This is a genomic window from Chelatococcus reniformis, from assembly GCF_014640075.1.
Lineage (GTDB): Bacteria > Pseudomonadota > Alphaproteobacteria > Rhizobiales > Beijerinckiaceae > Camelimonas > Camelimonas reniformis.
In genome coordinates this window covers 147,551-262,893 of record NZ_BMGG01000005.1, presented here as the reverse complement: position 1 = coordinate 262,893, position 115,343 = coordinate 147,551, and the positions used below count along the sequence as shown (strand labels likewise).

The following is a 115,343-nucleotide window of genomic DNA, read 5'->3' as shown; positions in this document are numbered from 1 at the left end:
GAGTCGGAGAATCGATCTCAGCTTGGTCAGCGCGGCGCGATCGAGGATGAGGCCGCCGCCGATCATGGCGAGGAACAGCACGCCGATGAAGCTGCCAAGCAGGAGATTGTGGCCCGTGCTCCAAATGAACACCGGCTCGGCCACGAAGCCGTAGGATTTGTAGATCGCGACGACAAGCGTCCCGATGATGCCCGCGGTGAAGCCCATATTGTAGAGACTGAAACCCGCATGCGCGTTGAAGAGCTGGGCGGCGGCCGGTGCAAGGATGAAGCCCATCGTCGCCCCGGTTCCGAGCGCAAGCGGCAGCGACAGGTGCAGCGGCAAGGTGGTGCTGAACAAGATCTCCGAGACGACCGGAGACAGCGCGCAGCCGAAGAACGCCGTATTGATGTGCTTGGCGAACGGCTCTCGTTTGAAGCGCGCATAGACATAGACGCCCAGCACGATCGGCCAGATGTTGATCAGGTTCTTGCCGAACAGGGCAAATCCCAGGACGAGCATCAGGCATGCCACGGCCCCGCCACTGATCGTCGCTCCGCTCGCCCGGTAGATGAACGTCACGATCAGGGTGAGCAGGCCCGCGTTGACCAAGGCTGCTCCGATCCCGCCGAGGCCCATATAGTCGGTAATGAGCGTGTCCCGGGCCATCAGGATACGGCCCAACCCGGCGAACACCTCCGCAGGTCCGGATACCACGAAGCCAAACGCGACCAATGCAAAGGCAACCGCGGCCACGCACAGCAGCAAGGCGCCCTCCGAAAGCGGCTGCGTGACGAGGACCTGCTCTTGTGCCATGCCTTGTATTTCCCGTTCGACCTCCGTGCGCGCCGCGCAAGGATTTGCGGCCCGTAAGGGTCGCCAGCTGGCACGTCCCGCAGGTGATGCCGCTGCTGGCACTCCCCCAGGTTATGACGGCATTCTTAGCCCACCGGACGCGACGATGAAGTCGATGACGGCATCCAGGCCCTTGCCACGGGAGAGGTCGGTGAAGCCGAAGGGACGCTTTCCGCGCATGCGCGCCGCGTCCGCCTGCATGACGTCGAGATCGACGTTCACGTAAGGCGCAAGGTCGGTCTTGTTGATGATGAGGAGGTCGGAGCGGGTAATGCCCGGCCCGCCCTTTCTGGGAATGTCTTCTCCCTGGCAGACAGAGATGACATAGAGCGTCATGTCGGCAAGATCCGGTGAGAATGTCGCCGCCAGATTATCGCCGCCAGATTCGATGAAGACGATATCGAGGTCGGGAATCCTCCGATTGAGTTCGGTGATCGCTTGTAGGTTGATCGATGCGTCTTCGCGGATCGCCGTGTGCGGGCAGCCGCCGGTCTCGACGCCGACAATACGGTCCTCCGACAGCGCCTGCCGACGCGCCAGGACCAAAGCGTCCTCTTTCGTATAGATGTCGTTGGTGACGACGGCGATGGAGAACTCGTCCCGCATCGCCTTGCACAATTTCTCCGTCAGCATGGTCTTGCCGGAACCGACGGGGCCGCCAATGCCGACGCGGAGAGGTCCGTTCGTGGATGTCATGCGTGCAAAGACCCCGAGTTTCCGACCTAAGTGCATCGGCCGCCAGCTCGGCGCGCCGAGCTGGCGGCCGTGAGACTCGCGACTTATCCGTCAGTATCCAATATCGCGCACGCGTGTGCGATCATAGACTCGTACGCACCGGCAATCCGGGACGTCTCGCATGAATCCGGGACACCCGGCACATCATCCCGATTGCCGCCTGCGCTATGATTGTTCGCTTTGGTGCACCGACCGGCGTATGCGATACAGTTGTCCGATAGTTGCGCACATCCCAGGGTCGCGATTTGCAGTGCTCGAGTGAGACAGACACACGCGAATGCGAGGGCGCGACTCTGCCCTCCAAAGCCCCTTGCCTGCCCGACATATCGATTGCGCGGGTCCGCTACACGTCCGCGCCCGCCAATTGGCACGCCGAGCTCGAGCTCTGGTTCGCGCCCGCCGCCGGCAAGACGCGGCTGATGCGCCGTCGCCATCTCGGCCCCCTGGTCGTCCAGAAGCCGTTCCATCCCGAGAAGGATGGCACCTGCCACGTCTACCTGCTGCACCCGCCGGGGGGCGTCGCGGGAGGCGACCGGCTCGACATGCGCTTCCACGTCGCGCCCGGCGCGCGCGCGCTGATGACGACCCCGGCCGCCACCAAATTCTACCGCGCCGATCACGGGCCGAGCACGCAGCTCACAACCGTTGACGTTGCCGACGGCGCGGTCTGCGAATACCTGCCGCAGGAAACGATCCTGTTCGACGGCGCTCACGCGATGATCGACACGCAGGTCCGCCTCGCCGGCGAGGCGGCCTATGTCGGCTGGGACCTGTTCTGCCTGGGACGGCCTGCGGCCGGCGAGCGCTTCGCACACGGTCATCTGCGGCAGCGCATCGAGGTCACCCGCGACGGCCGGCCCATCTGGTTCGAGCGCGTGCAGCTTCCCGGCGGCTCGCCGGCCGCCGCGGCGGCGCATGGGTTGGCCGGGCATTCGACCTGGGGAACCATGATCTATGCCGGCCCCTTGCCGGAAGACGCGGCCGAGCGCGTCCGCGCCGCGGTGGCTCCGGACGGCGCGGGCGTCTTCTCCGTCAGCCAGCTCGAAGACGTGGTGGTCTGCCGCTATCTGGGACCCCGCGCCTCCACCGGAAAGGCGCTCTTTGTCCGCGCCTGGGACGCGCTTCGGGCGTCAAGCCAGGGCAAGGCGGCCAGCCCGCCGCGCATCTGGGCCACCTAGAGCGGGATGTTGTTTCCTTGAATCATCATCCCGCTCTAAGTCTTTATTTTGGGCACGATCTTGACCAAGAGGCGGTGTCCACTTTTGGGGTCATGCTCCAACACAGGTCGAAAGGGCTCCGCGATGGAACTGCTGCCACGTGAGAAGGACAAGCTTCTGATCTTCACCGCCGGCCTGGTGGCCGAACGACGGAAGGCGCGCGGTATCAAGCTGAACTACCCGGAAGTGATCGCATATATCTCCGCGGCTCTCCTGGAGGGCGCCCGTGATGGCAAAACCGTCGCCGAACTGATGTCCTACGGCGCGACGCTGCTGACGCGCGACGACGTCATGGAGGGCGTGCCGGAGATGATCCACGACATCCAGGTCGAAGCCACCTTCCCCGACGGGACCAAGCTGGTCACCGTCCACAATCCGATTCCGTGAGGAATACGCCATGACCCCGGGCGAATATTTCATCGAGGACGGCGACATCGAACTCAATGTCGGCCGCGAGAAGCGGTCGATCGACGTCGCCAATTCCGGCGACCGGCCGATCCAGGTCGGGTCGCATTACCACTTCTACGAAACGAATGCCGCGCTGCTGTTCGATCGGGACAAGGCGAGAGGGTTCCGCCTCAACATTCCGGCCGGAACGGCGGTCCGCTTCGAGCCGGGCCAGGCGCGCACGGTCGAGTTGGTGGCGCTCGCCGGCGAGCGCGCGGTCTACGGCTTCAACGCCAAGGTCATGGGAAAGCTGGAGGGCTGAGATGACGCGCATTGCCCGCGAGCACTATGCCTCGCTCTACGGCCCGACCAAGGGCGACCGTATCCGCCTCGCCGACACCGAGTTGGTGATCGAGATCGAGGAGGACCGCACCGTCTATGGCGACGAGGTCATCTTCGGCGGCGGCAAGGTCATCCGCGACGGCATGGGCCAGAGCCAGAGGAACGCCGCCGAGGTCGCGGATCTCGTCATCACCAGCGTGATCATCGTCGACCACTGGGGCATCGTGAAAGCCGATGTCGGCATCACGGACGGCCGCATCTCGGGCATCGGCAAAGCCGGCAATCCCGACATCCAGCCGGGCGTCACCATCGTCATCGGCCCCGGCACGGACGTGATCGCCGGCGAGGGCAAGATCCTCACTGCCGGCGGCATCGACACGCACATCCACTTCATCGCGCCGCAGCAGGCCGAGGAAGCACTGACGAGTGGCACGACGACCCTCGTCGGCGGCGGCACCGGCCCCTCCGTCGGCACGCTCGCCACCACGGTCACGCCAGGCCCCTGGTACATCCACCGCATGCTCGAGGCGGTCGAGGAGCTCCCGATCAATGTCGGCCTGCTCGGCAAGGGCAATGCCAGCCTGCCAGAGCCGCTGCGCGAGCAGGTCCGCGCCGGCGCCATCGGGTTGAAGCTGCACGAAGACTGGGGCACCACCCCCGCCGCCATCGACAATTGTCTCACCGTCGCCGACGAGATGGACGTGCAGGTCGCGCTGCACTCGGACACGCTGAACGAGAGTGGATTCGTCGCCGACACCTTCGCGGCGATGAAGGGCCGCGCCATCCATTCCTTCCACACGGAGGGCGCGGGCGGCGGCCACGCCCCGGACATCATCACCGCGGCGGGCCAGGAGAACATCCTCCCCTCCTCCACCAACCCGACCCGGCCCTACACGGTCAACACCATCGACGAGCATCTCGACATGCTGATGGTGTGCCATCACCTCAGCCCGGAGATCCCCGAGGACGTGGCCTTCGCGGAGTCCCGCATCCGCAAGGAGACGATCGCGGCCGAGGACATCCTGCATGACCTCGGCGCCTTCTCGATGATGTCGTCGGACTCGCAGGCGATGGGCCGCATCGGCGAGACGACGCTGCGGTGCTGGCAGACGGCGCACAAGATGAAGGTGCAGCGCGGACCGCTGCCCGAGGACAGCGCGCGCAACGACAATTTCCGCTGCAAACGCTATGTCGCCAAATACACGATCAACCCTGCCATCACCCATGGCTTCGCGCATGAGATCGGCTCGATCGAGGTCGGCAAACGCGCCGATCTCGTGCTCTGGAAGACGGCCTTCTTCGGCGTCAAGCCAAGTCTGGTGCTGATGGGCGGCATGATCGCCACGGCGCCGATGGGGGATCCGAACGCCTCGATCTCGACGCCGCAGCCGGTGCATTACCGGCCGATGTACGGCGTCCTCGGCCGGGCGCGCGGCAAGACCGGCGTCACCTTCGTCTCGCAGGCCGCCCTTGCCGACAAGATCGGCGACAAGCTCCAGCTCCAGAAGCAGCTGGTCGCGGTCAAGGGCACGCGCGGCGTGCGCAAGAAGGACATGATCCACAACACGCTGACGCCGAAGATCGAGGTCGACCCGCAGAACTACCAGGTGCGGATCGACGGCGAGCTGATCACCTGCGAACCGGCGGACAGCCTGCCGATGACGCAGCGCTACTTCCTGTTCTGACGGGATCGGCAGCAGCCGGCACGGACCCCACCGGACCGGAGATGTCCGGTGGGGTTTTTGTTTCGGGGGAGAGAGACGTGGCCCAGACAGATCTTCCGTTCCAGGACCGGTATCGTGACCATCCGGCGTTCGGCTTCGCAGATTGGTGCCTGCGCGGCATCGGCCAGGTCGTATTCCAGAACAACCCACTGTCGGGGCTGATCATCCTGCTGGCGCTGTTCTTCAACTCGGCCGTATACGGCACGATCTGCATCCTCGGCGTCGTGGTGGCAACGGGGATGGCGATGCTGCTTCAGGCCGACCGGGTGCTGATGCGCGATGGCCTGTTCGGCTTCAACGGCGTGCTGGTCGGCCTGGCGCTGGTCGCCTTCACCAGCGCCGACTTTCGCACCGGCGCCGTGCCGTCGCTGCCCATGGCGGTCTATATCGTCTTCGCCGCCGCCATGACGACCATCGTGTTCCAGGCGCTGGCGACGCTGCTCGGGCCGCACAAGGTGGCGGCCCTCACCGCGCCCTTCGTGCTGACCGGATGGCTGTTCCTGTTCGCGGTTCTGAAGTTCGCGGCGATCGAGGCGGGGCCGCTGGCGAAGCCCGTTTCGCCCGACCAGTTCGACGCGGCCGTCGCCTACACGCTGCCCACCTGGTACATGGGCATCGGCAATGCCATCGGGCAGATCTTCTTCCAGGACAATTGGATCACCGGCTACCTGATCATCGTCGGCATTGCCGTCAATTCCCGCATCTCGGCCGGCATGGCGCTCGTCGGCGCCGCCGGTGCGGCACTGGTCGCGGTCGCGTTCGGCGGCCCGGAAGGGGCGATCCGCGACGGGTTGTTCGGCTACAACTCCGCCTTGACGGCGATCGCGCTCGGCGGCTTCTTTCTGGTGCTGACGTGGCGCAGCTTCCTCTACACGCTGTTCGGCATCGTCGTGACCACCTGGCTCTGGGCGTCGGTCGCGATCTTCCTGGAGCCGATCGGCATGCCGGTGCTGACCTCGACCTTCGTGCTCGTCACCTGGCTGATGCTGCTCGGCCAATACGGCTTCAGGGCGCTGGTGCCCGTGCCGCCGGCCGAAGCCACGACGCCGGAGGACAACCGCAGGCGACATATCGGCTCTGTCACACGTTAGAGTGTTCCGCCCATGGATGAGATCATCCAAGGGCGCAGACATGCTCTAGAGTATTTCCGCGCTTCTTCGAATCGCCGAGATGCTCTATCTGTTTGATTTGTCGCGTTTTCTTCACGCGAACCGGCGTCCACTTCGCTCAAAAACGCTCTAGAGCATTTCTCGATCAGATGGAATCATCTGATCGGTTAGAAATGCTCCAAGTCTTTGAATCTGGAGCGCTTCTCCCTGATCGGGTGGTTCCACCCGATCAAGAAGCGCTCTAGGCCGATGCCGACGTCGCTTCGGCTCGCGAGCCGAGCAGGATCGCGCAGGCAATGCCTACCATGGCGATGACCAGGGCGGACGTGGCGAGGGTCGCAAACACGCCGATCGTCGTGAAGCCCGGGCCGTAGATGACCGGTCCGAGCGCCTGACCGGTCATGAACGAGCTGCCGTGCATGGCGACCGCCGAACCGCGGTGAATCGCCGACAATTCCGTGGCCTGCACCTGCATCGAGTTGTGCAGCGTGTAGAAGCCGATGCCCAGCACAATGAAGGCGATGGCATCACCTTGCCATGGCAGGCCGAACGCGACGGCGAGGAGCGACAGGCCGGCCACGATGCCGCCGCCAGCCATCATGCCGGCGGTGCCGAGCGATGCGACCAGGCGCGGTGCAACGGCGGCGTAGAGGATCCCGCCCAGCGGAAAGCCGGCGATCACGAGGCCGGCGATGGCAGGACCTCCCTCGCCGCGCGCCTCGAGCAGCAGGGCGACGAACGGCAGCAGGCCGAACACGGCGAGCCCTTCGAGGAAGACCGCGATGAAGCAGACCTTGGCGCGTGGGTTTCGGAGCACGCTCCGGAATCCCTCTATCACCCCCGCCGCAGGCTTGTCGGTGTGGGGCTGCTTCGCCGGCAGCACGGCGAAAAGCGCCGCCGCGGCGACGGCCGACGTCGCCGTATAGATAAGGAAGACGCCGCGCCAATCGACGAGGTCGACCAGGAGGCCGGCGCCGATGGCGCCAAACAGCGTGCCGCTGATCGTGGCCGCGAGCATCTTGCTGAGCACGGCCTGCCGCTGGTCGAGGGCGACGCGGTCTCCGATCAGCGCGATGGTCGCGGGGAAGATGCCGGCGGACGCCGCGCCGCAGACGACCCGCAGGGTAAACAGCGTCCCGAAGCCCCACGCAAAGGCGCTGGCAAGGCCGCCGATGGTCATCGCCACCATGCAGATGCGGATCACCACCTCGCGCCCCACGCGGTCGCCAATCGGCCCGAAAGCCAGTTGCAAGAGGCCGAAGGGAAGGGCGAAGGCGGTCGACAGCAGCGCGACCCGCTCGGGCGCCGTCTCCAGATCGCGGGCGATCAGTGGCACCAAGGGGTCGATGGCACGGCTGAACAGCGACGAGGCGAAGCAGGCGAAGGCAAGAATGTACTGGAGGCGCCCCATCGACCGGGCTCAGCCCGCCCCGCCCGCCATGCCCGGCGCCGGGGCCATCGATTTCGCCAGCCGGTCGAAGGCGAGGAGTTCGCCGAGTAGCGCTTCCATCTGGCTCAGGGGCACCATGTTCGGCCCGTCGGATGGTGCCTTGTCGGGGTCGGGATGGGTCTCGATGAATACGCCGGCGACGCCGACCGCCACCGCCGCCCGCGCCAGCACCGGCACGAAGCGGCGCTCGCCACCGGACGACGCGCCCTGCCCGCCTGGCTGCTGAACCGAATGTGTGGCGTCGAAAATGACGGGGGCCCCCGTCTCTTCGGCCATGATCGGCAGCGAGCGCATGTCCGAGACCAGGGTGTTGTAGCCGAACGAGGCGCCGCGCTCCGTGACGAGCACATCGGCATTGCCGGCCGCCGTCAGCTTGGCGACCACGTTCTTCATGTCCCACGGCGCCAGGAACTGCCCCTTCTTGACGTTGACGACACGGCCGGTGCGAGCTGCGGCGACGAGCAGGTCGGTCTGACGGCAGAGGAAAGCCGGGATCTGGAGAACGTCGACGACCTCCGCCACGGGCTGGCACTGGGCCGCATCGTGCACGTCGGTGAGAATGGGCAGCCCCAGCGCCTCCCCGATCTCGGCGAACACCGGCAGCGCGTCCGCAAGGCCGATGCCACGGGCGGCGGCGGCCGACGTGCGGTTGGCCTTGTCGAAGGAGGTCTTGAAGACGAGCCCGAGGCCGAGGCGCTGGGTGATCTCGCGCAGGGCTGCCGCCACCTCCAGGGCATGGGCCCGGCTCTCCATCTGGCAGGGGCCGGCGATCAGCGACAGCTGGAGGCCGTTGCCGAAGCGCACGGGATGGGCCCGATCGGCGCCCACGGTCACGATGGAGTTTGCGGAGGTGGTCATGGGCGAGGCTATAGCCGGATCGCCCGGCCCGCGCATCCGGCAAGTTTGCATGGCGACAGCGCGTTTCGATCGGTGGAATCACCGGCCGAGCGGCACCTCGGATGCAGGCAACGGGAGCCCGTCCCCGCGATCGGGACAGGCGCGCGTCAGACCAGCCGGCTCTGTTCGATCGCTGCCTTGACGAAGCTCTCGAACAGCGGATGCGGCTCGAACGGCCGCGACTTGAGCTCCGGGTGGAACTGCACGCCGATGAACCAGGGATGGTCCTCGTATTCGACCGTCTCCGGCAGCAGGCCGTCCGGCGACACTCCGGCGAAGCGCAAACCCTTCGCTTCCAGGCGCGCGCGATACTCCATGTTCACTTCGTAGCGGTGGCGATGGCGCTCGGAAATGTCGGTCGTGCCGTAGATGGAGGCGATCCGGCTGCCCGGTGCCAGCAAGGCCTGATAGGCGCCGAGCCGCATGGTGCCGCCGAGATCGTTGCCCGCCTGCCGGCGCTCGAGTTCGTTGCCGCGCAGCCACTCGGTGAGCAGCCCCACCACCGGCTCGGGCGTCGGGCCGAACTCGGTGGAGTTGGCGTCAGCGACGCCGGCGAGCGAGCGGGACGCCTCGATGACCGCCATCTGCATGCCGAAGCAGATGCCGAAATAGGGCACCCGGCGCTCGCGGGCGAAGCGGGCCGCCTTGATCTTGCCCTCCGCGCCGCGCTGGCCGAAGCCGCCGGGCACCAGGATGCCGTGGACATGCTCGAGAAATGGCGAAGGATCCTCGCTCTCGAACACCTCGCTCTCGATCCAGTCGATGTTGACCTTGACCCGGTTGGCGATGCCGCCGTGGGTAAGGGCCTCGATCAGCGACTTGTAGGCATCCTTCATGCCCGTGTACTTGCCGACGACGGCGATGGTGACGTTGCCCTCGGGGCTGTGCACACGTTCGGAAATGCCCTGCCAGCGGGAGATCTCCGGCTCGGGCGCACCCTTGATGCCGAAGGCCGCGAGCACCTCGCCGTCCAGACCTTCCGCGTGATACGAGACCGGCACGTCGTAGATCGAGGCGACATCGCGCGCCTCGATGACCGCGCTCTCCCGCACGTTGCAGAACAGCGACAGCTTGCGTCGCTCCTCGCGCGGAATCGGACGGTCGGTCCGGCAGAGCAGGATGTCGGGCTGGACGCCGATGGATCGCAGCTCGGCGACCGAATGCTGGGTCGGCTTGGTCTTGAGCTCGCCGGCCGATGGGATGTAGGGCAGCAGGGTGAGGTGGACGTAGATCGCCTGGCCGCGCTCCAGCTCCTGCCCCAATTGGCGGATGGCCTCGAGGAACGGCAAGCTCTCGATGTCGCCCACGGTGCCGCCGATCTCGACCAGCACGAAATCGTAGCCGTCGTTGCCCGACAGCACGAATTCCTTGATAGCGTTGGTGACGTGGGGGATCACCTGGACGGTGGCACCTAGATAATCGCCACGGCGTTCGCGCGCGATGATCTCCGAATAGATGCGGCCGGTCGTGATGTTGTCGTTGCGGCTGCCGGGCCGGCCGGTGAACCGCTCGTAATGACCCAGGTCGAGGTCCGTCTCCGCCCCGTCGTCGGTCACGAACACCTCGCCGTGCTGATACGGGCTCATCGTGCCCGGATCGACATTGAGGTAGGGGTCGAGCTTGCGCAGCCGCACCGTGTAGCCACGGGCCTGCAGCAAAGCGCCGAGGGCCGCCGACGCCAGCCCCTTGCCGAGAGAGGACACCACGCCGCCGGTGATGAATACGTACCGCGTCATGGGACTCGCTGCGTACATGGAGTCGTGCGCGTTGGCGAGGGGGGCCGATGCATTACCCCTAGACCACGAGCACAGACCGGGCTTCACAATCGCGAGCGAAGGGCCCGAGGGGCCCTCGCCGCGCCACGCCGTCTGTCGCGGATGCCGCGCCTATTGCTGCGTCGGCACCTGCGGACTGGCCGGGGCGGCCGGCGCCGAGGGCGCCGGCGGGGCCGATGAATTGCCCCGGCCCTCCTGCAGACGCTTGAGCTCATCGAGCACGCCGCCGGCCGGGGCCGACGGATTGGCCGGGCTCGCGGGCGCTCCGGGAGCGGGCGGCGCGTTGGTATCGAAGATCGAGCGCGGCGCCCGACTCATCCCGGCCAGGATCGAGAGCGCCAGGCTGGTCACGAAAAACAAAGTGGCCAAAATCGCCGTCGTCCGCGTCAGTACGTTGGTCTGACCCCGCCCCGTCATGAAGCCGGACACGCCGCCTCCGCCGCCGAGGCCGAGGCCCCCGCCTTCCGAACGCTGGATCAGCACGACGCCGACAAGCGCCAGAACGATGAGCAGATGAACGACGATCAGAACGCTTTGCATGAGTAAGGGTCCGCGGACGGCCGGATGACGCCCGACATATAGGGAGGGATCAGCGGCGCATCTAGCACGGCGCCCCGCCGCTTTCAAAGCGGCGCTGGCGCGGGGCATCGCTCGGCCGATCGCGGCCGCCGGCGAAAAAAATGCCCCCGACCATCCAACGGAAAGATAAATTTTCCCGCGGAGCGTCAGATATTGAATACTTCATTCTTATGAAGTTCATTCTTTGATTAAAACACAAGGATGTCTTGCAATAGACGTTGAAAATGAAAAAATACAAAAACTCGAAATCATCAAACAACCGAACAAACAGAGACGGAAGGGTTTGCAATGGGGCTCCAGATCGGTGACATCGCACCTGATTTCCAGGCCGAAAGCACGGAAGGCAACATCCGCTTCCACGAGTGGCTCGGCGATTCCTGGGGCGTTCTGTTCTCGCACCCCAAGAACTTCACACCGGTCTGCACCACCGAACTCGGCTACACGGCAAAGCTCAAGCCCGAGTTCGAACGCCGCGGCGTCAAGGTCGTCGGGCTCAGCGTCGATGCCATCGACGCGCACGCGAAATGGGCCGACGACATCGAGGAGACGCAGGGCCACAGGCCCAACTTTCCATTGATTGCCGATGCTGACCGCCGGGTGGCGACGCTCTACGGCATGCTGCATCCCAACGCCAGCGACACCCTGACGGTCCGCTCCGTGTTCGTCATCGGTCCCGACAAGAAGGTCAAGCTCACGCTCAACTACCCGGCGAGCACCGGCCGCAACTTCGATGAGGTGCTGCGCGTCATCGATTCCCTCCAGCTCACGGCACGGCACAGCGTCGCGACCCCGGTGAACTGGAAACAGGGCGACGATGTCATCATCGTGCCGGCTGTCTCCGACGAGGCGGCCAAGGAGCGGTTCCCGGGCGGCTGGACAACGCTCAAGCCCTATCTGCGGGTGCTGCCGCAGCCGCGCTAAGGCTCAGGACGCCGGAGCGGGCCAGCGGCCAAACAGCGCATGAGCGCTCCTCGCGCAGCGCAGCGCTCCAGTTTCAAAAAGCAGCGCTCCAGTCTCAACAGCTGGAGCGCTGCCTGCGAGCGGTGGTTTCCACCCGCGCGCGGAACGCGCTAGCTGACGGCCGCGCCGGCAATCGCCAGGAAATCGGCGGCGACGAGGCTCGCTCCCCCCACCAGCGCGCCGTCCACATCGGCGATGGCCAGCAACTCGCCCGCATTGGCGGGCTTCACAGAGCCGCCATAGAGCAGGCGGACGCCGTCGGCGGCCGCACCGAACCGCTTACAGAGGCCGTCGCGCATGAAGGCGTGCATGTCGGCGACGTCCTGGGCCGTCGGCGTCAAGCCGGTGCCGATGGCCCACACCGGCTCATAGGCGACGACGAAGTCACAGGGACCATCCGGCACCGAGGCGAAGAGTTGGGTCCCGACGACCTCCAGCGCCTGCCCGGCGTCCCGTTCCTGCCGCGTCTCGCCGACACAGATGATCGGCGTCAACCTGGCGCGGCGAGCGGCCAGCGCCTTGCCGCGCACCACGCCGTCGCTCTCGCCGCAATAGGCGCGACGTTCGGAGTGGCCGACGATGACCATAGTCGCCCCCGCGTCGGCGATCATCTCGGCCGAAACCTCGCCGGTGAAGGCGCCCAACGGCTCGGCATGGCAGTCCTGCGCACCGATGGCCACGCGGGAGCCGACGGCAACGACCGAGAACATGTGCAGCAGCGGCGCGGGCGGGCAGACCAGAAGATCGACCCCGGCACGCAGGGCCGGGTCGTAGCCCTCGATGATCTCACCCAGCGTGCGCGCGGCCGGGACCTTCAGCCCGTGCATCTTCCAGTTGCCCGCGATCAGCGGACGGCGCGTGCCGTCGGCCATATGTCGGCCCCTTTCTACTGTCTCCGGCCGCAGCGGCGGCATCGCCAATCCCGCAGCCGGATATCCCGTGGTCATGGTTGCGGCGTGCTCAGAGCCGTTGCCGGCCCCGGCGAAAGCCACCGTCGCCTCTAACAGAGGCCCCCGTGGGCTGCAACGGAACCCTGCCAAATCAGTGATTTGAGGCGGGGACTTGCAAAACCGATTCACGGCACTCCTCAGACTTTGATTCAACGCGGCCGCCGCGCGAATGCCGGCTTCGGCAGGCAGCGGCTCACGCCGTTCTTTGACGGCTGTGTTTCGCGGCAGCTTTGGGCTATGACCGCAACGCCGCGCAACAGCCGCCGGCACTTGCGCTTCCGGCCGGAGGCGCACACTCGTCGCAGGACCGGCAGCGCTTCGCCGGCCAAGGCTATGGAAGGTCGCTGGCTCTCATGCTTCAGGGTATGCGTAACGCAACGGCAGGCTGGGTCGGACGCATCGTCGTCGGCCTGCTGTTCGGCTTGCTGATCATCTCGTTCGCGGTCTGGGGCATCGGCGACATATTCCGCGGCTACGGGCGCAACACGGTCGCCATGGTCGGCTCGACCGAGATCACCATGGATCAGTTGCGCACCGCCTATCAGAACGAGATCCAGCGTCTGACGCGCCAGTACCGCCGCCCCATTACGACCGACCAGGCGCGCGCCATGGGCCTCGACGCCCAGGTGCTCGGGCGCCTGGTGACGGACGCCGTGCTCGACCAACAGGCCAAGACCATGGGCCTCGGCATCACCGACGCGTGGGTCATCCGCAGCATCGAGAACGATCCGAACTTCCGTGGCCCCTCCGGCCGCTTTGACCGAGCGCAGTTCGCCGACATCCTGCGCAACAACGGCCTCAGCGAGGCCGCCTACCTGCAGGATCAACGCGCGGCGCTGACACGGCGCCAGATTCCGAGCGGGATTAGCGGTGGTCTGGCGGTGCCGGAGACGTTGCGGGAGGTGGCCTTCCGCTTCGGCGCCGAGCGGCGCTCGGTCGATTATTTCGTCCTCCCGGCGACGGCGATCACCGAACCCGGCACACCCGAGCCGGCGGAGCTGGAGCGCTTCTTCAACGAGCGCAAGACGAGCTTCCGCGCGCCCGAGTACCGCAGTCTCACCGTCCTCGCGTTGACACCCGAAACCCTGGCCAAGCCGGACGCCGTCAGCGACGCCGACGCCCGCGCCCGCTACGAGCAGGTCAAGGGGACCCAGTTCGGCGCGCCGGAGCGGCGCCAGCTGCAACAGCTGACGTTCCCCGACGACGCCGCGGCCGCAGCCGCGGCCGCGGCGATCAAGGCGGGCAAGAGCTTCGATGACATCGCCAAGGAGCGGGGGGTCGCCGAGAAGGATCTCGATCTCGGCACGGTATCGCGCGCCGAGATATTTGATCCGGCAGTCCGCGACGCCGCCTTCTCGCTCGTCGCCGGCGGCGTCAGCGAGCCGTTGAAAGGGCGGTTTGGACCGGTGATCGTGCGCGTCGCGTCGATCACGCCGGAGGCAGTGAAGCCATATGAGGAGGTCGCGACGACCATCAAGCGGGAGCTTGCGCTGGCCAAGGCCCGTAGCGAAATCGCCGACCTGCACGACCGGATCGAAGATCAGCGGGCCAGCGCCAAGCCGCTTGACGAGATCGCCCAAAGCCTCGGCGTGACGCTGACGACGATCGACGGCATCGACCGCCAGGGCAACGACAAGGCCGGCAAGCCGGTCGCAGCCGTTCCCGACCGGGAGGCCCTGCTCGCCGCCGCCTTCGCGAGCGACATGGGCGCCGACAACGAGGCCCTGCGTACCGCCGACGGCGGCTATGTGTGGTTCGACATCACCGCCATCGACGCCAGCCGGGATCGGCCGCTCGACGAGGTGAAGCCGGCCGTGATCGCGCTGTGGCGCTCGGACGAGATCGCCAACCGCTTGGCGGCCAAGGCGCGCGAGCTGGTGACCAAGATCGATGGCGGCGAGGCGGTCGCCGCTGCGGCGGCCGGCCTTCCTGTCAAGTCCGTCGACCAGATCCAGCGCGGCGTCGCCCGCGACGAGCTGTCGGAGCCGGCGGTCACGCAGATCTTCGCGACCTACGCCGGCAAGGCGGGCTCGGTCGCGGTGGCCGACGGCAATGCCCGTGTCGTCTTCAAGGTGACGTCGGCGACCGTTCCGCCGTTCGGCCCCAATGCGCTCGATCCGCGCCTGGATGAGCAGATCAGCCTCGCCGTCACCGACGACCTCCTCACCCAATACGTGCGGCGGCTGCAGAACGAGATGGGCATCACCGTCAACCAGCAGGCGCTGCGCAACGCCATCGGCGCCGCCGCGGAGTAGGCATCCGATGCAGATCACTCCCCCGCCCGGCCAGGCCGCGGAACTCTATGCGGCGGGCCAGCCGTTCGTGCTCAGCACGCGCCTCGTCGCGGACCTGGAGACGCCGGTCGCCGCCTTCATGAAGCTTGCCCGCCAGCCCGGCCCGTCGTTCCTGCTGGAATCGGTGGAAGGCGGCGCCGTTCGCGGACGCTATTCGATGATCGGCTTGGCGCCCGACCTGGTCTGGCGCTGTATGGACGGACAGGCGGCGATCAACCGGGCGCCCGACGAGGATCCGGAGGGCTTCGTCCCGGAGACGCTGCCGCCGCTCGAGAGCCTGCGCCGGCTGATCGCGGAGAGCGAGATCGCCCTGGCGGCCGATCTGCCGCCGATGGCCGCAGGCATCTTCGGCTATCTCGGCTACGACATGGTCCGGCAGATGGAGCGCCTGCCCGACGCCAATCCAGACCGCCTCGGTGTTCCCGATGCGATCCTGCTGCGGCCGACGGTGATGGCCGTGTTCGATTCGGTCCGAGACGAACTCACCCTGGTGGCGCCCGTGCGGCCGCGGCCCGGCCTCGGCGCCAAGGCGGCCTTCGAGGCGGCTGCCGAACGCCTGGAGGCGGCCGTCGCGGCGCTCGATGCGCCGCTGCACGCCGACGCCCGTCCGGACGTCGACGGCCTGGCGCTGCCCTCGCCCGTATCCAACACGACGCCGGCTGAATTCGAGCGGATGGTCGCCCGCGCCCAGGAATACGTGCGAGCCGGCGACGTCTTCCAGGTCGTGCTCGGCCAGCGCTTCGAATGCCCCTTCCCGCTGCCGGCCCTGTCGCTCTACCGGGCGCTGCGCCGGGTCAACCCTTCGCCTTACCTGTGCTATCTCGACTTCGCCGGCTTTCAGATCGTCTGCTCCAGTCCGGAGATCCTGGTGCGGTCGCGGAGCGGCAAGGTCACCATCCGGCCGCTCGCCGGCACCCGCGCGCGCGGCGCCACCGAGGCGGAAGATCGGGCCTTGGGCGAGGACCTGCTGACGGATCCCAAGGAGCGGGCCGAGCACCTGATGCTGCTTGATCTCGGCCGCAACGACGTGGGCCGCGTGTCGAAGACCGGCACGGTCAAGGTCACCGAAAGCTTCGTGCTGGAGCGCTACAGCCACGTCCAGCACATCGTCTCCAACGTGGAGGGCGACCTCGATCCCCGGCACGACGCGCTCGATGCGCTGATCGCCGGCTTCCCGGCCGGAACCCTCTCCGGGGCCCCCAAGGTCCGTGCCATGGAGATCATCGACGAACTGGAGAAGGACAAGCGCGGGCCGTTCGGCGGCTGTATCGGCTACTTCGGTGCCAACGGCGAGATGGACACCTGCATCGTGCTGCGCACGGCAATCGTCAAGGACGGCCGCATGGCGGTGCAGGCCGGGGCCGGCGTGGTCTACGATTCCGTTCCGGCCGCCGAGCAGCAGGAATGCGTGAACAAGGCCAAGGCGCTGTTCCGGGCGGCCGAGGAGGCGGTCCGCTTCGCGGCCGCAGCCCGCCGGGGCCAGTGAGGCGCTCTGCCTTGACCGCGTGGCGGCTTCGGGGGCAAAGGTGCCCTTTGGCACCGCCGCAGCAGCCCTGACCCGCTCATGCCCCGCATCGTCCTGATCGACAACTACGACTCCTTCACCTGGAACCTGGTGCATCTCATCGGCGCACTCGGGGTCGATGTCGATGTGCATCGCAACGACACGGTGACCGTCGGCGGAGTCGAGGCCATGAAGCCCGACGCCATCGTGCTGTCGCCGGGTCCGTGCACGCCAAACGAGGCGGGCATCTGTCTCGATCTGGTGGCGACGCTCGGCCCCTCGGTGCCGACCTTCGGCGTCTGCCTCGGCCTCCAGGCGATCGGCCAGGCCTACGGCGGCGACGTGGTGCGGGCCGAACTGCCCATGCACGGCAAACTGTCGAAGATCCATCACGACGGCCGCACCATCTTCCGCGGCATCAACGGCCCCTTCGCCGCGACGCGCTATCACTCCCTCGTCGTCGACCGCAGGACCTGCCCGGCACCGCTGTCGGTGGTGGCCGAGACAGACGACGGCACAATCATGGGATTGTCGCACACGGACCACCCCGTGCACGGTGTGCAGTTTCATCCCGAGAGCATCCTGTCGGAGCACGGCTCCGCCATGATGCGCAATTTCCTCGATCTCGCCGCCGCGTGGAACAGCGCCCGGCGCCGGCCTGCCTGACGAGAGCCATGGACGCCTTCAAACCCTTCATCGCCAAGGTTGCCACCGGCGCGCCGCTCACCCGGGACGAGGCGCGCGCGGCCTTTGAAACGCTGCTGTCAGGCGAGGTGACGCCGGCTCAGGCCGGCGCCTTCCTGATGGCGCTGCGCGTGCGCGGCGAAACCGTGGACGAGATCGCCGGCGCGGTGTCGGCGCTGCGCGCCCGCATGGTGACGGTCAATGCCCCGGCGGATGCGATCGATATCGTCGGCACCGGCGGCGATAACGTCGGCACCTACAACGTCTCGACTCTCACCTCCCTCGTGGTCGCGGCCTGCGGCGTCACGGTGGCGAAGCACGGCAACCGCGCCGCCTCATCGAAATCGGGAGCAGCCGATGTGCTGACGGCGCTGGGCGTCAGGATCGGGCTCGACGCCGATGCGATCGGCCGCTGCATCGCAGGGGCGGGCATCGGCTTCATGTTCGCGCCCGGCCATCACGCCTCGATGCGCCACGTCGCGCCGGTTCGCACCGAACTGGGCACCCGCACCCTGTTCAACCTGATCGGCCCGCTGGCCAATCCGGCCGCGGTGAAGCGACAGTTGCTCGGCTGTTTCTCCGAGATGTGGCTGGAGCCGATGGTCGAGGTGTTGCGCACGCTCGGCTCCGAGCGCATCTGGGCAGTGCACGGCTCCGATGGCCTGGACGAGATCACCACCACGGGACCGACCCAGGTGGTGGCGCTCGACAACGGCAGCATCAGCCGCTTCACGATCACCCCCGAGGATATCGGCCTTGCCCGGGCCAGGCTTGACGACCTCAAGGGTGGCGACCCGGAGCACAACGCGCTGGCGCTCAAGCGCGTGCTCGACGGCGAGAAGGGCCCCTATCGCGACATCGTCGTGATCAACGCCGCGGCGGCGCTGGTCGTCGCCGGCCGGGCCTCCAGCCTTCCGGAAGGCGCGGGCCTCGCGGCGGCCGCTCTCGACAACGGGGCTGCGTTCACCACACTTTACAAGCTGATCTCGCTCTCCAACGACGGAAGCGGCGCGTGAGCAACGTACTCGATCGCATCGGGGCCTATAAACGTCAGGAAATCGCCGCGGCCAAGGCGGCCGTGCCGCCGGCGGAGATGGAACGGCGCGCCGCCGCCGCGCCGCCGCCACGCGGCTTCGCCGCCGCGATCCGTCAACGCATCGCCACGGGTCAGCCCGCTCTCATCGCCGAAATCAAGAAGGCGAGCCCCTCCAAGGGCTTGATCCGCGCGGACTTCGATCCACCGGCGCTGGCACGTGCCTATGCGGAGGGCGGCGCCACCTGCCTGTCGGTGCTGACCGACGCGCCGTCGTTCCAGGGCAAGCCTGAATATCTCGGCGCCGCGCGGGCCGCCTGCCAGCTGCCGGTGCTGCGCAAGGATTTCATGTACGAGCCCTACCAGGTGTTCGAGGCGCGGGCCTGGGGCGCCGACTGCATCCTGATCATCATGGCCGCCGTCGACGACGCCGAAGCTCAGGCCCTGGCCGATGCCGCGGCCGCCGTCGGCATCGACGTGCTGCTCGAGGTGCACGATGCAGCCGAGCTCGACCGGGCCCTGGCCCTGCCGTCGCCGCTGATCGGTATCAACAACCGTGACCTCAGGACGTTCGAGACGCGCCTGGAAGCCAGCGAACAGTTGGCACCGCGCGTCCCGGCCGACCGCATCGTCGTCGGGGAGAGCGGCATCTTCACACCGGCCGATATCGCACGCCTTGCGGCCGCCGGGATCGATACCTTCCTCGTCGGCGAAAGCCTCATGCGCCAGCAGGACGTCGCCGCGGCAACGCGTGCGCTCCTGCGGCGCGACCCCGCTCCCGCCTCATGAGCAAGCTCAGTCACCTCGACGACAGCGGCGCCGCCCGCATGGTCGACGTGGGCGACAAGCCGGCGACATCCCGCGTGGCGCTGGCGCAAGGACGAATCGTCACGCGGCCCGAAACGCTCGCCCTCATCCGCAGCGGCGATGCCAAGAAGGGCGACGTGCTCGGCACGGCGCGGCTCGCCGGCATCATGGCCGCCAAGCGCACGCACGAATTGATCCCCCTCTGCCACCCGCTGCTGATCAGCAAGGTTGCGGTCGATCTCGCGCTGGACGAGGCACTCCCCGGCGTCACGGTGCAGGCCGAGGTGAGGGTCAACGGCCCCACCGGGGTCGAGATGGAGGCGCTCACGGCCGTGTCGGTCGCCTGCCTCACGGTCTATGACATGGTGAAGGCCGTCGATCGCGACATGCGCATCGAGGGCATCCGCCTGCTGCGCAAGGAGGGCGGACGCTCCGGTCTGTGGCAGGCCGAGGACGTCGCGCCATGAAGCCCATGCTCTCCGTCGACGAGGCGCTGCGGCGCGTGCTGGCCTCAGCCGCGACGCCGACGGACGTGGAGGATGTGGCGATCACGGCCGCGCACGGCCGCACCCTGGCGCGTGATCTCGCGGCTCGCCGCACCCAGCCGCCCTTCGACAGCTCGGCGATGGACGGCTACGCGGTACGCGCCGCCGATTGCGCCACACCGCACGCGATGCTGCGCCTGATCGGCACCAGCGCCGCCGGCCATCGCTTCACCGGCACCGTCGGGCCGGGCGAAGCCGTCCGCATCTTCACAGGCGCGCCTGTTCCCGCCGGAGCAGACGCCGTCATCATCCAGGAGAATGCCGAGCCACCCTCGCCCGAGGGAACGGTCCGCTTCATCGCCGCGGCGGAGCCGGGCCGCCACATCCGGCGCGCCGGGCTCGATTTCGCCGCCGGCGACGTTCTGCTCAGCGCCGGCAGCCGGCTCGACTTTCGGCGGATCGGGCTGGCGGCGGCGATGGGCCATCCGGCGCTGCCCGTGCGCCGCAGGCCCCGCGTCGCCCTGCTGGCGACGGGCGACGAACTGGTTCGCCCCGGCGAGGCCGCCGGCGAGGACCAGATCGTCAGCTCCAACAGCTATGCCGTGGCGGCACTTGCGGAGGCTGCCGGCGCGGAGCCGCTCGACCTCGGCATCGCGCGCGATGACAGAGCGGACCTCGCGGCAGCCGTGGAACAGGCGCGCGCCGCGGCGGCGGATGTGCTGGTCACCCTGGGCGGCGCCTCCGTCGGCGACCACGATCTGGTCAAGGACGCGCTGGCCGACGCCCGCATGGAACTGGACTTCTGGCGAATCGCCATGCGCCCCGGCAAGCCGTTGATGCACGGGCGCCTCGGCGCGATGGTCGTGCTGGCGCTGCCCGGCAATCCGGTCTCGGCCATCGTCTGCGCCGCGCTATTCCTCGTGCCGCTGCTGCGCGCCCTGGTCGGCGACCCCGAGGCCGGGGACGACCGGAGCATTGCCGTGCGCCTCGGCGCGGACGTGGGCCCCAACGATGTCCGGCAGGACTACCTGCGGGCCCGGCTGACCGCGAGCGCCGACCTGCCGATCGCCACGCCCGCCGCGGTGCAGGACAGCTCGCTGCTCGGCGTGCTGGCGAGCGCCGAGGCGCTGATCGTGCGCCCGCCCGGAGCACCGGCCGCCAGGGCTGGCGAGGTGGCGCGGGCCATTCCCCTGATGGGCTGCCCGGCCGCCGGCTGGCGCTAAGGCGCGGCCTAGCCAGTTGTTGCGGAACACAGCAAGAACGGCTAAATATTGTTCATGCTTTGTTTCGGCAGTGAGTCGAGCCGGCATGGGCATGACGCAGAAACGATCGGTCGACCGGCGCCGCAGTGCGCTCCTGGCCCTGAATAATGTCGTGCTCTAACCTTTTGGAATGGATCAGGAGCGCATGATGGGCTCCGTGATCCCCAGCCGGCCGATCAGCGGGCCGCGAGCGCGACGGGACGGACCGACCATGTTGACCAGCAAGCAGCATGAGCTTCTGCGCTTCATCAATGAGCGTCTCCGCGAAACCGGCGTGCCGCCGTCCTTCGACGAGATGAAGGAGGCGCTGGACCTCAAGTCCAAGTCGGGGATCCACCGCCTGATCATGGCGCTGGAGGAGCGCGGCTTCATCCGCCGGCTGCCCAACCGGGCGCGTGCGGTGGAGATCATCAAGCTGCCGGAGACCGCCAGCCCGCAGCCGAGCCGACGCTTCAGCCCCAGCGTCGTCGAAGGAGGGCTTGGACGCGTCAGGCCGGCGTCGGCCGATGGTGAGGACGACCGCAAGGTCATCGCCGTACCGGTGATGGGCCGCATCGCGGCCGGCGTGCCGATCACCGCCATCCAGAATCGCAGTCACACGCTCCAGCTTCCGGTGGAGCTGCTATCGTCCGGGGAGCATTACGCGCTGGAGGTGCGCGGCGATTCGATGGTGGATGCCGGCATCCTCGAGGGCGACACCGTCGTCATCCGCCGCCAGGACACGGCCAACACCGGCGACATCGTGGTGGCGCTGATCGACGAGGAGGAAGCGACCTTGAAGCGCTTGCGGCGGCGCGGCTCGTCGATCGCGCTCGAGGCTGCCAATCCGGCCTACGAGACGCGGGTGCTCGGCCCGGACCGGGTCAAGATCCAAGGCAAGCTGATCAGCCTGGTGCGACGGTATTGAGCCGTCCGCTCACGGCTCGTCGTCGGGCTTCTCGTCCAGCTTTTCTCCGGCCTCCGGCAGCGGCTTGGGCTTGGGCGGCGCCGGCCCGTTGATCCAAGGGCGCGAGCGGACATCGCCGCGCGCCGTCGTCGTTCGCAGCACGCCCTCCCCCGCGTTGACCGCGACCGCCCCGGCGCGCGTCAGTTGCGGGCCATCGAGCACCAGCGCCGCTGCACATGTGGGCGGCGCTGTGCGACGGGAGATGACCACGTCGGCACGGGCGCAATCCTCCTCGAAGGCGCTGCGCTCGACGACAAAGGCGACGGCGCCGCCGTCCGCCAGGCGGCCGACGCAGCCGAGGCTGTCACAGCGGGTTCCCGCCCGCAGGCTGGGGTCGGTGGGGAGCCTGCGATCGCCATCGGCGCGCAGCCATTGCTCCACCACGAAGCTTGAAGGCTTGCCGAGAATCACCAGCCGCCCATCCGCGCCGCGCACGGCCGCCCCGTCGGCCCGACGGTCCACCAGAATGTCGGGACGCGGCGTATGGGCGGCGAGCACCAGCCCGACGGCGGCCGGCACCACCGCGGCCCATCGCAGGGCCGTGCTCCAGAGCGTGAACCAGAGGATGGCAATGACGAAGCCTGCGAGGGCGAGAGCCGACATGGCCGGCATGCCGACTCGCGACTGCTCGATCGTCGCGATCAGGCGCGACGCCCACAGGATCGGCTCGGTGGCCAGCCCCATCACCCACCAGATCGGCCAATCGATGCCGAACGGATAGGCCACCATGCCGACGACGGCCGAGGGCATGACCACCAGCGAGATGAACGGCAGCGTCAGCACGTTGCCGAGGATGCCGAGTGGGCTGAGCGCCTGGAAATGATAGGCGCTGAACGAGCCGGTGGCGAGCTCGGCGACGGCCGTCGTCGTGACCGCGGCGAGCAAGGCCCGGCCCGCGCGGCCGACCGGACCGAGCGGGGGAGCGTCTCGCGGCCGGGGCAGTCCACTCAGGCTGCCGCTGCGCTCCGCGACGGCGATGAGCCCGGCGACCGCGGCGAACGACATCTGAAAGCTCGGCCCCAGCAGGCTTTCCGGCTCCATGGCCAGCACGATCAGAGCGGCGATGGCGAGGTTGCGCATGGCGAGCGCCGGACGCTCCACCAGGATGGCCCCCAGCATGACCAGCGTCATCACCAGCGCTCGCTCGGTGGCGACATCGGAACCGGTGAAGATGCAGTAGGCGGCAGCTCCCACCATCGCGAGCGCCGCCGCGATCTTCTTGATCGGCCAGGCCAGGGCCAGCCCCGGCAGAAGTGCCAGCAACGCGCGGCTCGACCAGAAGAACACGCTCGCGGCGAGCACCATGTGCAGGCCGGAGATGGAGACGATGTGGTAGATGCCGGCGGCGCGCAGCACCTCGTTGGTGTCCTCGGTGATCTGCCCGCGCTTGCCCGTGACCAAGGCGGCCGCCACGGCACCGGCCTGGCCGCCGAACGCCGTCGCGATACGCGTCGTGACCGTCGCGCGCGCCGCATCCACAGCGGCCGCCCACCGCACCGATCGCGGCGGCGCGGCGGTGGCCGGAGTGAGCTCGATGGCCCCGCTCACCGAGCCGACGGCGCCGAGCCGCTTGAAATAGGCATCGCGCGCGAAATCGTAGCCGCCGGGGCGCGCCTGCTCCGGCGGAGGCAGCAGCCGCGCCGACGCCCGGACATGGTCGCCGGGCTTGATCGCCGTGCGCGACTTGACCGTCACCCGCACGAGCGCAGGCAACGCCTGCGGCGCCAGCTCGGCAAAGGACGTCGGCACGATCACCAGGCGCGAACCCGTGCCATGGTCATCGACGGCGACGACGAAGCCGGTGAGCTTGCCCGCCGTCACACGCGTCAGCACCGGCGCCGCGACCAGCGCGGTTCGCATACAGGCCGCGCTGAAGCCGGCGAAGACGAAGGCGACGCCGATCATGAGCAATCGGCCGAGCGGCCGCCGCCGGACCGCCGCGACGCCGGCCACCGCGAGGCCCGTGGCGAGCAGCGGCGCCCAGAGCGCCGGCTCGCGGTCGGCGGCGAAATAGAGCAGGATGCCGATGCCAAAGGCGACCGGCAGCCACACGAACGGCCGGCGGCGCTCTTGCTCGAGCGCGAAGAGGCGCCAGATAGAGTGCGTCGCATGCAGGAACAGGGCGCGGCTGCGCGCACCGAAGCCAAGCGCGCCGGTCGTCGCCGGCGCGATTGCCTCGGACAGGGCTGCGCTGTGGTCACGGGGCATACGGGATTTCGGCTCGGCGTTGGCGCATGCTACACGACGCCGTCGCCAGCCGGCGAGTCTCGCCTCAGCTCCCGCTCCGTTTCGAGTGTGCCCGCCGCACGTTGTTGGAAATGGCCGATCAGATCATCACCCGCTTCGCTCCGTCTCCCACGGGCTACCTGCATATCGGCGGCGCCCGAACGGCCCTGTTCAACTGGCTGTTCGCACGCAGGCACGGCGGCAGGATGCTGCTGCGCATCGAGGACACCGACCGCGAGCGTTCAACAGACGCCGCCATCGCCGCCATCCTCGACGGGCTGGGCTGGCTCGGCCTTGATTGGGACGGCGACGTCGTCTACCAATACAGCCGCGCCGACCGCCACCGGGCCGTCGTCCAGGAGCTGCTGGAGCGCGGCCGCGCCTATTACTGCTACGCCAGCGCCCAGGAGCTGGAGGAGATGCGCGAGAGCGCCCGCCGCGAGGGGCGCCCCTCCCGCTACGACGGACGCTGGCGCGACCGGGACCCCGCCGCGGCCCCGGCGGGCGTCAAGCCGGTGGTGCGCCTGAAGGCGCCGACCGAGGGCGAGACAGTCGTCGAGGACCAGGTGCAGGGCCGTGTCGTCTGGCAGAACAAGGAGCTGGACGACCTCGTCCTGCTGCGCTCCGATGGCTCGCCGACCTACATGCTCGCTGTCGTCGTCGATGATCACGACATGGCCGTCACGCATGTCATTCGCGGCGACGACCACCTGACCAATGCGGCCCGCCAGCGCCAGATCTACGACGCGCTGGGCTGGGCGCCTCCGGTCATGGCCCATATCCCACTCATCCACGGTCCTGACGGCGCCAAGTTATCCAAGCGGCACGGCGCGCTCGGCGTCGAGGCTTACCGCACGCTGGGCTATCTGCCGGAGGCGCTGCGCAACTACCTCGTTCGCCTCGGCTGGAGCCATGGCGACCAGGAGATCTTTTCGACCGAGGAGATGACGGCCGCCTTCGCCCTCGAGCAGATCGGCCGTTCGCCGGCCCGCTTCGACTTCGCCAAGCTGGAGAGCATCAACGGCCACTACATGCGGCAGGCAGACGACGCGCGCCTTGTGGCCGCGATCAAGACGATTCTACCCCAGGTCGGCCCCGACCGCGGACTGGGCGCGACGCTTGATCCCGAGCTCGAGGCCAAGCTGCTGTCGGCGATGCCGGGACTCAAGGAGCGCGCCAAGACGGTGATCGAGCTGCTCGACAGCGCGTCCTACCTCTACGCCAGGCGCCCGCTCGGTCTCGACGCCAAAGCCACGACGATCCTCGATGACGACGCCCGTCGGCGGTTGGCCCTGGTGCTGAGCGAGCTCGAGACGATTTCGGAGTGGTCGGCGGCGAATACGGAGGGCGCCGTACGGCGGGTCGCCGATGCGGCCGCTCTCAAGCTCGGTCAGCTGGCGCAACCGCTCAGGGCGGCGCTGACCGGACGGGCGACATCACCCGGCCTGTTCGACGTGATGGCCGTGCTCGGGCGCGACGAGAGCCTTGCACGGGTCCGGGATCAGCTTCCCGCCTGACGCAGCGCAACCCGACTCGACTTCCTGTAACGCCAATTACTTATGAATAGTAGCTAACGCAAAACTCGAGATAACAATGGCGAGAGTTGGAGGCCTCCGATGCACGGTCGTCAGGCCCCCGGCACGGCGGCTTGATGGGGCCCGGCAAATGGGCTACCGAATTGTCGCTCAAGTTCGCACTTGCGATATTTAGGCCAGCGTAATCAGCAGCCACGTGCCCGGCGAACCAGCCCGGCTTCCTCGCTGCCCTACGTCGGTCTCCTCAGACAAGGGTGACGATAATGAACGCGAGGACGACTGCACTTAGCGTCGATGGCAAAGTGGTCGACTTGCCGACCCTGGATGGCACCATCGGACCCAGCGTCGTGGACATCGCCTCTCTTTATAAAGAGACGGACATGTTCACGTACGACCCGGGGTTCACCTCCACGGCCAGCTGCCAGTCCAAGATCACGTACATCGATGGCGACGATGGCGTCCTGCTCTACCGCGGCTATCCGATTCAGGAGCTGGCCGAGCACGGCGACTTCCTGGAGACGTGTTACCTGCTGCTCGAAGGCGAGCTGCCGACGACGACCCAGAAGGCCGATTTCGACTACCGCGTCACGCGCCACACCATGGTGCACGAGCAGATGATGCGGTTCTTCCAGGGCTTTCGCCGCGATGCCCACCCCATGGCCATCATGGTCGCGTCGGTCGGGGCGCTCTCGGCCTTCTATCACGACTCGACCGACATCTCGGACGAGAAGCAGCGCATGATCGCGTCCATGCGCATGATCGCGAAGATGCCGACGCTGGCCTCGCTAGCGTACAAGTACCACGTCGGGCAGCCGTTCATCTATCCGCGCAACGACCTCGACTACACCACCAACTTCCTGCACATGTGCTTCGCGGTGCCGTGCGAGGAATACAAGCCCAACCCGATCCTCTCGCGCGCGCTCGACCGCATCTTCATCCTGCACGCGGATCACGAGCAGAACGCCTCGACGTCGACGGTGCGGCTGGCTGGATCCTCGGGTGCCAATCCCTTCGCCTGTATCGCCGCCGGCATCGCCTGCCTGTGGGGTCCGGCCCACGGGGGCGCCAACGAGGCCGCGCTCAAGATGCTGCAGGAGATCGGTACCGTCGACAGGATCCCGCAGTTCATCGCTCGCGCCAAGGATAAGAACGATCCGTTCCGTCTGATGGGCTTCGGCCACCGCGTCTATAAGAACTACGACCCGCGCGCCAAGATCATGCAGCGGACGACGCACGAGGTGCTGAACGAACTCGGCCACAAGGACGATCCGCTGCTCGAGGTGGCCCTGGAGCTTGAGCGGATCGCACTGAGCGACGAGTATTTCGTCGAGAAGAAGCTCTATCCGAACATCGATTTCTACTCGGGCATCACGCTCAAGGCGATGGGCTTCCCGACCGAGATGTTCACCGTACTGTTTGCGGTGGCTCGCACGGTCGGCTGGATCGCCCAGTGGAAGGAAATGATCGAGGATCCCAGCCAGCGCATCGGCCGCCCCCGCCAGCTCTATACGGGCGCGCCCGCGCGCGACTACATCAGCATCGCCCAGCGGTAAGCCTGACGCACTCCGCGAGAACGTGTCCGCGAGGTGATGGTTTCCACCGGAACGAGATGCGCATGACGCGAAAGCCCGGCACGGCGCCGGGCTTTTTGCTGTCTGCAACGCGGCAAGCGCCACTCGGCCGGATCAGTCCCCTCTGATCGAGTGATGCTCCGGCAGCCGGGCGCCGTTGGATGATCTCCAACCGGTGGCAAAATGCGATTCTAGCGCTGTCGCGAGCTACGGGGCGCCCCGGCGGTTTCGAGAACGATCCGCGCGCCCCGCTCGCTTGGATGCTCAGAGCCGGTCGACATCAGAGCGTCGAGCCGGGCCAAAGCCTCCACCTGCGTGCGGCGCGGCGGCGTGTCGCCGAGCAGCGGCAGCAGGGCCTCAGCGAGCGCGTCCGCGGTACAATCCTCCTGGATGAACTCCGGGATGGCGTTGGCGCCCAAGATGAGGTTGGGCAGGACGATCGACGGCACCTTGACCAGGAAACGCAGCCGTTCTTCCAGGAACGACACCTTGTAGGCGACCACCATGGGCACCCCTGCGAGCGCCAACTCCAGCGTCACGGTGCCGGACGCGGCGACGGCCGCGTGTGCCTGCCGAAAGGCGGCCCATTTGCTGGCTTCGCCGGTGACGATGTCCGGCCGGACCGGCCAGGATGCGGCGCGGGCCGCGATGTCCTCCTTGAGGTGGGGCACCGCGGGCAGGATGATCCTGACATCCGGCCGCGCTTGCGCAATCAGCCCCAGCGCAGCGCCGAACGGCTCCATGAGCCGCGAGATCTCAGTGCGCCGGCTGCCCGGAAGCACCAGTAGTGTCGGGGCCTGGCCAAGATTCGCGCGCTCGCCCGGTCGCGGGCGCAGCTCTGCGAGCCGCTCGACGAGCGGATGGCCGACGTAGCTGCACGCCGGGCCACCCAGCCGGCGGTGCGCCTCCGGCTCGAAGGGCAGGAGCGCCAGCAGGTGATCGACATAGGCGCGCATGGCGCGGGCACGGCCGGGCCGCCACGCCCAGACGGTCGGACTGACATAGTCGACGATGGGCAGCCCCGGCATCCGCGCCCGGACCCGCTTGGCTACGTTGTGGGTAAAATCCGGGCTGTCGATGATCACCAGCACGTCCGGCTTGGCCGCCACCACGGCATCAACCGTCGCGTAGACCCTGCGGACGATCGTCGGGAGCCTCGCGACGACGGCCGACACCCCCATGACCGCGATATCGCTCAGCGGAAAGAGGCTGGTGAGCCCCACCGCCGCCATGCGTTCGCCGCCCACCCCTGCGAAGGCGACACCGGCATCGCCCAGCCGCTCGTGGATGGCTCGCATCAACCCGGCACCGAGTTGGTCACCCGACTCTTCCCCGGCGACGAGAAAGACCGAAAGCGGCGGTTCCGGCGTCATTCGCTCATCTCACCCGGTACGTCCTGCGCGGTGTCCACGCCGACCACGAACAAGCCTCGGCGGTCAGCCTCTTCGATCGTGGTGGCGCGATCAATCACGAGCGTCGCGCCGGCCCCGACCGCGATGCCGGAAAAGCCTGCTCGAGCCGCCCTCCGTACCGTATCGGGCCCGATCGCCGGCAGATCCACCCGCAGGTCCTGCCCGGCCTTCGCCATCTTCACCAGCACCGGCCCGCCCTCGCCCCCATGCAGCCGTGATGTCCGTCCCAGCCGCTGGGCGCGCGCGATCATCGCATCGGTACCTTCCGGCCCCTCGACGGCGGCGATGCGCGAACCAGCGACGACCGCCGCCTGCCCGACATCGAAAGGCGACAATGCGGTCAAGCAGCGAACGCCAAGGCCGATGGCAGCGCGCGATGCCGCGGTGGGTTCGACCCTACCGAAGACGCCGACACCGGCCAGCAGCTCGGGGGCCAGGGTTGCGATGCCTTCGACAGTGAAGCCCTCACGCTCGAACAAGCCGACGACAGTGCGCAGCAGCCGGTCGTCACCTGCCCTCATGATCGGCAGGAGGAAGTCGCGGTTGCGGTAAGCGGCCGCGACCGCACCTAGCAGAGCCCGCGGCGTCGGGCGATGCACCACCCCGACGAGGACGACCGCAGCGGGACGCCAAGCATGCAGCCGCCTGATGATCCCGAGCGCGTCGACGATGTCGAAGGCGCACTCCGCCCGTCGCAGTGTCCCGCGGTCGGCGAAACCGCGAAGGGCCAGGATACGCACGGCGCGACCGCGGACAGCCAGGCGGTCAGCGAGTTCGCGCGGCAGCGCACCACCGCCGGCCAGAATCGCCACGCCGCCGTCGGCCGCGGACATCTCACGCCTCGGCGTCGCGCGGCGTGCAGATCGCCCGGTCCCCGCCGGCGCGGATGAAGTTCAACACCTCCTGAACCAGCGGATGGTTACCGAGCTCGCCCTCCGCACCGGCCACCCGCTCGAGCAGCGTGCCCTCGCGGGCGAACAGCAGGCGGTAGGCGCGGCGCAGCGCATGGATGTCGTCGCGTGAAAAGCCGCGCCGGCGCAGGCCGACCAGGTTGAGGCCAGCCAGGTGAGCCCGATTGCCGATAACCATCCCGTAGGGGATGAGGTCGTTTTCAAGGCCCGACATGCCGCCGACGAACGCGTGCGCACCGACGCGCGTGAACTGGATGATGGCCGAGCCGCCGCCACATATGACGTGGCTGCCGACCGTCACGTGTCCGGCCAGCATCACGTTGTTGGACAGAATGACGTCGTCGCCGACCTTGCAGTCGTGGCCGATGTGCGAATTGGCGAGCAATGCGCATCGGTCGCCGACGACGGTCGCCATCCCACCGCCCGCCGTGCCCGGATTGATCGTTACGCCCTCGCGGATGATGCAATCGGCTCCGACCGTCAGTGTCGACGGCTCGCCCTTGTACTTCAGGTCCTGGGGCGCATGGCCGACCGAGGCGAACGGATAGATCTTGGTGCGCGCCCCGATCGTCGTGCGGCCGGCAACGGCCACGTGGCTCGCCAGGGCCACCTCGTCGCCGAGCGTTACATCGGGCCCGACGACGCAGAAAGGGCCGACCGACACGCCGCGGCCGAGCATGGCGTTGTCGTCGACCACCGCCGTCGGATGAACTGAAGGTGCATTCACTCGATCACCAGCATGGCGCTGACTTCAGCCTCGGCCACGAGCGTGCCGTTCACCTTCGCCTCGCCCCGGTACCACCACATGGTGCGGCGGTTGTTGAGCTTGCGCATATGATACTCGACGACATCGCCGGGCTGCACCGGCCGGCGGAACTTGCACTTGTCGATTGTCATGAAGAAGACCTCCTTGGGCCGCTTCTTCTCGGCCAGTTTCGACGCGACGCAAATGGCGCCGGCGGTCTGCGCCATGCCCTCGATGATCAGCACGCCGGGGAACAGCGGCCGGGTCGGAAAATGCCCGAGGAACTGTGGCTCGTTGTAGGTCACGTTCTTGATGCCGATGCAGGAGTTGTCGCTGTCGATGTCGATGATGCGATCAACCAACAAAAACGGATAGCGATGGGGCAGATAACTCATGATCTGAACGATATCGGCCGTATCGAGCTTAGCCGGCGCCTGCTCCATCAATGTTACTCCCACCCTTTCAGTCGTCGGCGCCGCTGCGCGCCGGGCCTCCGCGCTTGGCCGCCAGGTTCTTCAGCGCTGTCACCTCGCGGAACCAGTCCCGCATGGGCCTCGCCGGCGTCCCACCCCAGATCGCTCCGGGCGGCACGTCGGAGTTGACGTTGCTGGTGGCGGCGATCTGCGTGCCCCGTCCGATGCGGATGTGTCCGATGATGCCGGCCTGGCCGCCAATCGTGACGAAATCCTCCAGCGTCGTGCTGCCGGCAATGCCCACCTGGGCGACGATGACGCAGTGGCGCCCGATCACCACGTTATGTGCAATCTGCACCAGATTGTCGATCTTGGTCCCTTCCCCGATGATCGTATCGCGCGTCGCCCCGCGGTCGATCGTCGTGTTGGCGCCAATTTCCACATCGTCCTGAATGATCACGCGCCCGACCTGCGGCACCTTGAGATGACCGCGGCCGCTCATGGCGAAACCAAATCCATCCTGGCCGATCCGTACGCCCTGGTGGAGGATCACCCGGTTGCCGACGAGCGCATACTGAATGGCGGCTCCCGGCCCGATGGAGCAATCGCGGCCGATGCGCACCTCGGCTCCGACCACGGCCGTGGCGCCGATCGTCGTGCCCCGCCCGATCTCGGCGCGGGGCCCGATCACGGCGCCAGGGTCGATGACCACTCCGGGTTCGATGCGAGCCGAAGGATGCACGAAGGCCCCCGGCGTGACGCCCGATGCCTCGAAAACGGAGCCTGGCCGGACGGCTGAAGGGAACAGCGCACTCAGCACGGCGGCAAAGCCCCGATGCGGATCGCGCGTGAGCAGGGCGACCGGACCGGGGGGCACCTTGGCGATAAACCGCTCCGACACCAGACAGACGCCGGCCCGCGTCGTCGCGAGCACAGCGGCGTAACGCGCGTTATCCATGTAGGCCAGATCGGATGGCGTCGCGGTTTCGAGCGGTGCGACGCCGCGAATGGCCTGCTGCGGGTCGGCTCCCTCGGGCAGGGCCGCACCCACCAGCTCGGCGACCGCCGACAGCGTCAGGGCCGAGGAGGCGGGAAAGAAGACTGGCTCGGCCATGGTGGGCTTTACAACTGAAGATCGGCGGACCGCAACGAAGGCGGACCGCCGACCTGCCGTGGGAGGGCGCCCGAAGGCGCCCTTGAACGCTCGACTAGAAGCTGCCGCCGCCGGAGAAGCGGAACGCCTGGGTGCGGTCGCCGTCCGCCTTTGTCAGGGCAAAGGCGTAGTCGAAGCGGATCGGACCCAGCGGCGACTGCCAGAGGATACTGGCGCCGACCGAGGTGCGGATCGCGCTCGAGTCCTTGACGATCATGCACTCTGGCTGAACCGGCTGGGAGTTCGGCTGGCAGACCCCGCCCGCGAAGCCGTCGATCACGCCGTTGTAGTTCAGGTCAAAGGTCTTGGCGCCCTTGTAGCCGAACAGGGTACCGGCATCGGCGAACACCGCGCCCTTCAGGCCGAGCTCGCGCGGCAGACCCCAGATCGGGAACTGCGCCTCGACGCTCGCGCCGAAGTAGTTGACGCCGCCGATCGCATTGGTGCTCGGATCGCCCGTCAGGTCGCGCGGACCGATGCCGGAGGGGGCAAAGCCGCGGACGAGGGACGGCCCGAGAAAGAAGTTGTCGGTTAGGCGCAGATCATTGCCACCCAGGGGTTGGATGGTGCCGCCCTGCAGCTTGACGATGCCGACAACGTCATCCCACAGCTCGCGATAGTAGCGGGCCTCACCGGTGGCGCGGAAGAACTTGGAGTCGCCGCCCAGGCCGGCGATCTCGGGGCGCACCTCGGCGTAGATGCCGCTGTGCGGGTTCTTCATGTTGTCGAGGGTGTTGTAGGTGAGCGTTACGCCCACCAGCGAGGTCAAGGTCCGACCGATGGCCTGCTTGACCGCGACCGACGCCTCACCGTCATAGGCGCAGTTCGGATAGTAGGACAGCGCGCCCGGGGTGCCGTTGTACGGATAGGTGACGCCGTCGAAGGGCGGATTGAACACCGAGGTGTAGCCCGGCAGCGGGAAGCTACAGTCGTTATACGGCTGCTTGTAGCTATCGGGCACCGACAGCTTCGTCTGGTACAGCGAGTAGCGCGCCGTCACCGTGAACTCGTCGGTGATGGGGAAGCCGAAGCGGATCGTTCCGCCCGTCGCGCGCGTCTCATAGCGGGCGTACATCGTGTTGTCGGTGTACTTCGTATAGACGTCGAAGCCCGCGGCCAGCCGCTGGCCCAGGAAGTAGGGCTCGGTGAACGACAGCTGGACGCCGTTGGTCCGCTGGCCGAGCTGGCCGGCGACGCGGATATACTGACCACGTCCCAGGAAGTTGGACTCGGCGACGGCGACCTCGCCGATGACACCGTCCTGGGTGGAATAACCGCCGGAGACGGAGAACTGACCGGTCGACTGGTCCTCGACATCGATGTTGATGACCACCCGGTCCGGCTGCGAACCCGGCTCGTTGGTGATGCGCACCTTCTTGAAGTAGCCGAGCCCGTTGAGACGGCGCTCGGCGCGGTCGATGAGCACCTTGTTGTAGGCGTCGCCCTCCTCCAGGTCGAGCTCCCGCCGGATCACGTAGTCTCGCGTGCGCACGTTGCCGCGCACATTGATCCGCTCGATGTAGACGCGTGGACCTTCCTCGACCACGTAGGTCAGGCCGATGGTGTGATTGACGCTGTCACGCACGCCCGCGGGACGAACCTGGACGAACGGATTGCCCTTGCGCATGACGCTCGTGGTCATCGAGGTCAGCGCCTTCTCGACATTCTCGGCGTCATAGATCTCGCCGGGCGACGATGTCACCTCGCGGCGCACCATGTCATGCGTCACGCCCTCGACCCGCGACTCCACGTCGACCGAGGAGATCCGGTAGGGCTGCCCCTCCTCGACCGTGATGGTCACGATCCAGCCGCCCTTCGCCTGATCGAACACGGAGTCGGTCGAGACGATGCGGAAGTCGGCGTAGCCGTTCTTGAGATAGTAGCGGCGGATCAGTTCCTCGTCGGAGGAGATCTTGTCGGGATCGTAGACGTCGGAGGTCTTGAGCCACGACAGCAGGTTCATCTCCGTCGTCGTCATCAGGTCACGCAGGCGGCGGGACGAGTAGGCGTGGTTGCCGACGAAATTGATCTCCTTGACGCCGGTCTTGTCGCCTTCCTTGATCGTGAAGACGACGTCCACACGCCCGTTGGTCAGCGGAACGATCCGGCTGGAGATGGTGGCCAGCCCACGGCCGCCGCGCTTGTAGATCTCCTGCAGCTTTTCGACGTCCGCCTGCACCGCGGCGGGGCTGTAGGGCCCGCGCGCCTTGGTCGAGAGCTCACCCGCCAGCACGTCCTTGTTGAGCTTTTTGTTGCCCTCGAAGACGACCCGGTTGACGGTCTGATTTTCGTTGACGGTGACGACCGTGGCGCCGCGCCCCCCGGCGACCTTGACGTCGGAGAACATGCCCGTCGCCAGCAGCGCCTGACGCGCCTCGTCCGGAGACTTCCCCTGCACGTAGCTACGGATCGTCTCGGCATCCATCCGCTGGTTGCCGTGGACGACAACGCTCTGCGCCTGTGCAGCCGACATCCCGGCCATCAGAACGAGGCCGACCGTCAGTGCAAAGCGGCGGACACTCACTAGCGCCATCCCGCGGAACATTGCAGGTCTCATCATAAAACTGGCCGCCCTGTTTCGATTTTTTACGCCCCGGCGGGGCGAGGAGTCGGTCGTGGGATCCTAGGATCGAAATCGCTTCTATCGAGTTTACAGGCTGTTGCAAACGCAGAGAGGGTTAACAAATCCTTTTTTTGGGAGGCGTGGCCCGCCGGTCACGTCACCCCGAGAATGCGCCGCACAATGTCGTTCCAAGTCACGAAAACCGTGAGCATGATGACCAGCGCGAGGCCGATGCGGAACCCGAACTCCTGCGTCCGCTCGCTCACCGGGCGGCCGCGCAGGGCTTCGATGGCGTAAAACAGCAGGTGGCCGCCGTCGAGCAGGGGCACCGGAAGCAGGTTGAGCAGACCGATCGACACCGACAGAAACGCCACGAAGCTGAGCAGCGGGACGAAGCCGAGCCGCGCCACCTGCCCCGACACCTGGGCGATCCCGATCGGGCCCGCCAACTGATCTGCCGACGCCCGGCCGCCGATGATCTTGCCGATGCCGTCAACCGATTGCTCGATGACGCTCCATGTCTCGCCGACGCCGATGCCAATGGAGGGGAACAATCCGTAGCGCTCGAGCTTGATGTCACCCGGAGCGGTCGGAGCGGTCAGGCCGAGCATGCCCATGCGCTGCTTGCCCAAGGGCGTGTCGCGCTCCTTGAGTTCGGGGGTGGCCTCCAGCGTGACCTGACGGCCCGCCCGATCCACGACGAAGGTGAGTGCCTCGCCGCCGCGGAGACTGACGATTCGTTGGACGTCGCCGAAGCTTCGGACGGCGGCGCCGTCGATCGTCAGGATCAGATCGCCGACTTCAAATCCGGCCTTGGCTGCAGCGCTTTCCTGCATGACGGCGGCGGCCCGCGGCGGGATCACGGTCCGGCCGTATAGATAGACCGTGCCGGCGAAGATGACGATCGCCAGGAGAAAGTTGGCGATCGGACCCGCCGCGACGATGGCGGCGCGCTGCCAGACGCTCTTGAAATGGAAGCTCCCGGCGCGCTCGCGCGGCGTCATTCGCTCCAGCGCGTCATGATCCGGGGTGCTCGCCCCGGTGGCGTCACCCGCGAACTTGACATAGCCGCCGAGCGGAATCGCGGCGAGGCGCCAGCGCGTCCCGTGCCGGTCGGTCCAGCCGACCAGTTCCTTGCCGAAGCCGATCGAGAAGGTGTCGATGTCGACGCCGCACCAACGGCCGACCAGGAAATGGCCCATCTCGTGGATGAACACCACCACGCCCAGCACGAAGACAAACGACGCGATGATGAGGGGCAGGCTCTCCCCCGTCCTCACCATGGCAGCAATGAAATCCATCTAGGTCCTCACTCGGCGCAACAACCGCCGATCAGCGTCGCCGTCCCGGCGACCGTGGAACGACTTTGCGTCCGAAATTCGCCCGTCGATAGCTAGCGGCCCGGGTTGGCCGTTGCCAGGCGGTGCGGCCGCGTCACCCGGCCGCCCTGCCCCGCGCGCGCGACCTCTTCGGCCACCCGGCGCGCCGTCTGGTCGACCTCCAGCGCCTCGTCGACCGAGCCGGGTCGGCTGTCGCCCAATACCGCGAGGCGCGCGCACACCTCCTCGACCAGCGCAGGGATACCGTGAAAGGCGAGCCGCCGGTCGAGGAAGGCGGCCACCGCAATTTCGTTGGCCGCGTTGAGGATGGCCGGCATGGCCCCGCCCGCCATCATGGCGGCACGCGCCAGCGCCAGGGCCGGGAACCGCGTCACGTCCGGCACCTCGAAGGTCAGTGAGCCGAGCGCCGCCAGATCGAGGCGCGGCGTGGGCGCGTCGAGGCGTTCGGGAAGCCCCAGACAATAGGCGATCGGCACCCGCATGTCGGGCATCGCGAGCCCGGCGGTGACCGCGCCGTCGCGAAAGGCCACCAGGCCGTGCACGACCGATTGCGGATGGATGACCGCGTCGAGCCGTTCGGGTGCAATGGCGAACAGGTGCATGGCTTCGATGAGCTCCAGCCCCTTGTTCATCAGGGTGGCCGAATCGATGGAGATCTTGGCGCCCATCGACCAGGTCGGGTGGGCGAGCGCCTGCTCCGGCGTCACCGTAAGCAGGCGCTCGGCCGACCAGGTTCGGAAGGGGCCGCCGGAGGCGGTGATCGTCATCCGCTCGACCGCTTCGACCGGCTGCCCGCCCAACGCCTGAAGCAACGCATTGTGCTCGGAATCGACCGGCAGGATGGGGACGCCCCGCTCGCGCGCATCGCGCATGAAGGGCTCGCCGGCGCACACCAGCGTCTCCTTGTTGGCCAGGGCGAGCGTTCGCCCCGGCTTGAGCGCCGCGTGGGTCGCCCGCAGCCCGGCCGTCCCGGCGATGGCGCCGACGACGATGTCGCACTCCCGCTCGACCGCCTCCAGCACCGCGGTCGAACCGGCCCCCGCGGCGATGCCGGCGGGGCCAAGCGCCTCGCGCAAGGCCCCGGCCTGGCTCTCGTCCGCCAGCACGGCGCAGCCGGCATTCAGCTGCCGCGCCAGGGCGGCCAGACCCGCGGCGTCGCGGTGGCCGACCAGGGCCGTCACCTCGAAGCGGTCGCGGTGACGCAGAAGCAGATCGACGGTGGAACGCCCGACCGACCCGGTTGCTCCGAGCACGATGATGCGCCGTCTCATGTCCGCGCCCCCCTCATCGCAGCACCCCACGCAAGGCGACACCGGCGCCCACCAACACCGACACCGCCCAGAAGCCGTCCAGCCGATCCATGAAGCCGCCGTGGCCCGGAATGACGCGGCTGGAATCCTTGACGCCGAAGTGCCGCTTCAACGCAGACTCGGCAAGATCCCCGCCCTGGCCGACCACCGAAGCCGCGGCGCTGGCCAGCACGAGCAGAGCGCTCGGCGCCCAGCCGCCGAACCAGACGAGCGTGGCGGTTCCGGCGAGCGTGCCGGCGAACGTGCCGCCGACGAAGCCGGACCACGTCTTCTTCGGGCTGACCCGGGGCCAGAGCTTGGGCCCCCCCAGGCGGCGGCCGGTGAAGAAGGCCGCCACGTCTGTCGTCCATACGACCGCGAACATCCAGAGCAATCCCGGCAGCCCGAGCGCCGGGTCGGCCCGCACCAGGACGGGAACGATCGCCAGCACCGCTCCGCACCATAGCCCAGCCACGGCCCAGAGCCGATCCCGCAGGCCCAATCCCAGCGCGCAGACGACGATCGTGCCGGCGGAGAGCACGGCGGCCGAAGCCAGGGTGCTGATCAGAAGCGCAAGGCCGGTGGCCGCGGCAAAAGCGGGCAGGATTGTGCGGAGGCCGCGGCGCGGCGCAATCGCGGTCACCGTCGTCCACTCCGCCGCCACCGCTGCGCCCGCAGCAGCCCAAAGGAGGGACAGCGGCCATTGGCCCAGCGCCGCCGTGGCAAGGGCGAGGGCCGCCAGGAGAACGGCCGACACCGTGCGCAAGGCGAGTTCCGACATGCCGCGAGCACCCCCAGACGGGATCCGGCCAGGCGCGGCCCGGTTGCTCTCCACCTCAGCCGGCCCCGCCCAGGCCGCCGAAGCGCCGGTCCCGCCCGCGGAAGTCGGCGATCGCCGCTTCCAGGGTGGCCCGGTCGAAATCGGGCCAGAGCACCGGGGTGAAGACGAACTCGGCGTAGGCCGCCTGCCACAACAGGAAGTTCGACACGCGCAGCTCGCCGGAGGTGCGGATAACCAGGTCCGGATCGGGAATGCCCGCGGTGTCGAGCCGCGCGTCGAGCGCCGCCTGATCGATGGCGTCGGCCGGCAGACGACCTGCCGCGACGTCGAGCGCCAGGGCGCGCGCCGCGCGCACCAATTCCTGACGGCCGCCGTAGTTGAAGGCGATCACCAGGTTGAGGCCCGTGCCGCCCGCCGTGCGGCGCTCGGCCTCTTCCAGGATCGAGCGGATGTCGGAGGCGAGATCTTCGCGCGCGCCGATGAACCTCACGCGGACGTTGTTGCGCTGCAGGTCCGCGAGGTCGCTGCGAAAGAAAAGGCGCAGCAGGTTCATCAGCTGGAAGACTTCGGCGGCCGGTCGCCGCCAGTTCTCCGACGAGAAGCTGTAGACGGTGAGATAGCGCAGATTGAGCTCGATCGCAGCCCGCACCGTGCGCCGCAGTGCCTCGACCCCTCGCCGGTGCCCTTCGGCCCGCGGCAGCCCGCGCCGTTCGGCCCAGCGCCCGTTGCCATCCATGATGATGGCGACGTGCGCCGGCGCGTCCACGCCGCCCGTCTCCTGGGCCGGTGCGGGCGGAGACAGGACGGCGGCGTCGCTGGCGGCTTCGATCGGCATGTCCAACCTGACTCAGACCTGCAGAATCTCTTTTTCCTTCGCTGCGAGGGTCTGGTCCACCTCCGCAACCGACTGATCCGTCGCCTTCTGGACGAGGTCGCCGAACCTGGCCTGTTCGTCCTGGCTGATGGCGCTGTCCTTCTCCAGCTTCTTGAGTAGGTCGAGGCCGTCGCGCCGCACGTGCCGGACGGCGACTCGCGCCTCCTCGGCATACTTGTGGGCAACGCGCACCATCTCCTTGCGACGCTGCTCGTTCATCTCCGGAATGCGCAGCCGGATAACCTGCCCTTCGGTATTGGGATTGAGCCCGAGATCGGACTCGCGGATCGCCTTCTCGACCGCGGCGACCATGGCCTTGTCCCAGACCTGGACGCTGACGAGACGCGGCTCGGGCACCGAGACAGTAGCCACCTGATTGAGCGGCATCAGCGAGCCATAGGCGTCCACCTGGATTGGATCGAGCAGGTTGGCCGAGGCGCGACCGGTCCTGAGGCTGGCCAAGTCGTGGCGCAGGGCCTGGATCGCGCCGGACATGCGGCGCTTCAGGTCGTCGAGATCGAAGGCTGCGGTCATAGCTTCATTACGCTCCAGACATCGAATCTGATCTTAGGGGCGAACTTTTGGCCCGCCACACGTGAAGATCAAGGAAAGGGCTCGGACCCTGCTCTTAGCGGCTTCATCCGCCGCTGGCGAGCCGCCGATACCTGCCGAACATCTACGTGCCAACGTCGCGGCCGGATGCCGCCCTCCAGCCGGCGATATCGAGCGCCGCCGCGGCCGGCCCCGCCACGGGCGCCAGGCGATCGAGAGGCAAGACGTTGGAACAAATCCGCCCATCGGGCCGCCACATCCGGTCGGGCGCCGACCGAACATCGTGAACGCGAAGCTCCGCGCGGCATCGGCCTCCAGACCATCGGATCAATCGCCCACGATGGAATCATAGACCCGCCCGGGCGCGCAAGAAACCACGACATTTGCGGCGGGATTGTCCTCGCACGACGTGGTCGGATCAGGGCGTCACGAGCGTCGCCAATCCCTCTCCCTTGAGCACCGCCGAGATGCAGCCGGGATTGCGCAGGGAGAATACGATGATCGTGAGGCCGCTGTCTCGGGCCAGCGCGAAAGCCGCCGTGTCCATCACCTTCAGATCCCTGCGGATCGCATCGGCGTGGGTCAGGCTCTCGTAGCGGACGGCGCTGGCATCGAGCTTGGGGTCGGCGGAATAGACGCCGTCGACGTTCGTCGCCTTGAGCAGTGCGTCGCAACCGAGCTCGGCGGCTCGCAGAGCGGCGCCCGTATCGGTGGTGAAAAAGGGGTTGCCGGTCCCGCCGCCAAGGATGACCACCTTGCCGTTGGCCATGTGGTCGAGCGCGCGGCGACGCGCATAGTTTTCGCACAGCGCCGGCATGGCGATGGCGGACATGGCGCGCGCCGGCACGCCGACTGCTTCGATCGCATGCTCGAGCGCCAGCGCGTTCATGACCGTGCCGAGCATGCCGATCGAATCGGCGGAGGGACGGTCGAGGCCTTTGGCGAGCCCCTGGACGCCGCGGAAGAAGTTGCCGCCGCCGACGACGACGGCGATCTCGTGACCCGCCCGTGCTGCCGCTGCGATATCCGCGGCGATGGTGCCGAGCGTCTCCCCGTGCAGGCCGGCCCCGATCGGGCCCGAGAGGGCCTCGCCTGACAGTTTGATCAGCGCACGCTTCACATACATCGGCTGGCCCCGCCCCCCGCTTCACGACCCGATCGATACGCCTCGCAAGACGGGGCCCGCCGGGCAGGCCCCGACCGATCAGACGCCGGCGGCGGCCGCGACCTCAGCCGCGAAGTCCGGCCCTTCCTCCTTCTCGATGCCCTCGCCGAGGGCGAAGCGGACGAAGGCGGAGATCTTCACCGGCGCGCCGGCCTTGGCCTCGGCCTCCTTGAGGATCTGCGTCACCGTCTTGGAGGGCTCGTGCACAAACGGCTGCTCCAGCAGCGTCGCTTCCTTGAAGAAGCTCTTGAGGCCGCTCTCGACGATCTTGTCGAGGACGTGCTCGGGCTTGCCGGCGTTCTTGTCGCGCAGGATCGCCTTCTCGCGCTCCAGAACCTCCGCGCCGATGCCAGTGCTGTCGAGCGCCAGCGGATTGGTCGCGGCAATGTGCATGGCGATCTGCCGGCCGAGCGCCCCGAGCTGGGTGGCGTCGCCGGTGGATTCGAGCGCGACAAGCACGCCGATCTTGCCCAGGCCCTCGCTCACGACGTTGTGCACATAGGTCGCGATGAGGCCTGACGAAACCTCGAGCTTGGCCACACGGCGGAGCGTCATGTTCTCGCCGATCGTGGCGATGAGCTCCTGCAGGCGGTCCTTGATGGTGACCTGCGAACCGGGGAAGTGCGCAGCCTCGAGGCCCGCGAGCGTGCCGTCGCCGTTGAGCGCAATCTTGGCCGCCTCACGCGCGAACGCCTGGAACTGGTCGTTGCGGGCGACGAAGTCGGTCTCGGAGTTGATCTCGAGAATGGTGGCGTAGTGGCCGGAGGACTCGACCGCGACGAGGCCCTCGGCGGCGACGCGGCCGGCCTTCTTGGCCGCCTTGGCCAGTCCCTTCTTGCGCAGCCAGTCGACGGCAGCCTCGATGTCGCCGCCCGTCTCGTTGAGCGCGGCCTTGCAGTCCATCATGCCCGCGCCGGTCTTCTCGCGAAGCTCCTTCACCATCGCAGCGGAAATGTTCGCCATGGTCGTCCTCATACTCGTTTGACGCGGGCAGCTTTTCACCCGGTAGATAGGCAGAACCCGGCGTCGTCCAGACGCCGGGCCATCTTTCGTCTCGCAGTCACCGCCGAAGCGGCAATCGGTCAGGCGGCTTCGGTCAGCGCACGGGCCTGGGCCACCCAGCCGTCGCGGGCGATACGCCCGTTGAGCTTCAGCTCCGTGTCGATGCGCGCGACATCGTCCGGCTTCATGGCGCCGACCTGCCAATAGTGGAAGATGCCGGCTTCGTTCAGCTTGGTCTCGAGTTCCGGGCCGACGCCGTGAAGCTTGGTGAGATCGTCGGGCGCGCCACGGGGCGCCGCCAGCGTTTCGAACGCTTCCTCGACCACGGGGAACTCGGCCTCGGGCACGACCTCCTCGAGCACCGGGCTCTCGGTCTCGCCCTGGTCGAAGCCGACGTCACCCGCGGCGCGCGAGATACCGTCGATAGCCGCCTTGGCGGCGAGCTCGCAGTAGAGCGAGATGGCGCGGCCGGCGTCGTCGTTGCCCGGCACCGGATAGGTGATGCCATCCGGATCGGAATTGGTGTCGACGATGGCGACCACCGGAATGCCGAGGCGGGTGGCCTCCTTGATGGCCAGCTGTTCCTTGTTGGTGTCGATGACGAACAGCAGGTCGGGCGTGCCACCCATGTCCTTGATGCCGCCGAGCGCCTTCTCCAGCTTGTCGCGCTCGCGCGACAGCATCAGGCGCTCCTTCTTGGTCAGGCCCTGGGCCGCGCCGCCGAGCATCTCGTCGAGCTTGCGCAGCCGCTGGATCGAGCCGGCGATGGTCTTCCAGTTGGTCAGCATGCCGCCGAGCCAGCGGGAGTTGACGAAATACTGGGCCGAGCGGCGGGCCGCCTCAGCCACCGAGTCCGACGCCTGCCGCTTGGTGCCGACGAAGAGCACGCGACCGCCGGCCGCGACCGTATCGGAAATCGCCTGCAGGGCACGGTGCATCATCGGCACCGACTGCGCCAGGTCGATGATGTGAATGTTGTTGCGCGTGCCGAAGATGTATTCGCTCATCTTCGGGTTCCAGCGGTGGGACTGGTGGCCGAAGTGCGCGCCAGACTCCAGCAGCTGACGCATGGAAAAATCGGGTAGTGCCATCGTATTCTCCGGTTGAAGCCGCCGCGGAGCGATGTGGGCCGGCAACGCCGACCACCGGACGCCTCATTCAGGCATGAGGCATGCTCCGCGTGTGGGATGGCGGGCTTATAGGTGTCCGGGGCTCATGATGCAAGTGTTCGGGCCGATTTCTCCACCAGAGCGGCGCCTGGGTCGCACCTGCCCGGCGCCTGGAGCGCATCCCGATCGAAGGACTTGGGGCCTTTCCACCCGATCGGAAGATTCCATCCGGTCGGGAACGGATCGAGGGCGCTGGACCTGAGGCGGCCGCGCGATTAGACGCCACGTGCGCCCTGCCCTCCAACGAAGCGATCGCCGATGACCCTACGCCCCACTCCGGCGCCCCCGACCACGTCTGCGAGCGAGGAATTGCTGCCGCTTCTGGTGCGCATCGCCGACGCGCTCGACCGCGCCTTTCCGGTCCCTCCGGCGCCGCCCGCCATCGACGCCGCCGACGCCTTCGTCTGGCAGCCGCGGCCGCCACGGCTGCTGCCGGTCGCGCATGTGAACCGGGTCGAGATGGTGCTGCTGAAGGGCGTCGACCGGGCCCGTGACACGCTGAGCGACAACACCGAGCGCTTCGCCCGTGGGCTGCCCGCCAACAACGTGCTGCTGTGGGGGGCCCGCGGCATGGGCAAGTCGTCGCTGGTCAAGGCGGTGCACGCGGATGTCAACCGCCGGCTCGCCGCCACCGGCGCCAAGGCCCCGCTGAAGCTCGTCGAGATCCACCGCGAGGACATCGAGGCCTTGCCGGAGCTGATGGCGCTCCTGCGGTCCGAGAGGCATCAGTTCGTCGTTTTCTGCGACGACCTCTCCTTCGATGGCAACGATGCCTCGTACAAGTCGCTGAAGGCCGTACTGGACGGCGGCATCGAGGGCAGGCCCGCCAACGTGCTGTTCTACGCCACCTCCAATCGCCGCCACCTGCTCCCGCGCGACATGATGGAGAACGAACGCTCGACGGCGATCAATCCCGGCGAGGCCGTCGAGGAGAAGGTGTCGCTGTCGGACCGCTTCGGCCTCTGGCTCGGCTTTCACAAGTGCAGCCAGGATGATTATCTCGCCATGATCAAGGGCTATGCGGAGCACTTCGGCCTCGTCCACGATCCGGACCTGCTGCGGTCGGAGGCCCTGGAGTGGGCGACGACGCGCGGCTCCCGCTCCGGCCGGACCGCGTGGCAATACATCCAGGATCTGGCCGGACGGCTCGGAAAGCCGCTGGCGATGTGAAGGCGGCCGCCGCCGGTGAGGCCCGCGCGGTCGCGTGGCCGCGGGCTTGCCTGGCGCGCGCCGATGGATCAAGCAAGCGCTTGGATGGTGCAGATGCACCGTATCGAGCCTGGGAGGGCGCCATGAAGACCCAGATGAAGGCTTACCAGTTGCAGGACGCATCCGGTGTCGACGGGATGAAGCTCGTCGACCTGCCGATGCCGGAGGCGGGACCCGGCCAGGTGCTGGTGCGCATCAAGGCTGTGAGCCTCAACTATCGGGATCTGCTGACGGTACGCGGCGGCTACGGCTCGCGTCAGAAATTCCCGCTGATTCCGCTTTCCGACGGCGCCGGCGTCGTCGAGACGATCGGCCCGGGCGTCACCGGACTGAAGGTCGGCGACCGTGTCGTCAGCAGCTTCTTCGAGAGCTGGCACGGCGGCGAGGCGGAGGAGAGCAAGCTCCGCAGTGCGCTGGGGGGCGCGCTCGACGGCGTCCTGTGCGAATATCGGGTGTTTCCCGAGCACGCCGTGGTCAAGGCGCCGGCCCATCTTTCCGACGCCGCCGCGGCCACCCTGCCCTGCGCCGCCCTCACCGCCTGGAGCGCCGTGGTCAAGTGCGGTCAGGTAAAGCCGGGCGACGTGGTGCTCACACAGGGCACCGGCGGTGTCTCGTTGTTTGCGCTGCAGTTCGCCAAGCTCGCCGGCGCCCGGGTGATCGCCACGTCCTCCTCCGACGCCAAAATTGAGAAGCTCAAGCTGCTCGGCGCCGACGAGACCATCAATTACAAGACGACGCCGGAATGGGGAAAGCTCGCCCGCAGCCTCAGCGGCCGCGGCGTCGACATCGTCGTCGAGGTGGGGGGTGTCGGCACGTTGAACGAGTCGATCCGGGCGACGCGCATCGGCGGCATGATCGGCTTCATCGGCGTGCTCGCCGGGCAAGCCCAGAGCGAGCCGCGCATCTCGCTAATGGTGATGCAGCAGCAGCGGCTTCAGGGTGTCACCGTCGGCTCGATCGACGATCTGAAGGCCATGATCGCGGCGATCGCTCTGCACAAGCTCGAGCCGGTGGTCGATCGCGTGTTCCCCTTCGCCGAAACGAAGGATGCGTTTGCGTACATGGCGACCGGCGCGCACGTGGGCAAGATCGCGATCACCATCCCCTGAACGGTCCGCGCTTGGGCGCCGGAGCCGGTCCCTCAGGCCGTCGCCGCCGGCGCTTCACCCAGGCGAGAACATCCGCCCGGATCGAGACGCCCAACGTCGGGGTCGAGGTGCAGGGAGCGTGATGTCCAGAGCGCCCGGGCTCAGCTTCCCGCCAGGTGCGGCACCGGATCGACCGGGGTCGCCCCCTTGCGCAGCTCGAAGTGGAGCTGGGGCGAGGAGACGTTGCCGGTCTGGCCCGACTTGGCGACGGTCTGACCGCGCTTGACCTTCTCGCCCCGCTTGACCAGCAGTTCGCCGTTGTTGGCATAGGCCGACACCCAGCCGTTGTCGTGGCGGATCAGCACGAGGTTGCCGTAGCCCTTGAGCTCGCTGCCGGCATAGGCGACGACGCCACCCTCGGCTGCCTTGACCGGCGTGCCCTCGGGCACGGCGATGTTGATGCCCTCGTTGCCGCCCTTGGCACTGAAGCCAGCGATGATGCGGCCGCGGGCCGGCCAGCGGAAGGCGCCGCCCGCATCGACTTCACCGGCCGGGGCCTCGGCCGCCGGGGCAGCCGCAGCCGCCGGCTTCTCGATCGCGGCCGGCGCGGGCACTTTGGCCGCTTCGGCCGGCGGTGCCAGCTTGGCGGTCTGTACGGATTTTGGCGCGGCCTCCTTGGCGGCGGGCGCCGGTGCAGGCAGCGGTGCAGCCTTTGCGACCGGCGCGGGCGCGGGCGCCGGCCCCGGGCGGCCGGGGGCCGCGCCCGGCAGTTTGGCCGGTTCCGCCCCCTTCACCAGATGATACCGGGGCTGACTACCCGGAGCGGGAGCCGGCCTGGGCGAGGCCGCCACCGGGGCGGCCGCGATCGGCGCCGCGACGGCCGCGGGGCGCGCCGAGGCGACCGTCGTCGCGCGGCCGCCGCCCGCTGCGTAGACCGGAATGACGACCCGGCTGCCGGGTACGAGCGGGCCGTTCAGATTGTTCGTCGCCGTGATGGCGCTCGCCGGCACCCCGTAGCGGTTGGCCAGGGTCTGCACCGACTCGCCCTGCCCCACGACCACCGATGCCCCGCCGACGCCGGTCCAGTGCGCGGCATTGCCCACGACCGGGTCGGGCCGCACGGACTGGGGCGGCACGCTCGTGGCATGGTAGGAGGGCGCCGGGGCGAGGGGCTGGCTGCTCACCGGCGCGCGCGCCACCGGAGCCGCCGCCGGGCCCGGCCCGGCGTAGGACGGCTGGCTGGCGCCCACGTCGGCCGGCGGCAGGCTGCCCGTGGCCATGGAATCGAACGGGTTCGAAAAAGGGTTCCCCGAGAAGCGTTGCGAGTCGGCAGCGCAACCGGCGGCCAGTGACGCCAGCAGGCCCGCACCAACGATCCGCGCCATCGAGCCGGGTCGTGATGTCAGATTGCAAAAGGGCATGAGGGAAGGTCCACCTGCTACGCAACTCAGCGGATTAAGGCGGATTCAGGTTAAGCAACCGTTTCGTTGCAGCGCCGCGCAAGCCAATTGCGGCAACTTTGCTGCATAAGCGGCTGAACAGGCCGCTACAGCGCCTCCGCAAGTCCCGGCACCAGCGGCGGCAGCCGCAATGGTTCGCCCAGTTGCTCCTCATTCGCGGCGCCATGGCACATCACGCACAGCATCCGCACGCCGACCACGCCGCGCTGGGCGACCACCAGCCGACCGCCCTCGGCCAGCGCAGCGATAAGCTGCGGTGGCACTTGCTCGACGGAGCCATTCAGCAGGATGCGGTCGAAACGGCCGAAGGCGGTTCCGGCGGCGAGCCCGTCGGCCTGCTCGAGCATCAGATTGCCCATGCCCAGCGTGGCGATGCGCTCCACGGCTGCGATGGCAAGCGTGCGCATGCGCTCGAGGCTGATCACCTCCCCGCCCAGATGACCGAGGACCGCCGCCACATAGCCCGAGCCGGTGCCGACTTCGAGGACGCGGTGGTGCGGCTCGACACCGAGGCTGCGCAGCATCACGGCGATCTGCGCCGGCGCGGTCATCGTCTGTCCGCAGGGAAGCGGCAGCGCGATGTCGGCCCGGGCGAGGTCGGCGAAGCGCCGCGGCGCGAACAGGTCACGCGGCACCTTCTCCATCGCCCGCAGTACGGCGATGTCGCGTATGCCCTTGCTGCGCAAGCTGAGCAGAAACGCCGCCGTCTCTTCCCGCTGCGAGGAAGGGAGATCAAGAGCGCCGGGAGGGATCATGGACATCGCGAATCGGAACCGCAGCTACCGCAGGCTCCTTATACCTTGCCGGTCGAATCCAGGCCGTCCGCGAACATGTCGCGATCTGGCGATGCGGAGGCGGGCGCCGAAGTTTGGGCTCGGCGCCCGGATTAGCTAGCCTGCAAAGGCACTGGCGAAGCGGGTCATGGTCGGTTCGTCCGTGAGATCGAGCTTGAGCGGCGTCACCGAGATGCGCTGGTCCGCGATCGCCCACAGGTCGGTGCCGTTGCGCGGCACCGACGGCTTGCGCTCGAACGCAAGCCAGAAATACGGGATGCCGCGGCCGTCGACACGGGCGTCGACGCCGAGCAGGTTCTGGTCGCGGCGCCCCTGCACGGTAACGGCGATGCCCTTCACTTCCCCGGGCGCACAACTCGGGAAATTGACGTTGACGAGCGTGTCGGCCTCCATGGACAGGTCCAGGAGCTTGCGGATCACCGGCACGGCGTGGGTCTCGGCGCAGGCCCAGGGGATCTCGTTGCGGCCGCCCGGCGGGAACGACTGCGACAGGGCGATCGACCGGATGCCCAGCATGGTTCCTTCCATGGCGCCGGCGATGGTGCCCGAATAGGTCACATCCTCGGCCACGTTGTGGCCTCGGTTGACGCCGGAGAGCACCAGATCGGGCCTGTCGTCCTTGAGGACGTGGCGCACGCCCATGATGACGCAGTCGGTGGGCGTGCCGCGCACCGCGAACCGGCGCTCGTTGATCTGCCGCAGCCTGAGCGGATCGTTGAGCGAGAGCGAATGTGCAACCCCGCTCTGATCCGTCTCCGGCGCGACCACCCAGACGTCGTCCGACAGCGTTCGGGCGATCCTCTCCAGGACCTCGAGCCCGTCCGCATGGATGCCGTCATCGTTGGTGATCAGGATGCGCACGTGTTCACTCCTCGGCGGTGGCGGAGCGACCTGCGATCATGCGATTGCGCGGGCGCCCCAAGTCATTGAATTCGGTGCGCCTTCCGCGCCCGGGCGTTTGCGCCCGCACGCGGAGCGCACCAGCGGCCGGGCTCAGCGCAACGGCCGCTCGATCCGCGTGATGCCCCCCATGTAAGGGGCGAGCGCCGACGGTACGGTGACGCTGCCATCGGCGTTCTGGTAGGTTTCCATGACGGCGATCAGCGCCCGCCCGACGGCGGTGCCCGAACCGTTGAGGGTGTGCACGAAGCGCGTCTGCCTGGCATCCCTGGCGCGGGTGCGGGCGTTCATCCGGCGCGCCTGGAAGTCGTTGCAGGTCGAGCACGAGGAAACCTCCCGGTACGCCTGCTGGCCGGGCAGCCAGACCTCGATGTCATAGGTCTTGGCGGAGGCGAACCCCATGTCGCCGGTGCACAGCGTCATGACGCGGTAGTGCAGGTCGAGCCTCTGCAATACGGCCTCGGCGCAGGCGAGCATGCGCTCGTGCTCCTCGCGGGAGGCCTCCGGTACCGTAATCGACACCAGCTCGACTTTCTGGAACTGGTGCTGGCGCAGCATGCCGCGGGTGTCGCGGCCCGCGGCCCCTGCTTCGGCGCGGAAGCAGGGCGTCAGCGCCGTGAAGCGCTTGGGCAATTCCTCCTCCGCAAGGATGGATTCACGCACCAGGTTGGTCAGCGGCACCTCGGCCGTCGGAATGAGCCAGAAGTCCTCCTTCAGCGGCGCGCGCTCGAGCACGCGATCGACGAGCGTTTCGATATCGATCTCGCCGGCCTTGAAGGCCAGGCCGTCCTCAGGCGTGGCGTGCGACAGCGCCGCCCGCAGCAGCTCATGGCGCGACAGCGTGCGGGCCGCCGTGAACTGGTCGTCAGCAAACTTCGGCAGTTGCGCCGTGCCGAACATCACCTCGTCGCGGACCAGGAGCGGCGGGTTGACCTCCTCATAGCCGTGCTCGGTGGTGTGCAGATCGATCATGAACTGCCCGATCGCCCGCTCCAGACGCGCCAGATGCCCCTTCACGACGACGAAGCGGGAACCGGACAGCTTGGCCGCCGCCTCGAAATCCATGAGGCCGAGCGCTTCACCCAGCTCGAAGTGCTGCTTGGGTGCATTGACGCCGACGAGCTGGTCGGTACGCTCGTCGGCCCGCATTCCAAAGCGGCTCTTCTCGATGTTGTCGTGCTCGTCGCCGCCATCCGGGACCTCCGGGGCGGGCAGGTTGGGGATGGCGGCGAGTTCGCCATCGAGGGCGGCGGCAGCGTTCCGTTCGTCCCGCTCCAGCGCCGGCACGCCATCCTTCAGCGCCGCCACCTCCGCCTTCAGCGCTTCGGCGCGCGCCGCATCCTTGGCCCGCATCGCCTCGCCGATCTCGCGCGAGAGCGCGTTGCGCCGCTCCTGCGCCGCCTGCGCGGCAGCGATCGCCGCACGTCGCCTCTCGTCCAGCGCGATCAGGACGGACGACAGGGGCGCAAGGCCTCGACGCTTCAAGCCGGCGTCGAAGGTCGCGGGGTCGTCGCGAATGAGGCGGATGTCATGCATGGCGGACCAAACGGAAGGCTACGAGCGGGCCGCGCGCGGCCCGGCTGAAAATGGCAGAGCATCGAGCCGGCGCGGCCGTCGTTCTGCAAGGCTTGGCCGGGTGTTTGCGGGCGCCGCCGGCTCCGGTCAAGGGCGACCGGCTATTCGCCCGCCGCCTCACGGGCCGCCTCTTCGGCCGCCCGCCGCTTTTCGACCGCCCGCACTGCGAAGATCGACGCTTCGTAGAGCAGCAGCGTCGGGAGGGCCAGCGCACATTGGCTGATCACGTCCGGCGGCGTGAGCACGGCCGCGACCACGAAGACGAGCACGATAGCGTAGCGGCGCTTGGCCTTGAGGAAAGCCGAATCGATCAGCCCGGCCCGCGCCAGCAGGGTCAGCACCACCGGCAACTGGAAGCAGATGCCGAACGCGAAGATCAGCGTCATGATCAGGGACAGGTATTCGCTGACCTTGGGCAGGAGCTGAATCGTCGCTTCGCCGACGCCGCCCATCTGCTGCTGGCCCAGCGAGTAGCGCATGACGATGGGCATTGCGATGAAGTAGACGACCGAGGCACCCAACAGAAAAAAGATCGGCGTCGCGGCCAGATACGGCCCGAACGCCTGCCGTTCGTTCTTGTACAGGCCAGGCGCGACGAACTTGTAGATCTGCGTGGCTACCACCGGAAACGACAGGAATCCGGCTCCGAACACGGCGATCTTGATCTGGGTGAACAGATACTCGAGCGGGGCGGTATAGATCAGCCGCACGTCGGCGCCCGGCCCAGCGGCGAAGACATAGGGCCAGACCAGGATGTTGTAGATCTGCTTGGCAAAGAAGAAGCAGATGAAGAACATCGCGACGAAGGCGATGAGTGAACGGATCAGCCGCGACCGCAGCTCGATCAGATGGTCGATGAGGGGCGCCCGCGACGCCTCGATGTCGGCGTCGGTCATGGCGTCTCACCTTCGTCTGGCGGCGTTGGCTTCGCGGCGGCCCGGCGGGTGCGCGGCTTGGCGGAGGCGGAAGGCGGGCTCGCGCCGTTGGCCGCAGCCGACTTGCGGCGCCGTGCCGGTTTCGCCTCGCCTTCGTCCGCAGCCGTATCGGATCGATCCGCCGCCGGCCCGTCGGCCTCGCCTTCGGCGCTGTTGGGGAGGGGGGCCGCCGGGTCGGCCGGCGCCGCCGCTGCCGGCGCAGCGGCGATTGTCGCTGCGGCCTCCGGCACGGGGGGCACGACGGCGGAAGGGACGGTGGCGGATGCTGCCGGGAGCGCCTGGTCGGGCACCGATGGCGGCGCCGGCGCGCTGCCCTCGGCCGAGGTCACCGCTGCCGCCTGGGCTGGATCCGAAGCCGATGCCTCGGGCCCCGTCGTCGCCTTGACGCCGTCGATCGCACCCTTGATCTCGTCCCGTATGGTCTGGATCGGATTGAAGCTTTGCGCCGTGTCCTTCACGTCCGTGACGCTGCGACGGATCTCGTCCATCTCCGCTTCACGGATCGCCTCGTTGAACTGGCTCTGAAACTCCGCCGCCATGCGGCGCATCTTGCCCGTCATCTGGCCGAGCGTGCGCAGGGCGCGCGGCAGATCCTTCGGACCGATCACGACCAGCGCAACCGCGCCGATCAGCAACAGCTCGCCCCATCCGATGTCGAACATTGCCTACTCTTAGCCGCGGACCCGCGTCCGCTCATCGCGGCAGGGTGGCTTCCATGCTCGATCGACTGGCGGCCCCGCGTGTCCCGTGCCGCCCGCTACATCAGCTCCAAGTCCGGGCCGGATACTCCGCCCCGAATGGGCCCGGCTCAGACTTTCTGCTCGGCGCCGGTCTTGAGCTGAGACGGCGTCGTCACCGGCTGGTGATCGAGCGGGCGGGCGGCACCGCCGGCCGGCGGTGCCGCCGCAACCTCGTCGTCGTCCTGCATGCCCTTCTTGAAAGACTTGATGCCCTTTGCGACATCGCCCATCAAATCGGAAATCTTGCCGCGGCCGAACAACAGCATCACGATGATGCCGACGATGACCCAGTGCCAGATACTTGCGCCACCCATGACCTTACTCCTGCGCGCAGTCCGCGCATCATCTCAGGCAGAAACGGACGTCCCAACGTGGCCGCGCCCTTAGGCTGCGGCCCTGAACACGCCCTCCCCGCCGACGCCATCCGGCGGCCCGCATGGGGCGGGCGACCAGCATGATTTCCCCAGAACCTAGGCGTCCGAAGCGGCGAAAACAAGGAATTCCGGCTTGAGGAACGTGCACACGAAGTCGCGTTGCCCGGCCACTGTTCAGGATGCCTCGTCGCCGGGCGCATCCGGCTCCGAATTGGTCAAAAACGCGTCATCCTCGAGCGGATCCTCGTCGTCGCGCAGGGTCGGCGCATCGTCAGGCTCCGGCACCGCGAAACGGGCCGGCAATCGGCCTTCGAGAAAGCCCGCGCCCTTCAGCTCTTCGAGCCCCGGAAGGTCGTCGACCGCATTGAGGCCGAAGTGCGACAGGAAGCCGGGCGTCGTGCCATACGTGACGGGTCGGCCGGGCGAGCGTCGCCGGCCGCGCAGCTTGACCCAGCCGGTCTCAAGCAGATTGTCCAGGGTGCCCTTCGATGTCGCGACGCCGCGAATATCTTCGATCTCGGCCCGCGTCACCGGCTGATGATACGCGACGATGGCGAGGGTCTCCAGGGCCGCCCGGGACAGCTTGCGCGGCTCGACCACCTCGCGCGCGAGAATGAAGGACAGGTCGCTTGCGGTGCGGAAGCTCCAGCCACCGGCTGCGGCCACCAGGTTGACGCCGCGCGGGGCGTAGAAGGCCTGGAGCCGGGCGAGGACGCCCTTCACATCGATACCGGCGGGCAGCCGGCCTGCGAGCTGCGCCTCGGTCACCGGCTCGGCCGCGGCGAAGAGGATGGCCTCGGCCACGCGCAGAGCTTCGGCGAAGTCTGCGCTTTGCCGGTCGCCCCAGGTGATGCGCTCGACGCTCGCCGTCATCGGTCTACCTCGCGCGCGCCGTCGCTTCGATGCGACGGGGGTCCGATTCCGCCCGGCGACGCACCCAGAGGGGGGCGAACGTTCGGTCCTGCCGCAACTCGGCGTGCCCCTCTTTTACCAGTTCCAGCAAGGCCGAGAACGACGAGGCCCGGACCGTCACACGCAGCTCCGGCTCGACCGCGTAGCGCAGAAGATACGGATCCAGCGCCGTCCAGTCGTGGGCGACGCCGATCAGCCGCCCCAGAGCTTCGCGCGCCTCGATCAGCGACCACACCAGCCGCTTGGGCAGGGTCACCCTCGCGTTCGCCTGCTTCTGCCGTTGCCGGCCATAGGCGGCAAGCAGATCGTAGAGCGTCGCCTCAAACTGCGGTCGCTTGATGTCCGCCAACGGCTCGGGCGCGCCGCGGGCAAACACGTCGCGCCCCAGCCGTTCGCGGTCAGCGAGCAGCTTGGACGCCGCCCTGATCGCCTCCAGCCGTCTCAGCCGAAAGGCCAGCGCGCTCGCCAGTTCGCTGGCCGACGGCTCCTCGGCCTTGGGCGGTTCGGGCAGCAGCAGGCGCGACTTGAGATAGGCAAGCCAGGCCGCCATCACCAGGTAGTCGGCGGCGAGCTCGAGCCGGGCGCGACGCGCCTCCTCCACGAAGGCGAGATACTGCTCGACCAGAGCCAGGATCGAGATGCGCGTCAGGTCGACCTTTTGCCGGCGGGCGAGCTCCAGGAGCAAATCGAGCGGCCCCTCGAAGCCGTCGACATCCACGATCAGCGCCGGCTCATTACTGGCCCGCTCGACCGGCGCGGTGGTCTCGAACGTCAGCTCCTGCCTCATCGATCCGCGACGGTAACGTCCCTCGGGCTAGAGCATGAACCCAAAAGTGAACACCGGTCTTTGGGACAAGATCATGCTCAAATCAAAGACTTGCGGGATGATGATTCAAAGACAAATTATCCGGCCCTTGAGCGCCTCGCGATGAGTTGGAACCACCAATCCCAAGAGAAGCGCTCCAGGATCAAAAAGTTATGAGAGAATTCTGTGTCATTGGACGACCTCATCCAATGGTGAATGCTCTCTTGCCGCGCGCCGACCGGACATCCCATCCAATCGAAGGCCGCTCCTGGCCGTCCCAGACCGCCAGACTCCGATTCGACCCATGCCGAGAGTGTGGGCGCCTCACGCTACCGCTGCAAGGGCCGCATCGAGGCGCGCGCGGGCTTCCACAGGATCGAAGGGCTCGACGACCTTGAGTATACGCGACAGGGCCGCCGCCGCCCGCTCGGCCGGACGGCCACCGAGCACCGGGGCCGCCGCGGCGACCTCGACCAGTTCGTGCATGAGGCCGTTGCAGTGGAGCACCACGTCGCATCCCGCCGCGAGCGACGCAGCGGTGCGGTCGGCCATCGAGCCACTGAGCGCCCTCATCGACAGATCGTCGCTCATCAGGAGGCCCTCGAAGCCGATCCAGTCGCGGACGATCTCGCCGATGACCCGGGACGACGTGGTCGCCGGGGACTCGGTATCGAGCGCGCTGTAGACGACGTGCGCCGTCATGGCGAGCGGCATATCGGCTAGCACGGTGAACGGAAAGAAGTCGCGCGCCCGAAGCTCCTCCAGGCCGGCGTCGACGACGGGCAGCGCCTCGTGGCTGTCGGCGCGTGCTCGGCCGTGCCCGGGGATGTGCTTGATGACCGGCAGCACGCCCCCGGCCAGCAGACCCTCGGCTGCGGCGCGGCCCAGCACGGCAATCGTCGCAGGATCATCCGCATAGGCCCGGTCGCCGATGATGCCGTGGGCACCGGGCACCGGCACGTCGAGTACCGGCAGGCAGTCCACGTCGATGCCCAGCTTTTTGAGATCGTGGGCGATCAAGCGGGCGCCGGCGCGCGCCAACTCGCGCTGCGCCTGCGGGTCATTGCTGCGCCAGGTGCCGAAAGCGCGTCCGGGCGGATACTTGGGCCAGTGTGGCGGACCGAGCCGCTGCACCCGCCCGCCCTCCTGGTCGATGAGGATCGGCGCGTCCCGCCCCACCGCCTCGCGCAACGCGCCGGTGAGCGCCCGCACCTGGTCCGGCGTCTCGACGTTGCGGCGGAACAGGATGAAGCCCCAAGGCTCCGCGTCGCGGAAGAAGGCCTGTTCGTCGGCGGTGAGGACCGGCCCCGAAAGGCCGGCGATGAAAGCGCGCGTCGGCATCCGCTTGCCTTAGAGGGCTTTCGTCGCTCAGGGAATTCGTCGCCGGAGAAAATTCTCCGGCGCGGGCCGGTTTTCAACCGGCGCGTCCGTCAGCGAGCGACGAAGCAGCTGCCACCGGCCGACTTCAGCCGCTGGCACAACTTGGTGGCTTCGTCCCGCGACATCTCGCCCACGCGAACGCGATAGACGGTCCGGCCCCCCGACTGCGCCTTGACGATGGTCGGCTGCAACGGTCCGAGCTGCGCCGGGTAACGCCGCTTGAGGTTGGCGAACACCTCACGCGCTTCGTGCTCACTGCCCGGCGCGCCGAGCTGCACGGCGAAGTCCCCGGTGGCGCGTCGCGCCGGTGCGGCGGCCGCATCCTCCTCGGCCGGGGCGCTGGCGACCTCCGTCGGGGCGGCGGCCTGACGCGGCGGGGCAGCCTGGCGCTGGCCGAGCGGCGCAATGCTGAGCGGCATGCTGCCGGCGGACGGTTGCGTCGCCGCGCCGTCGTCGCTGCGCGTCTCGGCCACCCGTGCGGTCTGCTTGCCCGTGGTGGCGGGCGCGACGGCCGCGGCGGCGGCCGGGCTCGGCGTCGCCGCTACTGCCGCGCTGGGCGCGGCAACGGCCGGCTTCGCGGCGCGCTGAACACTTTCCGGAATCACCGTTCCATCGGGCCGAACGGCGATGGTCTTGACCCGGCGCGGCTCGCCGAGCCCCGCCGTGGGATCGCGGCTCGTCGTCGGGTTGGACGGAAGCGCCGCCACGCCCGGCGCTCCGAAGGTGCTCACGTCACTGCGCTCGGAGGGTACCGTGACGGCCGCCTGCTGCCGGACCGTCTGCTGAACGTCGACCGGCTCTTCCCGGCCATCGACCACTTTCGTGTTGGCCGATGCCGGCTGCCCGACCCGCTCGTAAATGGCTTTGTTCGGCGTCGTGTCCGAACTGGTGCCGTCCTGCGGCGGCTGGACCTTCACCGGCGAGCTGTCCGCCTTGATGACCGGCGCTTCGCCGGTCGCCGCCACGCCGTCCCCCCCACGCATGGCAACCGCGCCGACGGCGCCGACCGCGATCACCGCGATGGCCGCGCCAACCAGGTAAAGGCGCCGGCGCGAGGCATGGGATGGCGGAACGGGCTCGTCGTCGAACTCATCCGTCGGGTCGAGGGCTTGCGAATCGTCGGGCTCGGCCATCGCGTCCCGGTCGGAGCCGTGCGGCAGCCGGGCAGCGGTGGCAGAACCGCCCTCCCAGTCCTGGTAGGTTGGCTCGTCCGGCGCCGACGCGTAGGGGCGCCCATCGTGCGCGTAAGCGTCGCCGCCCTCCCCGTGGCCGAAGGCCGGCGTGTCGTCGTTGCCGAAGGCGCGGCGCGCGGTCGGAGCCTCGCCGGGCCAGGCCGGGGCCGCGGCCGCCTGCGGCAGCAGCGTGCGAAAGCGGTCGTCCTGGCCGACGATGCGCGCCAGTTCAGCCAGCCGTGCATCGTCGAACTGAGGCCGGCGGCCCTGCCGCGCCGCCTCGGTCGGATCCAGCTGAGCTTCCAGGGCGTCCAGGTCGATCGCGAGGTGCGAGCGGTTGTTCATCAGCGCTATCCGTGTTCGAGTGCGGGCAGTCAGCCCCCCGGCCTCCGATGCGCCGCCGCTCCGGCCGGGCGCGCTCGCGCCTGCCGCCGTTCGTCAGCGCATCTCTTCGGGCGCCCCGACCCCCAAGATCGCAAGACCCGAAGCAACGACGGACCGGACCGCAAGGACCAGCGCCAGCCGCGCCGCCGTCAACTCTGGATTTTCCTGGTTAATAAACCGTAAGTCCGGCAGATCTTTGCCTCTGTTCCAGAGGCTATGGAATGCGCTGGAGAGTTCGTACAGGAAAAAGGCGATTCTGTGAGGCTCGTGAGCCACTGCGGCCGCGCCGAGAATGCGGGGATATTGGGCGACCCATTTGATCAGATCGACCTCGGCGGGATCGTCGAGCAAGGTGAGCGGCGCCCCGGCCAGCCTCGCGGGCGAGAAGTCCGCACCGGGAAAAGCCTCCGCCGCCTGGCGGAAAACCGAAGCGCAGCGGGCGTGCGCGTACTGCACGTAGAAGACCGGATTGTCCTTGGACTGCTCGACCACCTTGGCCAAATCGAAATCCAACGTCGCGTCGTTCTTGCGGTAGAGCATCATGAAGCGCACCGGATCGGCGCCCACTTCGTCGATGACATCGCGCAATGTGACGAAATCGCCGGACCGCTTCGACATGCGCACCGGCTCGCCCTGGCGGAGGAGCCGCACGAGCTGGCACAGCTTGACGTCGAGCTCACCCTTCCCCTGGGTGACGGCGGAGACGGCCGCCTGCATGCGCTTGACGTAGCCGCCGTGATCGGCGCCCCAGACGTCGATCATATGGGAGAAGCCCCGCTCGAACTTCGAGCGATGGTAGGCGATGTCGGCGGCGAAGTACGTATAGGCGCCGTCGGACTTCAACAGCGGCCGGTCGACATCGTCGCCGAACGCAGTCGCGCGGAACAGCGTCTGCTCCCGGTCCTCCCAATCCTCGATCGGCTGCCCCTTGGGCGGCGCCAGGCGGCCCTCGTAGACGAGGTCCCGCGCCCTGAGCTCGGCGATCGTCGCCGCGATCTGGTCGACCTCCCCGTGCGCCAGCGAGCGCTCGGAGAAGAAGACGTCGTGATGGATGCGCAGCGCTGCAAGGTCTTCGCGGATCATCCCCATCATGGCATCGATGGCGGCCTCGCGCACGGTCGGCAGCCAGTCCTCGTTCTGCTCCAGCAGCGTCGGCCCGTAGGCCTTGGCCAGGGCCGCTCCGACACCTTTGAGATAGTCGCCCGGATAAAGCCCCTCGGGGATCGTCCCGATGTCCTCGCCGAGGGCTTCGCGGTAGCGCAGGAAGGCCGACCGGGCGAGCACGTCGACCTGGCCGCCCGCGTCGTTGATGTAGTATTCGCGGCTGACGTCGTAGCCGGCCGCCGCGAGCAGGTTCGCCAGCGCGTCGCCGAATACGGCGCCCCGGCCGTGGCCCACGTGCATCGGGCCGGTCGGGTTGGCCGAGACGTACTCCACGTTGACGCGAATGCCCTCCCCTTGGCGCGAGCGGCCGACGTCGCGGCCGTCACGGACGGCGGCGCGCAACACCTCGGCATAGACGCCGGGCTCAAGCGTGATGTTGATGAAGCCGGGACCGGCAACCTCGGCCCGGGCGACGCCGTCCACCTCGCGCATGGCCGCCGCGATCACGTCGGCCAGGGCGCGCGGGTTGCTCTTGGCCGGCTTGGCCAGGACCATCGCCGCGTTGGTCGCCAGGTCGCCGTGGCCAAAATCGCGCGGCGGCTCGACCACGACGCGGGAGACGTCGAGCCCCGCCGGCAGCGTGCCGCGCTCTGCCAAGCCCGACAGCACGGTCTTCAGGCGTTGCTCGTAAAGATCGAAGATGTTCATCGGGGCGCTTTGCCGCTGGCGTTGATGCAGGGTGCCCCCCGGCGCGCGCGTGGGCGCCGGGGCACTGCCTCGGCTAGCAACTGCGCCCTGTCGCGTCAAACAATCGCCCGTGCTCGGCCTCGGCGTAGCGGTCGGTCATGCCCGCGATGAAGTCGGCGACGCGGCGCGCCCGGCGCGCCTCGTTCCCCCCATCGAGGCCGGCGCGCCATTCCGGCGGCAGCAGCTCGCTGTCCGCGAGGATGATGCCAAACAGGTCACGCACCACCCGATCCGCCTTCTTGCGCATGCGCATCAGGTAGGGATGCCGGTACATGTTGGAGAACAGGAACGTCTTGATCGCCTTGTCGGCCTCGACGAACGCGGGTGAGAAGGCGACGACGGGCGCCGAGGCGAAGCGCACCGCATCGGCGTCCCGCGGTGCCAGCGCCCCGAGCCGGCGGGCGCTCTCGGCGGTGGCGTCCTCGACGAAGCGCGTGATCACCCGCCGCATCATCTCATGGACGACCCGCGACGGCTCAAGCCCAGGATGCAGGGACCCGATCTCGTCCACGATGCCGGCGAGAAAGGACACGGCCCGGGCATCCGCCAGCGAGAACAGGCCGGCGCGCAGGCCGTCGTCGAGATCATGGGCATTGTAGGCAATGTCGTCGGCCAGGGCCGCGCACTGCGCCTCGGCGCTGGCGTGCGTTCCCAGCCAGAGGTCGTGCGCGGCATCGTATTCGAGGATGGCGGCGGGAATGCCGCGGCTGCGATAGCGCTCGGTCGGCTGCCCGTCGGCCCCGAGCAGCGGGCCGTTGTGCTTCACGAGGCCCTCGAGCGCCTCCCAAGTGAGATTGAGGCCGTCGAAGGCGGCATAGCGCCGCTCCAGCCGCGTCACCACCCGCAGCGCCTGGGCGTTGTGGTCGAAGCCGCCGAACGCTCCCATGCACGCATCGAGCGCCTCCTCTCCCACGTGGCCGAACGGCGTGTGGCCGAGGTCGTGCGACAGGGCCAGGGCTTCGGCCAGATCCTCGTCGAGGCCGAGCGATCGCGCCAGGGCGCGCGCGATCTGGCTGACCTCGAGCGAATGGGTCAGCCGGGTGCGGAAGTGATCGCCCTCATGATACACGAAAACCTGGGTCTTGTGCTTCAGCCGGCGGAAGGCCGTGGAATGGATCACCCGGTCACGGTCGCGCTGAAAGGGACTGCGGGTGGGCGACGGAGCCTCCGGCCACAGACGGCCCCGGCTGTCACGCGGATTTACGGCGTAGGCAGCCAACCAACGTTCGCCGAAAGGGCGCATCGCATTCCTCGCAGTTGAAGCGACCGTCGGCGCGACTTACCTTTCAGCCAAGTCGGAAGGCAAGGGCCGAGCTCAATGTCGCAAATGATCGACCAGGCATACATCGACGGGCGGGTGAGCATGACGGAACGTGCCGCGCGCCGCATCCACCAGGTGCTGAAGGCGGAGCCCGTCGGCTCGGCGCTGCGCATCAGCGTCAACGGCGGCGGCTGCTCCGGGTTTCAATACGCCTTCGACATCGCCCATGGCCGGGAGGCGGACGACCTGGTGATCGAACGCGACGGCGTCGAAGTGCTGGTCGACCCGACATCGCTGGAGTTCATGCAAGGCTCGGTCATCGACTTCGTCGACGATCTGATCGGCCAGTCGTTCAAGATCGAGAACCCTAACGCGACGGCCTCCTGCGGCTGCGGCACGTCCTTCTCCGTCTAAGGACGGGCGAGGACAGCGAGCGCTTGCGCCACCGTAGCTCCGTGCCGCATGAAGGCGCGTGCGGCCGCTGATGCGGTGCGTCCGGTTCCCCGCCGGGCTCGCAGACCATGGGATTGGAGCAGTGATGACGGCGTCTCCCCCCGCCCCCTCCGGCACCATCAGCTCCGGGTGGCGGCCCCGGCGACGGGCCGTCGTCCTGCTGGCCACCACGGCTCTGGCGGGCCTCGTTGCGGCGGGCGGCGCATGGTGGAGCGCGTACCAGGTCCACACCGCGTTGGGCGGCCTGGGAGCTCGGGCCGGAAGCGTCATCGCCGATCCACTGAGCGGCCGGGTCCGCCTCACCGACGTCGTCTCCGCGGCCGGCGGATTTCGCATGCGTGCTGGCGCGATCTCCCTGCAAGGCGGTTTTGCGCTGGTCCCAGCCGCCGCGGCCGCCGATCCCTTGATCGTCAACGACGTGACCGTCGATGCGGGCGATCTGGCCTTCCGCATTCCGCGCATCGAGGTGAGCGGCGGCAGCGTCTCGGAGCAGGATCTGCGCGGGCTCTTCGCGAAGGACGACGGAGACAAGCTCGGGAGCAGGCTGGCCCGCCTGTCGGCAAGCCGCATCGCCATGCCCTCGGTGACCGTCGAGAGCCGCCACGCCGGCGAAACCGGCACCGTCGTCTACCGGGACATCGTCCTCACCGGCGTGACGAACGGGGTGGTGGCGAGCGCGACGGCGAGTGGCGGCACGGTGGAGGGGGGCACGAGCGCCAGCCGGGTCAAGGGTACGTTCGGGCCAGTCAGCGTCCAGGGCGCCGACATGCCGGTGGTGGCCCGCTTCTATACGGAGACGAGCGACAGCGGCGCTACGCCGTTGACGACCGCATACGCATCCTTCGCGCTCGACAGCCTCCAGCTTACGACCGGCGACGACGTCGAGGTCGGTATCCAGAAGATCGCCGGTTCGGACATCAAGCTGCGACCGCCGACCCGCCCCTTCTCCGCCCTTATGGCGCAGATGGGCGCCGCAGCTGAGACGGCCAAGGCCTCCGACACCGCCGCCCAGAGGAGCGCGCTGGCAGAGCTTCTCCAATCCTTGGCCGTCGGCTCGATCGAGCTGCTCGACACCACCGTGGACGATCCGGACAAGCATGCCGAGACGCCCAAGCCCACCAGGGGACGGATCGCCCGTGCGACGTTCGCCGGCAGCGCCGCCGCCCACAGCATGGCGTTCGCCGACATTCAGCTGATGCCGCCGGATGGGCGCCTCACCGTGGGGAGCCTGTCCTACGAAGGCTCTTTCCTCGACGGCCGCAGCGGCGCTCCGGCGAGCGGCCAGAGCGCCGCGACGGCGATCGCGCTGCGCGGAACCACGATCAAGATGGCCGACCTCGTGGCCGATCTGCCCAACGACAGCGCTCCGACCGAGCGGCTGCGGTTTGGCCTGAAGAGCTCGTCCGTCGTGGGTAGCCAGCCGGTCGACGGCGTGCCGGCGGCCTGGACGGCGGCCGTCGATCACGTGACCTTCGCCCTGCCCTCGACCTCTGCCGATGACAGCATCAAGACGCTCATCGCCATGGGCTATAAGACGGTGGACCTATCCGGCACGACGGACTTCGACTGGCGGCCGGCGACGCAGGAGCTCAAGCTCGACAATCTGACCTTGAGCGGCGCCGATATGGCAACGGTCAAGCTCGGCGGCGTCTTGGGCAACGTCGGCAAGGACATCTTCTCTGGCGACGAGGCGCTGGTGCAGGTGGCGCTGGCTGGCGCGACGGTCAAATCGCTGTCGCTATCGCTGGCCGACCGGGGTCTGGCCAATCGCCTGCTGGCGCGGCAGGCCGACCAGGAAGGAAAGACGCCGGAGGACCTGCGCAAGGCCTACGGCTCGGCTGCCGCCATCATTATCCCCGGCTTCCTCGGGGGCTCGCCCCAGGCGCGCACGCTGGGCAACGCCGTGGCGCGCTTCATCGCCAAGCCAGGCCTGCTCGAGATCACCGCCACCGCCAGGGATCCGCAGGGCTTGGGCGCCGCCGACTTCATGGCCGCCGCCGGCAATCCGAGCAATCTGCTCGAGCAACTCGACATCAAGGCCACGGCCAATTAAAGCGCGCTTCGACCGATGGGAGAGAAGCGCTCCAGACTCAATAACTTGGAGTATTTGCCCCCGATCGGCGATTCCATCTGATCGGGAAATGCTCTAGAGCTTTCCCGCCGAACGCAGAGGGTTTTTTGGGCGAAGCCATGCGCCAGGACGATGACGTAGGTCGGCGTGACGAGCCGCTAGGGCCTCGTCCCGAGGCGGCGCGCGGGGAGCGCGATGCACCGACATGACCTGGCTCGACCGCCTGCGCAATCCACACAACGAGACACGCATCCACCTCGCTCGTCTGACCAAGCGCTACGGGTTCCAGATCGGCGCCTACAGCTACGGCCGGCCGAAGGTGCGTTTTCCTGAATCCGGAGCGAATCTGTCGATCGGCCGTTACTGCTCGATCGCCGACAAAGTCGAGATCCTGCTTGGTGGCAACCACCGCACGGACTGGATCAGTACCTTCCCGTTTCCGGCCTTCCCCGCGGTCTGGCCCGGCTCGGCCGGGGAGCACCACGCGTCGGGCGGCGACGTTGCCATTGGCAGCGACGTCTGGCTCGGCTCGGGCGCGATGATCATGTCGGGCGTCACGGTCGGCCACGGCGCCGTCGTCGCCGCGCGCGCCGTCGTGACCAAGGACGTCCCGCCCTATGCCATCGTCGGCGGCAATCCGGCCAAGCTCATCCGCCTGCGCTTCGACGAGGCGGCCGTCGCCGCGCTGCTGGCGAGCACTTGGTGGGACATGCCGGAGGCGCACGTGCAGCAGCTCATCCCGCTGCTTTTGTCGAACCGCGTGGCAGACTTCGTGAACGCAGTGCGCGCGCTACCCCGCAGCCCGTAGGACATCGCACGAGCGTTTTGCCCCGCTCAGAACGCAGAGACGGCGTCTAAAGTCCAGCTGGCGCCGCAGCGGGTGCAGGCGCCAGCTTGAGCAATTGCCGCTTGAGCCCGAGCGCCGGCTTCTCGACGACATACCATGACAGGGCCGCAACCAGCAGCGTCGCAGCCGTAGCCGGGGCCAGCAGCGCGAGGCCGCTCCACGCCGGCAGCAGGGCATGCAGCGATTGCTGCAAAGGCCAGCCGAAGAGATAGGTGCCGTAGGACAGGTCGGCCGCGGGCTCCGGCAGCCGGGCCGAGACCGGCACCAGCGCCAGCCAGACGATGCCGTAGGCTTCCGTCAGGAACAGCAGGGCGTGGTAGAGGAAGGTATCGCGCAAGGCGATCGTCGCCAGCACCAGCGCAGCCGCGACGGCGATGGAGAGCGGCAACCGCTCGCCGAGGCGGTAGATGGCGCCGCCCGCCGCGAACAACAGCGGCAGGCGCAGGGACGTCTGCAGCCCCTTGGGCGCGTCCGGATAGAAGAGATCGATACCAGCGACCGCCAGCGTCAGCCCGGCGACGAGCGCGACGGCAAAGGCGCGGCTGCGCAGCAGGCCGGTGAGGCCGAGCGCCAGAACGCCGGCGTAGCAGAGCACCTCGTATTTCAGCGTCCACACCGTCCCCATGGGAAAGCGGAACGGATTGTCGGCGAAGACGCCGGGAAGGGCCGCGTTGCTCTTGAAGGAGCTCAGTGTGCGCCAGATAAAGCGCCAGGTTTCGCTCGCGCCGAGATAGGCGCCTACGGAGAGACTTGTCATCACGGCTCCCAGGATGAGCGCGACCAGCAGGGTTCCCGCGATCAGGGCGGGAGCGATGCGCAGCAGCCGCGCCGCGACGTAATCGCGCCAACCGCGCCGGTCGTAGCTCATGGTCACCAGCAGGCCCGAGACGACGAAGAAGCCGTTGACGGCGTGCTCACCCAGGGTGAAGCCGGTGCTCGTGACGAGCGGCTCGTCCTCGACCACTCCGGTCACCACGCTGAAGCTGTGCGAAACCACCACGGCGAGGGCGAGCGCCAGCCGGATCACCGTGAAGTTGTTGTGGGGCTGCGCCATGGCGGCGGTGACGGTCGGGCCGACGATCAGCCGGCGCAGCATGCCCTGCCGGGTATCCCCGGCGTCGGTAGCGGTCACGTCATCTCCTCGCCCGGCTGCTCGAGCCCCTCGCGGGCCAGCGCCGTCTCCCCGCGCATGAACGCCAGCGCGCCGGCCATGGTGCCGCCATAGCGCTCGATCAAGGCGGGCTGCAAGGTCAGGCACGACAATGCCGCCTTGACCGCGTTGGCGGCCGCCATGGCCGGAGCCGGGCCGGGCAGCGCCCATTTGCGGCTGACATAGGCGCGCGACCAGGCCTGATGCCAGCGTGTGCGAAAGACGCGGCCCGGCTGCGGCGCGGCCGAGCGGCCGCGCCCATGGCGCGCGACCGCCCCATCCACGTGCACCAGCGCGTGTCCCGAGTCGGCCACCCGGCGGCACAGGTCGTCGTCCTCGTAGAACAGGAAGATCTGTTCGTCGAAGCCGCCGAGCCCGAGAAACAGCTGCCGCCGCAACAGGAGGCAGGCGCCGGACAGAAACGGCGCGCAACAATCGCCCTCGGGCAGGTGCAGCGCGCCGGTCGGGTTGGTCAGATAGGGCGACAGCAGCGAGCGGCGCTGGAAGAAAACCCGCCCGTCCGGCTCGACGATGCGCGGGGCGAGCAGGCCCGCATCCGGGTACCGGCCGGCGGCCTCGATCAGCGCGGCTGCGGCGCCCCTGTCGAGCAGGCAATCGGGGTTCACGATGAGGACGAGCTCGGTCTCGGCGGCTCGCACACCGATGTTGTTGGCCCGGCCGTAGCCCTCATTGCGCCGGTTGCGGAGAAAGCGGGCGCCGTGCGCCTCGGCCACGCCGGCGGTATCGTCGTCGCTGGCATTGTCGACGACGATGGCTGCAATGCCGTTCGCCGCCAGGGCCTCAAGGCAGGCGGGCAGCGCCTCGGCGCTGTTCCAGGCGACGACGACGGCGGTCGCTGACGGGGCCGGCGCCACGGCGAAGCGCGCTACTTCTCCGGCAGATTGAGCCGGATGTGGAGCTCGCGCAGCTGCTTGGGCGTCACCTCGGCCGGCGCCCCCATGAGCAGGTCTTCGGCGCGCTGGTTCATCGGGAAGAGGACGACCTCCCGCAGGTTCTGCTCGCCGCAGAGCAGCATGACGATGCGGTCGACGCCGGGGGCGATGCCGCCGTGCGGCGGCGCCCCGTAGGTCAGGGCGCGCAGCATGCCGCCGAACTTCGCCTCCAGCACGTCCTCGCCGTAGCCCGCGATGGCAAAGGCCTTGCGCATCACATCGGGACGATGGTTGCGGATGGCGCCCGACGACAGCTCGATGCCGTTGCAGACGATGTCGTACTGAAAGGCATTGATGGCGAGGATGGTGTCCTTGTCGGCCGCATCCAGCGCCAGGAAGTCGTCCAGCGGAAAGTTCGGCATGGAGAAGGGATTGTGGGAGAAGTCGATCTTCTTCTCGTCCTCGCTCCACTCGTACATCGGAAAATCGGTGATCCAGCAGAGTTCGAAGCGCTCGGTGTCGACCAAGCCCAACTCCTCCCCGACGCGCTGCCGCGCCTTGCCCGCCAGGCTCGCCGCCTTGCCGGCCTCGCCGGCCGCGAAGAACACCGCATCGCCTGCCTTGACGCCGGCGGCCGCAGCGATCTCGGCCAGCACCTCCGCAGGAATGAACTTGGCGATCGGCCCCTTGCCGGCAAGCCCGCTTCCATCCGCCTCGAACACGATGTAGCCGAGCCCGGGCGCCCCCTCGCCCCGCGCCCAGTCGTTGAGCTTGTCGAAGAACGAGCGCGGCTGCGCCGCCGCTCCGGGCGCCGGGATCGCACGCACCACGCCGCCCCCCGCCACCAGCGACTTGAACGCCTTGAACGACACCTCGTCGCGGCTGAACAGGGCCGAGACATCGGCGATGATCAGCGGATTGCGCAGGTCCGGCTTGTCCGAGCCATACTTCAGCATGGCTTCCTTGTAGGGAATGCGGGGAAAGGTCGGCGTGACGGGCTTACCCTCGCCGAACTCCTCGAACACGCCGCGCAGCACCGGCTCGACCGCCTGGAAGACGTCCTCCTGCGTGACGAAGCTCATCTCGATGTCGAGCTGGTAGAACTCGCCGGGCGAGCGGTCGGCCCGCGCGTCCTCGTCGCGGAAGCAGGGCGCGATCTGGAAGTAGCGATCGAATCCGGCGATCATGATGAGCTGCTTGAACTGCTGCGGCGCCTGGGGCAGCGCGTAGAACTTGCCCGGGTGCAACCGGCTCGGCACCAGGAAGTCGCGTGCGCCTTCCGGCGACGAGGCGGTCAGGACCGGCGTCTGGAACTCGAAGAAGTGCTGTTCCTTCATGCGCCGGCGCAGGCTGTCGATCACCTCGCCGCGCCGCATGATGTTGGCGTGCAGCTTGTCGCGCCGCAGATCGAGGAAGCGGTACCGGAGGCGGATGTCCTCGGGATACTCCTGGTCGCCGAACACCGGCATGGGCAGCTCCGCCGCCGGCCCCAGCACCTCGGCCTCTGTGACGTAGATCTCGATTTCCCCGGTCGGCAGCTCGGCATTCTCGGTGCCCCCCGGCCGGCGGCGCACCTTGCCGTCGACGCGGATCACCCATTCGGAGCGCACCTGCTCGAGTTGCTTGAAGGCCGGCGAATCCGGGTCGGCCACGCACTGCGTCATGCCGTAGTGATCCCGCAGGTCGATGAACAGCACGCCGCCATGATCGCGGATGCGGTGGCACCATCCCGACAGGCGCACCTGTTGGTCGATGTCGGACGCGCGCAGGGCGCCACACGTGTGGGAGCGATAACGGTGCATCGGAAAACCAGATCTCAACAGCGAAGTCGGGCTCCGGGGGTTCCCCCCTGACCCGCGCGAGTGGGGCCGGAGAAACCCATAGGGCCGGCGCCTTGTCAAGGAACGCGCGCCGGCCGCGCTCGGGCCCGCGACGCGCATCGGACAGGACAGAATGCCACGCTTGGCTAAAATGCGGCGGGAGCAGGCCAAAACTGCGGACAGCACGCGCACGCTGGGTTATAGCGCGGGCATGGACTTGATCACCACGACGCCCGACCTCGCCGCCGTCTGCGCGCGCCTGGCCCGCCACTCCTACGTTACCGTCGACACCGAGTTCCTGCGCGAGAGCACCTATTATTCCAAGCTCTGCCTGCTGCAGATGGCCGGGCCCGAGGACGCGGTGCTCGTCGATCCGCTGGCCCCGGGCATCGATCTGGCGCCCTTCTTTGCGCTGATGGCCGACCCGGTGGTGGAGAAGGTGTTCCACTCGGCGCGCCAGGACGTCGAGATCATCTGGTTCATGGGACACCTGATCCCGACGCCGCTGTTCGACACGCAGATCGCGGCCATGGTCTGCGGCTACGGCGATTCTGTCTCTTACGAGCAGCTCGCCAACGACCTGGCGAAGGCCCGCATCGACAAGAGTTCGCGTTTCACGGACTGGTCGCGCCGGCCGCTCTCCGAGCAGCAGCTCACCTATGCCCTCGCCGACGTGACGCACCTGCGCACGATCTATGGAGCGCTCCGCTCGCAGTTGGCCGAGACGGGCCGCGAAGCGTGGCTGGACGAGGAAATGGCCATCCTCACCTCGCCGGCGACCTACGCGACCAAGCCCGAGGATGCCTGGCTCAGGCTCGCCAGCCGTATCCGCAAGCCACGCGACGCGGCGGTATTGATCGAGCTCGCTGCGTGGCGCGAGCGCGAGGCGCGCTCACGCGACGTGCCGCGCTCGCGCGTCATGAAGGACGACACGCTCGTCGACGTCGCGACGCACGCTCCCCGCAGCGCCGAGGCGCTCGGCCTGTTGCGGTCGGTGCCGAATGGCTTCGAGCGGTCACGCGCCGCCAGCGATGTCCTCGAGGCGGTGGCGCGCGGGCTGGCGCGCGACCCTGCCGACATCGAGCTGCCGTCGCGCGAGCGAGGCCGCGCGGGCGGCGGCGCCCTGCTCGACCTCCTCAAGGTGCTGCTCAAGGCGGTCTCGGAGGGCGAACGGGTCGCGCCGAAGATCATCGCCTCGGTCGACGACCTCGATGCCATTGCCGCCGACGACCAGGCCGACGTGCCGGCCCTCAAGGGCTGGCGCCGCGACATTTTCGGCGAGCGGGCTCTGGCGCTGAAAAACGGCAGGTTGTCGCTTGCCGTCGAACGCTCGCGCGTAAAGATCGTCGCTATCTGAGGCAGAGCAGGCGAGAGCGAGAACTCTCGATCGAGACCGCTCGCGTCGTCAAGCATGCCCGGCCCGGGTGGTTCGGCCGAGCCCTTCGGTCAGCCGCCGGTGACGACGGATGGCTCGCGACCGACGAGCTTCGCCAATTGCCGCAGGCGGTTGGCAATCCGATCGCTGGAGACGTCCGCCATGTCGAGCGGCACCCGCAGGGTCAGCCGCTGCTGCACCGCCCGCAACGGCACCCGCGGCAGCACGCCTGGCATCGCCGCCGACAGGATGTAGGCAACCCGCATCGCCGCCCCCAGGATGCGGGCGCGGTCGAGCATCCGCACCGTCAACAGCTCGCGGGCCCGCAAGTTGCCATCATCCGACAGCCCGACGTGGCGGAAATAGTTGGCCAGCGCGATGAAGGCTCGCTCGGCGTGATCAAGACTCACGAACGAGGCCTGCGCGAGGAGGCCGAGCGCCTGCTCGCCGCGATAGTCCGGGTGCGCGCGCCAGGAAATGTCCGAGACGAGGCAAACCGCATGGCGCACGCGCCGCTCGTCGGCCGTCTCGTCCAAGTGCAGTGAATGGAACAGATCGTCCATCCAGGCCACCAGCTCCTCGGCGTGGGCCGGTGATCGCGCGCGCAGTTCGTTGAACTCCGCCGCCGCGGTCAGCAGCGGGTCGAGGGCGCGGCTCTCGTCGTCGAGCAATTCGTAGAGCAGCCCCTCGCGCACGCCGAGCGCCGAGATGACGATCGCCTTGGGCTTGCCGCGCCGAATGATTTCTTCGAGCACCAGAGCGCCGTAGGCGAGCAATGGTCGACGCGCCTCGGAGACGTTGTCGATCGCGTCGAGCGTGCCGGCCTCGACCCGTTCGACCATGCTGGCGAAATCCATCGCGTCGCGCGGCGTGATCGTGTAGCTGTGCATCACGTGGAGCGGGTAGCCCATCTGGCTCATATGCAGCGTCGCCAACGCGCGCCACGTGCCGCCGACCGCATAGAAGTTGCGGCCCCGCATCGCCTCGGCCTGATCGATCCCGGCCAAGGCCTCGCGGGCGATCTTCTGCGCCTTCTTGAGCGAGCCGCCGGCGGCGTCCTGCAAGGCAAGACCGCCCAGGCGCAGGCTGACACCGGCGCCCATGGCGCTACCCTTCACATCCACCAGTTCCAGGCTGCCGCCACCGAGGTCGCCGACGACGCCGTCCGGGCGATGAAAGCCCGAGATGACGCCGAGGGCCGACAGCTCGGCTTCCCGGGTGCCCGCCAGCAGCTTGATCTGGCAGCCGCTGACCGCCTCGGCCTTGGCGAGAAAATCCTGGCCGTTGGCGGCATCGCGCACGGCGGCGGTCGCCAGCACGTGGATCTCGGCGACCTTCATGATCCCGCAGAGAACCCGGAACCGCGCGAGCGCCCGCAGCGCCTTGGCGACCGCCTCCTCGGCCAACTGGCCGGTGCTCGCGACGCTGCGGCCCAGGCCGCACAACACCTTCTCGTTGAAGAGCGGCGTCGGCGAACGCGTCAGCCCCTCGTAGACGACGAGGCGAACCGAGTTGGAACCGATGTCGACGATGGCGACCGGCGGCCCGATCACCAGACGTCCCGGCGCCTTGTCGCCGCCGTCGCCCACCCGGGCGCCCTCGCCGGACCGAACGTTGTCGCTATCGCTTGGTCGAGCGCTTCGGAAGGGTACGAGGGCTCGAATCCTTGAGTGACTTTCCACGTCCAGACAAACTCGGATTGGTCATGAAGTAGCGATGAGCGTTGAATGGCTCCTCGCCCTGCATGCGTTGGATACGGGTGGCGGAGCCATCTGGCAAAACCCGCCAGCTCTGTTCGTTGTCCAGCAGATTGGCCAACATGATCTGGTCGAGGACCTGCTGGTGGACCGTCGGCGTCGCGATGGGACACAGCGCCTCGACCCGCCGATCCAGGTTCCGCTGCATCAGATCGGCCGACGAGATATAGACGTGTGCCTTTTGGTTAGGAAGGCCCAGGCCGTTTCCGAAGGCGTAGATGCGACTATGCTCCAGAAAACGCCCGACGATCGATTTGACGCGGATGTTCTCCGAGAGTCCCGGGATCCCGGGTCGCAGACAGCAGATGCCGCGAATCACGCAGTCGACCTGCACGCCCTCCTGGCTCGCCACATAAAGCGCATCGATCACGACGGGGTCGACGAGCGAATTGCATTTCAGCCAGATCGCGGCGGGGCGCCCGGCCTTGGCGTGCGCGATCTCCTCGTCGATATGCTGGAGGATGCGCGCCTTCAGCGTGACCGGGGACACCGCCATGCGCTCCAGCTCCGCGGGCTCCGCGTAACCGGTGATGAAGTTGAAGATGCGCGCGACGTCATGGGCGATGATCGGATCGGCCGTGAAATAGGACAGATCGGTGTAGATGCGGGCGGTAATCGGGTGGTAGTTGCCCGTGCCCACGTGACAGTACGTCACCAACTGGCCGCCCTCACGCCGCACCACCGAGGACAGCTTGGCGTGGGTCTTCAGCTCGATGAAGCCGAACACCACCTGCGCGCCGGCCCGCTCCAGATCGCGGGCCCAGCGAATGTTGGCCTCCTCGTCGAAGCGCGCCTTGAGCTCGACCAGCGCCGTCACCGACTTGCCGGCCTCGGCCGCCTCCGCGAGCGCCTTCACGATCGGCGAGTCCGACGAGGTGCGGTAAAGGGTCTGCTTGATGGCGACGACGTTGGGGTCGCGCGCCGCCTGCTGGAGGAACTGCACCACCACGTCGAAGGACTCATAGGGGTGGTGGATGATCAGGTCCTTCTGCCGGATGGCGGCAAAGCAGTCACCCGCGTGCTCGCGGACCCGCTCGGGATAGCGCGGGTGGTAGGGCTTGAACTTGAGGTCCGGCCGGTCGATGGATACCAGCTGCGACAATTCGTTCAGCGCCGGCATGCCCTCCACCAGGAAGACCTCGTCGGCCGATACGTCGAGCTCGCCGATGACGAAGTTGCGCAGCTCCTCCGACATGTGGCTGTCGACCTCGACCCGGATCACCGTGCCGCGCCGACGGCGCTTCAGCGCCGTCTCGAACAGGCGCACCAGGTCTTCCGCCTCCTCCTCGATCTCCAGGTCGCTGTCGCGGATGATGCGAAAGCCGCCCTGGCCGGTCACGGTGTAGCCCGGGAAGAGCCGGCCGGTGAACAGGACGATGGCCAGCTCCAGCGGCAGCAGCCGCTGCGCCCCCGTCTCGGCGAAATCCGGCAGCCGGATGAAGCGCTCCACCTTGTTGGGCACACGGATCAGCGCGTTGAGCGCCCGGTGGTCGCTCTGGCGGAACAGCGACAGCGCGATCGAGAACCCCAGATTGGGAATGAAGGGGAACGGATGCGCCGGATCGACCGCCAGCGGCGTCAGGATCTGGAAGATGTGGCTGAGGAAATGGTCCTCCAGCCACATGCTCTCGGCTTGGGTCAGGTCAGTGCTGTCGACGATGACGATGCCGTTGTCGAGCAGCCTGTCCTTGAGCTCGCGCCAGCGGCGCTGCTGGTCGAGGGCCAGCGTCGACACCGCCTTGCCGATGGCCGCGAGCTGCTCGGCCGGCGTCAGGCCATCCTCCGAGCGGGTCTCGACGCCGGTGCGCACCTGCCCGCGCAGGCCGGCGGCGCGCACCATGAAGAACTCGTCGAGATTGTTGGCCGAAATGGAGAGGAAGCGGAGCTGTTCGAGCAGCGGATGCGCCTCGTTAGACGCTTCCTCGAAGACGCGGCGATTGAAGTGGAGCCAGGACAGCTCGCGGTTGATGAAGCGCTCGGGCTTGTCGCGCAGGCTGACGCCGTCGGGAACCGCGACCTCGACGGCCGCGGCGGACGCATCGCCGCTTTCCCGCGCCATCTTGAGGTTCTGGGGATCGGGCGTTGCCTCCGGCTCGACGTCATGAGCGACGACGGCGGAGGCCAGCGCATCGTCTTCGGTCGGCATGGCACGTTCTCCTTCGGGCATCGCAGTGTCCTTCGGTCGCTCGGCTGCAGCGTTTTCGTGCGCTTGTGTGACAACAGAGCGACGCGGCCGCGGCGGCGACCGGCGCACGGCGACGCGCCGCGTTGCCCGGCCCGCAGGAGTACGTGTCGGCGCCTTTGTCATTCCCCATCCCCCCCTTCGGATTCTATCGCGCCGATCGACCCGGCCAGCCGCAGAACCTCGGCCGCCATCGGCCGGGTGATGCGCCGCCCCAGGCTCAGGGCCTGACCGTCGAGCAAACCGACGATCTCGCGCGCCCGGGCCACGGAGCGCTCCAGGCGCAGAGCGAGATAGTCGACGACAGCCGCATCGACGACAAGCTGCCGGTCGTGGAACAGCTTGACCAGTATCGCCTTGAACATCGCGTCGTCCGGCGCCGCGATCTCGACGACCGGCGACAGCCGCAGGCGCGACACCAGATCGGCCGTCTCCAGTCCCCAGTGCTGGGGCGCGAGGGCGCCCACCAGCAACGCGCTGCCGCGGTTGGCCCGGATGCGGTTGAGCAGATGGAAGAGCGCATGCTCGTCGGCGAGCCCCCGGTCACAGGGGTCCACCACCAATGGGCGGGCGGCGTCGAGGCCGAGAACGGCATCCGCGTCGAGCTCCACTCCGGCCAGGCGCGTGGCGCCGGCATGCTTGGCAAAGATCGCGGCGAGATGGCTTTTACCCACACCTGGCGGCCCCGCCAGACGCAGCACCGGCTCCGGCCAATCCGGCCACCGCATCACCAGCTCCAATGCCTGCGCGTTCGCCTCGCCCACCAGGAAATCGTCCAGCTCGAGGCGGGCGTCGACCGGCCACGGCAATGTCAATTGACGAGCGTCCTTAGCCATAGCGCCGCTCCGGCGCGCCGCCCCCGTCAGGCGGCATGGGCATCGGACGAGGCGGAGGGCTTGGACGCCGGCGTCTTGGGCGCCGGCGTCTCGGGCGCCGCGGCATCATCGTAGTATGGACTGTTCAGATACTGCCGCAGGCCGAAGCGGATCAGTACGCCGACGGCCGCCGCCAGAGGCACCGCGAGCAGCACCCCGACGAAGCCGAACAGAGAGCCGAAGGCGAACAACGCGAACATCAGCCAGACCGGATGCAGACCGACCGCGTCGCCGACGAGCAGCGGCGACAGCACGTTGCCCTCGACGAACTGGCCGACGATGTAGATGGCGGCGACCGCCGCGATCATGGTCCAGTCGGGCCAGAATTGGACGATGGCGACGCCGAGCGACACGACGAAGCCGGTCAACGATCCGACATAGGGAATGAAGGTCAGCAAGCCGCTGCCGAGCCCGATCAGGATGCCGAAATTCAGCCCGACGGCGGTGAGACCGAGCGCGTAGAACGTGCCCAGACACAGGCAGACCAGCGCCTGGCCGCGCAGGAAGCCCGCGATCGCCATGTCGATCTCGTGGGCCAGCATGCGCACCGTGGGGCGGTGGCGCGGCGGAACCCAGCCGTCGACGGTCGCGACCATGCGGTCCCAGTCGATGAGGAGGTAGAAGGCGACCACAGGCGTCACCACGATCAGCGAAACAATGCCGATCACCGCCTGCCCGCTGGACCACAGCGAGGTGAGGAACTGACCGATCCAGCTCGCCGCCTGCGACATCACCTGGCCGAGCGAGCTCTGCATATCCGACAAGGCCTTGTCGCCGCCGATGCGGCGCAGCAGCGGGCCGCCCTGCTCCACCGCGAGTTGCTGGAGGCGCGCGACGGTCGCCGGCAGCTTGTCGAGAAAGGCGGCGAGCTGATTGCCGAGCACCGGCACGATGACCATCAGCGCCAGGATGAACACGAGGACGCAGGCGCCGAGGATGAGCACGGTCGCTGCCAAGCGGTTGATGTGCAGCCGCTCGAGCCGGTCGGCCAGCGGATCGAGCAGATAGGCGAGTACGAGCCCGGCCACGAACGGCAGCAGCACATCGCGCAAGGCGAAGAGCGTGAGCACGACGGCGAGTAGTGCCAGGCTCCAGAAGACGACCTGCCGCTGAATGGTCATGACGTGCCTGCGCCGTCTCCGGTTCGATGTGGGGGGCGCCGAGCCGGACGCCTGCGGAGCGGAGCCCGGCTTCGGACGCCGCGCCAATCGGCCGCGGGTCGTGGCCCGCCCGCGCCTGCTCGCCGCCGCCCTAAACAGCCATGTGCCGAAGCCACAGCGCGAGATAGGCACCGGCCGACAGCAGCGTCAAGACGACGATGACCAGAACGCCCACGTCGAAGCCCGGCCCCAACGGCAGGTCGAACGCATTGGCGGCCAGCACGATCGCCGCGAAGGCGATCTGCGCCGCCGTATTGATCTTGCTGACCGCGAGGGGGCGCATGGCCATGGGCCGCTCCAGCAGCCACGACATGACGATGGCCGACACGATCATGACGTCGCGGGAAACCACGACGATGGCGACCCAACCCGGCAGGGCACCGGCGACCGACAGCGCCACGTAAATGGAGACCAGTAGCGCCTTGTCGGCGAATGGGTCGATGTAGGCGCCGAGCTCGGAACGCATGTTCCAGCGCCGGGCGATGAAGCCGTCGACCGCATCCGAGAGGCCCGCCAGGACGAACACCACGAATGCCGCCTGCCACCGGCCGGCGCCGATCGCAGCGACGACGAGCGGCACCATGAACAGGCGCGCAATGGTGATAAGGTTTGGTAGTGTCATCGGCGTGGATCCACGGCCAACTTATGCGCCAAAGGACAGATTCGCGATGGACCTTGCACGCGCGCGCCGACCGTCGTACCTGCGCCCATCTCCAGGTATGATGGCAACGGTGGAGCCGGCAAGCGCAATGACGGACAAGCAACCGGGCGGACATCGCCTCACCTATGCGGCGTCAGGCGTCGATATCGACGCCGGCAATGCCATGGTGGAGGCCATCAAGCCGCTCGTGCGTGCCACGCGGCGGCCGGGAGCCGATGCGGAGATCGGCGGGTTCGGTGGGCTGTTCGACCTCAAGGCAGCCGGCTTTCGGGATCCGATCCTCGTCGCCGCCAACGACGGCGTCGGCACCAAGGTCAAGATCGCCATCGAGACCGGCATCCACGATACGATCGGCATCGATCTCGTCGCCATGTGCGTCAATGATCTCATCGTCCAAGGCGCCGAACCACTGTTCTTCCTGGACTATTTCGCAACTGGCAAGCTCGACCGCCAGGCCGGCGCGGCGGTCGTCGCCGGAATCGTCGCGGGCTGCCGCGAGGCCGGCTGCGCGCTCATCGGCGGCGAAACGGCCGAAATGCCGGGGCTGTACGCGGCTGGCGACTATGATCTGGCCGGCTTTGCCGTCGGCGCGGCCGAGCGCGGACAGTTGCTGCCGCGCGCCGACGTCGCCGCCGGAGACGTGCTCATCGGCCTCACCTCGTCAGGCGTGCATTCCAACGGCTTCTCGCTGGTGCGGCGGGTCGTTGCAGACGCCGGCCTCGGATGGGACGCGCCGGCCCCCTTCAGCCCCAGCCACACCCTGGGACAGGCGCTGCTGGCCCCGACCCGCATCTACGTCAAGCCGATCCTGCATGCCCTGCGGCGATCGGACGGCATCAAGGCGCTGGCGCACATCACCGGCGGCGGCTTTCCCGACAACATTCCTCGCGTGCTTCCGGACGGGCTGGGGGCGAGCCTCGATCTCGACGCCATCGAGCCGCCGCCCGTGTTCGGCTGGCTGGCCCGGACCGGCGGCATCGCCGAAGGCGAAATGCTGCGCACCTTCAACTGCGGCATCGGCATGATCGCCGTCGTTCCGCGGGAGCGAGCGGTCGAGCTTCAGGCGGCGCTGATGGCGGAAGGCGAGACGGCGTTGCGCATCGGCGAGGTCGTCGTCGCCGGCAGCGGGCCCCGGGTCACCACGCGCGGGCAACTCAGGACGTGACGGGTCCCACCCCGCTCACCGCCCGGCGGCGTGTCGGCGTCCTCATTTCCGGTCGCGGCTCCAACATGGAGGCCCTCATCGAGGCCGCGAAGGGGGCCGACTATCCAGCCGACATCGTGCTCGTCCTGGCCAATCAGCCCGACGCCGGGGGCCTCGCGACGGCGGCCGCGCAGGGGATCACGACGGTGGTGGTCGACCACCGGCCGTTTAAAGGCGATCGTGCCGCCTTCGAGGAGGCGATCGACGCACGGCTGCGCCAGGAAGGTGTCGAATTCGTCTGCCTGGCCGGTTTCATGCGGGTGCTGACGCCGTCCTTCGTTACGGCCTGGCGCGGGCGGTTGATCAACATCCACCCCTCGCTGCTGCCCGCGCTACCGGGATTGCATACCCACGAGCGGGCGTTGGCCGCCGGCATGCGGCTGCACGGCTGCACCGTGCATTTCGTCAGCCACGAACTGGACGCCGGGCCGATTATTGCCCAGGCCGCCGTGCCGGTGCGCTTCGGCGACACGGCGGACACCCTGGCGGCCCGCGTCCTGGCCGCGGAGCACCGCCTCTACCCCAGGGCCCTCGCCCTGGTCGCCGCCGGACGCGCCACGCTCGCGCAGGATCGGGTGATCTATGCCGACGCACAAGCCGTGGCCGAGGCGTCGCTGACGGTCGACTGAGCCGCTGTGGACGGAACGAGGCGCCTCAGGCCTGGCGTGGAGCATTTCCATTCAGATGATCCCATCTGAACGCGACATGCTTCAGCCGGCATGAGGCCGCGACGAGCGAAGCAGCTGACCGTCCGAGGCGAGCCAGCCGCCGACGGGTGCGCCTGTGGTTTAGAGCGTTTTCGAGCGAAGTGGACGCCGGTTCGCGTGAGGAAAACGCGCCAAATCAAACAGATAGAGCATTTCGGCGATTCGAAGAAACGCGGAAATGCTCTAGAACGGGCTCTTCAGCTTGCAGTAATTGAGAGCCTCGACCGCCTTGGCGCGTGCGCTGTCGCTGAAGTAGCCGGTGCGACGGAAGGCGGCGATCTCCTCCTTGTCCATCCTGGCGACGGTGCGCTTGGCGTAGCAGCTGCACGGCGTGTGCACCTGCTCGCGCGTGGTGTTCAGCAGGCGGGACTGGGTGACCTGGCAGGCGTCGAAAGCGCGCAAACTGATCTCGTAAGGGGAGAGATTGGCAGCCGTCGGATCATTGGCGGGAATGCGGACCGCCGTGCTGGAGGCACCGGCGAGCGCCTGCGTGGCGGCGAGCAGACCGAAAAGCGTAAGGGCAGTCAGGCGCACGTGTGATCTCCTTTGGGCTCGGCTGCTCGGTCCGCGCCGCGAGGCCCTGCGTGTGGAACGGGACGACGGAACGGCCGTATGGGCCGCTGTCGACGCGGCGTCAACAGCGGCCCAAGCAACCGACCTATTCAGCCGACGATCTCGTTCCCGGCGAAGAACTGGGCGATCTCGACCTGTGCGGTCTCCGGCGCATCGGAGCCGTGCACGGAGTTCTCCTGAACCGACCTGGCGAACAGCTTGCGGATGGTGCCCTCCGCTGCGTTGGCCGGGTTCGTGGCGCCCATCACCTCGCGATAGCGCGCGATGGCGCCCTCGCCCTCCAGCACCTGGACGACCACCGGCGCGGCGGTCATGAACGCGACCAGCTCAGCGAAGAACGGCCGCTCGCGATGCACGCCGTAGAAGGTCTCGGCCTGCTCCCGGGTCATGCGGACGCGCTTTTGCGCGACGATCCGCAGACCGGCTTTTTCAATCACATCGTTGATCGCACCGGTCAGGTTACGTTCCGTTGCGTCGGGCTTGAGAATGGAGAATGTGCGCTCGAGGGCCATGCGGTTCACTCGCGGAAAACGGGTCACGGGTCAGGGAAAGTGGCGGCCTTATAGCGGCGCCCCACGGGGGCGACAAGCGGCCCCTGCCTCATGGCCAGGCACTCGTCGCAGCTGCGCCAAACTGGCCGGTCCGGTGCGCCCTCGGCGCTGAAACGCCCCAGAGCGTTTTCGAGCGAAGTGGACGCCGGTTCGCGTGAAGAAAACGCGCCAAAACAAGCAGATAGAGCGTTTCGGCGATTCGAAGAAACGCGGAAAGACTCTAGGCGTCTTCGCGCAGGGCTTCGGCCACGCGGGCTTCGAGAATGTGCGGGCTCTTCAGCACCAGGGCGCCGCGGGTCCGCTCCACGAGCCCCTCTTGCGACATGGTGGTGAATTCGCGCGTTACCTGCTCGCGGCGGCAGCCGATACGCGCGGCCAGCACGTGATGGTAGGGAGGCGGCGTCACCACACGCTCGTTGCCGTGGCCGGCGCGCGGCAGCGAGAGCCGCAGCAGCTCGGAGTAGAGCCGATGCCGCAGGTCGAGCACCGAATGCTCCATCAGCCGCGCATTGAGCTCGCGGACCCGCCCGGCCAGCAGCCGCATGATCCGCTCGGCGAGCGGCGGCGCCGCATAGATCATCTCGCGGAAGACGTGGGCGGGCACGATGCATGCCTCGCCCCGCGTCAGCGCGGTCACATTGGCGGAGCGGCCGACGCCGTCGATGGCAGCCAGTTCGCCAAAGAACTGCCCGCCCCGCATCTCGCCCAGGATGATCTCTTTGCCCGCCTGCGTGCGAATCAGAATGCGGACATCGCCGCCGACGATGAAGAAGACGTCCGTCGACGTGTCCTCGAAGTCGACGAGGATCTCGTCAACATCGAACTTGCGCCAATGGCAACGTTGCTCGAACGGCGTCAGGTCGATACCTGCGTCCTTGAAAAACGGCACGCGCACCAGCGAAACCACGGTATTGCCCCCCCAAGAGCATCGGGCCCGAACCAAGCCACCCGATCTTGAACGCATCCGATGCTCGGACGCAGCGATGCCGCGCCGCCCTGAGACCGCCAAAGCCTACGCCGCCCTCGACCGGCATGCTCGGGCCGGGGGTGGGCAACGTCAAGCGGCCGGGCGGTTCCGGGCCTTGAGCCCTCGCGAATCGCACTGGCCGCGCCAGCGCAACGACGCGCCCGGACCTCTCGAAAAGCAACCGCCCAGAGGCGAGCCGTCCGAATCAGGCGTCGCGACCACGAAACAGCCTTCGATGAAGCGATCTAGAGCATTTCCGCGTTTCCTCGAATCGCCGAAATGCTCTATCTGTTTGTTTTGTCGCGTTTTCTTCACGCGAACCGGCGTCCACTTCGCTCGAAAGCTCTAGCGGCGTAGCAGCGGGACGAACAGAGCCCGGGCCTCGCTGCGCTGGCGGGCTGAGGCATCGAGCACTGCGAGCGTGCCGCAGGCCAAGGCAACGATGACCAGCAAGAGAGCGGGACGGGAGAGGTGGCGGCGCATGTACTCCACAGCGAATCAAGGGGTTATCCACAGGCATGACGCCGCTCGGACGAGGCGGCGCCGCGGCGCGAAGCCGGCGACATTGCGGCGGCCGTGCACAAAGATCGCGAAGCACCCCTGTTGCCGCCCCTCCCGGGCGCCTGACCGGGCTGCGTGCTTGCACCGCGGGGACCGTAGCGGCAAAAGCCGTCGATGCTTCATATCAACGACCTCACCTACCGGCTTGGGCCACGGGTCCTGTTCGACAAGGCGAGCGCCGCCGTTCCGGATGGCGCGCGCGTCGGCCTCGTCGGCCGTAACGGCGCGGGCAAGTCGACCCTGTTTCGCCTGCTGCTCGGCGACATCGCGTCGGAGAGCGGCAGCGTGTCGCTGCCCCGCCACCGGCGCATCGGTGCCGTCGCCCAGGAAGCGCCAGGTGGCCCGGAGACCTTGCTAGAGGTCGTGCTTGCTGCCGACACCGAGCGCGCCGCCCTGATGGCCGAGGCGGAGACCACCGGTGACCCCATGCGCCGGGCCGACATCGAGACGCGCCTGATCGACATCGACGCCCATTCCGCGCCGGCGCGCGCCGCCTCCATCCTGCACGGGCTCGGCTTCGACGCGGCGGCTCAGACGAGGCCGTGCGCGTCGTTCTCGGGCGGCTGGCGCATGCGGGTCGCCCTCGCCGCCGTGCTGTTTTCCGAGCCGGACCTGCTGCTGCTCGACGAACCGACCAACTACCTGGATATCGAGGGCACTCTCTGGCTCTACGACTTTCTCGGCCGTTACCGGCATACGGCGATCGTCATCAGTCACGACCGCGAGCTCCTCGACGAGGCCGTCGATCACATCCTGCATCTCGATCGCGGCAAGCTCACGCTCTACCGCGGCGGCTACACCGCGTTCGACCGCCAGCGGCGCGAGAAAATGGCGCTGCAGGCCGCCGCCCGCGGCAAGCAGGAGGCCGAGCGCAAGCACCTCATGGCCTTCGTCGACCGCTTCCGGGCCAAAGCCTCCAAGGCGCGGCAGGCCCAGTCGCGGCTGAAACGGCTGGAGAAGATGGAGCCGATCGCGGCCATGACCGACGAGGAGGTGCTGCCGTTCAACCTGCCGGCGCCGCCGCGCGCCCTGGCGCCGCCGCTGATCGCCATGGAGGGGGTCGCTGCCGGCTACGGCGATCGCACGGTGCTGCGCGGCCTGAACCTCAGTCTGTCGCCCGACGACCGCGTCGCCCTGCTGGGGCAAAACGGCAACGGCAAATCGACCTTCGCCAAGCTGCTGGCCGGTCGGCTCGCTCCGCTCGCCGGCACTTTGACCCGGTCGAGCAAGCTTTCCGTCGCCTACTTCGCCCAGCATCAGCTCGATGAGCTCACGCCGGGCGCGACGCCCTTCCAGCACGTGGCGGAGCTCATGCCCGGCGCCCCTGAAGCCAAGATCCGGGCTCGGGCGGCGCAGATGGGGCTTCCCGGACAGAAGGGCGATACGCCGGTGAGCGCCCTCTCGGGGGGTGAGCGGGCCCGCCTCACCATGGGGCTCGCGGCCTTCGAGGGTCCGCACCTGCTCATCCTTGACGAGCCGACCAACCATCTCGACATCGACAGCCGCCAGGCGCTGATGGAGGCGATCAACGACTATCCCGGCGCCGTCATCCTCGTCAGCCACGACCGTTTTCTGGTGGAAGCCTGTGTCGAGCGGCTTTGGCTGGTCGCCGAGGGCACCGTGCGCACGTTCGACGGCGATCTGGACGACTATCGCAAGCTGGTCCTGACCGGTCCGGCGCCGGAGCGGAGCAACACGACGAGTGGCGGCGAACAGGCCGACCGCCGTCGCCAGACGGCCGAGCGACGCCAGGCGCTGGCGCCCCTCCGCAAGCGCCTCGACGTGCTGGAAACGCGGATCGGCAAGCTGAGCGCCGCCATCGAGAAGGTCGACACGGCGCTGGCCACTCCCGACACGTTCGCCAGGAACCCGGCCAAGGCCGCCGAGCTCTCGAAAATGCGCGCCGACGCGGCCCAGGCGCTCGCGACCGCCGAAGACGAATGGCTGACGGTCTCCAGCGAGATCGAGGCCGCCAGCGCGTGACGGCGCGCCGGCTGTGGTATGGGAGGTCCTTGGCCGCAACCAATCGGGAGCAAGCCCTATGCACACGGTGACCGCGATCATCCGAGTCAAGCCAGGCGCGGAGCACGCCATGCGCGATGGGCTACTTGCCGTCGCCGCCCACGCACGCGCCAACGAGCCGGGGACGATCGGCTATTTCGTAAGCCAGGATGGCGGCGATCCCTGCCTGTTCACGACCTATGAGCGCTATGCCGATCAGGCGGCCATGGACAGTCACAACGGATCCGCCGTCGTCGCCCGCTTCTTCGAGACGGCGGCACCGCTTTTGGACGGGGCGGTGACGCTGGTCATGGGCGCCGAACTGTCGACGACCGGGTAGAGCATTTCCGCGTTTCTCCGAATCGCGGAAATGCTCTACCTATTTGTTTTGTGACATTTCTTCACGCGAACCGGCGTCCGCTTCGCTCGAAAATGCCCTAGGGCCGCATGGTGATAGGGTGGAACCACGCAAGCGCAGAAGAAGCGCTCCACTAAAGATTCAAGAGACGACGAGCAGTTCTGCGCCTTGGGTGATCTCGTCAATGGCGAAATGCTCTAACTTGTCTCGGTCGGTGGAAACACCTCTTTCGGGATCAATTGTTCTGAGCATTTCGGCACGGCGCCAGCCCATCTCCGGGAAGATGTGCGCCGGCCCGGTACCTGCTCGACCCTGTTGAGTCCGGCGCTCACTCGACCACGCGGGTGAGCTTGTTGTCGGTGAACATGAAGAGCTTCTTGCCCGTAGGCTCCTGGTAGAGCACCTGCACCTCGCGCTGGCCCTTGCCGCTTTCGCCGACCAGCACGTCGTTCGGCTGTCCCTTGAGACGCACCAATTCACACTCGGTCATGCCGATCTCGACGCCCGGACGCGACTGTCCCAGGGCCGATGGGCTGACGTTGACGTCAGCCGTGCAGCGCCCGTCGGGCCCGAGCAGCGGCTCGCTGGTGCCGACGTGGGCCGTGACCGACTTGTCGTTGCCGAAGGCAAAACCGTCCATGTCGAAGGAGCAGCCGCCCAGGCCGACGAGGAGCAGCGCCAGGGGCGCCAGCCGCGGGAGGGAGCGCAGGGAACGGCACAGGCCGCCGCAACCCGGGCGGGGGGACCCGGACTCGATCACATCAGTCACGCAATGTTCCATTGGGGCGTTGGCCGCCCTCGCCGGTCGACGGCTGATAGAGCCGCCTCACCGCCTCGCGGAAGCGCGAGCGCGATCCGTCCCTCGAATAGAACATATGGCCACCGGGGAACACCTCGAATCGAACGCGATCGGTCGCACCGATCTGCGGCAGCTGCGCCAGCGCCAGCTTGGACTCGAAATAGGGAGTCACCAGATCGGTGAAGCCGTGCACGGTGAGGACCTTGAGTTTCTCATCGAGCGCCAGCGCCGATCGCAGATCGCTCAGCACCTCGGGTGGGCTCAAGCCGCCGCCCCAATTCCAGCCCCGGTTCACCTCCTCGCTGAGCAGGTTGTAGCGGGCGTCGGGAGCCCAGTTCAGCGTGCGCGACAGATAGTCCACGGCCGCGCTGGTGAGGGGAGCGGTCGCGGCTTCCAGGATGGGGTCCTCGTAGCGCGTGCGCGCGTCGTTCGGATAGGGATCCGGGCTGGACACGAGCACGTCGTAGCTGCTGCCGACGCGGCCGCTGCCGCGATAGAATTCGCGCGCGAAGGTCCGCGCGTCGATGCGCCCGCCCAGACGCTCGACCAGGCTGCGGTCGAGGCCCGTCAGTTCGCTCACGCGATCGACGATGCGAGCGACGGCTTCCTTGTCGCGAGGACCGCGTACCAGATCCGTCAGATAATCACCGCTGGCATAGCGCTCGACGGCCGCCATCGCGTCGGCGCTGAGCTTACCCTCGCGCTCCAGCTTCGCCGCCGCCATGGACGGCAGCAGCGCCGCCGTCGTCAGCAGCTTGGTCGGGCCATCCGTCAGGAGCGAGAAGTCGAGCACCGGCGACAGCATGACGAGACCGGATACGCCGACGCCCTCGCTGGTCTGCAACAGGCTCGCGATCTTGGGCAGCCTGAAGCCGCCATAGCTTTCGCCGACGAGATATTTGGGTGACGTGAGGCGGCCGCTGCGAGCGAGGTATTTGGCGATGGTGCGGGACAACGCGCGCGCGTCGCCGTCCACCGACCAGAACTGCTTGCGCAAGTCCTCGCTGGGCTCCGCGAAGCGGCTGAAGCCCGTCCCCACCGGGTCGATGAAGACGAGGTCGGTGAAGTCGAGCCAGGTGTCGGCGTTGTCCACCAGCGCCGGCGTGTCGGAAGGCGTGTCGCCCTGGCTGCCGAACGGCAGGCGCCTCGGGCCGAGCGAGCCGAGGTGCAGATAGGCCGACGAGGCGCCCGGGCCGCCGTTGAGGGCGAAGGTGATCGGCCGGCGCTCGCCCGGCTCACCGTCGAGGACATAGGCCACGTAGGCGATCTCGGCGAGCAGCTTGCCCTTGGGATCGACGAGCGGAAGGCTGCCGGCCGTCGCCGTGTAGCGCAAGGTGCGACCCGGCAGTTTCAGCTCGTGGTGGGTGATCGAGTCGGCGGGCAGCCGCTCCGATGCCGCGGCGGCGCGCTCGGACGTCTGCTCCGCGGGGCGCCTCGGCGGCTGGCCGCTGCGGTCCTGGGCAGCGGCGATCGGGGCGATGGCCAGCCAGGCGACCATGAAGCAGGCGGACGACGAGTAGCTCATGGGCGCTCCTCTGCCGGGTAAAGACGTCCGTATTGTGAATCCGGCGCCTCGCGCCGGTTGGGTGCACCCCTACGCCTTGCGGCCCCAGCGACCGTCCTCGTCCTGCTGCCAATACGTCGCCTCGGCGCCGGCCGACTTGACCCGGCGCCAGTCGGCGCGGGCCGCGGCGAGCGCATCCTCGTCCCGGCCGTCGAAGATCAGCACCACGCGCTCGTAGCCGTCGAGCGCGTCCGGGGCGCTCGCCCCGGCGACAACAAAGCGCACGCGGGCGCCGTTGGGATTGTCCGGGCCCGTCGCCAACACGATCGGTTGATCGGCCGCATCGGGCTCCCGTGCCGTGCCGTGCGGCAGGAAGCTGTCGTCGGAATAGGTCCACAGATGGTCGTCCAGGGACGCCAGCCGCTCCTCGTCTCCGACTTCCACCACGACCCGCCAGCCGCGCGCGATGCTCTTCTGCAGCAGCGTCGGCAGCACCGCTTCCAGCGGCTGCCGCAACAGGTGATAGAATAGCACCTCGGTCATCGCCGGCTGGTCAAATGCTGGAAAAGTCGCCGCCCCGGCCTTTGCCTGCGGCGAACCGGGCCGCGCCCGCGGCCCCTTCCCGCTCTACCATCGACGCGGAAGTCTGCCACTCGATCCGTAGCGCGTCCTCCACCGTATGGTCCCATTGCGCATAGGCCGACGCGCGGTCGGCCCGCATGCACGCCTGCGGGAAGCGGGCGATCTGGTGGGCCAATTCCTCGGCCGCCGGCCGAGCCTGCCCGCGCGGCACCACGCGGTTGGCAAGGCCGATGGCCAGGGCCTCGTCAGCCTCCACCTTGCGGCCGGTCAGGATCAGGTCGAGCGCCCGGCCCTGCCCGACGATACGCGGCAACCGCACGGTGCCGCCGTCGATCAGCGGCACGCCCCAGCGCCGGCAATAGACCCCGAAATAGGCATCCTCCTCCATCACCCGCAGGTCGCACCAGAGCGCAAGCTCCATGCCGCCGGCCACCGCCGGCCCCGCAACGGCGGCGATCACCGGCTTGCCGAGGTCCAACCGGCTCGGCCCCATGGGACCTCGCGAGTTGCTCTCGCCGGGCTTGAAATCCATGGATGCCAACGGATTCTCGACGCCGACGCGGCTGGCCGCCTGCTTGAGATCCCAGCCGGCGCAGAACACGCCGCCGGCACCGAAGAACACCGCCACCGATGCCTCCGGATCGCGCTCGAAGGCAAGGAACGCCTCATACAGCGCGATCGCGTGCTCGTCGTTCATCGCATTGCGCGCCTTCGGGCGCGAATGGATGATGGTGGTAACGGGTCCATCCCTCTCGACGGTGACCGGCATCGCTCCCTCCCTGCCGGACCTGCGGCGCGTGCCCGGCCGGCTCAGCCCTCGTAGTTGTCGCGGACGAGCCGGTCGAGCAGCCGCACGCCCCAGCCCGGCCCCCATGACTGGTTGATGTCGCTCGCCGGTACGCCCATGCCCGTGCCGGCGATGTCCAGATGCGCCCAGGGCGTCTTCTCCACGAAACGCTGCAGGAACTGAGCAGCGGTGATCGAGCCGCCGTTGCGCCCGCCGGTGTTCTTCATGTCGGCGAACTTCGAATCGATCAGCTTGTCGTAGGCTTTGCCCAAGGGCATGCGCCACACCGTCTCGCCTGTCGCGATCCCGGCGGCGATGAGCCGCTCGGCGAGAGCGTCGTCGTTGGAGAACAGGCCGGCGTGCTCGTGCCCGAGGGACACGATGATGGCGCCCGTCAGCGTCGCCAGGTCGACCATGAAGGTGGGATCGAAGCGGTCGTGCACATACCAGAGCACGTCGGCGAGGACCAGCCGGCCCTCGGCGTCGGTATTGATGATCTCGATGGTCTGGCCGGACATGGAGGTGACGATGTCGCCGGGGCGCTGCGCGTTGCCGTCCGGCATGTTCTCGACCAGGCCGACGGCACCGACGACGTTGACCTTGGCTTTGCGGCTGGCAAGCGCCTGCATCAGGCCGACGACGCACGCCGCGCCGCCCATGTCGCCCTTCATGTCTTCCATGCCGGCGCCCGGTTTGATCGAGATGCCGCCGCTGTCGAAGCACACGCCCTTGCCGACGAAGGCGACCGGCCGGTCGCCGTCGCGGCCGCCGTTCCAGCGCATGACAACGACGCGCGCCTCCCGCTTGGACCCTTGCGCGACCCCGAGCAGCGCCCGCATGCCGAGTTTCTTGAGTTGCTTCTCGTCGAGCACCTCCACGTCGACGCCCAGCTTTTCGAGCTGGGTCGCGCGGTCGGCAAACTCCTCCGGATGCAGCACGTTCGGCGGCTCGTTGATCAGATCGCGCGCCAGCACGACGCCGGCGGCGACGGCCTCGCGCGAGCGGCCCCGCTTCTTGGCCTCGCTCGGATCCGCCACGAGGATCGTCACGCGAGCCGGCGCGCCGCCGTTGGCGTCTGCATCGTCGCCCTTCTTGGTCTTGTACCGGTCGAACTTGTAGGCGCGCAGCCGCAGCCCAAGGCCAATATCGGCGGCCGCCAAGGCGTCCGCGGAGGCCGCTTCGGACCCGCCCTTGCCGGTGGCTGGCAGGTCGAAGATCACGGTGGCGGGACGATCAGCGGCCAGCTTGCCCATCACCGCACCGCCGAGCGTGACGTAATCGAGCTTGGCCCGGTCGTCGTTGTCGCCGACACCGACGATGATCAGCCGGTCCAGGTCGAGACCGGCCGGCGCCGCCAGAACAAGGGCGCTACGCGGCTTGGCCTTGAAGCGCTCGACCTCCGCGGCCCGGCGCACCAGCGGTTGCGCCGCCGGCCCCAGGAGTTGCGCGGCCGCCGGCGCCAAGTCGAGCCCCTCGCCCACGAAGGCGACCACATCGCCCCCCTGGATGCGCTCAAAGCCCTTGAACTCCACCTTCACTCGTTCGCTCATGCCGACCTCGACCGCCGCCCACTCGAATCCAGGGCATATCGTTGTCATATAGCACCAGCCGTGGAAAACGCCTGCGGCTGGCGCCTTGAAAGTGCCTTCGTCGCCCGCCAGCGGTAGCATGGCATGTTATCGTGCACTGCAGCGAGACGGCTGCAGGACCTCGGCAGAGATCGCGTATGTCATTGATTGAACGATACATTTTCAGGAATGTCTTCGTCAGTTTCGCGGGTTGCCTGCTGGCCCTCACGCTGGTGATCTGGATCACCGAGGCGCTGAAGCAGATGGACCTGCTCACCGGCAAGGGACAGACGATCGTGGTGTTCTTCACCGTCACGGCCCTGTCCCTGCCGGCACTCATCACCGTGATTGCGCCCGTCGCGCTGTTCATCGGCACCACCTACGCGCTCAACAAGCTCAACGGCGATTCGGAATTGATCGTGATGAGCGCGGCAGGCATCCCGCCGGCGCGCCTGCTGCGTCCGTTCGCAGTGTCTGCGCTTATCGTCGCGGCCATCATCGGCTGGATGACCATCTGGCTCATGCCCAACAGCTTCCAGGGATTGCGAGACCTCGTCACCAAAATCCGGGCGGATTTCGTCGCCAACATCGTGAAGGAAGGGCAGTTCACGACGCTCGATTCGGGCATCACGTTCCACTATCGCGAACGCTCCGGCGACACGCTGCTCGGCATCTTCTTTCAGGATCGCCGCGAGAAGGGCAAGACGGTGGTCTACCTGGCCGAGCGGGGACAGACCGTCGATTTCGACGGTCAGAGCTACCTCGTGCTCGAGAAGGGCAACATCCAGCGTCAGGACGGCAATCACGACAGTGCCATCGTCGCCTTCGACCGCTACGCCATCGATCTCTCCGCCTTCGGTCAGGACGGCGCCGACGTGGTCTACAAGCCGCGCGAGCGATCGACCGGTGACCTGCTGTTTCCCGACACCAAGGACGCCTACTATAAGATGCAGGCGGGTCGCTTCCGGGCCGAGTTGCACGACCGCTTCGCGGCGCCGCTCTATCCGATCGCGTTCATGCTGATCGCCTTCGCGGCGCTCGGCGAGGCGCGCACCACGCGCCAGGGACGCGGCGTTGCCATGGCGTTCGCCGTGATCGGCGTCGTCGCCCTGCGCGTCATCGGCTTTGCAGCGTCCAGCGCCGCCGTGCGCTCACCCTTCGCCGTCGCCGCGATCTATGCGACGCCGCTGCTCGGCTGCGGGCTGTCGCTGCTGGCGATCTTCTACGGACCGGTGGTGAGCGCATGGCTCAGCCGGGCCGACGCCGTCCGGCAGCAGCTTATGGAGCGGCTCGTGCCGCTGCGGCTCGGGCGCGCCTGATGTTGATCGGGCCCACCCTCGGCCGCTATCTGTCGGTGCGCTTCCTCCGCATGATCTTCGCGGTCTTCGGCACGGTGTTCGCGCTCATCTATACGCTCGATTTCGTGGAGCTGATGCGGCGCGCCGGCGACGCTCCGGGCGCCTCGGCCTCAATGATGGCGACACTCGCCCTCTTCCGCACACCGAGCGTCGCCGAGCAGGTGTTGCCCTTCGCCATCCTGTTCGGCGCCATGGCCGCACTGCTCAACCTCAGTCGCAAGCTGGAACTCGTGGTCGCCCGGGCCGCCGGCGTGTCGGCGTGGGAGTTCCTGCAGCCGGGAGTGTTCGTGGCGGCCGCCATCGGCGTCGTCTCGATCACAGCCTACAATCCGCTGTCGGCGTTCCTGAAGCAGCAGGCCTCCCAGATGGAGGCCCGCGTCTTCGCCAAGAGCCAAAAATTCGAGCCCGACAAGGAGCAGTGGCTGCGCCAGCACAGCGTCGACGGCCAGGCGATCATCCGCGCCGATCAGGTGGTGGAAAATTCAACGACGCTCAACCGAGTGACCTTCTTCATGTTCGACCAAGGCGGATCGTTCCGGGAGCGGATCGAGGCCAAGAGCGCCACCCTGCGTGACGGCTTCTGGGAACTGAGCGACGCCCGCGTCATCGCACCGGGCGAAGAGCCCGAGAGCTTCAGCAGCTACATGCTGGCGAGCGGCCTGGAGCCGGACCAGGTGCGGCAATCGTTCACGCCGCCCGAGAGCGTGCCATTCTGGCAACTGCCGTCGGTTATCGAACGGACTCAGAAAGCAGGGCTCGACGCGACGCGCTATCGTCTGCAATGGGACGTGCTGGTGGCGCGGCCACTCCTCTTCGTCGCCATGGTGTTCGTTGCCGCATCCGTTTCCTTAAGGTTTTTTCGATTTGGTGGCGTAGCCAAGATGGTTCTGAGTGGAGTGGTCGCCGGGTTCATGCTTTATGTTGCGACGGAGCTCATGCAGGATTTAGGCGGGTCGGGCCTGATCGGGCCGGCCGTCGCGGCGTGGTTCCCTGCCGTGGTCGGCAGCTTGCTTGGTACGCTTGCCCTCCTCTATCAGGAGGACGGCTAACAATGATCCGCGGAAGCGGGCTTGGGCGGAACAAGGGTATGAGACGAACCATCGGCATGGTCAGCAGCCTTGCGATCGCGGCAGCGTTGCTGTCCGCCATGCTGCCGGCCGTGGCGTCGGCCCAGACCCTGAACGAGGCCCTTCAGGCCAAGGTCAATCAGTCCGGCGAAAAGGACAAGCTGCTCGTCGAGGCCGGTCAGATCGTCTACAACGACGACAAGAACACCGTGTCGGCGATCGGCGACGTGCAGCTTCACTATCAGGGGCGCACGCTGCAGGCCGACGAGGTCATCTACGACCGCGGCACCAAGCGCGTCTTCGCCAAGGGCAATGCCCGCATCACCGAGACCGACGGCACGGTGGTGACCGGCGATCGGTTCGAGCTCACAGACGATTTCAAGGACGGCTTCATCGACTCCCTGCGCGTGCAGCGTACGGCGGTCATGGGCGGCAAGCCGGTGACGACGCGTTTCGCGGCCCCGCGCGCCGAGCGCACCGGCGGCGAGACGATGGTGTTCGAGAAGGGCACGTACACGGCCTGCGAGCCCTGCGCCGAGAACCCCGAGCGGCCGCCGCTCTGGCAGGTGCGCGCCGCCAAGATCATCCACAACAACACCGAGCGGATGATCTACTACGAGGACGCGACCATCGAGTTCGCGGGCATTCCGCTCGCCTATATCCCCTACATCTCGTCGCCGGACCCGACGGTAAAGCGGAAAACCGGCTTCCTGGCTCCGCACTACCTCGCCTCGAGCGCGCTCGGCTACGGCGTCGGTCTCCCCTATTTCATCAACATCGCGCCCAACATGGATCTGACGGTCACGCCAACGGTGCTGACGCGGCAGGGCTTCCTCGGCGAGGTGGAGTGGCGCCACCGGCTGCTCAACGGCAGCTACAACATTCGCGCCGCCGGCATCTTCCAGAACGACATGGACGCGTTCCTGCCCTCGCCGCTCGGGCCGGGCGACGAGCGCTTCCGTGGCTCGATCGAGTCGACCGGACGCTTCTTCATCAACCAGCAATGGCAGTGGGGCTGGGACGTCGCTGCCATGACCGACAAGTGGTTCTTCCAGAACTACAAAATCAAGTCGGAGAGCATCTCGGGCACGTATTTCCGCGAGTCGACGTCGACCGTCTTCCTGACTGGTGACAGCGAGACCGGTTTCTTCGACCTGCGTGGCTACTACTTCAAGGGCCTGTCGAGCACCGACTGGCAGAAGCAGCAGCCGGTGGTCCACCCGGTTCTGGACTACGACAAGCGGATCGCCGGCCCCTCCTGGCTCGGCGGCGAGGTGACGCTCAACGCCAACGTCACCAGCCTGACGCGCGACCAAGCCTACTTCCAGCAGACGCCGGCACCGCTCAACAACTATCTCGGGTATTACGGCAACTGCACCCATTTCGTGAAGGGCCAGTGCATCATGCAGGGCGTGGCGGGCACCTATTCCCGCGCCACGGCCGAGGTGAGCTGGCGTCGCACCTTCATCGATCCGCTCGGGCAGACCTGGACACCGTTCGCATCCTTCCGCATGGACGGCACCTGGCTCAAGGCCGACATCAACGGCCCGCTCAACCAGTACGTGCCGAACTTCGTCGACACGAACGCCGACGTGCTCGGCCGCGTCATGCCGGCGGTGGGCCTGGAATACCGCTTCCCGCTGGTCAGCGTCACCGACACGCTCGGCACGCACACGATCGAGCCCATCGCCCAGATCATCGCCCGGCCCAATGAGACCCGCATCGGCAGCCTGCCGAACGAGGACTCGCAGAGCCTAGTCTTCGACGACACCACGATCTTCGAGTGGAACAAGTTCTCCGGCTACGATCGTGTCGAAGGCGGCGTGCGGGCCAACTACGGCGCCAAGTACACCATCACCACGGACAAAGGCGGCTACGCCGACCTGCTGTTCGGCCAATCATACCAGGTCGCCGGCAAGAACTCGTTCGAGCAAGGCTACAACGACCCATCCAATACCGGTCTCGATTCGGGGCTGGACAAGCGGGCGTCGGACTACGTCGGGCGCGTCCATGTCGCGCCCGACCCAATGTACTCGGTGACGGCACGCGGTCGCTTCGATCAGGAGACGTTCGCGCTCAAGCGGCTTGAGGTGTCGACCAATCTCAACTTCGGCAAACTGAGCACGGCCATCACCTACGGGCGCTATGCGGCACAGCCGAACCTGGCGATTCCCACCCGCCGCGAGGGCCTCCTCACGTCGGCGGCCTACAACATCACGCCGAACTGGACGCTCACCGGGTCGGTCCTGTTCGATTTGAACGGCGACAAGAACAACACCTACAACTTCTACGCCAATCCCGTGGCGAGCAACTACCTGCGCACGCCCTTCGGAAATGTCGCTTCCACCTCGGTGGGCGCCATGTACAGGGACGAGTGCACCACGTTCGCCATCAGCTATTCGAACACCTACAACGATCCGACCACGGGCATCCGCGGCAACAACCAGACGATCCTGGTCCGCCTCGAGCTGGCGACCTTCGGTGCCGCGCAGCTCAGCCAGAACCTTGGCACCTCGACCCAGGACGGCGTCTCCCAGTGACGAGCCTGGCGGCGCTGCCGCTGGCGCTGACCATGGGCGAGCCGGCCGGCATCGGCCCAGAGATCGCCGTCAAGGCCTGGGCGGCCGGCCGCGAGGCGGGCCTTCCCGCCTTCGTGCTGCTGGCCGATCCCGCGCTGATCGAGCAGCGGGCGAGATCGTGTGGCCTTGCCGTGCAAGTCGCCGTGATCCGACGGCCGGAGGACGCGGCGGCGGCGTTCGGCGAAGGGCTGCCGGTCCTGCCGCTCGGCCACACCGTCGCGAACCGGCCCGGCCGGCCAACGGCGGCCACCGCAGCCGCCACCATCGCGGCCATCGATCAGGCGGTCGCCTTGACCTCAGCCGGGCGAGCCGCTGCCGTCGTGACCAACCCCATCGCCAAGCACGTCCTCTACGCGGCCGGCTTCCGTCATCCGGGGCATACCGAATATCTGGCGCATCTGGCCACCCCCGCCGGCGCCCCCCCGCTCCGCCCGGTGATGATGCTGTGGTGCGACGCGCTGGCGGTCGTGCCGGTGACGATCCACGTGCCGCTGCGGCGCGTTCCGGAATTGCTCACGACAGAGCTCATCGTCGAGACCGGGCGCATCGTCGCCCGCGAACTCGCGGCTCGCTTCCACATATCCACGCCACGCATTGCCGTCGCCGGGCTCAACCCACACGCGGGCGAGGACGGGGCCCTGGGCACGGAGGACGCGGCAGTGGTCAAGCCGGCCGTGGCCCTGCTCCGCAGCGAGGGCATCGATGCAAGCGGCCCGCTGCCGGCCGACACGCTGTTCCACGCGCGCGCACGCCGCGGCTACGACGCGGCACTTTGCATGTATCACGATCAGGCCCTGATCCCGATCAAGACACTCGCCTTCGACGACGGTGTGAACGTGACCCTCGGCCTGCCTTTCGTGCGGACCTCGCCCGACCACGGTACCGCTTTCGATATCGCCGGACGCGGCGTGGCGCGGGCCGACAGCCTGATCGCGGCGCTTCACCTCGCGCATCGGCTTGCCCGGCCGTGATCGACGATCTGCCACCGCTGCGCGAAGTGGTCGCCGCGCACGGCCTGGCGCCCAAGCGCTCGCTCGGGCAAAATTTCCTGTTCGACCTAAACCTCACGGCCCGCATCGCCCGCGCCGCCGGGCCGCTCGACGGCGTAACCGTCGTCGAGGTCGGTCCCGGTCCCGGTGGACTGACGCGTGCGCTCCTGAGCTGCGGGGCCGAGCGCGTCGTCGCCATCGAGCGTGACGCCCGTTGCCGCCCGGCTCTCGAGCAGATCGCCCTGCGCTATCCCGGCCGTCTCTCCACGATCGACGCCGATGCCATGCAGGTCGACATCGCCGAGGCCGTCGGTCCGCAGGCCGGTCCCGTGCGCATCGTCGCCAATCTCCCCTACAACGTCGGCACCGCCCTGCTGGTGGGCTGGATCACCGCCGAGGCATGGCCGCCCCGCTGGCAGCAGCTGACGTTGATGTTCCAGAAGGAGGTGGCGCAGCGGATCGTGGCTGACGAGCGCAGGCCCAGCGACTACGGCCGGCTCGGCGTGCTGTGCGGCTGGCGCACCGAGGCATCCATCCTGTTCGACGTCGCGGCCTCGGCCTTCGTTCCACCGCCCAAGGTCACCTCGACGGTGGTACAGCTGACGCCCAGGCTGTCGCCCGCCCCATGCCGCCTGGGCGCACTCGAGGTCGTCACCCAGGCCGCCTTCGGCCAACGCCGCAAAATGCTGCGGCAAAGCCTCAAGTCGCTGCGGTCGGACCCGCTGCCGTTGATCGAGGCCGCTGGCCTCGATCCGACTGCCCGGGCCGAAACCATCCCGGTTGCGGGCTTCGTGCGGCTCGCCCGCGCCCTCGACGGGCAGACCGCCTGAGAGATCAGATCTGTTCGACCAGCAGTTGCTCTACGAAGGGGGCAAGACCGACCTGCCGCTCCCGCTTCTGGCGCTCGGCGCGGAGAATTGCCAACAACGTCTCGAACGTCTCGTCCAGGTCGCGGTTGAGGAGCACGTACTGATAGGTGCTCCACCGGGCGATCTCGTCGCGCGCGGCAGCGAGCCGGCCGGCAATGACCGCCGGCGCATCCTCTGCGCGCCGTTCCAGCCGCGCCTTCAGCTCGGCCATCGACGGCGGCAGGATGAAGACCGTCACCGCGTCGTCGGGGAGCTTCTCGACGACCTGCAAAGTGCCTTGCCAGTCCACGTCGAAGATCATGTCGTGGCCGGCGGCCAGGCTCTGTTCGACCGGCCGGCGCGGGGTGCCGTAGAGGTTGCCATGCACCTCGGCCCATTCGAGGAACTCACCCCGGTCCCGCTGGGCCACGAAGTCATCGCGCTCCATGAAGAAGTAGTGGACCTTATCTACTTCCGACGCGCGCCGCAGCCGCGTGGTGGCAGATATGGACAATCTCAGATTGAGCTCCGGCCGCTGCGCGAGCAGGCGGGTGAGGGTCGTCTTTCCCGCGCCCGACGGCGACGAAAGGATGAGGATCAGCCCCCGCCGGGCAAACGGAAGTGTGGGGTCGCCAGCGCTCATCGGCCTTACTCGACGTTCTGGACCTGCTCGCGGAATTGTTCCACGACGCTCTTCAGCTCCAGCCCGATGGCGGAGAGCGACACATCGTTGGCCTTGGCGCACAGGGTGTTGGCCTCACGCGAGAACTCTTGCGCCAGGAAGTCCAGCCGCCGCCCGACGGCCCCGCCCTCAGCCAGCAGCGCCCGCGCCGCCGCGACGTGCGTGACGAGCCGGTCGATCTCCTCGCGCACGTCGGCCTTGGTCGCCAGCAGCACGGCCTCCTGGTGGAGCCGCTGCGGGTCGAGCGTGGTGGAGGCCTCGGTGAGCGCTGCAACCTGTTCAGCGAGCTTGGTGCGGATGGCCTCCGGCCGACGGGCCGGACATTGGTCAGCTGCTTGCGCCAGCTCGCGGATGCGCGCCAGTTGCCCCTCGAGCAGGGACAGAAGCGCACTGCCCTCCGCCCCGCGGGCTGCCGCGAGGGCCGCCACCGCCTGCATCGCGTCCCTGGTCAGCTCAGCCGTGATGTCCGCGGAGGTTTCTTCGTCGATGTCGACGGTTTCGACGACGCCGCGGACCGAGAGCAGACCGTCCAGCGTCAACGGTCCGACACCATCCGGCACATCGAGCTTGGCCAGCGCCTCGAGGATCGCCTGGGCCGCGGCGGTGTTGACGCGGACGCGGGCGCCGGTTTCGGACACCGACACGTTGAGCGCCACCTGGCAGCTGCCGCGACGGATCGCCTTGCCGATGGCCTGGCGCACATCCTCGCCGGCTGCCTCGTAGCCCGTGGGCACACGCAGGCGGATATCCAGGCCCCGGGCATTGACCGTCTTCAACTCCCATACCCATCGGTATGGGCCGGCGCCGCCCGCGACTCGAGCAAATCCCGTCATGCTCGCGATGGCCATCACATTCTACCGCCTTCCCATGAGTAAGCTCGCGCCTGGCGCAGGATGATTTTTCGGTAAATCGTCATCCCGCTCTATGTCTTTGTTCGAGCATGATCTATCCAAAAACCGGTGCGATCATGCTCTAGCGCATTTCCGCGGTTCTTCGAATCGCGGAAATGCTCTATCTATTTGTTTTGCCGCGTTTTCTTCACGCGAACCGGCGTCCACTTCGCTCGAAAACGCTCTAGCGCAATTCGCAATTGGGACGAGCATCATCCAACTGCGGAGATATGGTCACACTATTTGAATCCGAGCCGCTTCTCCTGCGACTGGGTGATTCCATCCAAGCGCGAAGCGCTTCAGCGTAGCCGGGTCGCCGGGCTCGAGATCAGCCGCGACGCAACGCCGACGGCGTCATCCGCGGCCCGCCTCTACGGACCGGCGATGGCACCGTCGAGACGGACAGCTCAGCGCAGCTTCGGGACCGTCTGGGTCGAGTTCAAGTCGTAGGTCTTGTTGCGCAGCGGATCGAGCTTGGTGCCTTCGGAGGCATCGAAGGCGCGCGGCCGCGCCATCCTCTCCGCCGGCGACCCGCCGCCCGTGGCGCCATCGACACCGCCGTCCACAGCCGACCGGTTATCGCGCGCGGGGCCCGCGCCAGGCCAGCCCGACGGTCCGGGCGCCGGCGCGGCCGGCGGTGCGGAACGGTCGACGTCGTCAGCACCGTCGCTGCTCTTGCGTGTCGCCTCGATCTGCCGCCAGCGTCCGACGTTGCGATTGTGCTGATCCAAGGTTTCGGAGAAGACGTGCCCCCCCGTGCCGTCGGCGACGAAGAAGACCTCCTTGGTGCGCGACGGATTGGCGACCGCCTCGAGCGCGGCACGGCCCGGATTGGCGATGGGGCCCGGCGGCAGGCCGTCGATGACGTAGGTGTTGTATGGAGTCGGCTTGGTGATCTCGCTGCGCTGGATCGCCCGCCCCAGCGTACCCTTGCCGCCCACGAGCCCGTAGACGATGGTGGGGTCGGACTGGAGCCGCATCCTCTTCTGCATACGATTGATGAAGACGCCGGCGACGCGCGGCCGTTCGTCCGCGCGCCCTGTCTCCTTCTCCACGATCGAGGCGAGCGTCACCAGTTCCTCGGGCGATTTGACCGGAAGATCCGGCGAACGGCGTGCCCACACCTCGGCCAGCACGCGTTTGCTGTCGGCGCGCATGCGGTCGATCAGTTGCTGGCGTGGCGTGCCGCGCGGGATCTTGTACGTCTCCGGCAGCAACGCGCCTTCCCGCGGGATCTCCTTGATCGTCCCGATCAGCAGGTCGGACTCCATCAGCCGGCCGACGACCTGCTCGCTGGTGAGCCCTTCCGGTATGGTCAGCGTGTGAAGCACCGACTTGCCGGCGATCAGGGTGTCCATCACAGCCCGGAGGCTCGCATTCTGCTTGAACAGATACTCGCCGGCCTTGATCTCGTCGCTGGTTCCGAACAGGTGAAGGCCGAGCAGGAACAGCGTCGGCTGCGCGATAACGCCCTCGCGAGCGAGCGTATCGGTGACCGCCTGGGAGCCGCCCTTGACGATAATCACCTTGTCCGACTGAAGCGGGCCCGGCGCGCGGAACTCATTCTTCAGCACATAGAAGCCGCCGGCGATGGCAATCGACGCGAACACGAAGAACGTCAGGAAGTTGCTCGCCAGATGGACCAGGCCGTTGCGCTCACGCGGCGGTGTCGGCGGCGGCGGCGGAACCGATTCCGGCCGGATCGCATCGGAAGGGCTCCTCAACGAGCGGATGCGCGACCCTCGTTCCTTCTTCGCCGCGTTGCCGCCGTCGGCTTTATCGTATGGATCGGTCATGCTGAGTCTGGTCGAAACCGCTCCTGCTAGCGCCGAACACGATTCAGGTCATTTCGGGCGCGGTTCCGCAGCGCCCGGCCGTCAGCTGTCTAAACGCCGGAAAATCACCGACGCATTCGTTCCACCGAAGCCGAACGAGTTGGATAAAGCAATATCCACCGCCAGGGGCTTTGCAACGTGCGGCGTCAAATCAATCCCGGTTTCGACCGAGGGCTCATCAAGGTTGATCGTCGGCGGTGCGATCTGATCCCGAATGGCCAGCACGGAAAAGATCGCTTCGACCGCGCCGGCCGCGCCCAGCAAGTGGCCTATGCACGACTTCGTCGACGACATGGTGAGCCGCGCCGCGGTGTTGCCGACCAAGCGCTCCAGCGCCTTGAGCTCGATCTCGTCGCCGACGGGCGTCGACGTGCCGTGGGCATTGACGTAGTCCACGTCGGCGATGGTGATGCCGGCGCGCTTGAGGGCCGCCTGCATGCAGCGATAGGCGCCGTCCCCGTCCTCGGACGGCGAGGTGATGTGATGTGCATCGCCCGACAGGCCGTAGCCCACGAGCTCGGCATAGATCTTGGCGCCCCGCGCCCGCGCATGCTCGAGCTCTTCCAGCACGACGATGCCGGCGCCTTCGCCCATAACGAAGCCGTCCCTGTCCTTGTCGTAGGGGCGCGAGGCGCGGGTCGGCTCGTCGTTGAAAGCGGTGGACAGCGCTCGGCAGGCGGCAAAGCCTGCGAGCGACAAGCGGTTGATCGGCGACTCGCTGCCGCCCGCCACCATGACGTCGGCGTCGCCGAACGCGATCAGGCGGCCCGCATCGCCGATGGCGTGGGCGCCGGTCGAGCACGCCGTCACCACTGAATGGTTGGGACCGCGCAGACCGTGCTTGATGGAGATATAGCCGGATGCCAGGTTGATCAGCCGTCCGGTGATGAAGAACGGCGAGACCCGGCGCGGGCCTTTCTCATAGAGTGTCAGCGACGCGTCGTAGATGCCGCCGATGCCGCCGATGCCGGAGCCCACCAGCACGCCGGTCGTGTTGCGCTCGTCATCCGTATCAGGGTGCCAGCCAGCGTCGTCCAGGGCCTGCTGGGCCGCCGCCATGGCGTATACGATGAAGGGATCGACCTTGCGCTGATCCTTGGGGTCCATCCATTGGTCGGCGTTGAACGTGCCATCGCTGCCGTCGCCGACTGGGATCTGGCAGGCCACTTTACAGGCCAGGTCCGACACCTCGAAACCCTCGACGACCCTGGCGCCGCTGCGGCCCGCGACAATACCTGCCCAAGTGTGCTCCACCCCACAACCGAGCGGGGTCACCATACCGAGGCCTGTAACGACGACTCGTCTCATCTTGTGTCCGTCAAACCCTTAAACGCCACGGGGGCTCGGGTCGCCTCCGTCAGGCTCGGCCCGAACCTCCATCGAGAACGTCTCCCACCCGAAGGTCGGGTTCCGTTCTCGCCGAGAAACATGGCCACCTTGCGGAATTCGCGCCTCGAAGCCCCCGATCACCACGGCGACAGCCGTCTTACTCAGGCCGCGTTCTTCTCAAGGAACTTGATCGCATCCCCAACGGTGACGATGGTCTCGGCCGCATCGTCCGGGATCTCGACGTTGAACTCCTCTTCGAACGCCATGACGAGCTCCACCGTATCGAGGCTGTCGGCACCGAGGTCGTCGATGAAGTTTGCGTTTTCGGTAACCTTTTCGGCGTCGACGCCGAGATGCTCGACAACGATCTTCTTCACGCGTTCGGCAATGTCACTCATCGTTGGGTCCTCGTTCATTGTCTCAATGGCGTGCGGCCGCCCGTTGTCGAGTGGCTTAGCCGGTTCGCCCGGTTGATGCTCTGGGTCGATGACGCCCCCGAGGCCCTCGACCGTCGCCACGTGCAAGCCCGTTTTCGGCGGCGCCGTCAAGTGCCGGACCCGAAACTTAGCTCCTGTTAACACACCGATCTCGCGCTGACGAGGGGCGCACGGCACCCTCGATCATCGTCCGCGCAAGCCAGCTAAGTACCTTAGAACATTGCCATTCCGCCGTTGACATGGAGAGTCTGGCCGGTCACGTAGGCGGCTTCGCTCGACGCCAGATAGACGACCGCGGCAGCGACGTCGTCGCCGCCGCCGAGCCGCCCCGCCGGGACGTTGGCAAGGATGGCCTCGCGCTGCTTCTCGTTCAGCGCATCCGTCATCGGCGACGTGATAAAGCCCGGCGCGACGCAGTTGACGGTGATCTGCCGGCTGGCCACCTCGGCCGCGAGCGCCTTGGTCATGCCGATCAGGCCCGCTTTCGACGCCGCGTAGTTGCCCTGGCCGGGATTGCCCGTGGACCCCACCACCGAGCCGATGTTGACGATTCGCCCAAAACGTCGGCGCATCATGCCTTTGACAGCGGCGCGCGACAGCCGGAACGAGGCCGTCAGATTGACCGCGATGACGTCGTTCCACTCCTCGTCCTTCATGCGCAGGAACAGGTTGTCCCGCGTCACGCCCGCGTTGTTGACCAGCACATCGAGGCCGCCCAGCGCAGCCTCTGCTGCGGGCACCAGCGCCTCGACCGAATCAGCGGAAGACAGATCGGCCGGCACCACATGGACGCCGCCGCCGAGCTCTGCCGCCAAGGCCTCCAGCGCCTCACGGCGCGTGCCCGACAGTACCACCTCGGCTCCCTGGGCTCGCAATGCCCGCGCAATCGCGCCGCCGATGCCGCCGCTCGCTCCCGTTACCAAGGCCTTGCGGCCACTCAAATCGAACATCGTCGATCCTCCGTGCCTGGGCGCTGCCCGCTCGCCAGACATCTCTCACCAGCCAAGCTCTCATCGTCGTCCGCCGACGGTCTGGATCGGCCCGTCGCAGGACGGGAACCGCCCCCGGGCACGCCTCAGCGGCGGCCGGCGACGAAGCCGGCGACATCGTCGGCCGTGCCGATCGAGGTGCATTTGGCCCCGGTCGCGATGCGCTTCGCCAGCCCGCTCAGCACCTTGCCAGCCCCCACCTCATAAAATGATTCAACTCCGGCGGCGGCCATGGCGCCGATGCATTCCCGCCAACGCACAGTGCCCGTCACCTGCGCCACCAGGCCGTCACGGATTGCCGCCGGGTCGCTCACCGGCTCGGCCGAGACGTTGGCAACCAATGGCACAAGCGGCTTGGCGATCGTCACGCGGCCGAGCGCCTCGGCCATGGCGTCGGCGGCCGGCTGCATCAGCGCGCAGTGGAACGGTGCCGATACGGGCAGCATGATGGCCCGCTTGGCGCCGCGCGCCTGCGCCAGCGCGATGGCCCGCTCGACGGCGGCGCGATGGCCGGACACGACGACCTGGCCCGGTCCGTTGTCGTTGGCAGCGGCGCAGACCTCTCCTTGTGCGGCATCCTTGGCGACCGCTGCGGCATCCGCATAGTCGAGGCCGAGGAGCGCCGCCATGGCGCCGGCTCCAACCGGCACGGCCTTCTGCATCGCCTCGCCACGAATCCGCAGCAGGCGCGCCGCGTCGGCCAGCGTCAGGCTGCGGGCGGCGGCAAGCGCCGCGTACTCGCCGAGCGAGTGCCCGGCCACGAAGGTTGCCTCGCGCCCCAGATCGAGCCCCGCTTCCGCCTCGAGCACGCGAAGCGCCGCCATGCTGACCGCCATCAGCGCCGGCTGCGTGTTGGCGGTCAACGTCAGCTCGTCGAGCGGCCCCTCCCACATCAACCGCGACAGGCGCTGGCCCACGGCGTCGTCGACTTCCGCGAACACCTCGCGCGCCGGGCCGAAGTTGTCGGCCAGGGACTTGCCCATTCCAATCGCCTGGCTGCCCTGTCCGGGAAAGGTGTAAGCCGCCGTCATCGTCGTCGTATCCTCCCTGCCGCCTGCGGCTCCTGCGCCCTGCGGCTGCGCCCGCCGGGCGCGCGTCGTCTCGTGGCGGACCTGGGGGCCGGCCAATGGATCGCGGGCAGTGGCACCGGGGTGCCGGCGCTGTCAAGCGAATGCTTGGCGGACGAAGGCGGCGCCAAGGCGGCCCGCCTCCGCGGCGCCTGAGCCAGCCGTTCGCCGTCGCTCTTGCGCAAACGCCGGACAACCTATAAATCTCGGCAGGATTCCGACAATCTGTTCACCTTCGAGAAGGAGCCCGCGCATGGCTCGCGTAACCGTCGAAGATTGCATCGACAAGGTCAACAATCGCTTCGAGCTGGTCCTGATCGCTGGCCACCGCGCGCGAATGATCTCCTCCGGCGCGCCGCTCACGGTGGATCGCGATCGCGACAAGAACCCGGTCGTCGCCCTGCGCGAGATCGCGGATGAAACCATCTCGGTCGAGGACCTCAAGGAGGACCTGATCCACTCCCTGCAGAAGCATGTGGAGGTTGACGAGCCCGAGGAGGACACGGTGCCGCGCCTCGCGGCCATGGGCGCTGCCGCAAGCCAGGGCCGGGCCGACGAGGACGTCCAGGAGTTCGACCGCATGAGCGAGGAGGACTTGCTGCGCGGCCTGGAAGGTCTGGTGCCGCCGGCCCAGACGGAGGAAGAGGAAGGCTGAGCGGCCGCCTTCCGTTGCAACAAAAGCCCGGCTCAGCCGGGCTTTTGTTTGCCGGGACGCCGAAGCCGCGGGCGTGACGGCGCAGCCCCGAAGTCGCCTTGGAGCCCTGATAGGTAGTGTCGCGATCGGACGAGGTCATCCGATCGCGTCGAAATGTTCAAGTCTTTGAATCTGGAACACTTCCCTTCGTCCGATCGATTCCCCCCGATGGGCCGGCGTCTGGCCGCTGATCGATCCCCGCGACGAAATGGCGGATAACCATGATGGGACGCGCAGCTTGTCCTCCATGGGTGGTGAAGGGATAGTGGACGATGCCGACCGCTGCCAAGAAAGCCGCACCAGACAAGCCCGTCGCAGACAAGCCCGTCGCCGTGACCGCTGCCCTGTCCAAAGGCGCGCCGCCGGCGCCCGAGCGCACGGCCGAGGCGCCCGCCGCCGAGGCGCCCGCGCCGCGGCCGCGCCCCCTCATGCGTCAGTACGAACTGGTCGAACGGGTCAAGAGCTACGATCCGCACGCGGACGAGGCCCTGCTCGATCGGGCCTACGTCTACGCCATGCGCGCGCATGGCAGCCAGATGCGCGCCTCGGGCGATCTCTATTTCAGCCATCCGCTGGCGGTCGCCGCCATCCTCACCGATTTGAAGCTTGACGATGCGACCATCGTCGCGGCGATCCTGCACGACGTCATCGAGGACACCGACGCCACGCGCGAAGAGATCGACCGGTTGTTCGGCGCCGAGATCGGCGCCCTGGTCGACGGTCTCACCAAGATCAAGAAGCTCGACTTCGTCTCCAAAAAGGCGACGCAGGGCGAGAACTTCCGCAAGCTGTTGCTGGCGATCGCGGCCGACGTCCGCGTGCTGCTGGTGAAGCTTGCCGACCGGCTCCACAACATGCGCACCCTCGACCACGTGCCGCCGGCCAAGCGGTTGCGCATCGCGGAGGAGACGCTGGACATCTATGCGCCGCTGGCCGGGCGCATGGGCATGCAGGAGATGCGGGAGGAGCTGGAGGAACTGTCGTTCCACCACATGAAGGGGGACGCCCAGGCGACCATCCGCAAGCGCTTGGAAGAGGTGGTCAACAAGAACGAGCGGCTGATCGAGCAGATCGAGACCGACCTCAAGGCAAAGCTCGCCGAACGCGGGATCGAAGCTCGGGTGCTCGGTCGGCGCAAGTCGCCCTATTCGATCTTCCGCAAGATGGAACGGAAGTCCGTCGCCTTCGAGCAGTTGTCGGACATCTTCGGCTTTCGTGTCATGGTCCGCAGCATCGACGACTGCTATCGCGCGCTCGGCATCGTTCACACGACCTGGCCGATGGTCCCCGGCCGTTACAAGGACTACATCTCCACGCCCAAGCAGAACGACTACCGGTCGATCCACACGACCGTGGTCGGTCCCGGCCATCAGCGCGTCGAGCTTCAGATTCGCACGGCCGACATGGACAGCGTGGCCGAGCTGGGCATCGCCGCCCATGCCCTCTACAAGGAGGGGCTGAATGATCCCTCGGCCCTGGCCAACGAAAGCCGCGCCTATCGCTGGCTGCGCAAGACCGTCGACCTGCTGGCCGAAGGCGACAGCCCCGAGGAGTTCCTCGAGCACACCAAGCTCGAGCTGTTCCACGATCAGGTGTTCTGCTTCACCCCGAAGGGCCGGTTGATCGCCCTGCCGCGCGGCGCCACCCCGATCGACTTCGCCTACGCCGTCCACACCGATGTCGGCAACACCGCGGTGGGCTGCAAGATCAATGGCCGGATCTCGCCCCTGCTGTCGGAGTTGCAGAACGGCGAAGAGGTCGAGATCATCCGCGCCAACGGCCAGGTGCCGCCGGCGGCATGGGAATCCCTGGTGGTGACCGGAAAGGCCCGCGCCGCCATCCGCCGCGCCTCGCGGGCCGCGGTGCGCAAGCAATATGCCGGTCTGGGACGGCAAATTCTCGAGCGCGCCTTCGAGAGGGCGGGCAAGAGCTTCGCGGAGGACAAGCTGAAGGGCGCCCTCCCCCGCCTGGCGCGCGCCTCGATCGAGGACGTGCTGGCGGCGGTGGGCCGGGGCGAGATGTTCTCGGGCGATGTGGTGAAGGCCATCTTCCCCGATTATCAGGACGACAAGCGTACCGCCGGCACGCCGCCGCCAAGCGGCTGGTTTGGTCTCGACAATGGCCGCAGCGTCAAGTTCCGGGTGCCGACCAACCCCGACCATATCGCGCCGATCCCGATCAGGGGGCTGGGCGGCGATCTGCCGGTGCGCTTCGCGCCCAATGGCGGCGCGGTCCCGGGCGATCGCATCGTCGGCATTCTGACTCCCGGGGACGGGGTGACCATCTATCCGATCCAGTCGCCGGCCCTCGCCGCGTTCGAGAACGAGCCCGAGCGCTGGCTCGACGTCCGCTGGGACGTCGATGGTCGCCAACGTCAACGCTTTCCGGCGCGCATCAGGCTCAAGTCGATCAACGAGCCGGGGAGCCTGGCGCAGATCGCGCAGGTGATCGCCGACCACGATGGAAACATCGAGAACGTCGCCATGGTGCGGCCAACGGCCGACTTCACCGACGTCACGGTCGACCTCTCCGTCTGGGACATCAAGCACCTCAACAACATCATCGGCGAGTTGCGAGCCAAGCGCGTCATCAACAGCGTCGAGCGCGTCACCAATTGAACCGGCTGCGACGATGGTCGATAGGTAGCCGGAGGGCTGTCAGGAGCGCGTGCCGTGACCCAGGATGATGTATTGGCCGAATTCCGCGAGGCTGGCGCCCTGCTGGAGGGACACTTCATCCTCACCTCTGGGCTGCGCAGCCCCCTGTTCATCCAGAAAATGTTCGTGTTCATGGATCCCGTGCGCACCGAGAGGGTGTGCCGGGCCCTGGCCGAGAAGGTGCAGGCGACCTTCGGCGATATCGACCTGGTCGTCTCGCCGGCCGTGGGCGGCATCATCCCGGGCTACGAGACGGCCCGTCACCTCGGCGCAAAGGCGGTGTTCGTCGAACGCGAGGGCGGCCAGTTCGTCCTGCGGCGGGGCTTCGAGATTCCGGCCGGAGCCCGCGTGCTGATGGTCGAGGACATCATCACCACCGGCCTGTCGTCGCGCGAGTGCCTGCTGACCATCAAGTCTCACCCTGGACAGGTGGTCGGCGCCGCTTGCCTGATCGACCGCTCCGCCGGCAAGGCCGATCTCGGCGTGCCGCTCGTCGCCCTCGCCTCCTTCGAGGTGCCGGCCTATCCAGCGGATCAACTGCCTCCCGAGCTGGCTGCGATCCCGCCGGTCAAGCCCGGCAGCCGCAGCCTCGGCGCGTAGTCCTGGCGCATCGGCCCGCGCCGGGAAAGAACCTTCCAAGCGCCGGCACCGATCACGCACGCGATCGGCCCTAAAGCGCGCGGTCGCGCCGCCGTGCGGCCCAGATGAAGATGGTCGGTCTGCGTCGCATCTTGTTGCGTACGTTGTTCACCGGACGCGAACCTGCTATCCGAATCATAGATTGCAGCGGATCCTCAGCCTTGGTGCGGGCCGCGGAGTCCGCGAGCTTTGCGCAATATTTCAGCGTCAGGATTTCCATGGCCAGCGATCATCGGCTTGCTTTGTTTATCGACGGCGCCAACCTCTATGCGACAGCAAAAAGTCTTGGCGTCGACATTGACTACCGCAGACTTCTAAAAGAATTCCAAAGCCAGGGCACCCTCGTCAGGGCATATTACTATACTGCGATGGTGGATGATCAGGAATATTCATCCCTGAGGCCGCTGGTCGATTGGCTCGACTACAATGGATATCGGGTCGTAACCAAGCCGACCAAGGAGTTCGTCGACGCGACCGGGCGGCGCAAGATCAAGGGCAACATGGATATCGAGCTCACGGTGGATGCGCTGGAGCTCGCACCCTACCTCGACCACGTCATCCTGTTTTCCGGTGACGGCGACTTCCGCTCGCTGGTCAACGCCTTGCAGCGCAAGGGCCTGCGCGTCAGCGTCGTGTCGTCGATCATGACTCAGCCGCCGATGGTAGCGGACGAGTTGCGCCGGCAGGCCGACGAGTTCGTCGATCTCGCCAGCTTGATGCCGCGGATTGGCCGTGACGCCGGCGAGCGACCGCCCCGTCCGGCCGCGGCCGAGCGCAGCGCCGGCGAAGGCGAGCGGCCCCGCGGCCTGGAGCGCCGCTACGGCATCCGCCAGGCCGACGACGAACCCAATCCGTGAGGCAGGCCGGGGCACAGCGCGCCGGCCTGCCTCGCGGGCACCTTATGCCGCGCGGTCCGCGGCGGACGCAGGCTGCGCACCGCCGGTCATGGGCACGTGCGCCGACCACGTGCCGTCGTCCGGCCGGGGACCGCGCGGCGGCGGCCCCGAATCGGCCGGCAGCCCCGCGAAGCCGCGCAACGCCTGCGCCATCTCGGCACGCCCGGCCACGCTGGTAATGGCCACGTCGACCATGGTGAACGACGAGTGGAAGTGGCCACGGGCCTGCAACTGCGTGACAGGCACGCCGGCGGCCGCCAGGGCCTCGGCGTAGGCGACGCCTTCATCGCGCAAGGGATCGAACTCGCAGGTGACAACGAATGCCGGTGGCAGTCCCGCGAGATCGCCGAGCAACGGCGACGCCCGGGGATCGTTGCGCTCGGCGCGATCGCAATACTGATCCCAGAACCAGTGCATCAGCGGTCGCGTGAGGAAGTAGCCCTCGCCGTTGTCGCGGTAGGAGGCAAGCTCGCGACTGCCGTCGGTGACCGGACAGATCAACAGTTGCCCGGCGACCTGCGGACCGCCGCGATCCCGCGCCAGCTGGCTGGCGACGGCGGCGATGTTGCCGCCGGCACTCCAGCCGGCGACCGACACAGGCCCTGCCCCGCCGCCGAGCTCGGCGGCGTGACCCGCGACCCAGCGCAAGGCTGCGTATCCGTCTTCGGCCGCGGTCGGGAAACGGTGCTCGGGAGCGTGGCGATAGTCGACGCTGACGATGATCATGTCGCTGCGCCGGCACAGGTCGCGGCAGAAGGGATCATCGGACACGTGGTCGCCGAGCACCCAGCCGCCGCCATGGTAGTAGACGACGAGCGCATGCGGTCCAGGCGTGGCGGGCCGGTACAGGCGGTAGGCAAGCGACCCGCCCGCCGTCGGCAGCGTGCCATCGACCACCTCGCCCACCGGCCGGCCGGCGGGACGGGCAGCGTTGAACTCGGCCACGAAGTTGCGAGCCCCTTCGGCGCCCATCGATTCGATCGGCGGCAGGTTCATGTCGGTGAGGGCTTGCAGCACCAGGCGCACATCCGGCTGCAGGCGAACCACCTCACCATCATTGCATTGCGGCGCAACGCCAGGGCCCGACAAGCGGAAGCCGAGCATATCGCGGCCGGCGACCTCGTTGCAGATGCTGCGATACGGGCCGACGCCGCCGGTATAGGGCATCACCCCACGCGGCTTGCCGGGCACGTTGGCCCCCGTGTACCAGGTATTAGCCAACCGATGCAGCGTCATCGCCGAGCAGTCCTGAAGATGGCGCATCCAACCCGCCTGGGCGGTCTGCGTCGCCTCGATGGTCGCGAAGCCGGCCTCCCTCAGTGCGACGAGACGGTCGACGATCCAGTCGACGTGCTGCTCGATCGAAACGGCCATGTTCGACAGCACCGACGGGCTGCCGGGGCCGGTGACGAGGAACAGGTTCGGGAACCCGGCGACAGTCAAGCCGAGATAGGTTTGCGGCCCGCCGGCCCAGGCGTCGGACAGCGCGATGCCGCCGCGGCCGGCGATCGGATGGAGCGCGAGCACGGCGCCCGTCATGGCGTCGAAGCCGGTCGCGAACACGATCACGTCCACGTCGTAGGAGCCGTTGGCGGTCTCGACGCCGGACGCGGTAATGGCCTTGATCGGGTCGCGCCGCAGGTCGACCAGGTCGACGTTCGGTCGGTTGTAGGTCGCGTAGTAGCCGGTATCGAGGCAGGGCCGCTTGGCGCCGAAGGGGTGGTCGTACGGACACAGCGCCTCGGCAGTCGCCGGATCCTTGACGACCGTCCGGATCTTCTCGCGGATCAGCTCGGCCACCAGCGCGTTGCCGTCGGCATCGACGCCGGCGTCGGCCCACAATTGGGTGAGCGCGACGATGAGGTCGCCGGCGGCCCATGCCTTCTCGAAGCGCTCGCGCCGCTCGCCATCGGTCAACTGCCAGCTGAACTCCGTGGCCGGCGGCAGTGGCACGCCCCCCATCGACCAGCGCGCTTCCTCGCGGAAGCCGGCCCGATCGGCCGCGAGCCGAGCCGCGCGCTCAGGCAACGGCGGGCCATTGTGAGCGGGCAACGCGAAGTTCGGTGTCCGCTGGAACACGGTCAGGTGCGCCGCCTGCTCGGCGATCAGCGGAATCGCCTGAATCGCCGACGAGCCCGTGCCGATCACGGCCACGCGCCGTCCCTGCAGCGCCGCGCCCTCACGCGGCCATCGACCGGTGACATAGACGTCGCCGCGGAAGACCTCGCTGCCCGCGATCTCGGGCGGCTTGGGCGCCGACAGGCAGCCTGTCGCCATGACGTAGAACCGGCACGACACCGGGTCGCCGTTGCCGGTCGACAGGTGCCACCGCTCCTCGCCCTCGTCCCAGCGTGCCGCCGTCACCGGGGTCGAGAAGCGGATGTCGCGCCGCAGGTCGTAGCGCTCGGCAACGAAGCCCAGATAGGCCAGAATCTCAGGCTGCGTGGCGTATTTCTCCGACCACTCCCATGCCGCTTCCAGCTCGGGATCGAAGGAATAGCTGTAGTCGGTGGTCGCGATATCGCAGCGCGCACCGGGATATCGGTTCCAATACCAGGTCCCGCCCACGTCATCGGCCGCCTCCAGCGCAACGGCGGAGAACCCCGCTCGGCGAAGGCGATACAGCAGATAGAGGCCGGCGAAGCCAGCCCCCACCACCGCCACGTCCACCTGCTGTATGCTGCTTGCGCCCGCTGCGTTCGCCATGGCTTTTCCTTCCCATTCATCGATATTTGTTGTGGCCCGGCAGCGTCGCTGCGCTGCCGTGGGTAGATCCCCATCACGCCGAAACACCAGGTCGCACCCTGGAGCGCTTCGAGCACCGCGGCATGGCATCGAGGGGCGGCCGGACGCCTGTTCTGGCGCTTCCGGGCCGGCCCGGCTCGATGACGATGACCCCGTCGGGACCGCTACTATACCGTGATGGTCGAAGGGCAGGAATACGCATCGCCCAGGTTGCCGGCCGAGCGGCAATGGCGTGGCACCGGCCACGCTGCCTCGCGCGCGTATTGGATGCGCCGCCGGCGCCCAAACGCGGCCTCGCTGACAGCGGGGCTTTCAGGGAACCGCGTCGGACTTGCGAGCGGGACGGCGAGACCAGGCTCTGTCCTGCACCGGCTCGGGCGGCCGGCGCCGTGGGCGCCTCACCCGCGCCGCGACGCTCTCATCCCTTGTCCCGCAACAGGCGCGACCGCTCGCGATCCCACGTCCGCTTCTTCTCGGTCTCGCGCTTGTCGTGGAGGTTCTTGCCGCGACCGAGCGCCAATTCCACCTTGGCCCGGCCATCGGTGTTGAAGTAGATGCGCAAGGGGACGACCGTGAAGCCCTCGCGCTGGGTCGCCCCGATCAGTTTGTTGATCTGCCGCTTGTGCAGCAGCAGCCGGCGTGGACGCTTAGTCTCGTGGTTGAAGCGGTTGGCCTGGAGATACTCCGGGATGTAGGCGTTGAACAGGAAGATCTCGTCTCCGGACGGTCCGGCATAGGCGTCGCCGATGGTTGCCTTGCCGCTCCGCAACGACTTCACTTCAGTGCCGGTAAGCGCGATGCCCGCCTCCAGAGTATCGACGATCTCGTAGTTGAAGCGAGCCTTTCTATTGTCCGCGACGACCTTTTGCCCGCCCTTAGGTGCGTTCATTGCGCGTCACTGATTGATCAAGGCGGCGTGGATCATGGCGGAACGGACAGCGGAACGGCTCGCCTCCGTGAGCGGCACCATCGGCAGCCGCGCCTCGTCCGACATCCGCCCGAGCACCGACAGGGCGTACTTGGTCGGAGCCGGGTTGGGCTCGAGGAACAAATTGGTATGCAGCGGCATCAGCCGATCCTGCAGGCCTAACGCCTCTCCGAAACGGCCCGCCATGCAAGCCTCCTGGAATTCGCTGCAAGCGCGCGGCGCCACATTGGAGGTGACTGAAATGCAGCCGTGGCCGCCATGCGCCATATAGCCCAGCGCCGTGACGTCCTCGCCCGAGAGCTGGTTGAAGTCCGGCCCCATGGCCTGGCGCTGCTGGCTGACGCGCGCAATGTTGGCGGTCGCATCCTTGACGCCGGTGATATTGGCCAGCTCGTAGAGCCGCTTCATGGTGTCGACGCTCATGTCGATCACCGACCGGGGCGGAATGTTGTAGATGATGATCGGAACGCCGATCGCGTCGTTGATCGCCTTGAAGTGCTGGTAGAGCCCTTCCTGGTTGGGCTTGTTGTAGTAGGGCGTGACGACGAGAACGGCGTCCGCCCCGGCCCGTTCCGCGTGGCGCGCCAGCTCGACCGCTTCATGGGTGTTGTTGGATCCCGCGCCTGCAATCACCGGCACCCGGCCCTTCGCTTCTTCGACGCACCATTCGACGACCTGACGATGCTCGTCGTGCGACAAGGTCGGGCTTTCGCCGGTCGTGCCGACGGGGACCAGACCGTGCGTGCCGTTCTCGATCTGCCAGTCGACATGCGCGCGGAACGCCTCCTCGTCCACCTTCTCGCCCTTGAACGGGGTCACGAGCGCGGTGATCGAACCCTTGAACAGGCGGTGCTTGGCCATCACGGTCCTCGGCATTCCACGGGGCAAGGCCGCTGAGCGCGCGTGCCCGATATGAGAAAAGTAACGATGCGCGGATATTAGTGGCTAGGCCCGGGCTTCGCCAGCGCGGCGGCCGCTTTCTCGCCGAGCTTGGCGAAGCAGCCTTAAGGCTTTCGGTCGGTGCCGCCGCGGCTCGACATAGCAGGCTTATTCTCGCCTCAACTTTTTGCCATCTGCAGCGGGGGCACGGGGCATGGGCACTACCATCCCGATCCGTCACATAGCGGCTCCTCACGATCCGTGAAAGGGATTGCTTGGCCGAGCGCGGGAAAAAGGTGAAGGGCAGGAAGGCGAAGGCGAGCCGGTCTGGCCGCGCGCGCCTGCCCCGATGGGCCAGGGTCGGCGGCGCCGTCGCCGTCGCCAGCGTCGTCCTGCTCGCCGGAGTGGGCATCGTGGACCGCACCGAGCGCAAGCCATGGCGCACGGCGATTGCGCCGGTAACGCGCACGCCGCTCAGCAAGCCACCGTCCGAAGCGGCGGCTCCTACCCGTGCCAAACCCACTGGCACCCCCGCGGGTTCCATGCACGGGCTGGCCGCGGAGACACAGCCGCTCGTTCCGCTGCCGCCGGCAGCGGAGCCCTTGCCGGCGGATCGGCCCCTGGATACGCCGCCACCGCCGGCCGGCGTCGATATCGCCGTGCTCAAGGGGGCTATCGACAGCTATCGCCGCGGAGACGTTCCCGCCGGCGATGCCGCCAAGGCGGCACTCGCCGATCGGGCGGCGCGATCGCTGCTCGAGTGGGTCGCGATCCGCACCAATGGCCGCGGTGTCGGCCTGGACCGGCTGGTCGCCTTTCTCACTGCGCATGCGGATTGGCCGGGCGCCAGCCTGATCCAACGGCGGGCAGAGGAGGCGCTGTATTACGAAAAGCGGTCGACCGCGACAGTGCTGGCGTTCTTCGCGACGCGCCGGCCGGTGAGCGCCCAAGGGCGCATGGCGCTCGCCAACACGCTTCGATCGCAGGGCCGCGAGGCGGATGCCAGCGAGTTGATCCGTGCCGTCTGGCGCGAAGACACCCTGTCGCAAGAGACCGAAAAGGCCCTGATGGCCTCCTACCCGGCGGTGCTGAGCAAGGCCGAGCACCGCAACCGGATGGAATACTTCCTGTTCAAGGAGCAGTGGCAACCGGCCCTGCGCGCGGCCGGCTACGCGGGCGAGGACTACGTGAAGCTCGCCAAGGCGCGCATCGCCGTGGTCGGACGCAGCGGCAAGGTGCAGGCCGCCCTGGACGCGGTGCCGGCGGCGCTGCGCAACGACAGCTCCTACAGCTTCTCGCTGGCCCATGTGCTGCGCAAGGCCGACAAGTTCGCAGAGGCTGCCAAGATTCACGCCTCCGTCAGCCGCGATCCGGCGGTGCTGGTCGACGGGGACGAGTGGTGGGCCGAACGCCGTATCTTGGCGCGCAAGCTGCTCGACAATGGCGAGGCCAAAGCCGCCTACGATGTGGTCGCCGGCCACGGCGCCGAGAGCGACCGGCACGCCATCGAGGCCGAGTTCCATGCCGGCTGGATCGCGCTTCGTTTCCTCAACGATCCCAAACTCGCGGCCGAGCGCTTCGCTGCCGCAGTCGACAAGGCCGAGACCCCCGTGTCGGTCGCGCGCATCGCCTACTGGGAAGGGCGCGCCGCCGAGGCGCTCGGCGACAAGGCCAAGGCGCGCGCGAACTACGAGAAGGCGGCCGGCTACACCACCACCTACTACGGCCAGATCGCACGCGTGAAGATCGGCCTCGATGACCTGCCGCTGCGCACAATTCCCCGGCGCGGCCCAGATCCGGCTGACAAGCTCGAGCCACTGCGCGGCCTGCGGCTGCTCTATGAGGCGGGCGCCAAGGACCTCGCGACGCCGCTGTCCACGGGGCTGGCGCAGACGCTGACCGACCCCGAGCAGCTCGATGCGGTCGCCGCCATTGCGGCTGGATTCGGCGATGCGCGCGCCATGGTGCTCATCGGCAAGGCTGCCATGCAGCGCGGCTATCCGCTCGATCTGGCAGCCTTTCCGCTGATCGGGCTGCCCGACTACGAGGTCGTCGGCGAGCCGGTGGAAAAGCCGATGGTCTACGCGATCGCCCGCCAGGAGAGCGTGTTCGATCCGGGCGTCATGTCCCATGCGGGCGCACGCGGGCTGATGCAGCTCATGCCGGCCACCGCCAAGAATACGGCGACGCGTGTCGGCATCCCCTTCGATGTCGCGCGCCTCACCGCCGATCCGGCCTACAACGCCAAGATCGGCGCTCGCCACCTGCGCGAACTCCTGGAGGAATGGCGCGGCTCCTACATCATGGCGTTTGCCGCCTATAACGCGGGCGGCGGCAACGTGCGCAAGTGGATCAAGGCCTACGGCGACCCCCGCCTCGGACAGATCGATCCGGTGGACTGGGTCGAACTGATCCCCTTCAGCGAGACGCGCAACTATGTGCAGCGTGTCATGGAGAACCTGCAGGTCTACCGTCATCGCCTCGGCGTAAAAACCTCCACGCTGATCTCGGAGGATCTCCAGCGCGGCGCGCGTGGCCAAGAGCACACCGATTCGGCGCGCCAGGTGAAGGCCACCACCGAGACCGCCTCCAACCCCTGACGGGCGCGGCGAAGGCAAGCGCGCCCGGCGGGGCGCCATCACGGATCAGGTGGAACATACTCCCTGTTCGACGCGTCAGGGCCGCGGTCAGTACCGGATACTGGTCCGCACGCCGACGATCAGGGCATTCTTGATCAGTTGCGCCGGATCGTAGGGATTGAGGGTCCGTCCGCCCGGATTGATCACGTATTGGATGTCGGGCTGAATCGTCCATCCCGGCGCAATTTGAGCCTGATAGGTCGCCTCGATAAGTGCCTCGTAGCGACGCGTCGGCGTGTATGTGCCGGTGAAATAGAACGTGTCGCGATCGGCTAGCTGGGCGTCCGGCGAAATGCCGGCGTAGGCGACGGCCACGCCGAAGGTATCGTTCGGGCGGGAAGCGATGAGGCCGTTGAGGCTCACGCCCGCGTCCACATAGAAGTTGATGAGATTGTGGCTGCCAGGCGACACCCCGCCCCGCATGAAGATGCCGACGCCGCCACTCTCGGACCCCGGTAGCCGGTAGACCGTCTGGTCAAGGACGCCATAGACGCCCCAGTCCCCGCGATTGCGGCGTGCAATGCCGTCGCTCGCGGGGTCCGCAAGCGGCAGGCCGTCCGCTGCGATCCGCAGGTTGTCGAAACGATTGGAGTTGTACCAGGCCCCCAGCTTGATGGTTCCCGGCAAGCTCGCGAGGTCCTTGGCGTCCCCATAGCTGTAGGTCGCCTCCGCGATGGCCAATGTGCCGGCGAAACGTGGCATGCCATAGCGGTTGCAATTCTGCGGGTTGTCCTGGAGGCAGGAGTTGCCCGCCGGATCGCCCGTGTAGATACCGGCACTCACGGTGAGATTGTCCGAAGCGGTCCAGCGCCAAAGCGCCGCCGGGCCCGCCAGCGGGTAGGCAGGGGCACCCGCCGGCATGTCGATGCCGTTGATCGTCGGCCAGCCGAACGTGCCGCTGATGAACAAGCCGGCATTCTGGCTGACCCAGAACACCGAATCGATGGCGAGCTGGCCCACCCGCAGCGACATCTTCTGATCGAGAAACGACTGCTCCACCCAGAACTCGAACAGGCGCCAGGTCGGCGTCGCCTCGGCGTTCGTGATCGTCATCAGGCTGCCGACGTTGCTGGTGAGCCCTTTGCCCTGGATGTTGAAGGCACTGGCGCGGAGGGTGGCGCCGCTCCACCCGGCGAGCTTCGCGAGGTCCGCATCCAGGGAGAACTGGATACTGCCGTCGTAGGCGCCGCCCTGCCGGATGCCGCCGGTCGGGTTGCCGAGAAAGTCGCCGATATAGGACAGGTTGTAGTTGATGCCGCGGCCCCACAACCAGGTCCGCGAGCCGCCGATGTCACCCCAGGCGCCCAGGGCCGGGCCGACCGACGGCGGATCCTGCGGGTAGCCCACGGGCCTCTCGGCGGCTGGTTGAGCTGCGGCCTGCGCCTTGGCCGGCTGCACGGCACAGGCGCACAGTCCGGCCAGCATTACCGTGGTCGTGAACCGCATGGTGCACCTCGCGCGGCAAGAGACCTACAGGTGCTGCGGTGCAGGGTCAAACCGAAACGGCGCCGGCAGCCGTGCCGAAAAGCATAGCCACGACACTGGCTTGGCGAAGGTTTCGAACGCCTCCGAGGTCATCGGGTCGATGGCGCTGCCCTGGATTGACGAGCGCTCCGTATTAAAAGTTCTATGAGGATTTCGCCATTGGATGGTCCGATGGCGACATGCTTGAGGCACCGCCTCCTGCGGCGGACAAGGAAAAAGCCCCGGCCTTTCGGCCGGGGCTTCTTGATCGTTGCGTCAGGCGTGCTGGCGCTTAGAAGGTGCGGTCGATACGGAAGCGCGTCAGCCAGTTGTCGTCGAAGCTGACGGTCTTGCCGGTCAACGTGCCGTACTTGTTGTTGTCGATCACGCGGCCCTTCGGGTCGATGCGCTCGTAGAGAACTTCCACACCAATATCGAGGTCCTTAACCGGCGACCAGACCAGGTTGGCCATGGTGACGATCTCGTTGAAGCTCTTGAAGGCGGAGTTCGTCGCCCCTGCCGTCGCCGAGCCAGCCGTCACGATGCCGGCCGAGTTGGCGTAAAGGTTGCCCAGGGGGCCGGCTGTCCGAGCCGCGCCCGGATAGTCGAGCTGACCGTAGGTGAAGACGAAGCCCGACCGCCATTGCGGCGCCCAGTAGTGCAGGAAGGCCGCAGCCACCGACCAAGACGTCGTCAGCTTGATGTCGCCGCTGTTCGGATCGACATAGCCATCGAGCTTGTAGAGGCCCATGCGGGCACCGCCGCCGATGCCACCCTCGACCGCGCTGTCGCGGCCAATCGGGCCGTCGAT

At 67.8% G+C, this 115,343-nt stretch carries 98 protein-coding genes and 1 pseudogene (1 of these 99 cut by a window edge); 36 read left to right on the top strand and 63 right to left on the bottom strand.

The genetic code is table 11. The annotated features are described in order from the left end of the window. Window positions 1–795, bottom strand: partial view of a DUF1576 domain-containing protein gene (locus tag IEW34_RS15010; RefSeq protein WP_188610019.1) — the 5' portion only. 495 nt of this gene lie to the left of the window's left edge; only the first 795 of its 1,290 coding nucleotides appear in the window; its start codon is at window positions 793–795; the stop codon falls past the left edge of the window. Between the two features lie 111 nt (window positions 796–906). After that, window positions 907–1,530 (bottom strand): urease accessory protein UreG, encoded by a 624-nt coding sequence (gene ureG, locus IEW34_RS15005; protein ID WP_188610018.1) that lies wholly within the window; start codon window positions 1,528–1,530, stop codon window positions 907–909. Window positions 1,531–1,862: 332 nt separating this feature from the next. Here ureG and IEW34_RS15000 point away from each other — a divergent pair, with 332 nt between their 5' ends. The 5 genes from IEW34_RS15000 (at window position 1,863) to IEW34_RS14980 (ending at window position 6,330) form a co-directional block, all read left to right on the top strand. Then, the gene (locus tag IEW34_RS15000) at window positions 1,863–2,747 is read left to right on the top strand and encodes an urease accessory protein UreD (protein WP_505625754.1); all 885 of its coding nucleotides are present in this window, start codon (window positions 1,863–1,865) and stop codon (window positions 2,745–2,747) included. Between the two features lie 123 nt (window positions 2,748–2,870). Continuing rightward, window positions 2,871–3,173 (top strand): urease subunit gamma, encoded by a 303-nt coding sequence (gene ureA / locus IEW34_RS14995; protein ID WP_188610016.1) that lies wholly within the window; start codon window positions 2,871–2,873, stop codon window positions 3,171–3,173. Between the two features lie 10 nt (window positions 3,174–3,183). Then, window positions 3,184–3,495, top strand: a complete 312-nt coding sequence (locus IEW34_RS14990) for an urease subunit beta (RefSeq protein ID WP_188610015.1) — start codon at window positions 3,184–3,186, stop codon at window positions 3,493–3,495. A 1-nt stretch (window position 3,496) separates the two neighbouring features. Next, a complete protein-coding gene (gene ureC, locus IEW34_RS14985) occupies window positions 3,497–5,200 on the top strand; it encodes an urease subunit alpha (RefSeq protein ID WP_188610014.1) in 1,704 nt (567 codons plus the stop codon). 77 nt (window positions 5,201–5,277) lie between these two features. Then, window positions 5,278–6,330 carry an urea transporter gene (locus IEW34_RS14980; RefSeq protein ID WP_244641995.1) on the top strand — a complete coding sequence of 351 codons (1,053 nt, stop codon included), beginning with the start codon at window positions 5,278–5,280 and terminating at the stop codon, window positions 6,328–6,330. A gap of 259 nt (window positions 6,331–6,589) precedes the next feature. On the opposite strand, the gene IEW34_RS14975 is transcribed toward IEW34_RS14980, so the two are convergent. From IEW34_RS14975 to secG, 4 genes are all read right to left on the bottom strand, one after another. Next, window positions 6,590–7,759 (bottom strand): MFS transporter, encoded by a 1,170-nt coding sequence (locus tag IEW34_RS14975; protein WP_188610012.1) that lies wholly within the window; start codon window positions 7,757–7,759, stop codon window positions 6,590–6,592. Window positions 7,760–7,768: 9 nt separating this feature from the next. Beyond that, window positions 7,769–8,656: a 3-deoxy-8-phosphooctulonate synthase gene (kdsA, locus tag IEW34_RS14970; RefSeq protein ID WP_188610011.1), complete on the bottom strand. Its 888-nt coding sequence runs from the start codon at window positions 8,654–8,656 to the stop codon at window positions 7,769–7,771. A 146-nt stretch (window positions 8,657–8,802) separates the two neighbouring features. Then, window positions 8,803–10,431 carry a CTP synthase gene (gene pyrG / locus IEW34_RS14965; RefSeq protein WP_188610010.1) on the bottom strand — a complete coding sequence of 543 codons (1,629 nt, stop codon included), beginning with the start codon at window positions 10,429–10,431 and terminating at the stop codon, window positions 8,803–8,805. Between the two features lie 150 nt (window positions 10,432–10,581). Further along, window positions 10,582–11,010, bottom strand: a complete 429-nt coding sequence (gene secG, locus IEW34_RS14960; RefSeq protein WP_188610009.1) for a preprotein translocase subunit SecG — start codon at window positions 11,008–11,010, stop codon at window positions 10,582–10,584. Between the two features lie 327 nt (window positions 11,011–11,337). On the opposite strand from secG, the gene IEW34_RS14955 reads away from it, so the two are divergent. After that, complete coding sequence (locus IEW34_RS14955; protein ID WP_188610008.1) at window positions 11,338–11,970, top strand: peroxiredoxin; 633 nt, start codon at window positions 11,338–11,340, stop codon at window positions 11,968–11,970. A gap of 149 nt (window positions 11,971–12,119) precedes the next feature. On the opposite strand, the gene tpiA is transcribed toward IEW34_RS14955, so the two are convergent. Beyond that, the gene (gene tpiA / locus IEW34_RS14950) at window positions 12,120–12,881 is read right to left on the bottom strand and encodes a triose-phosphate isomerase (RefSeq protein WP_188610007.1); all 762 of its coding nucleotides are present in this window, start codon (window positions 12,879–12,881) and stop codon (window positions 12,120–12,122) included. A gap of 443 nt (window positions 12,882–13,324) precedes the next feature. Between tpiA and IEW34_RS14945 the strand changes: the two genes are divergently transcribed. The 8 genes from IEW34_RS14945 (at window position 13,325) to lexA (ending at window position 21,935) form a co-directional block, all read left to right on the top strand. Further along, window positions 13,325–15,214 carry a peptidylprolyl isomerase gene (locus IEW34_RS14945; RefSeq protein WP_244641994.1) on the top strand — a complete coding sequence of 630 codons (1,890 nt, stop codon included), beginning with the start codon at window positions 13,325–13,327 and terminating at the stop codon, window positions 15,212–15,214. 7 nt (window positions 15,215–15,221) lie between these two features. Continuing rightward, on the top strand, window positions 15,222–16,739 hold the full coding sequence (gene trpE, locus IEW34_RS14940; RefSeq protein WP_188610005.1) for an anthranilate synthase component I: 1,518 nt from the start codon (window positions 15,222–15,224) through the stop codon (window positions 16,737–16,739). A gap of 78 nt (window positions 16,740–16,817) precedes the next feature. Continuing rightward, the gene (locus IEW34_RS14935; RefSeq protein WP_188610004.1) at window positions 16,818–17,423 is read left to right on the top strand and encodes an anthranilate synthase component II; all 606 of its coding nucleotides are present in this window, start codon (window positions 16,818–16,820) and stop codon (window positions 17,421–17,423) included. A gap of 8 nt (window positions 17,424–17,431) precedes the next feature. Continuing rightward, complete coding sequence (trpD, locus tag IEW34_RS14930; protein WP_188610003.1) at window positions 17,432–18,457, top strand: anthranilate phosphoribosyltransferase; 1,026 nt, start codon at window positions 17,432–17,434, stop codon at window positions 18,455–18,457. Further along, window positions 18,454–19,263, top strand: a complete 810-nt coding sequence (gene trpC, locus IEW34_RS14925; protein WP_188610002.1) for an indole-3-glycerol phosphate synthase TrpC — start codon at window positions 18,454–18,456, stop codon at window positions 19,261–19,263. The genes trpD and trpC overlap by 4 nt, the downstream gene beginning before the upstream one ends. Next, complete coding sequence (moaC, locus tag IEW34_RS14920) at window positions 19,260–19,748, top strand: cyclic pyranopterin monophosphate synthase MoaC (RefSeq protein WP_188610001.1); 489 nt, start codon at window positions 19,260–19,262, stop codon at window positions 19,746–19,748. The genes trpC and moaC overlap by 4 nt, the downstream gene beginning before the upstream one ends. After that, window positions 19,745–20,989, top strand: a complete 1,245-nt coding sequence (locus IEW34_RS14915; RefSeq protein ID WP_188610000.1) for a molybdopterin molybdotransferase MoeA — start codon at window positions 19,745–19,747, stop codon at window positions 20,987–20,989. Before moaC ends, IEW34_RS14915 begins: the two co-directional genes overlap by 4 nt. Before the next feature lie 250 nt (window positions 20,990–21,239). Beyond that, window positions 21,240–21,935: a transcriptional repressor LexA gene (gene lexA / locus IEW34_RS14910; RefSeq protein ID WP_188609999.1), complete on the top strand. Its 696-nt coding sequence runs from the start codon at window positions 21,240–21,242 to the stop codon at window positions 21,933–21,935. Between the two features lie 9 nt (window positions 21,936–21,944). Here lexA and IEW34_RS14905 read toward each other — a convergent pair whose 3' ends face one another. Beyond that, on the bottom strand, window positions 21,945–24,182 hold the full coding sequence (locus tag IEW34_RS14905; protein WP_188609998.1) for a ComEC/Rec2 family competence protein: 2,238 nt from the start codon (window positions 24,180–24,182) through the stop codon (window positions 21,945–21,947). 110 nt (window positions 24,183–24,292) lie between these two features. Here IEW34_RS14905 and gltX point away from each other — a divergent pair, with 110 nt between their 5' ends. Together gltX and gltA are read left to right on the top strand one after the other, a co-directional pair. Next, window positions 24,293–25,717, top strand: a complete 1,425-nt coding sequence (gene gltX, locus IEW34_RS14900) for a glutamate--tRNA ligase (RefSeq protein WP_188609997.1) — start codon at window positions 24,293–24,295, stop codon at window positions 25,715–25,717. 281 nt (window positions 25,718–25,998) lie between these two features. Beyond that, entirely contained in the window at window positions 25,999–27,288 is a 1,290-nt protein-coding gene (gltA, locus tag IEW34_RS14895; RefSeq protein WP_188609996.1) for a citrate synthase, read from the top strand. Between the two features lie 209 nt (window positions 27,289–27,497). Here the strand turns inward: gltA and lpxB are convergent, their stop codons facing one another. The 14 genes from lpxB to IEW34_RS14825 form a co-directional block, all read right to left on the bottom strand. After that, complete coding sequence (lpxB, locus tag IEW34_RS14890; RefSeq protein ID WP_188609995.1) at window positions 27,498–28,679, bottom strand: lipid-A-disaccharide synthase; 1,182 nt, start codon at window positions 28,677–28,679, stop codon at window positions 27,498–27,500. Then, complete coding sequence (locus IEW34_RS14885) at window positions 28,676–29,551, bottom strand: LpxI family protein (protein WP_188609994.1); 876 nt, start codon at window positions 29,549–29,551, stop codon at window positions 28,676–28,678. The genes lpxB and IEW34_RS14885 overlap by 4 nt, the downstream gene beginning before the upstream one ends. Before the next feature lies 1 nt (window position 29,552). After that, window positions 29,553–30,356, bottom strand: coding sequence for an acyl-ACP--UDP-N-acetylglucosamine O-acyltransferase (gene lpxA, locus IEW34_RS14880; RefSeq protein WP_188609993.1), 804 nt, complete (start codon window positions 30,354–30,356; stop codon window positions 29,553–29,555). Beyond that, entirely contained in the window at window positions 30,353–30,817 is a 465-nt protein-coding gene (gene fabZ / locus IEW34_RS14875; protein WP_188609992.1) for a 3-hydroxyacyl-ACP dehydratase FabZ, read from the bottom strand. The genes lpxA and fabZ overlap by 4 nt, the downstream gene beginning before the upstream one ends. Window positions 30,818–30,836: 19 nt before the next feature. After that, complete coding sequence (gene lpxD / locus IEW34_RS14870; RefSeq protein WP_188609991.1) at window positions 30,837–31,901, bottom strand: UDP-3-O-(3-hydroxymyristoyl)glucosamine N-acyltransferase; 1,065 nt, start codon at window positions 31,899–31,901, stop codon at window positions 30,837–30,839. Window positions 31,902–31,995: 94 nt separating this feature from the next. Next, complete coding sequence (gene bamA, locus IEW34_RS14865) at window positions 31,996–34,473, bottom strand: outer membrane protein assembly factor BamA (RefSeq protein ID WP_244641993.1); 2,478 nt, start codon at window positions 34,471–34,473, stop codon at window positions 31,996–31,998. Window positions 34,474–34,655: 182 nt separating this feature from the next. Further along, the gene (gene rseP, locus IEW34_RS14860) at window positions 34,656–35,804 is read right to left on the bottom strand and encodes an RIP metalloprotease RseP (protein ID WP_188609989.1); all 1,149 of its coding nucleotides are present in this window, start codon (window positions 35,802–35,804) and stop codon (window positions 34,656–34,658) included. A gap of 92 nt (window positions 35,805–35,896) precedes the next feature. After that, on the bottom strand, window positions 35,897–37,114 hold the full coding sequence (gene dxr, locus IEW34_RS14855) for a 1-deoxy-D-xylulose-5-phosphate reductoisomerase (protein WP_188609988.1): 1,218 nt from the start codon (window positions 37,112–37,114) through the stop codon (window positions 35,897–35,899). 13 nt (window positions 37,115–37,127) lie between these two features. Beyond that, a complete protein-coding gene (locus IEW34_RS14850) occupies window positions 37,128–37,913 on the bottom strand; it encodes a phosphatidate cytidylyltransferase (RefSeq protein WP_188609987.1) in 786 nt (261 codons plus the stop codon). 55 nt (window positions 37,914–37,968) lie between these two features. Next, the gene (locus tag IEW34_RS14845; RefSeq protein ID WP_188609986.1) at window positions 37,969–38,748 is read right to left on the bottom strand and encodes an isoprenyl transferase; all 780 of its coding nucleotides are present in this window, start codon (window positions 38,746–38,748) and stop codon (window positions 37,969–37,971) included. A 12-nt stretch (window positions 38,749–38,760) separates the two neighbouring features. Continuing rightward, a complete protein-coding gene (frr, locus tag IEW34_RS14840; RefSeq protein WP_188609985.1) occupies window positions 38,761–39,321 on the bottom strand; it encodes a ribosome recycling factor in 561 nt (186 codons plus the stop codon). A 436-nt stretch (window positions 39,322–39,757) separates the two neighbouring features. Continuing rightward, a complete protein-coding gene (gene pyrH / locus IEW34_RS14835) occupies window positions 39,758–40,465 on the bottom strand; it encodes a UMP kinase (protein WP_188609984.1) in 708 nt (235 codons plus the stop codon). Between the two features lie 78 nt (window positions 40,466–40,543). After that, window positions 40,544–41,467, bottom strand: a complete 924-nt coding sequence (gene tsf, locus IEW34_RS14830; RefSeq protein ID WP_188609983.1) for a translation elongation factor Ts — start codon at window positions 41,465–41,467, stop codon at window positions 40,544–40,546. Window positions 41,468–41,586: 119 nt separating this feature from the next. Continuing rightward, complete coding sequence (locus tag IEW34_RS14825; protein ID WP_188609982.1) at window positions 41,587–42,597, bottom strand: 30S ribosomal protein S2; 1,011 nt, start codon at window positions 42,595–42,597, stop codon at window positions 41,587–41,589. A gap of 336 nt (window positions 42,598–42,933) precedes the next feature. Here IEW34_RS14825 and IEW34_RS14820 point away from each other — a divergent pair, with 336 nt between their 5' ends. Together IEW34_RS14820 and IEW34_RS14815 are read left to right on the top strand one after the other, a co-directional pair. Next, window positions 42,934–43,845: an ATP-binding protein gene (locus IEW34_RS14820; RefSeq protein ID WP_188609981.1), complete on the top strand. Its 912-nt coding sequence runs from the start codon at window positions 42,934–42,936 to the stop codon at window positions 43,843–43,845. Between the two features lie 134 nt (window positions 43,846–43,979). After that, window positions 43,980–44,993, top strand: coding sequence for a zinc-dependent alcohol dehydrogenase family protein (locus IEW34_RS14815; RefSeq protein ID WP_188610289.1), 1,014 nt, complete (start codon window positions 43,980–43,982; stop codon window positions 44,991–44,993). Window positions 44,994–45,133: 140 nt separating this feature from the next. On the opposite strand, the gene IEW34_RS14810 is transcribed toward IEW34_RS14815, so the two are convergent. From IEW34_RS14810 to IEW34_RS14750, 13 genes are all read right to left on the bottom strand, one after another. Further along, the gene (locus IEW34_RS14810; RefSeq protein ID WP_188609980.1) at window positions 45,134–46,357 is read right to left on the bottom strand and encodes a LysM peptidoglycan-binding domain-containing M23 family metallopeptidase; all 1,224 of its coding nucleotides are present in this window, start codon (window positions 46,355–46,357) and stop codon (window positions 45,134–45,136) included. A gap of 161 nt (window positions 46,358–46,518) precedes the next feature. Further along, complete coding sequence (locus IEW34_RS14805) at window positions 46,519–47,193, bottom strand: protein-L-isoaspartate O-methyltransferase family protein (RefSeq protein WP_244641992.1); 675 nt, start codon at window positions 47,191–47,193, stop codon at window positions 46,519–46,521. Between the two features lie 129 nt (window positions 47,194–47,322). Further along, window positions 47,323–48,087 carry a 5'/3'-nucleotidase SurE gene (surE, locus tag IEW34_RS14800; RefSeq protein ID WP_188609979.1) on the bottom strand — a complete coding sequence of 255 codons (765 nt, stop codon included), beginning with the start codon at window positions 48,085–48,087 and terminating at the stop codon, window positions 47,323–47,325. Window positions 48,088–48,219: 132 nt separating this feature from the next. Further along, window positions 48,220–49,662 carry a serine--tRNA ligase gene (gene serS / locus IEW34_RS14795; RefSeq protein WP_188609978.1) on the bottom strand — a complete coding sequence of 481 codons (1,443 nt, stop codon included), beginning with the start codon at window positions 49,660–49,662 and terminating at the stop codon, window positions 48,220–48,222. 140 nt (window positions 49,663–49,802) lie between these two features. Continuing rightward, window positions 49,803–50,597 (bottom strand): twin-arginine translocase subunit TatC, encoded by a 795-nt coding sequence (tatC, locus tag IEW34_RS14790; RefSeq protein ID WP_188609977.1) that lies wholly within the window; start codon window positions 50,595–50,597, stop codon window positions 49,803–49,805. Then, window positions 50,594–51,298, bottom strand: a complete 705-nt coding sequence (tatB, locus tag IEW34_RS14785; protein ID WP_188609976.1) for a Sec-independent protein translocase protein TatB — start codon at window positions 51,296–51,298, stop codon at window positions 50,594–50,596. Before tatB ends, tatC begins: the two co-directional genes overlap by 4 nt. Window positions 51,299–51,444: 146 nt before the next feature. Beyond that, on the bottom strand, window positions 51,445–51,690 hold the full coding sequence (locus IEW34_RS14780; RefSeq protein ID WP_188609975.1) for a twin-arginine translocase TatA/TatE family subunit: 246 nt from the start codon (window positions 51,688–51,690) through the stop codon (window positions 51,445–51,447). A 234-nt stretch (window positions 51,691–51,924) separates the two neighbouring features. Next, window positions 51,925–52,623: an SMC-Scp complex subunit ScpB gene (gene scpB / locus IEW34_RS14775; protein ID WP_188609974.1), complete on the bottom strand. Its 699-nt coding sequence runs from the start codon at window positions 52,621–52,623 to the stop codon at window positions 51,925–51,927. Between the two features lie 4 nt (window positions 52,624–52,627). Further along, a complete protein-coding gene (locus IEW34_RS14770; RefSeq protein WP_188609973.1) occupies window positions 52,628–53,449 on the bottom strand; it encodes a segregation and condensation protein A in 822 nt (273 codons plus the stop codon). A 342-nt stretch (window positions 53,450–53,791) separates the two neighbouring features. Next, window positions 53,792–54,808: a beta-N-acetylhexosaminidase gene (gene nagZ, locus IEW34_RS14765; RefSeq protein WP_188609972.1), complete on the bottom strand. Its 1,017-nt coding sequence runs from the start codon at window positions 54,806–54,808 to the stop codon at window positions 53,792–53,794. A gap of 89 nt (window positions 54,809–54,897) precedes the next feature. Then, window positions 54,898–56,364: an SPOR domain-containing protein gene (locus tag IEW34_RS14760; RefSeq protein ID WP_188609971.1), complete on the bottom strand. Its 1,467-nt coding sequence runs from the start codon at window positions 56,362–56,364 to the stop codon at window positions 54,898–54,900. A gap of 93 nt (window positions 56,365–56,457) precedes the next feature. Beyond that, window positions 56,458–58,215, bottom strand: a complete 1,758-nt coding sequence (argS, locus tag IEW34_RS14755) for an arginine--tRNA ligase (protein WP_188609970.1) — start codon at window positions 58,213–58,215, stop codon at window positions 56,458–56,460. Window positions 58,216–58,288: 73 nt separating this feature from the next. Next, window positions 58,289–59,497, bottom strand: a complete 1,209-nt coding sequence (locus tag IEW34_RS14750; protein ID WP_188609969.1) for a deoxyguanosinetriphosphate triphosphohydrolase — start codon at window positions 59,495–59,497, stop codon at window positions 58,289–58,291. Window positions 59,498–59,617: 120 nt separating this feature from the next. Here IEW34_RS14750 and IEW34_RS14745 point away from each other — a divergent pair, with 120 nt between their 5' ends. From IEW34_RS14745 to IEW34_RS14735, 3 genes are all read left to right on the top strand, one after another. Continuing rightward, window positions 59,618–59,929 carry a HesB/IscA family protein gene (locus IEW34_RS14745; RefSeq protein ID WP_188610287.1) on the top strand — a complete coding sequence of 104 codons (312 nt, stop codon included), beginning with the start codon at window positions 59,618–59,620 and terminating at the stop codon, window positions 59,927–59,929. 124 nt (window positions 59,930–60,053) lie between these two features. Beyond that, window positions 60,054–62,021, top strand: a complete 1,968-nt coding sequence (locus IEW34_RS14740) for an aq_1923 C-terminal domain (RefSeq protein ID WP_188609968.1) — start codon at window positions 60,054–60,056, stop codon at window positions 62,019–62,021. A 223-nt stretch (window positions 62,022–62,244) separates the two neighbouring features. Then, the gene (locus tag IEW34_RS14735; RefSeq protein ID WP_188609967.1) at window positions 62,245–62,847 is read left to right on the top strand and encodes a CatB-related O-acetyltransferase; all 603 of its coding nucleotides are present in this window, start codon (window positions 62,245–62,247) and stop codon (window positions 62,845–62,847) included. Window positions 62,848–62,893: 46 nt separating this feature from the next. On the opposite strand, the gene IEW34_RS14730 is transcribed toward IEW34_RS14735, so the two are convergent. The 3 genes from IEW34_RS14730 to aspS are packed head-to-tail and all read right to left on the bottom strand — an operon-like array spanning window position 62,894 to window position 66,731. After that, window positions 62,894–63,982 (bottom strand): acyltransferase family protein, encoded by a 1,089-nt coding sequence (locus IEW34_RS14730; protein ID WP_188610286.1) that lies wholly within the window; start codon window positions 63,980–63,982, stop codon window positions 62,894–62,896. 32 nt (window positions 63,983–64,014) lie between these two features. Next, complete coding sequence (locus IEW34_RS14725; RefSeq protein WP_188609966.1) at window positions 64,015–64,911, bottom strand: glycosyltransferase family 2 protein; 897 nt, start codon at window positions 64,909–64,911, stop codon at window positions 64,015–64,017. A gap of 11 nt (window positions 64,912–64,922) precedes the next feature. Further along, the gene (aspS, locus tag IEW34_RS14720; protein WP_188609965.1) at window positions 64,923–66,731 is read right to left on the bottom strand and encodes an aspartate--tRNA ligase; all 1,809 of its coding nucleotides are present in this window, start codon (window positions 66,729–66,731) and stop codon (window positions 64,923–64,925) included. Between the two features lie 229 nt (window positions 66,732–66,960). Between aspS and rnd the strand changes: the two genes are divergently transcribed. Further along, complete coding sequence (gene rnd / locus IEW34_RS14715; RefSeq protein ID WP_188609964.1) at window positions 66,961–68,106, top strand: ribonuclease D; 1,146 nt, start codon at window positions 66,961–66,963, stop codon at window positions 68,104–68,106. A gap of 89 nt (window positions 68,107–68,195) precedes the next feature. Here the strand turns inward: rnd and ppx are convergent, their stop codons facing one another. From ppx to IEW34_RS14690, 5 genes are all read right to left on the bottom strand, one after another. Beyond that, window positions 68,196–69,713, bottom strand: a complete 1,518-nt coding sequence (gene ppx, locus IEW34_RS14710) for an exopolyphosphatase (protein WP_188609963.1) — start codon at window positions 69,711–69,713, stop codon at window positions 68,196–68,198. 31 nt (window positions 69,714–69,744) lie between these two features. Continuing rightward, window positions 69,745–71,940 carry an RNA degradosome polyphosphate kinase gene (locus tag IEW34_RS14705; protein WP_188610285.1) on the bottom strand — a complete coding sequence of 732 codons (2,196 nt, stop codon included), beginning with the start codon at window positions 71,938–71,940 and terminating at the stop codon, window positions 69,745–69,747. 245 nt (window positions 71,941–72,185) lie between these two features. Next, the gene (locus IEW34_RS14700; RefSeq protein WP_188609962.1) at window positions 72,186–72,899 is read right to left on the bottom strand and encodes a P-loop NTPase family protein; all 714 of its coding nucleotides are present in this window, start codon (window positions 72,897–72,899) and stop codon (window positions 72,186–72,188) included. 26 nt (window positions 72,900–72,925) lie between these two features. Further along, the gene (locus IEW34_RS14695; protein WP_188609961.1) at window positions 72,926–74,059 is read right to left on the bottom strand and encodes an AI-2E family transporter; all 1,134 of its coding nucleotides are present in this window, start codon (window positions 74,057–74,059) and stop codon (window positions 72,926–72,928) included. 130 nt (window positions 74,060–74,189) lie between these two features. Beyond that, complete coding sequence (locus IEW34_RS14690) at window positions 74,190–74,720, bottom strand: CDP-alcohol phosphatidyltransferase family protein (RefSeq protein WP_188609960.1); 531 nt, start codon at window positions 74,718–74,720, stop codon at window positions 74,190–74,192. A 127-nt stretch (window positions 74,721–74,847) separates the two neighbouring features. On the opposite strand from IEW34_RS14690, the gene purM reads away from it, so the two are divergent. Both purM and purN read left to right on the top strand, forming a co-directional pair. Next, on the top strand, window positions 74,848–75,924 hold the full coding sequence (purM, locus tag IEW34_RS14685; protein ID WP_188609959.1) for a phosphoribosylformylglycinamidine cyclo-ligase: 1,077 nt from the start codon (window positions 74,848–74,850) through the stop codon (window positions 75,922–75,924). Further along, window positions 75,921–76,592, top strand: a complete 672-nt coding sequence (purN, locus tag IEW34_RS14680) for a phosphoribosylglycinamide formyltransferase (RefSeq protein WP_280516293.1) — start codon at window positions 75,921–75,923, stop codon at window positions 76,590–76,592. The genes purM and purN overlap by 4 nt, the downstream gene beginning before the upstream one ends. A 261-nt stretch (window positions 76,593–76,853) precedes the next feature. Here purN and IEW34_RS14675 read toward each other — a convergent pair whose 3' ends face one another. From IEW34_RS14675 to IEW34_RS14665, 3 genes are all read right to left on the bottom strand, one after another. Then, window positions 76,854–77,204, bottom strand: a complete 351-nt coding sequence (locus IEW34_RS14675; RefSeq protein WP_188609958.1) for a hypothetical protein — start codon at window positions 77,202–77,204, stop codon at window positions 76,854–76,856. A 128-nt stretch (window positions 77,205–77,332) separates the two neighbouring features. Continuing rightward, window positions 77,333–77,755 carry a nucleoside-diphosphate kinase gene (gene ndk / locus IEW34_RS14670; protein WP_188609957.1) on the bottom strand — a complete coding sequence of 141 codons (423 nt, stop codon included), beginning with the start codon at window positions 77,753–77,755 and terminating at the stop codon, window positions 77,333–77,335. A gap of 259 nt (window positions 77,756–78,014) precedes the next feature. Continuing rightward, window positions 78,015–78,692 (bottom strand): Crp/Fnr family transcriptional regulator, encoded by a 678-nt coding sequence (locus tag IEW34_RS14665; RefSeq protein WP_244642024.1) that lies wholly within the window; start codon window positions 78,690–78,692, stop codon window positions 78,015–78,017. A 744-nt stretch (window positions 78,693–79,436) separates the two neighbouring features. Between IEW34_RS14665 and IEW34_RS14660 the strand changes: the two genes are divergently transcribed. Then, entirely contained in the window at window positions 79,437–81,305 is a 1,869-nt protein-coding gene (locus tag IEW34_RS14660) for an ABC-F family ATP-binding cassette domain-containing protein (protein WP_188609955.1), read from the top strand. 58 nt (window positions 81,306–81,363) lie between these two features. Continuing rightward, complete coding sequence (locus IEW34_RS14655) at window positions 81,364–81,663, top strand: putative quinol monooxygenase (RefSeq protein ID WP_188609954.1); 300 nt, start codon at window positions 81,364–81,366, stop codon at window positions 81,661–81,663. A gap of 346 nt (window positions 81,664–82,009) precedes the next feature. Here IEW34_RS14655 and IEW34_RS14650 read toward each other — a convergent pair whose 3' ends face one another. From IEW34_RS14650 to IEW34_RS14630, 5 genes are all read right to left on the bottom strand, one after another. Beyond that, the gene (locus tag IEW34_RS14650) at window positions 82,010–82,450 is read right to left on the bottom strand and encodes a hypothetical protein (protein WP_188609953.1); all 441 of its coding nucleotides are present in this window, start codon (window positions 82,448–82,450) and stop codon (window positions 82,010–82,012) included. Further along, on the bottom strand, window positions 82,443–84,005 hold the full coding sequence (locus IEW34_RS14645; protein ID WP_244641991.1) for a S10 family peptidase: 1,563 nt from the start codon (window positions 84,003–84,005) through the stop codon (window positions 82,443–82,445). The genes IEW34_RS14650 and IEW34_RS14645 overlap by 8 nt, the downstream gene beginning before the upstream one ends. Before the next feature lie 69 nt (window positions 84,006–84,074). Further along, entirely contained in the window at window positions 84,075–84,527 is a 453-nt protein-coding gene (locus tag IEW34_RS14640) for a DNA polymerase III subunit chi (protein ID WP_188609952.1), read from the bottom strand. A 10-nt stretch (window positions 84,528–84,537) separates the two neighbouring features. Next, window positions 84,538–85,335, bottom strand: a complete 798-nt coding sequence (locus IEW34_RS14635; RefSeq protein ID WP_188609951.1) for a crotonase/enoyl-CoA hydratase family protein — start codon at window positions 85,333–85,335, stop codon at window positions 84,538–84,540. Window positions 85,336–85,376: 41 nt separating this feature from the next. Further along, a complete protein-coding gene (locus IEW34_RS14630; protein ID WP_188609950.1) occupies window positions 85,377–86,903 on the bottom strand; it encodes a leucyl aminopeptidase in 1,527 nt (508 codons plus the stop codon). Between the two features lie 176 nt (window positions 86,904–87,079). On the opposite strand from IEW34_RS14630, the gene lptF reads away from it, so the two are divergent. The 5 genes from lptF to rsmA are packed head-to-tail and all read left to right on the top strand — an operon-like array spanning window position 87,080 to window position 93,744. Further along, window positions 87,080–88,240, top strand: coding sequence for an LPS export ABC transporter permease LptF (gene lptF / locus IEW34_RS14625; RefSeq protein ID WP_188609949.1), 1,161 nt, complete (start codon window positions 87,080–87,082; stop codon window positions 88,238–88,240). Next, window positions 88,240–89,328 carry an LPS export ABC transporter permease LptG gene (gene lptG / locus IEW34_RS14620; protein WP_188609948.1) on the top strand — a complete coding sequence of 363 codons (1,089 nt, stop codon included), beginning with the start codon at window positions 88,240–88,242 and terminating at the stop codon, window positions 89,326–89,328. The genes lptF and lptG overlap by 1 nt, the downstream gene beginning before the upstream one ends. Before the next feature lie 38 nt (window positions 89,329–89,366). Continuing rightward, window positions 89,367–91,886, top strand: a complete 2,520-nt coding sequence (locus IEW34_RS14615; protein WP_188609947.1) for an LPS-assembly protein LptD — start codon at window positions 89,367–89,369, stop codon at window positions 91,884–91,886. Beyond that, window positions 91,883–92,896, top strand: a complete 1,014-nt coding sequence (gene pdxA, locus IEW34_RS14610; RefSeq protein ID WP_188609946.1) for a 4-hydroxythreonine-4-phosphate dehydrogenase PdxA — start codon at window positions 91,883–91,885, stop codon at window positions 92,894–92,896. The genes IEW34_RS14615 and pdxA overlap by 4 nt, the downstream gene beginning before the upstream one ends. Next, window positions 92,893–93,744, top strand: coding sequence for a 16S rRNA (adenine(1518)-N(6)/adenine(1519)-N(6))-dimethyltransferase RsmA (gene rsmA, locus IEW34_RS14605; protein WP_188609945.1), 852 nt, complete (start codon window positions 92,893–92,895; stop codon window positions 93,742–93,744). The genes pdxA and rsmA overlap by 4 nt, the downstream gene beginning before the upstream one ends. 4 nt (window positions 93,745–93,748) lie before the next feature. On the opposite strand, the gene gmk is transcribed toward rsmA, so the two are convergent. From gmk to fabD, 7 genes are all read right to left on the bottom strand, one after another. Beyond that, window positions 93,749–94,405, bottom strand: coding sequence for a guanylate kinase (gene gmk / locus IEW34_RS14600; RefSeq protein ID WP_188609944.1), 657 nt, complete (start codon window positions 94,403–94,405; stop codon window positions 93,749–93,751). Between the two features lie 5 nt (window positions 94,406–94,410). Continuing rightward, window positions 94,411–95,292, bottom strand: a complete 882-nt coding sequence (locus IEW34_RS14595; RefSeq protein WP_188609943.1) for a YicC/YloC family endoribonuclease — start codon at window positions 95,290–95,292, stop codon at window positions 94,411–94,413. Window positions 95,293–95,741: 449 nt separating this feature from the next. After that, complete coding sequence (mltG, locus tag IEW34_RS14590; protein WP_188609942.1) at window positions 95,742–97,130, bottom strand: endolytic transglycosylase MltG; 1,389 nt, start codon at window positions 97,128–97,130, stop codon at window positions 95,742–95,744. Window positions 97,131–97,211: 81 nt separating this feature from the next. Next, window positions 97,212–98,477, bottom strand: a complete 1,266-nt coding sequence (gene fabF / locus IEW34_RS14585; RefSeq protein WP_188609941.1) for a beta-ketoacyl-ACP synthase II — start codon at window positions 98,475–98,477, stop codon at window positions 97,212–97,214. Window positions 98,478–98,659: 182 nt separating this feature from the next. Then, window positions 98,660–98,896 (bottom strand): acyl carrier protein, encoded by a 237-nt coding sequence (locus IEW34_RS14580; RefSeq protein WP_188610282.1) that lies wholly within the window; start codon window positions 98,894–98,896, stop codon window positions 98,660–98,662. Between the two features lie 251 nt (window positions 98,897–99,147). Continuing rightward, the gene (fabG, locus tag IEW34_RS14575; RefSeq protein ID WP_188609940.1) at window positions 99,148–99,885 is read right to left on the bottom strand and encodes a 3-oxoacyl-[acyl-carrier-protein] reductase; all 738 of its coding nucleotides are present in this window, start codon (window positions 99,883–99,885) and stop codon (window positions 99,148–99,150) included. Between the two features lie 125 nt (window positions 99,886–100,010). After that, window positions 100,011–100,955, bottom strand: a complete 945-nt coding sequence (fabD, locus tag IEW34_RS14570; RefSeq protein ID WP_188609939.1) for an ACP S-malonyltransferase — start codon at window positions 100,953–100,955, stop codon at window positions 100,011–100,013. 289 nt (window positions 100,956–101,244) lie between these two features. Here fabD and rpoZ point away from each other — a divergent pair, with 289 nt between their 5' ends. The 4 genes from rpoZ (at window position 101,245) to IEW34_RS14550 (ending at window position 105,838) form a co-directional block, all read left to right on the top strand. Next, window positions 101,245–101,646: a DNA-directed RNA polymerase subunit omega gene (gene rpoZ / locus IEW34_RS14565; protein WP_188609938.1), complete on the top strand. Its 402-nt coding sequence runs from the start codon at window positions 101,245–101,247 to the stop codon at window positions 101,644–101,646. Between the two features lie 467 nt (window positions 101,647–102,113). Beyond that, window positions 102,114–104,303, top strand: coding sequence for a RelA/SpoT family protein (locus IEW34_RS14560; RefSeq protein WP_188610281.1), 2,190 nt, complete (start codon window positions 102,114–102,116; stop codon window positions 104,301–104,303). Between the two features lie 54 nt (window positions 104,304–104,357). Beyond that, on the top strand, window positions 104,358–104,942 hold the full coding sequence (pyrE, locus tag IEW34_RS14555) for an orotate phosphoribosyltransferase (RefSeq protein ID WP_188609937.1): 585 nt from the start codon (window positions 104,358–104,360) through the stop codon (window positions 104,940–104,942). 257 nt (window positions 104,943–105,199) lie between these two features. Beyond that, window positions 105,200–105,838, top strand: a complete 639-nt coding sequence (locus IEW34_RS14550; protein ID WP_188610280.1) for a LabA-like NYN domain-containing protein — start codon at window positions 105,200–105,202, stop codon at window positions 105,836–105,838. Between the two features lie 42 nt (window positions 105,839–105,880). Here the strand turns inward: IEW34_RS14550 and IEW34_RS14545 are convergent, their stop codons facing one another. From IEW34_RS14545 to dapA, 3 genes are all read right to left on the bottom strand, one after another. After that, the gene (locus tag IEW34_RS14545; RefSeq protein ID WP_188609936.1) at window positions 105,881–108,583 is read right to left on the bottom strand and encodes a flavin-containing monooxygenase; all 2,703 of its coding nucleotides are present in this window, start codon (window positions 108,581–108,583) and stop codon (window positions 105,881–105,883) included. 457 nt (window positions 108,584–109,040) lie between these two features. Next, on the bottom strand, window positions 109,041–109,511 hold the full coding sequence (smpB, locus tag IEW34_RS14540) for an SsrA-binding protein SmpB (protein WP_188609935.1): 471 nt from the start codon (window positions 109,509–109,511) through the stop codon (window positions 109,041–109,043). Window positions 109,512–109,517: 6 nt separating this feature from the next. Further along, the gene (gene dapA / locus IEW34_RS14535) at window positions 109,518–110,411 is read right to left on the bottom strand and encodes a 4-hydroxy-tetrahydrodipicolinate synthase (protein ID WP_244641990.1); all 894 of its coding nucleotides are present in this window, start codon (window positions 110,409–110,411) and stop codon (window positions 109,518–109,520) included. 293 nt (window positions 110,412–110,704) lie between these two features. On the opposite strand from dapA, the gene IEW34_RS14530 reads away from it, so the two are divergent. After that, the gene (locus IEW34_RS14530) at window positions 110,705–113,029 is read left to right on the top strand and encodes a lytic transglycosylase domain-containing protein (RefSeq protein ID WP_244641989.1); all 2,325 of its coding nucleotides are present in this window, start codon (window positions 110,705–110,707) and stop codon (window positions 113,027–113,029) included. A gap of 87 nt (window positions 113,030–113,116) precedes the next feature. Here IEW34_RS14530 and IEW34_RS14525 read toward each other — a convergent pair whose 3' ends face one another. Together IEW34_RS14525 and IEW34_RS30550 are read right to left on the bottom strand one after the other, a co-directional pair. Next, a complete protein-coding gene (locus tag IEW34_RS14525) occupies window positions 113,117–114,514 on the bottom strand; it encodes a carbohydrate porin (protein WP_188609932.1) in 1,398 nt (465 codons plus the stop codon). Window positions 114,515–114,824: 310 nt separating this feature from the next. Beyond that, a pseudogene (locus IEW34_RS30550) lies at window positions 114,825–115,343 on the bottom strand (porin); the annotation flags it as partial.

Bases quoted from the DNA above. Each gene is read 5' to 3' on its own strand.
- ureG (WP_188610018.1), bottom strand. From the start codon at position 1,530: ATGACATCCACGAACGGACCTCTCCGCGTCGGCATTGGCGGCCCCGTC.
- ureA (WP_188610016.1), top strand. From the start codon at position 2,871: ATGGAACTGCTGCCACGTGAGAAGGACAAGCTTCTGATCTTCACCGCC.
- IEW34_RS14990 (WP_188610015.1), top strand. From the start codon at position 3,184: ATGACCCCGGGCGAATATTTCATCGAGGACGGCGACATCGAACTCAAT.
- ureC (WP_188610014.1), top strand. From the start codon at position 3,497: ATGACGCGCATTGCCCGCGAGCACTATGCCTCGCTCTACGGCCCGACC.
- IEW34_RS14975 (WP_188610012.1), bottom strand. From the start codon at position 7,759: ATGGGGCGCCTCCAGTACATTCTTGCCTTCGCCTGCTTCGCCTCGTCG.
- kdsA (WP_188610011.1), bottom strand. From the start codon at position 8,656: ATGACCACCTCCGCAAACTCCATCGTGACCGTGGGCGCCGATCGGGCC.
- pyrG (WP_188610010.1), bottom strand. From the start codon at position 10,431: ATGACGCGGTACGTATTCATCACCGGCGGCGTGGTGTCCTCTCTCGGC.
- secG (WP_188610009.1), bottom strand. From the start codon at position 11,010: ATGCAAAGCGTTCTGATCGTCGTTCATCTGCTCATCGTTCTGGCGCTT.
- IEW34_RS14955 (WP_188610008.1), top strand. From the start codon at position 11,338: ATGGGGCTCCAGATCGGTGACATCGCACCTGATTTCCAGGCCGAAAGC.
- tpiA (WP_188610007.1), bottom strand. From the start codon at position 12,881: ATGGCCGACGGCACGCGCCGTCCGCTGATCGCGGGCAACTGGAAGATG.
- IEW34_RS14945 (WP_244641994.1), top strand. From the start codon at position 13,325: ATGCGTAACGCAACGGCAGGCTGGGTCGGACGCATCGTCGTCGGCCTG.
- trpE (WP_188610005.1), top strand. From the start codon at position 15,222: ATGCAGATCACTCCCCCGCCCGGCCAGGCCGCGGAACTCTATGCGGCG.
- IEW34_RS14935 (WP_188610004.1), top strand. From the start codon at position 16,818: ATGCCCCGCATCGTCCTGATCGACAACTACGACTCCTTCACCTGGAAC.
- trpD (WP_188610003.1), top strand. From the start codon at position 17,432: ATGGACGCCTTCAAACCCTTCATCGCCAAGGTTGCCACCGGCGCGCCG.
- moaC (WP_188610001.1), top strand. From the start codon at position 19,260: ATGAGCAAGCTCAGTCACCTCGACGACAGCGGCGCCGCCCGCATGGTC.
- IEW34_RS14915 (WP_188610000.1), top strand. From the start codon at position 19,745: ATGAAGCCCATGCTCTCCGTCGACGAGGCGCTGCGGCGCGTGCTGGCC.
- lexA (WP_188609999.1), top strand. From the start codon at position 21,240: ATGTTGACCAGCAAGCAGCATGAGCTTCTGCGCTTCATCAATGAGCGT.
- IEW34_RS14905 (WP_188609998.1), bottom strand. From the start codon at position 24,182: ATGCCCCGTGACCACAGCGCAGCCCTGTCCGAGGCAATCGCGCCGGCG.
- gltX (WP_188609997.1), top strand. From the start codon at position 24,293: ATGGCCGATCAGATCATCACCCGCTTCGCTCCGTCTCCCACGGGCTAC.
- gltA (WP_188609996.1), top strand. From the start codon at position 25,999: ATGAACGCGAGGACGACTGCACTTAGCGTCGATGGCAAAGTGGTCGAC.
- lpxB (WP_188609995.1), bottom strand. From the start codon at position 28,679: ATGACGCCGGAACCGCCGCTTTCGGTCTTTCTCGTCGCCGGGGAAGAG.
- IEW34_RS14885 (WP_188609994.1), bottom strand. From the start codon at position 29,551: ATGTCCGCGGCCGACGGCGGCGTGGCGATTCTGGCCGGCGGTGGTGCG.
- fabZ (WP_188609992.1), bottom strand. From the start codon at position 30,817: ATGGAGCAGGCGCCGGCTAAGCTCGATACGGCCGATATCGTTCAGATC.
- lpxD (WP_188609991.1), bottom strand. From the start codon at position 31,901: ATGGCCGAGCCAGTCTTCTTTCCCGCCTCCTCGGCCCTGACGCTGTCG.
- bamA (WP_244641993.1), bottom strand. From the start codon at position 34,473: ATGGCGCTAGTGAGTGTCCGCCGCTTTGCACTGACGGTCGGCCTCGTT.
- rseP (WP_188609989.1), bottom strand. From the start codon at position 35,804: ATGGATTTCATTGCTGCCATGGTGAGGACGGGGGAGAGCCTGCCCCTC.
- dxr (WP_188609988.1), bottom strand. From the start codon at position 37,114: ATGAGACGGCGCATCATCGTGCTCGGAGCAACCGGGTCGGTCGGGCGT.
- IEW34_RS14850 (WP_188609987.1), bottom strand. From the start codon at position 37,913: ATGTCGGAACTCGCCTTGCGCACGGTGTCGGCCGTTCTCCTGGCGGCC.
- IEW34_RS14845 (WP_188609986.1), bottom strand. From the start codon at position 38,748: ATGCCGATCGAAGCCGCCAGCGACGCCGCCGTCCTGTCTCCGCCCGCA.
- frr (WP_188609985.1), bottom strand. From the start codon at position 39,321: ATGACCGCAGCCTTCGATCTCGACGACCTGAAGCGCCGCATGTCCGGC.
- pyrH (WP_188609984.1), bottom strand. From the start codon at position 40,465: ATGTATGTGAAGCGTGCGCTGATCAAACTGTCAGGCGAGGCCCTCTCG.
- tsf (WP_188609983.1), bottom strand. From the start codon at position 41,467: ATGGCGAACATTTCCGCTGCGATGGTGAAGGAGCTTCGCGAGAAGACC.
- IEW34_RS14825 (WP_188609982.1), bottom strand. From the start codon at position 42,597: ATGGCACTACCCGATTTTTCCATGCGTCAGCTGCTGGAGTCTGGCGCG.
- IEW34_RS14820 (WP_188609981.1), top strand. From the start codon at position 42,934: ATGACCCTACGCCCCACTCCGGCGCCCCCGACCACGTCTGCGAGCGAG.
- IEW34_RS14815 (WP_188610289.1), top strand. From the start codon at position 43,980: ATGAAGGCTTACCAGTTGCAGGACGCATCCGGTGTCGACGGGATGAAG.
- IEW34_RS14810 (WP_188609980.1), bottom strand. From the start codon at position 46,357: ATGGCGCGGATCGTTGGTGCGGGCCTGCTGGCGTCACTGGCCGCCGGT.
- IEW34_RS14805 (WP_244641992.1), bottom strand. From the start codon at position 47,193: ATGTCCATGATCCCTCCCGGCGCTCTTGATCTCCCTTCCTCGCAGCGG.
- serS (WP_188609978.1), bottom strand. From the start codon at position 49,662: ATGCATGACATCCGCCTCATTCGCGACGACCCCGCGACCTTCGACGCC.
- tatC (WP_188609977.1), bottom strand. From the start codon at position 50,597: ATGACCGACGCCGACATCGAGGCGTCGCGGGCGCCCCTCATCGACCAT.
- tatB (WP_188609976.1), bottom strand. From the start codon at position 51,298: ATGTTCGACATCGGATGGGGCGAGCTGTTGCTGATCGGCGCGGTTGCG.
- IEW34_RS14780 (WP_188609975.1), bottom strand. From the start codon at position 51,690: ATGGGTGGCGCAAGTATCTGGCACTGGGTCATCGTCGGCATCATCGTG.
- scpB (WP_188609974.1), bottom strand. From the start codon at position 52,623: ATGACGGCGAGCGTCGAGCGCATCACCTGGGGCGACCGGCAAAGCGCA.
- IEW34_RS14770 (WP_188609973.1), bottom strand. From the start codon at position 53,449: ATGAGGCAGGAGCTGACGTTCGAGACCACCGCGCCGGTCGAGCGGGCC.
- nagZ (WP_188609972.1), bottom strand. From the start codon at position 54,808: ATGCCGACGCGCGCTTTCATCGCCGGCCTTTCGGGGCCGGTCCTCACC.
- IEW34_RS14760 (WP_188609971.1), bottom strand. From the start codon at position 56,364: ATGAACAACCGCTCGCACCTCGCGATCGACCTGGACGCCCTGGAAGCT.
- argS (WP_188609970.1), bottom strand. From the start codon at position 58,215: ATGAACATCTTCGATCTTTACGAGCAACGCCTGAAGACCGTGCTGTCG.
- IEW34_RS14750 (WP_188609969.1), bottom strand. From the start codon at position 59,497: ATGCGCCCTTTCGGCGAACGTTGGTTGGCTGCCTACGCCGTAAATCCG.
- IEW34_RS14745 (WP_188610287.1), top strand. From the start codon at position 59,618: ATGACGGAACGTGCCGCGCGCCGCATCCACCAGGTGCTGAAGGCGGAG.
- IEW34_RS14740 (WP_188609968.1), top strand. From the start codon at position 60,054: ATGACGGCGTCTCCCCCCGCCCCCTCCGGCACCATCAGCTCCGGGTGG.
- IEW34_RS14735 (WP_188609967.1), top strand. From the start codon at position 62,245: ATGACCTGGCTCGACCGCCTGCGCAATCCACACAACGAGACACGCATC.
- IEW34_RS14730 (WP_188610286.1), bottom strand. From the start codon at position 63,982: ATGCTGCGCCGGCTGATCGTCGGCCCGACCGTCACCGCCGCCATGGCG.
- aspS (WP_188609965.1), bottom strand. From the start codon at position 66,731: ATGCACCGTTATCGCTCCCACACGTGTGGCGCCCTGCGCGCGTCCGAC.
- rnd (WP_188609964.1), top strand. From the start codon at position 66,961: ATGGACTTGATCACCACGACGCCCGACCTCGCCGCCGTCTGCGCGCGC.
- IEW34_RS14705 (WP_188610285.1), bottom strand. From the start codon at position 71,940: ATGGCGCGGGAAAGCGGCGATGCGTCCGCCGCGGCCGTCGAGGTCGCG.
- IEW34_RS14700 (WP_188609962.1), bottom strand. From the start codon at position 72,899: ATGGCTAAGGACGCTCGTCAATTGACATTGCCGTGGCCGGTCGACGCC.
- IEW34_RS14695 (WP_188609961.1), bottom strand. From the start codon at position 74,059: ATGACCATTCAGCGGCAGGTCGTCTTCTGGAGCCTGGCACTACTCGCC.
- IEW34_RS14690 (WP_188609960.1), bottom strand. From the start codon at position 74,720: ATGACACTACCAAACCTTATCACCATTGCGCGCCTGTTCATGGTGCCG.
- purM (WP_188609959.1), top strand. From the start codon at position 74,848: ATGACGGACAAGCAACCGGGCGGACATCGCCTCACCTATGCGGCGTCA.
- ndk (WP_188609957.1), bottom strand. From the start codon at position 77,755: ATGGCCCTCGAGCGCACATTCTCCATTCTCAAGCCCGACGCAACGGAA.
- IEW34_RS14660 (WP_188609955.1), top strand. From the start codon at position 79,437: ATGCTTCATATCAACGACCTCACCTACCGGCTTGGGCCACGGGTCCTG.
- IEW34_RS14655 (WP_188609954.1), top strand. From the start codon at position 81,364: ATGCACACGGTGACCGCGATCATCCGAGTCAAGCCAGGCGCGGAGCAC.
- IEW34_RS14645 (WP_244641991.1), bottom strand. From the start codon at position 84,005: ATGAGCTACTCGTCGTCCGCCTGCTTCATGGTCGCCTGGCTGGCCATC.
- IEW34_RS14640 (WP_188609952.1), bottom strand. From the start codon at position 84,527: ATGACCGAGGTGCTATTCTATCACCTGTTGCGGCAGCCGCTGGAAGCG.
- IEW34_RS14635 (WP_188609951.1), bottom strand. From the start codon at position 85,335: ATGCCGGTCACCGTCGAGAGGGATGGACCCGTTACCACCATCATCCAT.
- IEW34_RS14630 (WP_188609950.1), bottom strand. From the start codon at position 86,903: ATGAGCGAACGAGTGAAGGTGGAGTTCAAGGGCTTTGAGCGCATCCAG.
- lptF (WP_188609949.1), top strand. From the start codon at position 87,080: ATGTCATTGATTGAACGATACATTTTCAGGAATGTCTTCGTCAGTTTC.
- lptG (WP_188609948.1), top strand. From the start codon at position 88,240: ATGTTGATCGGGCCCACCCTCGGCCGCTATCTGTCGGTGCGCTTCCTC.
- IEW34_RS14615 (WP_188609947.1), top strand. From the start codon at position 89,367: ATGAGACGAACCATCGGCATGGTCAGCAGCCTTGCGATCGCGGCAGCG.
- gmk (WP_188609944.1), bottom strand. From the start codon at position 94,405: ATGAGCGCTGGCGACCCCACACTTCCGTTTGCCCGGCGGGGGCTGATC.
- IEW34_RS14595 (WP_188609943.1), bottom strand. From the start codon at position 95,292: ATGGCCATCGCGAGCATGACGGGATTTGCTCGAGTCGCGGGCGGCGCC.
- mltG (WP_188609942.1), bottom strand. From the start codon at position 97,130: ATGACCGATCCATACGATAAAGCCGACGGCGGCAACGCGGCGAAGAAG.
- fabF (WP_188609941.1), bottom strand. From the start codon at position 98,477: ATGAGACGAGTCGTCGTTACAGGCCTCGGTATGGTGACCCCGCTCGGT.
- IEW34_RS14580 (WP_188610282.1), bottom strand. From the start codon at position 98,896: ATGAGTGACATTGCCGAACGCGTGAAGAAGATCGTTGTCGAGCATCTC.
- fabG (WP_188609940.1), bottom strand. From the start codon at position 99,885: ATGTTCGATTTGAGTGGCCGCAAGGCCTTGGTAACGGGAGCGAGCGGC.
- fabD (WP_188609939.1), bottom strand. From the start codon at position 100,955: ATGACGGCGGCTTACACCTTTCCCGGACAGGGCAGCCAGGCGATTGGA.
- rpoZ (WP_188609938.1), top strand. From the start codon at position 101,245: ATGGCTCGCGTAACCGTCGAAGATTGCATCGACAAGGTCAACAATCGC.
- IEW34_RS14560 (WP_188610281.1), top strand. From the start codon at position 102,114: ATGCGTCAGTACGAACTGGTCGAACGGGTCAAGAGCTACGATCCGCAC.
- IEW34_RS14550 (WP_188610280.1), top strand. From the start codon at position 105,200: ATGGCCAGCGATCATCGGCTTGCTTTGTTTATCGACGGCGCCAACCTC.
- IEW34_RS14545 (WP_188609936.1), bottom strand. From the start codon at position 108,583: ATGGCGAACGCAGCGGGCGCAAGCAGCATACAGCAGGTGGACGTGGCG.
- smpB (WP_188609935.1), bottom strand. From the start codon at position 109,511: ATGAACGCACCTAAGGGCGGGCAAAAGGTCGTCGCGGACAATAGAAAG.
- dapA (WP_244641990.1), bottom strand. From the start codon at position 110,411: ATGGCCAAGCACCGCCTGTTCAAGGGTTCGATCACCGCGCTCGTGACC.
- IEW34_RS14525 (WP_188609932.1), bottom strand. From the start codon at position 114,514: ATGCGGTTCACGACCACGGTAATGCTGGCCGGACTGTGCGCCTGTGCC.